At 42.1% G+C, this 115,343-nt stretch carries 104 protein-coding genes, 1 tRNA gene and 4 pseudogenes (1 of these 109 only partly in view); 51 read left to right on the forward strand and 58 right to left on the reverse strand.

Features of this window, described 5'->3' with window-relative positions:
- Positions 1-553: 553 nt before the first annotated feature.
- Positions 554-2,254, forward strand: coding sequence for a bifunctional 3,4-dihydroxy-2-butanone-4-phosphate synthase/GTP cyclohydrolase II (gene ribBA / locus ABM313_RS02135; protein WP_434686058.1), 1,701 nt, complete (start codon positions 554-556; stop codon positions 2,252-2,254).
- On the opposite strand, the gene ABM313_RS02140 is transcribed toward ribBA, so the two are convergent.
- Together ABM313_RS02140 and menB are read right to left on the reverse strand one after the other, a co-directional pair.
- On the reverse strand, positions 2,205-2,336 hold the full coding sequence (locus ABM313_RS02140; protein WP_254923758.1) for a hypothetical protein: 132 nt from the start codon (positions 2,334-2,336) through the stop codon (positions 2,205-2,207). The two genes, ribBA and ABM313_RS02140, sit on opposite strands and share 50 nt — an antisense overlap.
- A 185-nt stretch (positions 2,337-2,521) precedes the next feature.
- Entirely contained in the window at positions 2,522-3,352 is an 831-nt protein-coding gene (gene menB, locus ABM313_RS02145) for a 1,4-dihydroxy-2-naphthoyl-CoA synthase (RefSeq protein WP_434686059.1), read from the reverse strand.
- Between the two features lie 1,048 nt (positions 3,353-4,400).
- Here menB and ABM313_RS02150 point away from each other — a divergent pair.
- From ABM313_RS02150 to ABM313_RS02175, 6 genes are all read left to right on the forward strand, one after another.
- Positions 4,401-4,688: a hypothetical protein gene (locus ABM313_RS02150; RefSeq protein WP_434686060.1), complete on the forward strand. Its 288-nt coding sequence runs from the start codon at positions 4,401-4,403 to the stop codon at positions 4,686-4,688.
- Between the two features lie 221 nt (positions 4,689-4,909).
- The gene (locus tag ABM313_RS02155) at positions 4,910-5,488 is read left to right on the forward strand and encodes a hypothetical protein (RefSeq protein ID WP_434686062.1); all 579 of its coding nucleotides are present in this window, start codon (positions 4,910-4,912) and stop codon (positions 5,486-5,488) included.
- A 251-nt stretch (positions 5,489-5,739) separates the two neighbouring features.
- Entirely contained in the window at positions 5,740-5,850 is a 111-nt protein-coding gene (gene petM / locus ABM313_RS02160) for a cytochrome b6-f complex subunit PetM (RefSeq protein ID WP_094535417.1), read from the forward strand.
- 161 nt (positions 5,851-6,011) lie between these two features.
- A complete protein-coding gene (gene groES, locus ABM313_RS02165; protein ID WP_103669214.1) occupies positions 6,012-6,323 on the forward strand; it encodes a co-chaperone GroES in 312 nt (103 codons plus the stop codon).
- Between the two features lie 117 nt (positions 6,324-6,440).
- Entirely contained in the window at positions 6,441-8,075 is a 1,635-nt protein-coding gene (groL, locus tag ABM313_RS02170) for a chaperonin GroEL (RefSeq protein WP_434686063.1), read from the forward strand.
- A gap of 345 nt (positions 8,076-8,420) precedes the next feature.
- Entirely contained in the window at positions 8,421-9,686 is a 1,266-nt protein-coding gene (locus ABM313_RS02175; RefSeq protein WP_434686064.1) for an O-antigen ligase family protein, read from the forward strand.
- A 130-nt stretch (positions 9,687-9,816) separates the two neighbouring features.
- On the opposite strand, the gene ABM313_RS02180 is transcribed toward ABM313_RS02175, so the two are convergent.
- Positions 9,817-10,371: an Npun_F5560 family protein gene (locus tag ABM313_RS02180; RefSeq protein ID WP_434686065.1), complete on the reverse strand. Its 555-nt coding sequence runs from the start codon at positions 10,369-10,371 to the stop codon at positions 9,817-9,819.
- Between the two features lie 342 nt (positions 10,372-10,713).
- On the opposite strand from ABM313_RS02180, the gene ABM313_RS02185 reads away from it, so the two are divergent.
- The 5 genes and pseudogenes from ABM313_RS02185 to acnB all read left to right on the forward strand — a co-directional run bounded on the left by ABM313_RS02185 (position 10,714) and on the right by acnB (position 20,197).
- Positions 10,714-12,102 carry a TldD/PmbA family protein gene (locus ABM313_RS02185; RefSeq protein ID WP_434686066.1) on the forward strand — a complete coding sequence of 463 codons (1,389 nt, stop codon included), beginning with the start codon at positions 10,714-10,716 and terminating at the stop codon, positions 12,100-12,102.
- The gene (locus tag ABM313_RS02190) at positions 12,095-13,711 is read left to right on the forward strand and encodes a histidine kinase dimerization/phosphoacceptor domain -containing protein (RefSeq protein WP_434686067.1); all 1,617 of its coding nucleotides are present in this window, start codon (positions 12,095-12,097) and stop codon (positions 13,709-13,711) included. The genes ABM313_RS02185 and ABM313_RS02190 overlap by 8 nt, the downstream gene beginning before the upstream one ends.
- Before the next feature lie 196 nt (positions 13,712-13,907).
- Positions 13,908-14,104 (forward strand): annotated as a pseudogene (locus tag ABM313_RS02195) (hypothetical protein); the annotation flags it as partial.
- Between the two features lie 134 nt (positions 14,105-14,238).
- A complete protein-coding gene (locus ABM313_RS02200) occupies positions 14,239-17,370 on the forward strand; it encodes a PAS domain S-box protein (protein WP_434686069.1) in 3,132 nt (1,043 codons plus the stop codon).
- Positions 17,371-17,596: 226 nt separating this feature from the next.
- Positions 17,597-20,197 (forward strand): bifunctional aconitate hydratase 2/2-methylisocitrate dehydratase, encoded by a 2,601-nt coding sequence (gene acnB / locus ABM313_RS02205; protein ID WP_434686070.1) that lies wholly within the window; start codon positions 17,597-17,599, stop codon positions 20,195-20,197.
- A gap of 247 nt (positions 20,198-20,444) precedes the next feature.
- Here the strand turns inward: acnB and proB are convergent, their stop codons facing one another.
- Both proB and cpdA read right to left on the reverse strand, forming a co-directional pair.
- A complete protein-coding gene (gene proB / locus ABM313_RS02210; RefSeq protein WP_434686071.1) occupies positions 20,445-21,578 on the reverse strand; it encodes a glutamate 5-kinase in 1,134 nt (377 codons plus the stop codon).
- 159 nt (positions 21,579-21,737) lie between these two features.
- Positions 21,738-22,550, reverse strand: a complete 813-nt coding sequence (gene cpdA / locus ABM313_RS02215) for a 3',5'-cyclic-AMP phosphodiesterase (protein ID WP_434686072.1) — start codon at positions 22,548-22,550, stop codon at positions 21,738-21,740.
- 471 nt (positions 22,551-23,021) lie between these two features.
- Here cpdA and ABM313_RS02220 point away from each other — a divergent pair, with 471 nt between their 5' ends.
- Positions 23,022-24,269, forward strand: coding sequence for an HD domain-containing protein (locus tag ABM313_RS02220; RefSeq protein WP_434686073.1), 1,248 nt, complete (start codon positions 23,022-23,024; stop codon positions 24,267-24,269).
- Between the two features lie 366 nt (positions 24,270-24,635).
- Here the strand turns inward: ABM313_RS02220 and ABM313_RS02225 are convergent, their stop codons facing one another.
- The 3 genes from ABM313_RS02225 to ABM313_RS02235 form a co-directional block, all read right to left on the reverse strand.
- Entirely contained in the window at positions 24,636-26,240 is a 1,605-nt protein-coding gene (locus ABM313_RS02225; protein WP_434686075.1) for an adenylate/guanylate cyclase domain-containing protein, read from the reverse strand.
- Between the two features lie 310 nt (positions 26,241-26,550).
- Entirely contained in the window at positions 26,551-27,813 is a 1,263-nt protein-coding gene (locus ABM313_RS02230; protein WP_434686076.1) for a DUF4255 domain-containing protein, read from the reverse strand.
- Positions 27,806-28,504, reverse strand: coding sequence for a response regulator transcription factor (locus ABM313_RS02235; protein ID WP_434686077.1), 699 nt, complete (start codon positions 28,502-28,504; stop codon positions 27,806-27,808). Before ABM313_RS02235 ends, ABM313_RS02230 begins: the two co-directional genes overlap by 8 nt.
- A gap of 209 nt (positions 28,505-28,713) precedes the next feature.
- On the opposite strand from ABM313_RS02235, the gene ABM313_RS02240 reads away from it, so the two are divergent.
- From ABM313_RS02240 to ABM313_RS02265, 6 genes are all read left to right on the forward strand, one after another.
- Positions 28,714-30,423 (forward strand): phage tail sheath family protein, encoded by a 1,710-nt coding sequence (locus ABM313_RS02240; protein WP_434686078.1) that lies wholly within the window; start codon positions 28,714-28,716, stop codon positions 30,421-30,423.
- Positions 30,424-30,589: 166 nt separating this feature from the next.
- Positions 30,590-31,063 (forward strand): phage tail protein, encoded by a 474-nt coding sequence (locus ABM313_RS02245; RefSeq protein WP_142653253.1) that lies wholly within the window; start codon positions 30,590-30,592, stop codon positions 31,061-31,063.
- Between the two features lie 49 nt (positions 31,064-31,112).
- Positions 31,113-31,586 carry a phage tail protein gene (locus ABM313_RS02250; protein WP_434686079.1) on the forward strand — a complete coding sequence of 158 codons (474 nt, stop codon included), beginning with the start codon at positions 31,113-31,115 and terminating at the stop codon, positions 31,584-31,586.
- Between the two features lie 60 nt (positions 31,587-31,646).
- The gene (locus ABM313_RS02255; protein ID WP_142653251.1) at positions 31,647-32,138 is read left to right on the forward strand and encodes a phage tail protein; all 492 of its coding nucleotides are present in this window, start codon (positions 31,647-31,649) and stop codon (positions 32,136-32,138) included.
- Positions 32,139-32,167: 29 nt separating this feature from the next.
- Complete coding sequence (locus ABM313_RS02260; protein ID WP_434686080.1) at positions 32,168-32,506, forward strand: hypothetical protein; 339 nt, start codon at positions 32,168-32,170, stop codon at positions 32,504-32,506.
- Between the two features lie 50 nt (positions 32,507-32,556).
- Positions 32,557-32,883 (forward strand): cupin domain-containing protein, encoded by a 327-nt coding sequence (locus ABM313_RS02265; RefSeq protein ID WP_434686081.1) that lies wholly within the window; start codon positions 32,557-32,559, stop codon positions 32,881-32,883.
- Between the two features lie 282 nt (positions 32,884-33,165).
- Here ABM313_RS02265 and ABM313_RS02270 read toward each other — a convergent pair whose 3' ends face one another.
- Positions 33,166-33,504: a hypothetical protein gene (locus ABM313_RS02270; protein ID WP_434686082.1), complete on the reverse strand. Its 339-nt coding sequence runs from the start codon at positions 33,502-33,504 to the stop codon at positions 33,166-33,168.
- 3 nt (positions 33,505-33,507) lie between these two features.
- Here ABM313_RS02270 and ABM313_RS02275 point away from each other — a divergent pair, with 3 nt between their 5' ends.
- A complete protein-coding gene (locus tag ABM313_RS02275; protein WP_434686083.1) occupies positions 33,508-33,708 on the forward strand; it encodes a hypothetical protein in 201 nt (66 codons plus the stop codon).
- A gap of 136 nt (positions 33,709-33,844) precedes the next feature.
- Here the strand turns inward: ABM313_RS02275 and ABM313_RS02280 are convergent, their stop codons facing one another.
- Positions 33,845-37,297 (reverse strand): NB-ARC domain-containing protein, encoded by a 3,453-nt coding sequence (locus ABM313_RS02280; RefSeq protein WP_434686084.1) that lies wholly within the window; start codon positions 37,295-37,297, stop codon positions 33,845-33,847.
- A gap of 197 nt (positions 37,298-37,494) precedes the next feature.
- Between ABM313_RS02280 and ABM313_RS02285 the strand changes: the two genes are divergently transcribed.
- Positions 37,495-37,683 (forward strand): hypothetical protein, encoded by a 189-nt coding sequence (locus ABM313_RS02285; RefSeq protein ID WP_094535536.1) that lies wholly within the window; start codon positions 37,495-37,497, stop codon positions 37,681-37,683.
- Between the two features lie 189 nt (positions 37,684-37,872).
- Positions 37,873-38,214 carry a hypothetical protein gene (locus ABM313_RS02290; RefSeq protein ID WP_434686085.1) on the forward strand — a complete coding sequence of 114 codons (342 nt, stop codon included), beginning with the start codon at positions 37,873-37,875 and terminating at the stop codon, positions 38,212-38,214.
- Between the two features lie 8 nt (positions 38,215-38,222).
- On the opposite strand, the gene ABM313_RS02295 is transcribed toward ABM313_RS02290, so the two are convergent.
- The gene (locus ABM313_RS02295) at positions 38,223-39,812 is read right to left on the reverse strand and encodes an IS5 family transposase (protein WP_434683668.1); all 1,590 of its coding nucleotides are present in this window, start codon (positions 39,810-39,812) and stop codon (positions 38,223-38,225) included.
- Positions 39,813-39,935: 123 nt separating this feature from the next.
- On the opposite strand from ABM313_RS02295, the gene ABM313_RS02300 reads away from it, so the two are divergent.
- From ABM313_RS02300 to ABM313_RS02315, 4 genes are all read left to right on the forward strand, one after another.
- A complete protein-coding gene (locus ABM313_RS02300; protein ID WP_434686086.1) occupies positions 39,936-40,649 on the forward strand; it encodes a hypothetical protein in 714 nt (237 codons plus the stop codon).
- A gap of 187 nt (positions 40,650-40,836) precedes the next feature.
- The gene (locus ABM313_RS02305) at positions 40,837-40,962 is read left to right on the forward strand and encodes a hypothetical protein (RefSeq protein WP_434686087.1); all 126 of its coding nucleotides are present in this window, start codon (positions 40,837-40,839) and stop codon (positions 40,960-40,962) included.
- Between the two features lie 9 nt (positions 40,963-40,971).
- The gene (locus ABM313_RS02310) at positions 40,972-41,868 is read left to right on the forward strand and encodes a M14 family metallopeptidase (RefSeq protein ID WP_434688332.1); all 897 of its coding nucleotides are present in this window, start codon (positions 40,972-40,974) and stop codon (positions 41,866-41,868) included.
- A gap of 56 nt (positions 41,869-41,924) precedes the next feature.
- Positions 41,925-42,215 (forward strand): transposase, encoded by a 291-nt coding sequence (locus ABM313_RS02315; RefSeq protein ID WP_434686088.1) that lies wholly within the window; start codon positions 41,925-41,927, stop codon positions 42,213-42,215.
- 87 nt (positions 42,216-42,302) lie between these two features.
- On the opposite strand, the gene dnaX is transcribed toward ABM313_RS02315, so the two are convergent.
- The gene (gene dnaX, locus ABM313_RS02320; RefSeq protein ID WP_434688333.1) at positions 42,303-44,618 is read right to left on the reverse strand and encodes a DNA polymerase III subunit gamma/tau; all 2,316 of its coding nucleotides are present in this window, start codon (positions 44,616-44,618) and stop codon (positions 42,303-42,305) included.
- A gap of 236 nt (positions 44,619-44,854) precedes the next feature.
- Between dnaX and clpB the strand changes: the two genes are divergently transcribed.
- Both clpB and ABM313_RS02330 read left to right on the forward strand, forming a co-directional pair.
- A complete protein-coding gene (gene clpB, locus ABM313_RS02325) occupies positions 44,855-47,530 on the forward strand; it encodes an ATP-dependent chaperone ClpB (protein ID WP_434686089.1) in 2,676 nt (891 codons plus the stop codon).
- Positions 47,531-47,662: 132 nt separating this feature from the next.
- Positions 47,663-48,013 (forward strand): DUF565 domain-containing protein, encoded by a 351-nt coding sequence (locus tag ABM313_RS02330; protein WP_434686090.1) that lies wholly within the window; start codon positions 47,663-47,665, stop codon positions 48,011-48,013.
- A 341-nt stretch (positions 48,014-48,354) separates the two neighbouring features.
- Here ABM313_RS02330 and ABM313_RS02335 read toward each other — a convergent pair whose 3' ends face one another.
- A complete protein-coding gene (locus tag ABM313_RS02335; RefSeq protein ID WP_434686091.1) occupies positions 48,355-48,948 on the reverse strand; it encodes a cob(I)yrinic acid a,c-diamide adenosyltransferase in 594 nt (197 codons plus the stop codon).
- A gap of 325 nt (positions 48,949-49,273) precedes the next feature.
- Between ABM313_RS02335 and serS the strand changes: the two genes are divergently transcribed.
- The 6 genes and pseudogenes from serS (at position 49,274) to ABM313_RS02365 (ending at position 54,887) form a co-directional block, all read left to right on the forward strand.
- Positions 49,274-50,548 carry a serine--tRNA ligase gene (gene serS, locus ABM313_RS02340; RefSeq protein WP_434686092.1) on the forward strand — a complete coding sequence of 425 codons (1,275 nt, stop codon included), beginning with the start codon at positions 49,274-49,276 and terminating at the stop codon, positions 50,546-50,548.
- Between the two features lie 63 nt (positions 50,549-50,611).
- Positions 50,612-51,286: an L-threonylcarbamoyladenylate synthase gene (locus tag ABM313_RS02345; RefSeq protein ID WP_434686093.1), complete on the forward strand. Its 675-nt coding sequence runs from the start codon at positions 50,612-50,614 to the stop codon at positions 51,284-51,286.
- 389 nt (positions 51,287-51,675) lie between these two features.
- A pseudogene (locus ABM313_RS02350) lies at positions 51,676-51,933 on the forward strand (adenylate/guanylate cyclase domain-containing protein); the annotation flags it as partial.
- 201 nt (positions 51,934-52,134) lie between these two features.
- Positions 52,135-52,536 carry a hypothetical protein gene (locus ABM313_RS02355; protein WP_434686094.1) on the forward strand — a complete coding sequence of 134 codons (402 nt, stop codon included), beginning with the start codon at positions 52,135-52,137 and terminating at the stop codon, positions 52,534-52,536.
- 316 nt (positions 52,537-52,852) lie between these two features.
- The gene (locus tag ABM313_RS02360; RefSeq protein ID WP_434686095.1) at positions 52,853-53,776 is read left to right on the forward strand and encodes a LysR family transcriptional regulator; all 924 of its coding nucleotides are present in this window, start codon (positions 52,853-52,855) and stop codon (positions 53,774-53,776) included.
- Positions 53,777-53,858: 82 nt separating this feature from the next.
- Positions 53,859-54,887: an anthranilate phosphoribosyltransferase family protein gene (locus ABM313_RS02365; RefSeq protein ID WP_434686096.1), complete on the forward strand. Its 1,029-nt coding sequence runs from the start codon at positions 53,859-53,861 to the stop codon at positions 54,885-54,887.
- A 325-nt stretch (positions 54,888-55,212) separates the two neighbouring features.
- On the opposite strand, the gene ABM313_RS02370 is transcribed toward ABM313_RS02365, so the two are convergent.
- Positions 55,213-55,779 carry a Uma2 family endonuclease gene (locus tag ABM313_RS02370; protein ID WP_434686098.1) on the reverse strand — a complete coding sequence of 189 codons (567 nt, stop codon included), beginning with the start codon at positions 55,777-55,779 and terminating at the stop codon, positions 55,213-55,215.
- 167 nt (positions 55,780-55,946) lie between these two features.
- On the opposite strand from ABM313_RS02370, the gene tnpC reads away from it, so the two are divergent.
- Positions 55,947-57,302 carry an IS66 family transposase gene (gene tnpC, locus ABM313_RS02375; RefSeq protein ID WP_434686099.1) on the forward strand — a complete coding sequence of 452 codons (1,356 nt, stop codon included), beginning with the start codon at positions 55,947-55,949 and terminating at the stop codon, positions 57,300-57,302.
- A 265-nt stretch (positions 57,303-57,567) separates the two neighbouring features.
- Here the strand turns inward: tnpC and ABM313_RS02380 are convergent, their stop codons facing one another.
- The 3 genes from ABM313_RS02380 to ABM313_RS02390 all read right to left on the reverse strand — a co-directional run bounded on the left by ABM313_RS02380 (position 57,568) and on the right by ABM313_RS02390 (position 66,780).
- The gene (locus ABM313_RS02380; protein WP_434686100.1) at positions 57,568-62,673 is read right to left on the reverse strand and encodes a diguanylate cyclase domain-containing protein; all 5,106 of its coding nucleotides are present in this window, start codon (positions 62,671-62,673) and stop codon (positions 57,568-57,570) included.
- Positions 62,674-62,728: 55 nt separating this feature from the next.
- A complete protein-coding gene (locus ABM313_RS02385; RefSeq protein ID WP_434686101.1) occupies positions 62,729-65,386 on the reverse strand; it encodes a tetratricopeptide repeat protein in 2,658 nt (885 codons plus the stop codon).
- Positions 65,387-65,721: 335 nt separating this feature from the next.
- Positions 65,722-66,780 carry a pentapeptide repeat-containing protein gene (locus ABM313_RS02390; RefSeq protein WP_434686102.1) on the reverse strand — a complete coding sequence of 353 codons (1,059 nt, stop codon included), beginning with the start codon at positions 66,778-66,780 and terminating at the stop codon, positions 65,722-65,724.
- A gap of 266 nt (positions 66,781-67,046) precedes the next feature.
- On the opposite strand from ABM313_RS02390, the gene ABM313_RS02395 reads away from it, so the two are divergent.
- Together ABM313_RS02395 and ABM313_RS02400 are read left to right on the forward strand one after the other, a co-directional pair.
- Entirely contained in the window at positions 67,047-67,778 is a 732-nt protein-coding gene (locus ABM313_RS02395; RefSeq protein WP_434686103.1) for a tRNA1(Val) (adenine(37)-N6)-methyltransferase, read from the forward strand.
- 255 nt (positions 67,779-68,033) lie between these two features.
- A complete protein-coding gene (locus tag ABM313_RS02400) occupies positions 68,034-70,349 on the forward strand; it encodes an ATP-dependent helicase (RefSeq protein ID WP_434686104.1) in 2,316 nt (771 codons plus the stop codon).
- Positions 70,350-70,382: 33 nt separating this feature from the next.
- Here the strand turns inward: ABM313_RS02400 and ABM313_RS02405 are convergent, their stop codons facing one another.
- The 6 genes from ABM313_RS02405 to ABM313_RS02430 all read right to left on the reverse strand — a co-directional run bounded on the left by ABM313_RS02405 (position 70,383) and on the right by ABM313_RS02430 (position 74,609).
- Positions 70,383-70,718 (reverse strand): nucleotidyltransferase domain-containing protein, encoded by a 336-nt coding sequence (locus ABM313_RS02405; RefSeq protein ID WP_434686105.1) that lies wholly within the window; start codon positions 70,716-70,718, stop codon positions 70,383-70,385.
- Entirely contained in the window at positions 70,684-70,956 is a 273-nt protein-coding gene (locus ABM313_RS02410; RefSeq protein WP_434686106.1) for a DUF433 domain-containing protein, read from the reverse strand. The genes ABM313_RS02405 and ABM313_RS02410 overlap by 35 nt, the downstream gene beginning before the upstream one ends.
- A gap of 28 nt (positions 70,957-70,984) precedes the next feature.
- Entirely contained in the window at positions 70,985-71,347 is a 363-nt protein-coding gene (locus tag ABM313_RS02415; protein ID WP_434686107.1) for a DUF5615 family PIN-like protein, read from the reverse strand.
- Positions 71,347-71,592, reverse strand: coding sequence for a DUF433 domain-containing protein (locus ABM313_RS02420; protein ID WP_434686109.1), 246 nt, complete (start codon positions 71,590-71,592; stop codon positions 71,347-71,349). The genes ABM313_RS02415 and ABM313_RS02420 overlap by 1 nt, the downstream gene beginning before the upstream one ends.
- A 163-nt stretch (positions 71,593-71,755) precedes the next feature.
- Complete coding sequence (locus ABM313_RS02425; RefSeq protein WP_434686110.1) at positions 71,756-73,273, reverse strand: tetratricopeptide repeat protein; 1,518 nt, start codon at positions 73,271-73,273, stop codon at positions 71,756-71,758.
- Positions 73,254-74,609, reverse strand: a complete 1,356-nt coding sequence (locus tag ABM313_RS02430) for an ATP-binding protein (protein ID WP_434686111.1) — start codon at positions 74,607-74,609, stop codon at positions 73,254-73,256. Before ABM313_RS02430 ends, ABM313_RS02425 begins: the two co-directional genes overlap by 20 nt.
- Before the next feature lie 161 nt (positions 74,610-74,770).
- Here ABM313_RS02430 and ABM313_RS02435 point away from each other — a divergent pair, with 161 nt between their 5' ends.
- The 3 genes from ABM313_RS02435 to ABM313_RS02445 all read left to right on the forward strand — a co-directional run bounded on the left by ABM313_RS02435 (position 74,771) and on the right by ABM313_RS02445 (position 76,215).
- Positions 74,771-75,001: a hypothetical protein gene (locus tag ABM313_RS02435; RefSeq protein ID WP_190576788.1), complete on the forward strand. Its 231-nt coding sequence runs from the start codon at positions 74,771-74,773 to the stop codon at positions 74,999-75,001.
- An 81-nt stretch (positions 75,002-75,082) separates the two neighbouring features.
- Positions 75,083-75,634 carry a peptide deformylase gene (def, locus tag ABM313_RS02440; RefSeq protein WP_434686113.1) on the forward strand — a complete coding sequence of 184 codons (552 nt, stop codon included), beginning with the start codon at positions 75,083-75,085 and terminating at the stop codon, positions 75,632-75,634.
- A 218-nt stretch (positions 75,635-75,852) separates the two neighbouring features.
- Positions 75,853-76,215 (forward strand): DUF2237 family protein, encoded by a 363-nt coding sequence (locus tag ABM313_RS02445; protein ID WP_094535681.1) that lies wholly within the window; start codon positions 75,853-75,855, stop codon positions 76,213-76,215.
- 193 nt (positions 76,216-76,408) lie between these two features.
- Here ABM313_RS02445 and pyrF read toward each other — a convergent pair whose 3' ends face one another.
- Positions 76,409-77,119 carry an orotidine-5'-phosphate decarboxylase gene (pyrF, locus tag ABM313_RS02450; RefSeq protein WP_434686114.1) on the reverse strand — a complete coding sequence of 237 codons (711 nt, stop codon included), beginning with the start codon at positions 77,117-77,119 and terminating at the stop codon, positions 76,409-76,411.
- A gap of 66 nt (positions 77,120-77,185) precedes the next feature.
- On the opposite strand from pyrF, the gene ABM313_RS02455 reads away from it, so the two are divergent.
- Both ABM313_RS02455 and ABM313_RS02460 read left to right on the forward strand, forming a co-directional pair.
- Complete coding sequence (locus ABM313_RS02455; RefSeq protein WP_434686115.1) at positions 77,186-79,744, forward strand: sugar phosphate nucleotidyltransferase; 2,559 nt, start codon at positions 77,186-77,188, stop codon at positions 79,742-79,744.
- A 165-nt stretch (positions 79,745-79,909) separates the two neighbouring features.
- Positions 79,910-79,981: transfer RNA gene (locus ABM313_RS02460), tRNA-Gln, on the forward strand.
- Between the two features lie 105 nt (positions 79,982-80,086).
- Here the strand turns inward: ABM313_RS02460 and gloB are convergent.
- The 3 genes from gloB to ABM313_RS02475 all read right to left on the reverse strand — a co-directional run bounded on the left by gloB (position 80,087) and on the right by ABM313_RS02475 (position 82,260).
- Complete coding sequence (gene gloB, locus ABM313_RS02465) at positions 80,087-80,863, reverse strand: hydroxyacylglutathione hydrolase (protein WP_434686116.1); 777 nt, start codon at positions 80,861-80,863, stop codon at positions 80,087-80,089.
- A 71-nt stretch (positions 80,864-80,934) separates the two neighbouring features.
- The gene (locus ABM313_RS02470) at positions 80,935-81,402 is read right to left on the reverse strand and encodes a salt stress protein, Slr1339 family (protein WP_434686118.1); all 468 of its coding nucleotides are present in this window, start codon (positions 81,400-81,402) and stop codon (positions 80,935-80,937) included.
- 255 nt (positions 81,403-81,657) lie between these two features.
- Positions 81,658-82,260, reverse strand: a complete 603-nt coding sequence (locus tag ABM313_RS02475; RefSeq protein WP_434686119.1) for a vWA domain-containing protein — start codon at positions 82,258-82,260, stop codon at positions 81,658-81,660.
- Positions 82,261-82,514: 254 nt separating this feature from the next.
- Here ABM313_RS02475 and uvrB point away from each other — a divergent pair, with 254 nt between their 5' ends.
- The 5 genes from uvrB (at position 82,515) to ABM313_RS02500 (ending at position 87,296) form a co-directional block, all read left to right on the forward strand.
- Entirely contained in the window at positions 82,515-84,518 is a 2,004-nt protein-coding gene (uvrB, locus tag ABM313_RS02480) for an excinuclease ABC subunit UvrB (protein WP_434686121.1), read from the forward strand.
- A gap of 78 nt (positions 84,519-84,596) precedes the next feature.
- Entirely contained in the window at positions 84,597-84,797 is a 201-nt protein-coding gene (locus tag ABM313_RS02485) for a type II toxin-antitoxin system HigB family toxin (protein WP_434686122.1), read from the forward strand.
- A 25-nt stretch (positions 84,798-84,822) separates the two neighbouring features.
- Positions 84,823-85,200: a helix-turn-helix domain-containing protein gene (locus ABM313_RS02490; RefSeq protein WP_434686123.1), complete on the forward strand. Its 378-nt coding sequence runs from the start codon at positions 84,823-84,825 to the stop codon at positions 85,198-85,200.
- 15 nt (positions 85,201-85,215) lie between these two features.
- A complete protein-coding gene (locus ABM313_RS02495) occupies positions 85,216-86,535 on the forward strand; it encodes an AAA family ATPase (RefSeq protein WP_434686125.1) in 1,320 nt (439 codons plus the stop codon).
- On the forward strand, positions 86,532-87,296 hold the full coding sequence (locus ABM313_RS02500) for a retron system putative HNH endonuclease (protein WP_434686126.1): 765 nt from the start codon (positions 86,532-86,534) through the stop codon (positions 87,294-87,296). Before ABM313_RS02495 ends, ABM313_RS02500 begins: the two co-directional genes overlap by 4 nt.
- A 180-nt stretch (positions 87,297-87,476) precedes the next feature.
- Here the strand turns inward: ABM313_RS02500 and ABM313_RS02505 are convergent, their stop codons facing one another.
- The 11 genes and pseudogenes from ABM313_RS02505 to ABM313_RS02555 all read right to left on the reverse strand — a co-directional run bounded on the left by ABM313_RS02505 (position 87,477) and on the right by ABM313_RS02555 (position 92,129).
- Complete coding sequence (locus ABM313_RS02505; protein WP_434686127.1) at positions 87,477-88,340, reverse strand: DUF350 domain-containing protein; 864 nt, start codon at positions 88,338-88,340, stop codon at positions 87,477-87,479.
- A 219-nt stretch (positions 88,341-88,559) separates the two neighbouring features.
- Positions 88,560-88,691, reverse strand: a pseudogene (locus tag ABM313_RS02510) (CPXCG motif-containing cysteine-rich protein); the annotation flags it as partial.
- Positions 88,692-88,833: 142 nt separating this feature from the next.
- Positions 88,834-89,040 (reverse strand): hypothetical protein, encoded by a 207-nt coding sequence (locus ABM313_RS02515; protein WP_434688335.1) that lies wholly within the window; start codon positions 89,038-89,040, stop codon positions 88,834-88,836.
- Between the two features lie 140 nt (positions 89,041-89,180).
- Positions 89,181-89,348, reverse strand: coding sequence for a hypothetical protein (locus tag ABM313_RS02520; protein WP_434686129.1), 168 nt, complete (start codon positions 89,346-89,348; stop codon positions 89,181-89,183).
- Positions 89,332-89,606, reverse strand: a pseudogene (locus ABM313_RS02525) (BrnT family toxin). The gene ABM313_RS02520 and the pseudogene ABM313_RS02525 overlap by 17 nt, the downstream one beginning before the upstream one ends.
- A gap of 344 nt (positions 89,607-89,950) precedes the next feature.
- A complete protein-coding gene (locus ABM313_RS02530; RefSeq protein ID WP_434686130.1) occupies positions 89,951-90,577 on the reverse strand; it encodes a D-glycero-alpha-D-manno-heptose-1,7-bisphosphate 7-phosphatase in 627 nt (208 codons plus the stop codon).
- 1 nt (position 90,578) lies between these two features.
- Complete coding sequence (locus tag ABM313_RS02535) at positions 90,579-91,142, reverse strand: hypothetical protein (RefSeq protein WP_434686131.1); 564 nt, start codon at positions 91,140-91,142, stop codon at positions 90,579-90,581.
- A gap of 62 nt (positions 91,143-91,204) precedes the next feature.
- The gene (locus ABM313_RS02540; RefSeq protein WP_434688336.1) at positions 91,205-91,447 is read right to left on the reverse strand and encodes a hypothetical protein; all 243 of its coding nucleotides are present in this window, start codon (positions 91,445-91,447) and stop codon (positions 91,205-91,207) included.
- Positions 91,437-91,649 carry a type II toxin-antitoxin system HicB family antitoxin gene (locus tag ABM313_RS02545; protein ID WP_434686132.1) on the reverse strand — a complete coding sequence of 71 codons (213 nt, stop codon included), beginning with the start codon at positions 91,647-91,649 and terminating at the stop codon, positions 91,437-91,439. The genes ABM313_RS02540 and ABM313_RS02545 overlap by 11 nt, the downstream gene beginning before the upstream one ends.
- Before the next feature lie 8 nt (positions 91,650-91,657).
- Positions 91,658-91,930, reverse strand: a complete 273-nt coding sequence (locus ABM313_RS02550) for a type II toxin-antitoxin system RelE family toxin (protein WP_434686133.1) — start codon at positions 91,928-91,930, stop codon at positions 91,658-91,660.
- The gene (locus tag ABM313_RS02555) at positions 91,917-92,129 is read right to left on the reverse strand and encodes a hypothetical protein (protein WP_434686134.1); all 213 of its coding nucleotides are present in this window, start codon (positions 92,127-92,129) and stop codon (positions 91,917-91,919) included. The genes ABM313_RS02550 and ABM313_RS02555 overlap by 14 nt, the downstream gene beginning before the upstream one ends.
- Before the next feature lie 143 nt (positions 92,130-92,272).
- Between ABM313_RS02555 and ABM313_RS02560 the strand changes: the two genes are divergently transcribed.
- Positions 92,273-92,473, forward strand: a complete 201-nt coding sequence (locus ABM313_RS02560) for a hypothetical protein (protein ID WP_434686135.1) — start codon at positions 92,273-92,275, stop codon at positions 92,471-92,473.
- A 92-nt stretch (positions 92,474-92,565) separates the two neighbouring features.
- On the opposite strand, the gene ABM313_RS02565 is transcribed toward ABM313_RS02560, so the two are convergent.
- The 8 genes from ABM313_RS02565 to cobO all read right to left on the reverse strand — a co-directional run bounded on the left by ABM313_RS02565 (position 92,566) and on the right by cobO (position 100,007).
- Entirely contained in the window at positions 92,566-92,901 is a 336-nt protein-coding gene (locus ABM313_RS02565) for a ribulose bisphosphate carboxylase small subunit (RefSeq protein WP_190579493.1), read from the reverse strand.
- Positions 92,902-92,928: 27 nt separating this feature from the next.
- Positions 92,929-93,426 carry a chaperonin family protein RbcX gene (locus ABM313_RS02570; protein ID WP_434686136.1) on the reverse strand — a complete coding sequence of 166 codons (498 nt, stop codon included), beginning with the start codon at positions 93,424-93,426 and terminating at the stop codon, positions 92,929-92,931.
- A gap of 73 nt (positions 93,427-93,499) precedes the next feature.
- Positions 93,500-94,930: a form I ribulose bisphosphate carboxylase large subunit gene (locus ABM313_RS02575; protein ID WP_434686137.1), complete on the reverse strand. Its 1,431-nt coding sequence runs from the start codon at positions 94,928-94,930 to the stop codon at positions 93,500-93,502.
- 699 nt (positions 94,931-95,629) lie between these two features.
- Entirely contained in the window at positions 95,630-96,391 is a 762-nt protein-coding gene (locus tag ABM313_RS02580) for a DUF1350 family protein (RefSeq protein WP_434688337.1), read from the reverse strand.
- Between the two features lie 191 nt (positions 96,392-96,582).
- Positions 96,583-97,200 (reverse strand): DUF3611 family protein, encoded by a 618-nt coding sequence (locus ABM313_RS02585; protein ID WP_434686138.1) that lies wholly within the window; start codon positions 97,198-97,200, stop codon positions 96,583-96,585.
- A gap of 93 nt (positions 97,201-97,293) precedes the next feature.
- The gene (locus tag ABM313_RS02590) at positions 97,294-97,941 is read right to left on the reverse strand and encodes a Mo-dependent nitrogenase C-terminal domain-containing protein (protein ID WP_434686139.1); all 648 of its coding nucleotides are present in this window, start codon (positions 97,939-97,941) and stop codon (positions 97,294-97,296) included.
- A 238-nt stretch (positions 97,942-98,179) separates the two neighbouring features.
- Positions 98,180-99,268 (reverse strand): Gfo/Idh/MocA family protein, encoded by a 1,089-nt coding sequence (locus ABM313_RS02595; RefSeq protein WP_434686141.1) that lies wholly within the window; start codon positions 99,266-99,268, stop codon positions 98,180-98,182.
- Positions 99,269-99,398: 130 nt separating this feature from the next.
- Complete coding sequence (gene cobO / locus ABM313_RS02600; RefSeq protein WP_281007810.1) at positions 99,399-100,007, reverse strand: cob(I)yrinic acid a,c-diamide adenosyltransferase; 609 nt, start codon at positions 100,005-100,007, stop codon at positions 99,399-99,401.
- A gap of 176 nt (positions 100,008-100,183) precedes the next feature.
- On the opposite strand from cobO, the gene cax reads away from it, so the two are divergent.
- The gene (cax, locus tag ABM313_RS02605) at positions 100,184-101,266 is read left to right on the forward strand and encodes a calcium/proton exchanger (RefSeq protein ID WP_434686142.1); all 1,083 of its coding nucleotides are present in this window, start codon (positions 100,184-100,186) and stop codon (positions 101,264-101,266) included.
- Positions 101,267-101,295: 29 nt separating this feature from the next.
- On the opposite strand, the gene ABM313_RS02610 is transcribed toward cax, so the two are convergent.
- The 8 genes from ABM313_RS02610 to ABM313_RS02645 all read right to left on the reverse strand — a co-directional run bounded on the left by ABM313_RS02610 (position 101,296) and on the right by ABM313_RS02645 (position 112,069).
- Entirely contained in the window at positions 101,296-101,547 is a 252-nt protein-coding gene (locus tag ABM313_RS02610; RefSeq protein WP_434686143.1) for an HNH endonuclease, read from the reverse strand.
- Positions 101,540-102,859, reverse strand: a complete 1,320-nt coding sequence (locus ABM313_RS02615; protein ID WP_434686144.1) for a hypothetical protein — start codon at positions 102,857-102,859, stop codon at positions 101,540-101,542. Before ABM313_RS02615 ends, ABM313_RS02610 begins: the two co-directional genes overlap by 8 nt.
- Positions 102,859-103,716, reverse strand: a complete 858-nt coding sequence (locus tag ABM313_RS02620) for a radical SAM protein (protein ID WP_434686145.1) — start codon at positions 103,714-103,716, stop codon at positions 102,859-102,861. Before ABM313_RS02620 ends, ABM313_RS02615 begins: the two co-directional genes overlap by 1 nt.
- Positions 103,717-103,730: 14 nt before the next feature.
- The gene (gene ribD / locus ABM313_RS02625) at positions 103,731-104,846 is read right to left on the reverse strand and encodes a bifunctional diaminohydroxyphosphoribosylaminopyrimidine deaminase/5-amino-6-(5-phosphoribosylamino)uracil reductase RibD (RefSeq protein WP_434686146.1); all 1,116 of its coding nucleotides are present in this window, start codon (positions 104,844-104,846) and stop codon (positions 103,731-103,733) included.
- Between the two features lie 194 nt (positions 104,847-105,040).
- Positions 105,041-107,683, reverse strand: a complete 2,643-nt coding sequence (locus ABM313_RS02630; protein WP_434686147.1) for an adenylate/guanylate cyclase domain-containing protein — start codon at positions 107,681-107,683, stop codon at positions 105,041-105,043.
- Between the two features lie 65 nt (positions 107,684-107,748).
- Positions 107,749-109,920, reverse strand: a complete 2,172-nt coding sequence (locus tag ABM313_RS02635; RefSeq protein ID WP_434686149.1) for an adenylate/guanylate cyclase domain-containing protein — start codon at positions 109,918-109,920, stop codon at positions 107,749-107,751.
- A gap of 222 nt (positions 109,921-110,142) precedes the next feature.
- Complete coding sequence (locus ABM313_RS02640; RefSeq protein ID WP_434686150.1) at positions 110,143-111,678, reverse strand: adenylate/guanylate cyclase domain-containing protein; 1,536 nt, start codon at positions 111,676-111,678, stop codon at positions 110,143-110,145.
- A 169-nt stretch (positions 111,679-111,847) separates the two neighbouring features.
- Entirely contained in the window at positions 111,848-112,069 is a 222-nt protein-coding gene (locus ABM313_RS02645) for an RNA-binding S4 domain-containing protein (RefSeq protein WP_281008124.1), read from the reverse strand.
- A 152-nt stretch (positions 112,070-112,221) separates the two neighbouring features.
- Here ABM313_RS02645 and ABM313_RS02650 point away from each other — a divergent pair, with 152 nt between their 5' ends.
- The gene (locus ABM313_RS02650; RefSeq protein WP_434686152.1) at positions 112,222-113,847 is read left to right on the forward strand and encodes a peptide chain release factor 3; all 1,626 of its coding nucleotides are present in this window, start codon (positions 112,222-112,224) and stop codon (positions 113,845-113,847) included.
- 46 nt (positions 113,848-113,893) lie between these two features.
- Positions 113,894-114,091 (forward strand): hypothetical protein, encoded by a 198-nt coding sequence (locus ABM313_RS02655; RefSeq protein WP_434686153.1) that lies wholly within the window; start codon positions 113,894-113,896, stop codon positions 114,089-114,091.
- Positions 114,092-114,166: 75 nt separating this feature from the next.
- Here ABM313_RS02655 and ABM313_RS02660 read toward each other — a convergent pair whose 3' ends face one another.
- The 4 genes from ABM313_RS02660 to ABM313_RS02675 all read right to left on the reverse strand — a co-directional run.
- On the reverse strand, positions 114,167-114,436 hold the full coding sequence (locus ABM313_RS02660; protein ID WP_434686154.1) for an AT hook motif protein: 270 nt from the start codon (positions 114,434-114,436) through the stop codon (positions 114,167-114,169).
- On the reverse strand, positions 114,420-114,695 hold the full coding sequence (locus ABM313_RS02665) for a BrnT family toxin (protein ID WP_434686155.1): 276 nt from the start codon (positions 114,693-114,695) through the stop codon (positions 114,420-114,422). The genes ABM313_RS02660 and ABM313_RS02665 overlap by 17 nt, the downstream gene beginning before the upstream one ends.
- A 138-nt stretch (positions 114,696-114,833) precedes the next feature.
- Positions 114,834-115,145: a HigA family addiction module antitoxin gene (locus tag ABM313_RS02670; protein ID WP_434686157.1), complete on the reverse strand. Its 312-nt coding sequence runs from the start codon at positions 115,143-115,145 to the stop codon at positions 114,834-114,836.
- Positions 115,146-115,154: 9 nt separating this feature from the next.
- Positions 115,155-115,343, reverse strand: the 3' portion of a protein-coding gene (locus ABM313_RS02675; RefSeq protein WP_434686158.1) for a type II toxin-antitoxin system RelE/ParE family toxin. It continues 93 nt past the right edge of the window; only the last 189 of its 282 coding nucleotides appear in the window; its start codon lies beyond the right edge, outside the window; it ends in the stop codon at positions 115,155-115,157.

Here is a 115,343-nt window from a genome sequence, read left to right on the forward strand (position 1 = left end):
TTGTTTCCCCGTCTTTGGCGGGGAAACAAACCTTTGTACTTCGCTTGCTTGTAAAAGGCTATAGCAGTCCTATACATTTGTGGATTTTTTGGGTTTGTGGAAGGACACCCCATCGGGGTGTCCTTCCACAAACCATATAGGCTTGCTATATATAAAGTCAGATAGTTATTAAATATGGCAAAAAGTGATGCTTTATAGCTGTATTGAAGTGGTTAGACTAAAACACAAAATGAGGTAGCTGCTTTGTATTTAAAACTTTACTCAGTTTACTTTTTACTTCACAATAAGTAATTGAACATAATTAATCGTAAAGAAAACCCTTTAAAGTTAAGCCTCGCAGGAGCTCAACTTTAAAGGGTTTGGCAAATTATTTTTCACACGTACTTCGGTCACACTTTTGTGAATTTAGTATTACCAAGAAGAGAGGAGCGGCGCAAAGCGCCGCTCCTCTCTTCTTGCTGTAGCCATAGTACTATCCATGTTTTTCTGAGTTAAGCAATATAGAGATTGCTATATGATGGATATAAATAGCTTGAATGCCTGACAGTAAGCCTTGACTAAGTTTCAATTTGACTCTATTCCCGATGCCCTTAATGACCTCAAATCTGGTCGGCTCATTGTCGTTGTCGATGATGAAAACCGAGAAAATGAAGGCGATCTGATTGGGGCTGCCCAGTTTGCCACACCAGAGATGGTAAATTTTATGGCAGTGAAAGCTCGCGGACTTATCTGCTTAGCTATGACAGGCGATCGCCTTGATCGCTTAGATTTACCATTGATGGTTGATCGCAATACTGATAGTCAACAAACTGCTTTTACTGTCAGTATTGATGCCGTAGAAGGGACATCAACAGGAATTTCAGCAGAAGATCGTTCACGCACAATTCAAGCAGCAATTAATCCAAATACCCGCCCTATTGATCTGCGTCGTCCTGGGCATGTTTTTCCTCTCAGGGCTAAAGATGGAGGAGTACTGAAACGGGCGGGGCATACTGAGGCGGCTGTAGATCTTGCCCAAATGTCGGGTTTATATCCTGCTGGCGTAATTTGTGAGATTCAAAATGATGATGGCTCAATGGCACGACTGCCTGAGTTAATTGAATATGCTAAATTGCACAATCTTAAATTAATCAGCATTGCCGATCTAATTAGTTATCGTTTAGCCCACGATCGATTTGTGCAGAGAGAAGCGATCGCGAAGTTACCATCGCTATTCGGTAACTTTCGAGTCTATGCCTATCGCAACACCATTGATAATACTGAACATCTAGCGATCGTCAAAGGCGATCTAAGGGAATTTCCTGACAACGAAGTTTTAGTACGAGTACATTCTGAATGTCTGACAGGTGATGCACTTGGATCACTGCGTTGTGATTGTCGGGGACAGTTGCAAAGCGCCTTAAAAATGATTGAATTTGCTAATTGGGGCGTAGTTGTCTACTTGCGACAAGAGGGACGCGGCATCGGTTTAATTAATAAAATCAAGGCATATTGTCTCCAAGATGGTGGCTTAGATACAGTCGAAGCTAACGAAAAATTGGGATTTGGAGCGGATCTGCGTACCTACGGAGTTGGAGCGCAAATCTTGCATGACCTTGGTATTAAAAAAATGCGTCTAATCACCAATAATCCTCGCAAGCTAGCAGGGCTTAAAGGCTTTGATATTGAAGTAGTTGGACGCTTACCCCTGCTAATTGAAACTAATGAGCATAATTGGCGCTATCTTGAAACTAAAGCCGAAAAGCTCGGACACTTACTATTGCAGACCAAATTAATCACGCTTGGGATTCGCTGGACAGAACAGAAATCTCCTGAATGGCTCACACAGTTGCGTGAAGTTGCGGCAACAAACGATTTGCTTATGCAAGAAGAAACATCTACAGAGTTTGCGAGTTTATTTGCTAATGCCGATACACAAGACCCTGCCTTATTAGCAAAGGATATTGCTAGTAAGCTCTCGATTGTCCATCTAGGGTTTGATCGCTCCAATGAGATTTCCGACGACTGGTATGAGCAACCTAATCATCCCTATCGACAAGCGATCGTGCGTGTATTCAAGCATTTAAAACAATGGGAGCAGATCACGACCTTTAAGTTTTGTGTGGCGCTCAATGATGCTGAACTACCTGAAAGTTTTGTGGAGACAATCAATCTTGGGCTTGCTTGGAATACCCCTTGGAAAAGCGATCGCATGTACGAGTGGTTTAACTTTTTCCTCCACGACGGCGACGATCTTGCCATTCTAAATAAGTAAGATAACCAATGCCACTAGTAGCGATCGCCATCAGCACAATGGCAGCCCAGAAAAAAGTATTGAGGAGAATAGCTTCCGACATAAAACTTGATTGATTTTTGCTAACTAATCATAATTTATCAAGTGTATCGCGATCTCCTGATTTGCAAACCAAAAATAGAAGGGCGGCACAGAGCGCCGCCCTTCTATTTTCGGTTTTGATTTATCGTGACTAATTCGAGCATTGCCATAAAAATTATTGGCGGCGCGAAGCGCCGCCAATAATTTTTATGGCAGTTTGGGATATTGACGAAAATTAGGTTTGCGCTTTTCGAGAAATGCTTGCTTGCCTTCTTGAGCCTCCTGCGTCATGTAAAACAACAGAGTCGCATTACCCGCTAGTTCTTGAATACCTGCTTGACCATCACAATCAGCATTAAAGGCAGATTTGAGACAACGGATTGCTAGAGGACTCTTATCTAAAATCTCCTGCGCCCACTGAATGCCTTCAGATTCTAATTGCTCTACTGGCACAACCTTATTTACCAAGCCCATCTCTAAAGCTTCTTGAGCATCATATTGGCGACAGAGATACCAAATTTCGCGGGCTTTTTTCTGCCCAACTAATCGCGCCAAATAGGAAGCCCCAAACCCACCATCAAAACTACCTACCATTGGTCCCGTCTGACCAAAAATAGCATTATCGGCGGCGATCGTTAGATCGCAGACTACATGCAGCACATGACCGCCACCGATCGCATAACCAGCAACCAATGCAATTACAGGCTGAGGCATGGTGCGAATTAATCGCTGCAAATCGAGCACATTCAAACGTGGTACGCCAGACTCAGAAATGTAGCCACCATCGCCACGCACTTTCTGATCGCCCCCTGCACAAAAGGCATATTTACCATCATCTGCAGGACCTGCGCCCGTTAGCAAAACTACTCCAATCTCCACATCTTCTCGTGCATCCGCAAAAGCCGCAATCATTTCTGTAATCGTTTTTGGACGAAAAGCATTACGAACTTGGGGGCGATTAATTGTGATCTTTGCCATTCCATCGGCTTTGTGATAGAGAATGTCTTCAAATTCGGCGGCGATCTGCCAATCAGTCATGGTTTTGAGATAGAAAAGTACAGAAACTCATTTTATCATCGGCTAAAGCCGACATATCTTTTTTCATCTAAACACACTTGAGTCTAGATATAGCTATTTGCGTCGTGCTTCGCACGACGCAAATAGCGAAAAATGACAGCAACCAAAGGTTTAAAACCCAAAATACAAGTAACAGCGCGAAGCGCTGTTACTTGTATTTTGGGTTTTGATTTGTTTTGCATTGCTATAGCTGTCGCCATGCTTGTTAGGACATAAAAAACAAATAGTGTGAGGCGGCGCAAAGCGCCGCCTCACACTATTTGTTTTTTAATTTGTCCTGATACAGGTGACTATAGCTATATATGCCTAAAGATAGCCCTCATGTTTTAATGCCATCTTGCAAGAGGATTTGGTTTCCAAATCCCTACATTTTTCTAATGGTAGGTGCTTGGTCTCCAAGCCAAAATTTCTGATTCTACTAAGCCTTTTAGTGCTTCGGCAAATAAAACATGCAAAATCTGGAACAAATTTTTTATTTTAATAGTCTTTGATAAATTGTTAAATTTTGTCAGATATCACACAGACAGCTTATAAGATACTAAGCTATAAATATTATGACTGTACGGCTAGAATCTGTGCTCAGGAGAAAAGCAAAATGATTATTGTATGGAATAGCTTTTTCTTAGGAGTTATTTCCGCTTTTGCCTGCTCTAGCTTAGCTTTGTGGGTAATGGTTACACTTTCATTGGGGAAATCCCCTTTACAATTCAAATAACTTGTCGGCTAACGAAATGTCTATAAAGCTAAAGAAGAAGCATCGCAATTATTGCGATGCTTCTTCTTTAATATTGTAAGGTTTTGTGATTTTCATTGAACCAATACTCCCCTCCCATTCTAAACGAATAAGCACTAAATCCCAAGAATTAGTGGTGGGGTTCTTCGCGTTGCATCATTAATTTTTGGTTGTGAAGTGAGTAGCACAATGAAAATCGCTATATGGGTTTTGGTGGTGACGATTGCTATAATTAAGTTCGCAAACATATTCAAAAATTTTAAGTAAGGGCAAATAATGGCGACTCCTCATAGGACAAAACAGGTAAATCTTCGTTTTCCTCTGCCTTTATTGAGCCAAATTAAGACACAAGCTGATGCCAAACAACAGGCGATCGCTGATTGGATTTTAGCCGTGGTCAGCCGAGAGTTTGAGCAGAAGCCCGAAACATCACCAGAGACATCACCAGAAAAATCTCCATTTATATTGCACCCCGAACTTTTGACATATGTGGAGAATTGTCTAGCTCCGTTACATTCTCAAATTAGCGAATTGAGGACGCAATTGGGGGAGTCCAGAGCCTGATTGACAAAGGGACATTTAGTCAGGCAAATGTATCGGCTCCCAACGAAGAAAATTCCGACCAAAATGATAATAGTGCTAATGGCTTTAGTTCATCACCAAATGCGAAGCCACTATTTAACTCATTAGCAGGATTTGCGTTAGAAGTAGGCGATCGCCTTATCATCAATGGCGAAGAAGTAACTTTTAAAGGATGGGTCGATCAGTCACAGACAGCGATCGAAGTGAAGACGATCGCGGATGATTTATCTTCAGTTAAACAGGTTCGAGCTAAAGAGATCAAAAGTTTATCGCGATCGCAGGATATCGATGAGATTTCAGCATCACAGGATGTTACTAATAAGTCTCATCATGACGAAGATCATGTAAAGCCATCATCTGACGAATTTGTTGATCAGAGTAATGCTCCTGTCAGTGATAACCAAAAATCTCCCGATTCTGACGATCATACTGAATCATCTGTTGACTCGGAAGAAACCACGGAAATACCCAAAGAACCTGAACATAATGCTTGGGAAGTATGGACATATCTAGAAAGACAGCGCCTAAAAACGCTCAAATTAATCAATACATTCCAAGCAGAATGGGAAGCTAATCGTTTTGTGCGTGAAGCTGAACGTAGCGCTCCAAGCAATTTGCGAGTTCACTACGAGATTCGCCCAGTTTGGTTAGACGCAGCTGAAATTATGGGAGGTTATCAAAATGATCAAAGCTCTCCTAAATCTAATAAATCTAATGAGCGTCAAGTTGAGCGAAACGATGAAGACTATGCCGATGCGATCGATGTCGAGGTAATAATTTAATGTGAGTTCGATATATTTGTGTCGTGCTCCACACGACCCAAATGGCTAAAAATGGTAAGAATCGCTTAGCGATTCTTACCATTTTTAGCTTTCGGTGAACTGATGGTAAAGTTGCGCCCCGCAGGGGTGCAACTTTACGGGCTTGGAAAATTTATTTTGTACAAGTACTTACGCTCTGCGTATGACCTATGTTTTACGGTAAAATTCCTAAAGCAATATAAAGCAATATTATTTATTTAAAAGAGAAAATCATGGGAGAAATTGGTAATGCAATGGTCTTATCGATGGTATTAATTCCTGTCGGTATTGCCTTCGGATACTTCTTACTAAAGCTACAAGGCGAAGAACAAGAAGAAGCCTAATATTTCAAGAAGCGGCGCTTAGCGCCGCTTCTTGTTTCATCAGTTCGGTAAACCACACTATAGCCGTTGCAACCATTTCGGTTAAATTAGCACTCAGTCACCTAGAGTGCTAAACCACTCTAGACAACAACAAAAAATGTTAGTCAACTGAGTGAATACCAATGGCAACAACGACATTAAACGTAACTACTGTAAAACCTTTAGCCGATCGCGTATTTATCAAAGTAAGCGCTAAAGAAGAAAAAACCGCAGGCGGAATTTTCTTGCCTGAAACCGCAAAGGAAAAGCCTCAAGTTGGTGAAATCGCCGCTGTAGGACCTGGCAAACTCGATGACAAAGGTGAGCGCCAAGCCCTCGAAGTTAAAGTAGGAGACAAAGTTTTGTACTCCAAGTACGCTGGCACTGATATCAAACTTGGCACAGATGAGTATGTGCTGCTAGCAGAAAAAGATATTTTAGCGATCGTTGCATAATCACTGGTAATTGGTAATCGGTAATTGGTAATCGGCAACTGAGATCGAAACCCAATCACCAATCACCAATCACCAAATTGTTTGTTAACCCCTTACCTAGTTACCCAATTAAAAAATATGTCTAAAAAAATAATTTACAACGAAGATGCACGTCGCGCCCTAGAGCGTGGTATGGATATCTTGGCTGAAGCTGTTGCTGTGACCCTAGGTCCCAAAGGTCGTAACGTAGTTCTTGAAAAGAAGTTTGGTTCTCCTCAAATTGTTAATGATGGTGTAACCATCGCTAAGGAAATTGAACTAGAAGATAATGTTGAAAATACTGGCGTAGCCTTAATTCGTCAGGCTGCTTCTAAAACCAATGATGCTGCTGGTGATGGAACTACTACTGCTACAGTTCTTGCCCATGCAATCGTTAAAGAAGGTCTACGTAACGTGGCGGCTGGTGCTAACTCGATCGCTCTCAAGCGCGGTATTGATAAAGCAACTGCTTTCTTGGTTGGCAAGATCAAGGATCACGCTAAGCCTATCGAAGATTCCAAGGCGATCGCTCAAGTTGGAACTATTTCGGCTGGTAACGATGAAGAAGTCGGTGCAATGATCGCTCAAGCGATGGATAAAGTCGGTAAAGAAGGTGTGATTTCCCTCGAAGAAGGTAAATCCATGTTCACCGAATTGGAAATTACTGAAGGTATGCGCTTCGACAAGGGCTATATCTCTCCTTATTTCGTCACCGATGCTGAGCGCATGGAAGCTTCTTTTGAAGAACCAGTTCTCTTGATCACTGACAAGAAAATTGCTCTAGTTCAAGAACTCGTACCTGTTCTCGAACAAGTCGCTCGCTCTGGTCGTCCTCTGATCATCATCGCTGAAGACATCGAAAAAGAAGCGCTTGCTACTCTCGTTGTGAACCGTCTGCGTGGTGTTCTCAACGTTGCTGCAATCAAGTCTCCTGGATTTGGCGATCGTCGCAAAGCGATGCTTGAAGATTTGGCAACCCTCACAGGCGCTCAAGTAATCACTGAAGATGCTGGACTTCGCCTTGATGCAGTCAAGCTTGACCAACTCGGTAAAGCACGCCGCGTGATCATTACCAAGGACAGCACTACTATCGTTGCTGATGGTAATGAAGCCGCAGTTAAGACTCGCGTTGAGCAAATCCGTCGTCAGATTGAAGAAACTGAATCTTCCTACGACAAGGAAAAACTACAAGAGCGTTTGGCTAAGCTATCTGGTGGCGTAGCCGTAATCAAGGTCGGTGCTGCAACTGAAACCGAAATGAAGGATCGCAAACTTCGTCTTGAAGATGCGATTAACGCAACCAAAGCTGCCGTTGAAGAAGGTATCGTTCCAGGTGGTGGTACAACCTATGTTCACCTTGCTCCTGAGCTTCACTCTTGGGCTACAGCTAATCTGACTGGCGAAGAACTGACTGGCGCAATCATTGTTTCTAAAGCATTGTCTGCTCCTGTTAAGCGGATTGCTGCTAATGCTGGTTTCAACGGTGCAGTAATTGCTGAGAATGTCCGCGAAAAAGACTTCAACATTGGCTTCAATGCGATGTCTGGTGAATTTGAAGACATGTTTTTAGCTGGTATTGTTGATCCTGCGAAGGTGACTCGCTCAGCATTGCAAAACGCAGCTTCGATCGCTGGCATGATCTTAACTACTGAATGTATTGTTGTTGATAAGCCAGAAGACAAGGCTGCTAGCGGTGGCGGTGCTATGGGTGCTGGCGGAGACTTCGATTACTAATTAAGGGGTTCGCTAAGCGAATTTTAATCTCAAAAATAGAAGGGAGTGCGTAGCGCTCCCTTCTATTTTTGCATTAGGACAAGACTGTCGATAACTATAAATATCAATTCACAAAAGTGTCGGAACATTTTTGTGAATTGAAAATCAAACCCAGTAAGGTTTTTTAAAACAAAAAAATGCGTAGCCATTTTTTTGTTTTGAAATCAAAGCTCAAGTATGAAGCGCTATAATACCAATTCTTGAAAGTGAGGCTAGATTTCAAGAATTAGAAATCTAGTTCAACAAGGTTTTTGAATTACAAAAATAGCAACGCTATTTTTGTAATTAGTATAGTGAGGTGAATGGATGCTCTGGAAATCAGCCGAAAATGATAAGTTGAAATTAGAGTGGAATTGGCTACAAAGTGTTGCTATCTTTATGGTTATTAGCAATGTTTTTATGCCAGCTTTTGCTTCATTACTAGCTTTGAGAGTTCTGTTTCGCTATGGATGGAGAGCGATCGCCTCACCAGTAAATCAAGCTTATTTCGGGTTGTCGTTATGGATGATTTTCACTACCATCATCGCTTTTAACCCTCCCACTGCTGCGGGTGGATTAGCGAATTTCTTACCATACTTTTTTTTAGCTGCCATTACTAGCTATATTATTCGTACTTCTACCCAATTTATTCATCTTTTATGGTTATTGGTACTGAGTTCCTTAATGGTGAGTGGATTTGGAATTTTACAAGCCGTTATCGATCGCCCTGATTGGATATTCCCAAAAGTGATTTTTGATAGCTACCCGATTCCGATGGGATTTAGTCCTGATCGCCGCATTCAGTCATTTTTTGGACATTTCAACGAAACAGCTGCTTACTTGTTAATGATTTTACCGATCGCTTTACATTTTGCACTTGGCAAAGTTAAAAGTATCTCCAAATCTCAACAAGTGATCGCTACTATAGCGTTAGCCCTAGGAACTTGCGTACTTGTTCTGACTGGTTCACGGAACGCTTGGGGACTTGTGATATTTGGTGCTGTAATATTGGCGATCTATTACCGTCAGTGGAAACTAGTGGCAGGATTTGGAGTTATCTCGCTTGTCATTGCATGGGGGGTATTTGGGCATGAATTGGGTTTAGGCGGTGAAGTGGTGCGATCGCTATTACCAGAAGGATTTGTCAATCGCTTAGCCAGTACAGTTGATCCAAAATTAGGTGGTTACTCTTCTACAGCCGATCGCTTGAATGCATGGCAATTTGCCCTCTCTCTCATCTCTCAGCATCCAATTCAGGGCTGGGGGCTACGCAATTTCCCACTTGTAGCCCAATCTATGGGCTACAACTTGCGCGGATTACCCCATGAGCATAATTTGTTTTTAGCGATCGCTGTTGGTTCTGGAATTCCTGCACTGTTAGGATTTATCGGTATCATCGGCTGGACAATCTACGCATCATTTACATCAGCACTGATCAAAGAGTCGGAAGGAATGATTGTCGCAGTTACAATTGGGGTAATGCTCTTTTTGTTTTCTGGTTGGTTAGATTTAGTACTCTATGAACCACGTTTGAGTATGTTGTTATGGTTTTTGCTAGGTGGGATGTATGGCTTAACCAGACATGACAAGTAAAGGAGGCGCTTAGCGCCTCCTCTACTTACAGAGATTTGTGTTCAGACCCAAATCAAAAAAATTTTGAAAGAGTTGCGAAGCAACTCTTTCAAAATTTTTCTTGTGGCTCGTTTGCTCGGCGATTGCTGTATTAGCCCAATGCAGGCATAACTCTGGGTAGCTCAAGGCGTTGTTGAGTGGTAGGACGACGAGTAGTTCGACCTGAAAGGCGGAAACTAAGGCTTTGCAACTCAATATGCAATTGGCGATTTTCCTTTTGGAGTGCTTCAATTTTTTGTTTGATAGGAACAATCCGCTCTGCAAACTTAGCCCGATAAATATTTGGCAACTCCTGTACAACTTGCTCTAGCATCCGATTGCGATCGCTCATTTCTTGGATGGTGTGACGCAATTCTAAAGCTTCGCGATCGCGATCTTGGATTAGTGCTTGTGACAAGGCTAATTGATTTTCGACTAGCGCTAGTTTTTCTGCCAAACAACGCATTTCTTCTGAATGCTGCTCATGCACCTCAGCATTGGGCAAAAAAGCAGTATTTCCCTTGACCAAACGAAAAAGCTCTTCAGAAAGCTGCTGTACTAGCAGATCCTTTTGTTCTAAATCAACCTTAAGTAAATTGATTTCCTGCTGAAGATTGGCTGTCATGTTTTCGGAGGGATTCGCGATGGCATTTACTGTGGCATTCATAGGTGCAATTCATTAAGGGAATTTAGGCTAAGATATATATCACACAAGTACTCAATTGGCAATTTACATTTTTTATTTGACATCAAGTTTGATGTAAGTTTTACTTTTATTTTTCACTGCCATGGCAGTCCTAAATGGTTTGTAAAATAGGGCACTTTCAGGGTGAGCCATTTTCCACAAATGCAAATTTCAAAAACTATAAATAATCTAGGATTGCTATAGGCACTGCAAAAAGTAATATTAATGGTGCTACAGTACCTAATTATTTATCCATTAAAATGATATTTTTGTGCGATAATTCCAATTAAACTGCATCAAGAGTCTTTCTTAAGAGCTTCATATATGGACATATGGCAAGTTAGAGATCAAATTTCGAGCTTAGTGCAGAAATATAAACCACATGTCGATTTTTTTGCGATTCGATTGGAGCGATCGCAGGGAGCAGATATCTTTTTACGCAGCGGCAAGATTGAAACCTTGAGTATGGGTATCTCCATTGGCGGGCAGGTGAGAGCTTGTCATCGAGGCGGATGGGGATTTGCTAGTTTTAATGATTTGGAGAATTTGGAAGAAAAGCTGAAAGAAGCGATCGCGGCGGCAAAATGGGTGGGTAATGAAGCAACTGTTTTAGCTGACGTGGAACCTTTACAGGCAAAAGTATCACTGATTCAGGAAAATCTCCAGAATATTGCACTTATCGACAAAAAGAATTTGTGCGCTCACTATACAGATATTTTGCGATCAGTTTCTGATCGCATAGTTAGTACCTCTGTGCGCTATGGTGACTGTACACAGCAACTGGTATTTGCGACATCAGAAGGAGCAATGATCGAGCAGGAATGGGCTGACTGGGAGTTAAGATGTTCTGCGATCGCAAGGGAAGGTGATACTGTCCAAACTGGTAGAGAAACCTTTGGATCAAGGCGAGCCTATAAAGATTTACTTAATTTAGATCAGCAGGTAATGGGGGCAGCTCAAAGGGCTGTGACAGCGTTAGATTTACCGACGGTACAAGGCAATACCTACACAGTGGTAATCGATCCGATTTTGGCGGGATTATTTGTGCATGAAGCATTTGGGCATCTCTCAGAAGCAGATATGCTCTATGAAAATCCCGATATGCTAGAGACGATGAGCATTGGTAGAAGATTTGGCTCGAATGACTTACAGATATTTGATGGCGCAGCAGTAGCTGAGCATCGAGGTAGTTATCTTTATGACGATGAAGGTGTGCCTGCGACAACAACACAATTGATTGCTGATGGTGTATTAGTTGGGAGGTTGCATTCGCGGGAGACGGCAGGAAAGTTGGGTGAGCAAGTAACTGGAAACGCAAGATGTTTGGATTATCACTATCCGCCAATAGTAAGGATGACTAATACTTGGATTGGTCGGGGCAAAACACCTGTGGCGGACTTATTCAATGATATTCCTGTGGGTGTGTATGCCAAAAATTGGCAAGGCGGAATGACCAATGGCGAGATGTTTACCTTTACCGCAGGGGAAGCTTGGATGATTCGCAATGGCAAAATCGCTGAGCCTGTCAAAGATGTGACACTTTCGGGCAATGTCTTTGAAACACTGGGAGATATCGAGGCGATCGGTAATGACTTTGTGTGGGATGAGTCTGGAGGTTGTGGTAAAGGAGGGCAGAGTGGGCTGGCAGTTGGCTGCGGTTCGCCAAGCTTGAGAATTAAGAATGCGATCGTTGGAGGCGAGTCCCATGGCTAGAGTCAAACCAGAGCTTAAATCAGTTAACTTCCAATTAGTCCAAACGATCGCTGATCAACAAATAACTGAAGATCGATTGAATTTGCAGCTTAATCGATTAAGGCTCATGTATGATTTTGTATCAGCTTTGAATAATGCTCAAACAGTTGATGAAATTTATCAAGTTGCTTTAAATGGAATCTGTCCTCCACTGCGAACTTCGCGAGCAGCCGTGATCCTTGCAAAGTCTTACCAAGGTTTAAAATATCAAGAATCTATAGGACTTAGTCAAAAATACAAGCAGTCTATCGAAGCTTTTTTTGAAGATCCATCTCATCAAGTAGAATCAAAATTTCGATCTTTCCCTTACTGTGCAATACTTCCTAGCGATCGCAACTTGCAGAGCATCTGTCAAGCTGAAGGCATTGGGGCGATCGCCGTGTTTCCATTAGAATATGAGCGCAGACATTTAGGTGATATTGTCGCGTATTTCGATGCTCCTAGACAGTTCACTGAAGAAGAAGTCCAATTAACACAGACAATAGTTACTTATGTTGCGATCGCGCTAACCCGTAAGCAAGCAGAGCAAGCTCTTAAGGAAAGTCAGCAATTTATCCAACGGATTACCGATACAATCCCGAATATTCTCTATATTTACGATGTAGAAGTAAAACAGAACATTTATTGTAATCAGGCGATTACTCATATTCTTGGCTACTCCTTAGCAGAGATTCAGTCTATGGGTGAGTCCTTGCTGCAAATTATCGTGCATCCTGATGACTTTGCGAAAGTAAAAGAACATCATGCCCATGTACGCGATCAAAAATCAGAAGATTTATTTTTTATTGAATATCGGATGAAAGATGTTCATGGTAAATGGAAATGGTTTTACAGCCAAGAAACTGTGTTTTTACGAAACTCTGATGGCGCAGTTAAGCAAATAATCGGTGCAGCTTCAGATATTACGGAATTGAAAGAAGCAGAAACTAGACTACAATCATCACTTGCTGAGAAGGAAGTTTTATTAAGAGAAGTCCACCATCGAGTTAAAAATAATTTGAGTGTGGTTGATAGTTTACTGTCAATGCAGGCTCGTTATATAGATGATGCCGCAGCTTTAAGAGCAATTTCAGACAGTCAACGGCGGATTCATACAATGTCACTGATTCATGAGCAATTGTATCAATCTCAGGATGTGGATAAGGTTGATTTTTGCGAGTATCTACAGCGTCTAGTTGGTAATCTGTATAGTTCTACAAGTTTTAATACTAGTCAAATTGAATTGAAGTTAGATATTAATCCCACTTTATTAAATATTGATACTGCGATTTCTATGGGATTAATCGTGAATGAGTTATTAACTAATGCCTTCAAATACGCATTCCCGAATGAACATCAGGGATTGATTGAGGTGATTTTATATAGGTCTGTGGATGATCATAATTTACATTTAATTATTCGTGACAATGGAATTGGTATTCCTGAGTCTGTTGATTTTAATGCGACAGCTTCTCTGGGTTTAAGATTAGTCCGCATTTTGACACAACAATTACGAGTAAGCTTGGATTTATCCTGCGATGTGGGTACAAGTTTTCATTTTACGTTGGACACCAAGCCCTGTAAAACCTAAACAAAAAGAGGCAGCACGAAGCGCCGCTTCTTTTTTGTTCACGCAAAGGATTACGGCGATCACATCACAGCAAACATATTTTACGCGCCAAAGTTTACTAGGATCGATAATAAGTTAAGTTTTCGTAAAGAATTAAAAATAACAACGTTTGTTATCAGCCTACCGTGTTCATGTTGCCGAATGCGCTTAGCAAGGGATTCCGCCTTTGCCATTGAATGATCAGCAAACCTCGGCGCTCTGTGAGCTATTGCAAAATCCCCCGTAGGTGAAGAGGAATTTTTACTAGCATTACTACGCGATCGCATTCCCCTAGGAGTCGATCAAGCTGCCTATGTAAAGGCGGGATGGCTAACAGTGATCGCCAAGGGTGAACTCACATCTCCTCTAGTATCTTCTAGCTATACTCTTATTCGGCTTGTTTTTTGTTTTCAAATGATTACGCACTCATTTGAAAACCACTGTAGTATTAGAAGTAATAGGTTTAAGATCTGTAAAGATACGCAAATAGTCTGACTCGAAACGATCTTATGGGAAATGTAGAAAAAGATGATCGCCTCAGAGAAGTAGCACAAATTTACAATCCATCGCGTTCTTACTATCAAAAACAAGGCGGTGTAGAGCGTTTGATTGACCTGATCGCCACAAAGATCCGTCAATCCCTTCAGGATGACTTCCAAAAACAACGGGACTGGGATCTGCTGATCATGTCGATTGCCTCCAAAATTCGGCAATCTCTTCAGCTAGGCGAGATTTTGCAAACCACAGTCGATGAAGTACATCAATTGCTGCGATGCGATCGCGTTTTGCTGTACAAATTTGCTCCCGATTGGAGTGGTCAAGTGATAGTCGAGGCAATATCTGCTCCCCAATGGTCATTGCTTGATCGCGTAGTGGTGGATGAGTGCTTTGAGGCATCTTGGCTAGAACCATACCAAGAATCAAAATTTGTGGCGATCTCCGATGTCGAGAATGCAGATCTAACTCCTTGCCATGCCAATTTTTTGGCTGAATTTCAGATTAAAGCCAATTTGGTTGTCCCCGTTTTCCAAGAATCCAGTCTTTGGGGACTACTGATTGCCCATCACTGCACAGCTACCCGTCAATGGCGTACCCAAGAAATTGAAGGATTGCAGCGTATTGCTGTGGAGGTGGGCATTGCGATCCGTCAAGCGATGTTGGTGGAGGAGTTGCAAGCTGCAAAAATGGATCTAGAAGCGCAAGTGATAGTACGGACTCAGCAGATTGAGGCGGCAAATCAACAGCGTTTTCAATTGGCGGCGATCGTCGAATCTTCACGAGATGCCATTATTAGTAAAACCACCGATGGGATCGTTACCAGTTGGAATCGGGCTGCCAAACAGCTATTTGGTTACAATGCCGAAGAAATGATTGGCTCATCGATTAATAAGTTAATTCCGATCGCACTGCAAGAAGAAGCGATAAAAACCTTGCAATCGGTTTGCCAAGGCAAAATTGTCGCTACTTACGAAACCAAAAGGATACATAAGGACGGCAGTTTGCTAGATGTGGCTTTGACGATCTCACCAATTTATAACGAAGCGGGGCAAGTAGTAGGCGCTTCAAAGATAGCCCGTGATATTCGCGATCGTAAACAAGCAGAAATCGCCATACGTGAAAGCGAAGCGAGGTATGCCGCCTTAACCAAAGCTGCTCCAGTAGCAATCTTTCGGTTTGACCTTGAGGGCAAAGTCATCTATATGGATGGGGGCTGGAGCAAGATGACAGGTAAACCCACAAGTTTTGCCCTTGGCTATCGGTGGCTAGAAATGATTCACCCTGATGATGTTGGCTATATCCAAGCCAATGTGCAGCAATGGCTAGAGGCGAAGGATGGCAGTCTATTTCAGAATGAAGCACGGGTTTTGCGTGATGATGACAGCATTGTCTGGCTTTACAGCCAAATGCGCCCTGAGATAAATGATGACGGCGAAATCATTGGCTATGTGGGGACTTTGACGGATATTAGCGATCGCAAACAGATCGAATTAGCACTCCAAATCAGTGAATCGCGCTTACAAAAAAGTGAAGCATCATTACGAGAAGCCCAGAGAATTGCCAATATTGGGAATTGGGAATTTGATGTTCAAAATCAGAAAATCACTTGGTCAAAGGAACTTTTTGGGATGTTTGGACTTGATCCTAATCAGCCAGAACCAGAATATGCAGAGTATCTGCAAATGATCCATGCCGATGATCGTGAAACCTTTCAAAGAGTTGTCGGACAGGCGATCGTCAAAGGTGATCCCTACAAAATCGACTACCGTGCTGTTTTACCCGATGGTTCTATCCATTATCATGAGGGACGCGCCGAGGCAGTCAAAGATTCCCAAGACAATGTGATCAAGCTCATGGGGATATGTCTAGATATTACCGAGCGTAAGGAATTAGAAATTAACTTAGCCCAAGCCAAAGCCAAAGCCGAAGAAGCAACTCAGATCAAAAGTTCCTTCCTTGCAAGTATGAGCCATGAGATCCGCACTCCTATGAATGGTGTATTGGGCATGGTAGATATTCTGGCAAGTACTCCACTAAATGAAGAACAGCAAGACTTTGTAAAAACAATTAAAGATAGTGGCGAAATTCTGTTGTCGCTGATCAATGACATTCTCGACTTCTCCAAAATTGAAGCAGGAATGCTAGATATGGAAGCAAGGGATTTTGTCTTAGAAGAGGCAATCTCAGGGGTTTATCAGTTATTACGAAGTCAAGCTATTGATCAGCAAGTCTCCCTCGAATATGCGATCGCCTCTCACATTCCCAAAACTCTAATTGGCGACTCTACCCGTCTGCGTCAAATCATCCTCAATCTCGTGGGTAATGCTCTGAAGTTTAGTAAACCGAATGGAAAAGTTACCGTTACAGTTAATGGGCGTGATGTTACTGATTCAAGCCATGACTCTCCTCAATATGAGCTACTCTTTGCTGTCTCAGATAAAGGTATTGGCATCGAAGGCGATCGCATTACAAAGTTATTTCAACCCTTCATCCAAGCCGATGCCTCCATTAGCCGTAAATATGGAGGCACAGGGCTAGGCTTGGCGATTAGCAAACGTCTTGTAGAATTAATGGGCGGTACAATTTGGGTAGAGAGCTTTGGACAAGTGGGAGGCAAACCTCCTCTAGATTGGCAATTGCCTTTTCCTTCACAATCTCAAGGTTCAATTTTCTACTTTACAGTTACCTTAGCTCTCAACAATAAAATCGAGCAATCATCAATCGCCTTAGCGAACGAGACTCCAATTGTAACCACCAACCATAAGCCTCCTTTGCGGATTCTACTGGTAGAAGACAGTCCTGTTAATCAGAAAGTTGCTCAGGCAGTATTCAGGAAAATTGGCTACCCATTGGAGGCGATCGCCAATAATGGAATAGAAGCAGTTTCCCTAGTTCAAAAACATGATTACGATCTCATCTTGATGGATATGCAAATGCCAGAAATGGATGGAATTACTGCTACAAAAATAATTCGTCAAGATTTAAATAAAAAAGTTCCGATTGTTGCCTTGACAGCTAACGCTATGCACGAAGATCGCCAAATCTGTCTGGACGCAGGGATGAATGACTTTATGAGTAAGCCTTTTAACACCAAAATGATTACAGACTTTATGAATGATTTCCATAACCCGACTAGGGAATAGCAAAGTACTTAGAGTCCTAGTGAGCCTCATTTTGAATACCAACGAGAAAGTTATATCAAAAATCTGTTCGATAGAATAGAGACATTGTTCAAATCAACTCCTAATCGTCTAATTTTGCATTCAAGATAATTGTAACGCGATCGCTTAATTGCTGTATTTTACGCACCAAAGTTGATTAGGATCGATGATAGATTAAGTATTTGTATAAAATTAAAAATAACACCGTATGTTATCAGCCTACCGTGACCATGTTGCCGAACGTGCAGCCCAAGGAATTCCCCCTTTGCCCCTCAATGCTCAGCAAGCCTCAGCCCTTTGTGAGCTATTGCAAAATCCCCCCGCAGGCGAAGAGGAATTTTTACTAGCGTTACTACGCGATCGCATTCCCCCTGGGGTCGATCAAGCTGCTTATGTAAAGGCGGGTTGGCTAACAGCAATCGCTAAGGGTGAAGTTAAATCGCCTCTAGTATCTCCCAGCGATGCGGTGGAACTGCTCGGCACGATGGTCGGTGGCTATAACGTGCATACCTTGATTGATTTGTTAAGCAATGATGATTTAGGTGATTTAGCAGCAAAAGCGCTTAAAAAGACCCTGCTCGTATTTGATGCCTTTAACCAAGTTTTAGAATTATCGCAAACTAACGCCAGAGCCAAAGCGGTCATCGATTCATGGGCCGCAGCCGAATGGTTTACCAGTCGCCCCGCCTTGCCTGAAACTGTGACTGTAACCGTATTTAAAGTCACAGGCGAAATTAATACCGATGACTTCTCTCCTGCATCCCAAGCATTCTCTCGTCCTGACATTCCCCTCCATGCACTCTGTATGTTGGAGTCGCGCATTCCCGATGGTTTAAAAACCATTGCCGAACTCAAGGAAAAGGGTCATCCCGTCGCCTTTGTCGGTGATGTCGTTGGCACAGGTTCTTCACGCAAATCCGCGATTAACTCGGTGCTGTGGCACATCGGTAACGACATTCCTTTCATTCCCAACAAGCGATCGGGCGGCGTAATTTTAGGAAGCACGATCGCACCGATCTTCTTTAATACTGCCGAAGATGCGGGAGCCTTACCAATTCAGTGTGATGTCACCAAAATGGAAACTGGCGATGTGATTACGATCCACACTCGCGAAGGCAAAATCACGAACGCCGCAGGGGAAACTCTCTCTACTTTCAATCTCACCCCCGACACGATCGCCGATGAAGTTCGTGCAGGTGGTCGTATTCCTCTCTTAATTGGTCGTAGCCTTACCGCTAGAACTCGTCAAGCCTTGGGACTTCCCGCCAGTGATGTATTCATTCTTCCCGCCACTCCCGCCGACACAGGCAAAGGCTACACCCTCGCCCAAAAAATGGTGGGCAAAGCTTGCGGTGTCGCTGGTGTGCGTCCCTACACTTCCTGTGAACCCTTGATGACCACCGTTGGTTCTCAAGATACAACGGGTCCCATGACTCGCGATGAATTGCAGGAACTCGCTTGCTTAGGATTTAGCGCTGACTTGGTAATGCAGAGCTTCTGCCATACTGCCGCCTATCCCAAGCCTACCGACATCAAAACCCATAAGGAACTTCCCGACTTCTTCTCCAATCGTGGCGGCGTAGCCCTCCGTCCCAACGATGGCATTATCCATTCTTGGTTAAATAGAATGCTCTTGCCTGATACCGTTGGCACTGGTGGCGATTCCCATACCCGTTTCCCCTTGGGCATCTCCTTCCCCGCAGGTTCGGGACTCGTTGCCTTTGCTGCTGCCCTTGGGATCATGCCTCTCGATATGCCCGAATCAGTTCTAGTGCGCTTTAAAGGCGAATTGCAACCAGGGGTAACATTGCGCGATATCGTCAATGCGATTCCCTATGTTGCCATTCAGCGCGGCTTGCTCACCGTTGAGAAGAAGAACAAAAAGAATGTCTTCGCAGGTCGAATTATGGAAATCGAAGGTTTGCCCGATCTCAAAGTAGAGCAAGCATTTGAACTCACCGATGCCACAGCCGAGCGTTCCTGCTCTGGTAGCACGATTAAGCTCAGTACTGAAACCGTTGCCGAGTACTTGCGATCGAATGTCGCGCTGATGAAGAACATGATCGCTCGCGGCTACAGCGATGCTAAGACTCTATTACGCCGTATCGCCAAAATGGAAGAATGGCTGGCTAATCCTGTTCTATTGGAAGCCGATCCCGATGCCGAATATGCAGAAATCATCGAGATCGATCTCAATGAGATCAAGGAGCCAATCGTCGCCGCACCTAACGATCCTGACAATGTGAAGTTGCTCTCGGAAGTAGCAGGCGATCGCGTGGATGAAGTCTTTATCGGTTCCTGCATGACCAATATCGGACATTACCGCGCCGCCGCTAAGGTTCTCGAAAAAGAAGCCGCCGTCAAAGCCCGTCTCTGGGTCGCACCACCCACCCGCATGGATGAGTTCCAACTCAAAGAGGAAGGAATCTACAGCACCTTTGGTGTGGCTGGAGCCAGAACCGAAGTCCCCGGCTGCTCTCTCTGCATGGGTAATCAGGCAAGGGTTGCCGATGGCGCGACCGTATTCTCCACTTCCACTCGCAACTTCAATAACCGCATGGGCAAGGATGCTCAAGTCTATCTCGGTTCCGCCGAACTCGCGGCAGTCTGTGCCTTGCTAGGCAAGATTCCGACTGTGGAAGAGTATCAAGCGATCGTCACGAAGAAGATAGATCCTTTTGCAAGTTCTTTGTATCGCTATCTCAATTTCGATCAAATTGCCAATTTTGAAGATCAAGGTCGGGTGATTCCCCTAGACCAAATGCCTCGTATTGAAGACATTTTGGGTATGCCTGTAACTGCAAAGTAGTAATTTAACGTCAGTTCGACGAAAGCAAAAAAAGCTAAGAATCGCTAAGCGATTCCTAGCTTTTTTTGCTATTTGCGACGTGCGAAGCACGCCGCAAATAGCTATATCGAACTGACGTTAACAAGAATGGTGGCAGCTATAGCAATGTAAGTTTTGCTTAGGACATAAAACCAAAAAGATGAGTGGCGGCGCGAAGCGCCGCCATCATCTTTTTGGTTTTGATTTGTCAAACGTGAGTTCTATATGTTTAAAGGCTTACTAAATTGTCGCGATGAATTACAGTCTCTTCACCATCAAAGCCTAGCAGTTTAGGGATATCTTCTGATTGAGAACCAAGAATACGAAGGATATCACTACTGCTGTAGTTAGAAATTCCCCTCGCGATTTCTTTGCCATCACGATCGCATAAACTCACAGACTCATTCGCATCAAACTTGCCTTCTACTTGCATAATTCCCGCAGGTAAAAGCGATCGCCCTTTGCGAATAACAGCCTGTACAGCTCCATCATCTAAGAATAACTTGCCCAAAGGAACCATACCATAGGCAATCCAGCGTTTACGAGCATTCACTGTTTTGGGTTGAGCCGCAAATTGCGTGCCGAAGTTCTCGCCGTGAAGAATCGCTAACATGCGATCGGGAAAAGCACCCCTAGTGATTACTGTGCGAACGCCTGCTGCCGAAGCAATTCTAGCCGCATCGAGTTTTGTGGTCATGCCGCCAGTTCCCCATTGTGTGCCACCACCTTGAGCGCCTAATGCTTGCTTCTCTCCGATCGCTTGTCGAAGTTCTTGAAGTTCTGAATATTCCACAAACTCAATCGGTTTAGCTTCAGGATTTTGACGTGGATCGTCAGAATATAGGCGATCAACATCGGTTAGTAGAAATAACCAATCAGCTTCGACAAGACTAGCTACTAGAGCCGATAGCGTGTCATTATCACCAAATTTCAATTCATCGACAGCAACCGTATCATTCTCATTCACAATTGGCACTACGCCCATTTCCAATAATTCATGGAATGTGGCATGGACATTCATATAATGCTGACGCTGAATCAGATTTCCACGTGTTAATAAAACTTGAGCGACAGGCTGTTGCAAAGAACCAAAAAAGTCATCATAAATCCTGATTAAGCGCCCTTGTCCTACAGCAGCGACGGCTTGCTTTTTGGAGATTTTGCGCGGACGCTGTTTCAGTCCCAGTCTGCCACAGCCAATTCCCACTGCACCCGAAGAAACTAAGACAACACTATGCCCCTCCCGTCGTAGATGCACGATCGCTTCAACTAATTTGGCGATCGTCGCTAGTTGCAAATCTCCTGATTCAGGATGACTGAGGCTAGACGTGCCAATTTTAATAACAATGATCTGCGGTTGCATTTGTAAAGAGTAGGATAAAAAATCTAGCGATTTTTTATCCTACAGTGCTTTGCGCTGAAATAAAACCCAATATTTATGTTGAGAGTGTTGTAAAGCAACACTCTCAACATAAATATTGGGTTTTGTTAATGATGCAGTTGATGTAGTGAGGTTGTAGTTTTAATAGCCGATCGCTGCGAGATCAGGATGGAAACTGCCAACTTTGAGACGATGGACTTCTGTTTCCATTATGCCGTTAGGATATAGACGTAAATGGCGAAATCCGGGGGGCTGACTGTCAATTTGGAACTTTTGATTTTTGGGCTCAAACTGAATACAAGTCGAAGGAGTCACTAAACAACGTACAGAATTATGGGGAGTTTCATAAACTTGATCAAAGTCTTGATGGGCATGTCCATTCAAGACCACTTCTATTTGTGGATGGCGATCGCAAATTTCCCAGAACTGATCTTGATTTTCTAAACAAATACCATCAATCCATTTGGAACCAAGTGGCACCGCAGGATGATGAAAGGCGATTAAAGTCGGGCGATCAGGATGCGCTGCCAGCGTATCTTCTAGCCATAATAATTCCGATGCTGCTAAGTATCCGTGCACTGCGCCGACAACAACTGAGCTAAGTAACAAAATTCTCCACTTACCCACATCTAGCGATCGGCTAAGGTGAACATATTCGCTAGGTAAATGCGCTTGCATCAAGGGCAAATCATCATGATTACCAGCTAAGCAATAGGAATGAATCCCAAACTTATCTAGCGATCGCCTCAAGCGATCATATGATGTAGCACTACCATCTTGAGTCAAATCCCCTGTCAAAAGTAATAAATCAATCTGCGGCAAGGTTCTTTTAATATTAACTAAAACCTCTTGAAAAGAGGCTTCTGTTTGAATGCCAACCAAAGATTGTTCGATATCTTCAAATAGATGAATATCAGTTAATTGTGCAATGGAAACGAAACTACCATAATTCATTGGATTCTTCACACTACCTAGGCTTGTACAGATAAGCTTTACAGCATTTACCGATCAAACGAACCACAGAATACTTCTGAAAGTGTTGCGAAGTAGCATTTTCAAAAAGATCTTGGCTTGTGTTTGATCACAAAGCGATGTAAGTAGCAACTATTTATTTCTATTGTTACTTTTTTAGAATACTTTTTTAGAATACTTGAATGCATCTAATAAAGCAGTAACTGCTCAGCCCATAGAGCAGAAGACCAGATTTTTAATCTGTTTACACTATTGTTTGAAAATTGTTTGAAACATTGTCAAAAAACTAAGGCAAAAAGCAGATATAAAAATCATATGTCTGTCTACTAACTTATGATATCTATAATCAGTGCAATGTGATTTGTATCACAGCATATCTAAGCTTTAAGTAGATGGGCATAATTAATTGCAAGACCAAACTTCTAAGATTGCGCTCCTTACGGGTGCAACCTTATGGGTTTAGGTAATTATTCTGCACAGGTAATTATGTTATTTGGCAAGTCTCGAACCTATAACGATCCGATCCATGGTGCGATTACTCTTGATAGCAACGATCGCACGGAGTCTCTACTAATTCAATTAATTGACACACCTGAATTCCAGCGTTTGAGGCGGATTCGTCAACTTGATATTGCTTATTTTACATTTCATGGGGCTGAGGGTTCGCGATTTACGCATTCTCTAGGTGTAATGGCTTTGACCCGTCGCGCCTTTGATGCGGTCGCCACGAAATATCCTTACCTGACGATCCATCGGACAGTTGTTTTAGTTGCGGCGTTGCTTCATGATCTTGGTCATGGAGCCTATAGCCATGCATCGGAAGAAGTATTTGGGAGTAATCATGAAATATGGACTCTCCGTTTGCTAAAGTTCGGCAAAATTGCTGAGGTTCTCAATAACTTTTCGACAGACTTAATTGCTGACTTAGAAAAAGTATTTACGAAAAAATATGCAGTGCCATTGATCTATCAGCTCATCTCTAGTCAAATCGATTGTGATCGCCTTGATTATCTAGAACGTGATAGTTATTTCACGGGTGCTAAATATGGACAGTTAGATCTGGATCGCATTTTGTTAGCTCTACGGTTTGACCCAATTTCTCAGAACTTAGTAATTGGGCGTAAGGGGATAGTGGCGATCGAGCATTATTTGACTGTGCGCTATTTTATGTATTTGCAGATCTACAACCATCCTAAAAACCTAGCGGCAAGATTTTTGTTAGAAAGGATCTTTCGGAGGGCAAAGATTTTAATTTCTACAGGAGAAATATTTAGCGATCGCACCATGACGGCTTGGCTAACTCAAGATCCACAATCGCTAACCTGTGAGGAGTACTTCGCCTCCGATGACACTGTGTTTGCCTATCATATTCATCGATGGCGCGATAGCAGCGATCGCACACTTGCGGATTTATGCCGCCGTTTTTTAGATCGCGATTTATTCCGAGCCACTGATATTTCGCATTTGGATGACATTCAGCAACAAGAGAGTCTCGAAAGTTGGCGTGAAAAACTAATTTATCAAGGGCTAGAACCTAAGTACTATTGTGGGATTCGGGTCTCACGGACTAAAGGTTATAGCATTTACAAACAAGGCATCAATGTCCAGACTGAGCAAGGTTTACAAGATATTGCGCGGTTGTCGCCACTAGTACAAGCGATCGTGCAACCAATTCAAAGAGCATGGCTAGTGCATCCATAGTCTCAAAACAGAAAAGGTCGTAACCCTTTTCTGTTTTGAAAATCCTTACTGGGTTTTATAGCTACAGTCACTTGTGTTAACGTGAGTTCGATATCGCCATTTGCGGCGTGCGAAGCACGCCGCAAATGGCGAAAAATGGTAAGAATCGCTTAGCGATTCTTACCATTTTTCGCTTTCGTCGAACTGACGTTGTGTTAAGACACAAGCAAAAAAACAGAGGCGAATTGCGGCGCTTCGCGCCGCAATTCGCCTCTGTTTTTTTATGTCCTAATACACTTGTCGACAGCTATATTTGTAATTCCATCGCTTTGCACTCAAAAAGTTGCTTGCAAATTAAAAAATGAGCGGGCTTTGCCCGACCATTTTTTAATTTACTTTCCCAACTAGCCAATAGGTCATCATTTCACCTTTTCCTTTAACAGGAATCAAACCACGTTGCTCAAAATTAAATTGATCGCGTAATCGTAAATATGTACTCTCGGTAACCTGAATAGACTTTGGTGTCCCCAATGACTCCATCCGACTAGCGACGTTAACCGTATCACCCCAAAGATCGTAAATAAATTTCTTCGTTCCAATCACTCCAGCAATGACTGGTCCCGAATTAATACCAATTCGCATCGAAATTTGGATGCCTTCCCGCGACTTAACTTGAGAGATTGCTTTTTGCATATCGAGAGCCATACTGGCGATCGCTGCTGCATGATCAGTTCTTGGCTCAGGCAATCCACTCACCACCATATAAGCATCACCAATGGTTTTGATCTTTTCAAGTTTGTATTGATCGCACAAATTATCAAACATCGAAAAAATACGGTTCAGTAGACCAACCAACTGTACTGGTGACATGTTGCTAGAAAGTTCAGTAAAGCCCACAATGTCAGCAAATAAAACTGATACTTCTTCAAATCCATCTGCCATTGAGGCGCGGCTATGTTTGAGTTTTTTGGCAATCTTCTCAGGCAACATATTCAGCAATAACCGCTCAGAACGTTCTTGTTCGGCTCGCAGTTCTTGAAGTATGCAGATGCGTTCGGTGACATCACGAAAATACCAAACCATCCCATAGAACTTACCATCGGGAGAATGCACCTGTCCTGAATAGCAATCAATCACGCGGCGATCGGCAAGATAAATTTCTCGTTGAGTATACTTTTCAGGAGAATCATAAGCATTTTCAAGGGCTTCAACTAGTCCATCAGGTAGTTGGAGGTGATGTTGCAAGAGGCTCAGCAAGCCCCCGTACTCCACAGATTGAAGAACTGATTCAGGAATTTGCCACAATTCACAAAATCGATTGTTATAGCTAACAATCCGTCCTTGCTCATCCACTGCCAAAACTCCGTCTACCGAGGCTTCACGCTGGGCTTTTAAAAGCGAGTTACTGCGCTTTAAAGCTTCTTCAAATTCTTTGCGCTGGGTAATATTGGAGAATTCACGCGATCGCACCAGTGAAATCGCTAGTTGCTGACAGAGCGATCGTAAAACTTGTAAGTAATCAGTTTGTAATAGTTTTTGACTAACTCGATCTTCTAAATAAATTGCGCCCAATAATTCTCTATCTTCGCATAGGGGAATACATAGCCCTGCTTGAGGAGAATTCGCTAACCAGTAGGGATCATCAGCAAAATGTGGATCAGGATTGTCTTGATCCCAAGTGGTTTCTATGCGATTGTCAAGGGTATAACGCACCATTAAGACTGGCAAGCTAGAAGCATCAGCACTAGCAAGAGTGAGACTTTGTTTGATTTCTAAGTTTGGCGATCGCTTAGAGAGCATGGCAGCGATCGCAAATTTTTGATCATCCGCTAAAATCACAACGCCTGATTGCGCTTCTGATAATTCTAGTAATGCTGAAAGACTCAGACTAACTAGCTTGTCAACATTTAACTCTCGCGAAATATCTTGTGCTGCTTTGAATGCAGCAACAAGGTTAACTGGTGACTGATTTGCCTCATTTGTTGCGCTCATCAATTTTATTTATCCCCGAAACTTGAGGGCAAATAATTGATCTGTGATCGTAATTGGAACAATGACATATATCAATCAGAGCCTGAAAAACTTGCTCAACCCTAACTCACATGATCAATCTGTAGCATCAGACATTTTACTGAACATCTACGACTACCCCCAAAGAGAGAGGTTCGGTTTAAGTTCAAACCAACTCCCAGAGAGGGTTCGCTCCGCGAACCCTCTCTGGGAGCCAAAATAGTAAAAGCATCGCGAAGCGATGCTTTTACTATTTTGTAGCTTATCTCGAACTCACGTTACTTCACGGTACTCATGTAATCGTGATTTTAGGACTATTGTACCAATTGTAAGTTGGACTATCAGGATCATCATCCACCCCTAATTTACTCTCAGCACCATCAATTCGTATCCGCACCAGATATTCACCAGCTTTAATATTCGTAATTGGAATCTCAATGGTGGAAAGAACACTAGGCAAAGGAGGACGATCAAATAGATAGACAGATGGATTATCAGATGTCCATTCATTCAAAGCTAAGACTACTTTCTGTTTCTCACGTACTAGTACATCTAACTGAACTACAACCACTGCCGATCGCAAATTATCTTCGAGTTCTTCTAATTGATTCACCGACATATTCACAATAGTCGGACAGAGCACAAATGGCATCACATTTGAGGCGATCTCATTGGTAATTAGCGGCGAAGTGCTACCAATGCGATGGATCACCTGTAAACTTTGCACCCCAGCTTGGATTTGTGGTAAGTCCATATTCTCTAGGGAAAAAATAATTTCACGATCTTGAACAGAAGTGGGACTAATCACTAAATCCCCAACATGGATTTCTACCGTTTGACTTTGGAGATTTCGTCCACGAATAATCATCACACTACCGATCACAATCGGTTCAAAGCGACTACCTTGAGCCACGACCTGCTCAATGTAAGGTGATGCAGGAAATGGAGCCAGTCCTGCGGGAGAAGCATCGCGAATTGGTAAAGCTCTCTGAAAGTTTTCCCGACCTTCGACGATTACTAGACAAGCACGATAGGCGATCGATAATACATAGGGAACTTGATAAAATACTGACCAAGCCTTAGATAGATCCTCTAGTGAAATATCTACAGGCACAATATGAACCTGTTGAATTTGATCAGCAAGATCGGAATCTACTAGAAATGGAAATGTAGAATCATTGCAAGTAGAACGAATCAATTCAGGAGTGAGAATCCGTTTATCCACAAGGGTACTTACCACACTTCCCAAAACTCTCTGGGGTTGCAATTCCGCATCATTGCCATAGCAACTCATCATGTAAAAAAGATCGATCGCCACTTGACGATTAAGGGGATTTCCCTTGGCTCGATTGGGTGTAGAGTCATAATTAGCTAGTGAAGGATTGCTCGTCACTTGATATAGGAAAATATTTACCCCCACTTCTGGAGCGCCTGTAGAAATTCCCCCAGGAGGTAAAGTAGTGGCTCGCGCACCTTCAATATCCTGTTGAATGACCGCTTGCAAAACCCTTTGTAGAGTTGCTGTCACCGTAGCGATCGCTAAATAATTACTCATCTGCACTCACCAAACCTAATTTCAATGCTCTAATGATCGCCTGTGTCCGACTAGCCACACCCAACTTCTCAAATACACTAGTGAGATGTGCCTTAACAGTGGCGATCGTCACATGCAAGTAGCGAGAAATATCTTCATTAGAGGCTCCCTTGATTAGCCAGTTCAGCACCTCCTGTTCGCGATCAGTAAGATGGATCGTAGAATGCCCCTGTAGCGATCGTCCTGCATAGAAATGAAAAATCCGAAAGAAACTCGTTGCAATATCGGGTGGCAAAAAGATTTCATCATTCATAACTGTTGAAATTGCCTCATAAAGTTGACTGCCAATACGATCTTTCGCCACATACCCTCTAGCTCCCAACTGCATCGATCTAAATACTAATTCATCTTCACGATGAGATGACAAGATTAAAACCTTGCCATGATAATCCAACCTTTTAAGATCCATCAACACTTTTAGACCGCTATCTTCGGGGGATTTTAAATCGAGTTTGACATCTAAAAGAATTAAAGAAGGCTTCTGCTCGATTACTAACTTGATTGCTTGGACGCAAGAGGTTGCTTCCCCGACAATCTTAAACTGGAGATAACAATCATCACTATAAAAACTCAGTAGTGTATGTAAACCGCGACGGAAATTAGAATCATCTTCTACCAGTAAAACCGATACTATTTGAGCCGTTGTTGTCATAGATCATTTGTCATAGATCATTGATGCTTAGCAATTGAAGCTTAGCAATTGTTAACAGTTTTTTGATGAACTCTTTAGTGATTAAGGCTTAAAGCCCAAGAATTTCAATAAATTTTAACTCTATCTAGAAGTATAGACTAAAGTCTAATAACCCTTAATTTTGATCATCCTTACTGTATACCTCTATAGACATAGTTAAAGGGTGGCATATGGCACTAGACTACTTCGCCCCGGGCGTATACGTCGAAGAGGTTGATAAAGGCAGTCGTCCCATTGAAGGCATCAGCCTCAGTGTGGCAGGCTTTATCGGATTTACCGAAGACGTACGCGGCGATGCTGATCTGTTTAAACCGATGATGGTTACATCATGGGATCAGTATCGCGAATACTTTGCAGCTCCTGGCTCCGATGGATACACCGACTTTGATGCTTACTTACCCTTTGCCGTTAACGGTTGGTTTGTCAATGGTGGTGGACGTTGTTGGGTTACTAGCATTGGTACAAGACTACCTGGCTCAGAACCTCCTGCTCCCGAAGCAACTGCTCTGCGTATTGGTACATCCAATAACAAGCCAACATTGATGTTTAACATCAAGCCTGCCGATGCCTCCGCTAGCCAGTTGGCTCTCCCCTCAACAGGCGATCGCATCAAAGTCATCATTCAAGAAAGCACTCCCAAGCCATTACCCGAAGATGCTCCTGCTGATGCCGAGCCACCCTTAAATACTGGTGAATTCTTCAACGTTGTCGTTGTCCAAGGTGGACAGGAGTTGGAGAAATACGAGCATGTCTCGATGAATCCACAGGTTGCTCCTGAAGTTGCTGACTATGTAGTAACAGCGATCGCTGATTCCGAATATGTCACCATCGCTGACATTTCTACCAGTGGTCAACCTCTTTCTCGTCGTCCTGCAAATGGATCTTACGAAATTGCGCCACCTCCTTACATTTCTTCGATTGATCGCTTTGCTCGCGACTTGCTAGGACAAAGAGATGATCGCACTGGCATTCAAGGCATGTTTGAAATCGATGAAACAGCAATGATTGCCTGCCCAGATCTAATGCGTGTCTACGAAGCAGGACTAATCGACATCGATCAAGTGCATGGTGTCATGGAAATGATGCTCAGCATGTGCGAAAACTCCTTCCCTGGTCCCGCCTTCCGTATGGCAGTCATCGATCCTCCTCCGATCAAGCCCTCCAAAGGCATGGAAGCCGTACCACCAGATCGCCAAAAGCCTCAAGACGTAGCCCAATGGTTGAGCATGTTCAACCGTCGCTCGATGTTTGGCGCACTCTACTACCCTTGGATCAAAGTCGCCAATCCTCGCAAAGGTGGCAAGCCATCCTACGTTCCCCCTTGCGGTCACGTCATGGGTTTATGGTGTCGCACTGACCAATCACGCGGTATCTTCAAAGCTCCTGCCAACGACACTCCTAGAGGTGTGCTTGGCTTAGCCTACGAAACCAACATGCGTGAGCAAGAAATGCTCAACCCCATCGGTATTAACTGCATTCGTAACTTTGCTAGCTACAATCGTGGCTTCAAAGTATGGGGCGCACGTACCTTGGTCGAACCAGACAACATTCAATGGCGCTACATCAGTGTCCGCCGCTTGATTAGCTATATCGAGAAATCGATTGAAATTGGAACTCAATGGGTCGTCTTTGAACCTAACGATACTGACCTATGGGCAAGAGTAACTCGTACCGTCAATAACTTCCTAGAAGGACTTTGGCGAAATGGCGCATTATTTGGCGGCGCATCCTCAGAAGCGTTTTACGTCAAATGTGATGCCACCCTCAATACCCACGAAACCATGATGATGGGTCGCTTATACATCGAGGTCGGTATTTGCCCTGTCCGTCCTGCTGAATTTGTGATCTTCCGCGTCAGCCAATGGTCACCTAACAGTTAACTATTTATTAAGAAGAACACCCATAGGGTGTTCTTCTTATATAGATCCCTAAAATTATTCATGCCTATTTTAAGATTTATGCTTTGAATCTTACCGATTGATAGCTTTAGATTTTAAAATAGTTATCTATACCGCAAACCTGTAAATCAGCTTTCAAGGAGGAAGAATGGCAGAACTTAAACCAATTCCTACTAGTCGATACTATGTAGAATTTGCTGGGTTGGAAGAAAAACTAATTAAAAGTGTCTCTGAAGTTACTTTTACGGGTCAAACCGCAGGACATGAAAAGCCACTAGCATCCACCAAAGGCGGCAAAACTATTTGGCAAAGTACATCGGCAGGTTTTGAAGAAAACCCCAATGTCACCATTGAAGTCTATGTCGCCGAAGGAGACATGGCATTTTATAATTGGTTCCTAGCTGTTATGCCTAAAAGCGAAGGAGGCAAAGGGGAATGGGCAGCAAATCGTAAGAATGGTTCAATCACTGCATATGATAGTGGCGATAATGAGGTAATTCGTTGGGATCTTATCAACTGTTGGCCTAAGTCTTATAAAGTAAGTGATTTCAGCTCTGAAAGTAAAGATTTGGCTGTTGAAACCTATGAAATTATCGCTGAGCAAATCAATCGAGTGAAGTAGATTCGCTCACATGTTTATCGCATTATCAAAATTTTGAGGGCACAAAAATATGGCAGCAGGTGAAATTTTAGCCTCATCTAAATATTACTTTAGCTTAACGGGGCTGGAGGACTTGGTTGTAAAAAAAGTCAGTGGTATTGGCTCCACTCTCCAAACAGCTGGAGATAGCAAGTCCTATGGAGTAACAAAAAAGGGTGCATCAGTGATTCAAGCTACTGTTACAGGTGCAACTAACAGTAAGCTTACTGTTGAGTTTGTCTGTACCGTTGGAGATGATCGCTTAATCAAATGGTATAGTGCCTCTCATTCCGAACCGTTCGCAGGTGGTGGAACTCAAACCAAGGGCGAGCGAAAAACTGGTACGATCACTCTTTACAATCAGGGCGGCGAAGCTGCTGCTACTTGGGAAGTGACTGGAGTAATGCCTTCTAGCTATAAATCAATTAAGCTAGAAGCTGGTTCTGAAGGACTAGCCACTGAGACAATTGAATTTGTATATGAGACTTTGCACCGCAAAACCTAAAAACAGTTGTGAGTGGTGCTCAGGCACCACTCATACTAAAAATTGCAAGAGGGTGGTTTGATGGCAGACGAACAGCAAATAGAATTTTTAGCTAAGTCTAGATTTTATGTAGAAATTACTTTACAAGGTAGTCTAGAAAAAATTGATGGCTACTTTATGGAATGTAGTGGATTGTCTCGAAGTCAAGAAGCAATTGAAATTGTTGAAGTTACTCCACAAGTATGGGGGAGGAGTGGTTCGACAAAAGGACGGGTTATCCGCACAAAGCTTCCAGGAAATGTCAAAAGTGAGAATATTACGCTCAAACAAGGACTGAATATTTCCATGACCATGTGGAAATGGTTAAAAGCAGTAGAAGACGGTAACTGGGCACAACAACTCCGAGATGGTGACATCACTGTTTATGACCAATCTGCAACAGAAAAAGCAAGGTTTCGATTTAATGGCGCTTGGCCGATGCGTTACAAAGTTTCCGAATTTAAAGCTGATGCTAGCGAATTTGCGATTACTGAAGTAGAGTTATGCGTTAGCGACTTTTTACGGATTAATTAATAGATTAATTAAACACTTATGGTTCAAATATGATTCAAACAGAGTTTGAATTTACTCTACCCAAGGGCTATGTCGATGGGGATGGAAATCTACATCGCAAAGGTGTAATGCGTTTGTCTAGAGCGATCGATGAGATTACACCGATGCGAGATCCTCGTGTCAGGAATAATCCTGCTTATGCAACGGTAATTATTTTGTCTAGGGTAATTACAAAATTAGGTGGATTAGAAGAGATTAGTTCGATGGTTATCGAAAATTTATTCGCCAGTGATCTTAGCTATTTGCAAAAATTTTATCGTCAGATTAATGAGCTAGAAGATAGAGAACTGAGTACTTTGCCAGAATCGCCAGAAAATCCTTCTAACTGACATCAAAAGAGTCTGTGTAGAGCATAGGCTCTCTTTTTTATTATATAACTATGCCAAATATCTATGAGATCCCTTCAGACATAAATCAAACAGAAAAATTTGAGCAACTAGAAACTGGTCACAATATTCTGATTGAACGGATTATTTCCACAGGGCAAACTACACCTGAAGGTGAATGGTACGATCAAGATGTTGATGAATGGGTGATTTTATTGCAAGGGGAGGCAAAGATTGTCTATGAAGATAGAACAGCGGTAGAGCTAAAATCTGGAGATTATTTAATGCTCTTGGCGCACCAAAAACATCGAGTTGAGTACACTAGCATTGAGCCACCATGTATCTGGTTAGCTGTTCATGGTCAATTGCGATCGCTATAGCAGAAAAAGATTGAGCTAGTACAAACCAAAACCCAAGAATTGAGGTGCGGCGCAAAGCGCCGCACCTCAATTCTTGGGTAAGCAAAACTTGCTTTGCTATATAACTGTCAAAAGAGTTGCGGCAAGAAATGTTGTAATTTAACGTGAGTTCGATATAACCATTTGCGGTGTGCGAAGCACGCCGCAAATGACGGAAAACGGTAAGAATCGCTTAGCGATTCTTACCGTTTTTCGCCTTCGTCGAACTGATGTTAATTTAGGAATCCCTTTGAGCATTACAATTCATGATTCCTTAGCAATTTCCTCTAGGATCTGGTCAAATACTTTTCTCAAAATCAGCTTTTCCGTTGGAAATATATGGGGAACTTCATCGATCGCCTCCAAAGAATTGTTGTCTAAAACTAGACAACTTTCTCCGTCAGCCATCAGCCATTCTAGTTGGAGTAAAGCATCGCGATCGCCTAATTCGCTGGTGTATCCCTCCCGAAATTCAAGCTCTATATCTGATTCATAACCATCAACAGGAATGAAAGCAGTTAGTTTAGCGTGATAACGAAGATTCAAATCTACGGTATATTTAAGCCTGATTAGGACTTGCTCTAACAATGAATAAGTAAGCATATTATGATTGATCCTAAACTGGTAGGGACTCCATCGATCCAATCTTCAGGATTACTATTATATCGTGGCGATCGCTTTCCTACAGTTCTTGCTACAGGTTTGCTTGGTATAGCTACAGTCACTTGTGTTAAGACACAAGCAAAACCCAAGAGGCGAATGGCGGCGCTTCGCGCCGCCATTCGCCTCTTGGGTTTTATGTCCTAATACATTTAGCGACAGCTATAATTGCTCAACTAACGACAGTTCGATGAAAGCAGAAAATGGTAAGCATCACTAAGCAATCCTTGCCATTTTCCGCCATTAGCGGCGTGCGAAGCACGCTGCTAATGGCTATATTCAATTAGACAAGCTCAACTGCTCCTAGTGCTTTAAGAGTAGATTTTTGAGCATCAGTTAACCCTTTGATCCTAGTAATATTCATATCTTCATAGGGTTTAGGGATTTTCAATGATTGGAGACTTTTGCCAGATTGCAAATCCAAAAGTCTAGTCACTCCATCCTCACTTCCATTAGCTAAAATCTGTCCATCAGCACTGAAAATCACATCTCCCATATAGCCAATATCAAATTTCTCTTCTAAATTGTTGAGGTATTGATGAGTCTGCAAACACCACAGCTTTACCTCGGCGGCATATCCTCCAAAGGCGAGAATTGATAATTTGGGATTTAAGGCTATTGTCCAGACTGGGAATTGGGTTGGCAGAGTTCTTATACAAGAGCCTGTTGTTAGATTCCAGAACTTAAGCGAGCGATCCATGCTGCCGCTAATTAATATGTCATCTTGACTAAAAGCTAAGCTTTCGATGCGATCGCTATGTTCTGCAAAAGTCATTAAACATTCCTGCGATCGCAAATCCCAAATTTTAATCATGCCATCCCAACTACCACTAGCAAGGATTTCAACCTTGGGATGGATCGCTAGAGCTTGGACAGGGCTATGATGACCATGCAGAGTATTTAAGCATTTTGAAGTTGGGAGATGCCAAAGCTTGATGGTTTGGTCACCACTTCCAGAAGCTAAGATTTCACCATTAGCAGTAAAAGCAACAAATCTTACCCAAGCGGAATGCCCTTGGAGAATTTGCGTGCAGGTTCCATTTTTAACATTAAAGATCTTGATGGTATGGTCATAGTTGCCACAGGCAAAGGTTTGCTGGTCAGGGCTAAAGGCAACTTGCATCACTCCAGACGTACCAAGATCGAAATTTCTCAAACATTTTGCATTCTGAACATCCCAAACCCTAACACTTTGTTCTTCATAGCTAAAGGAAAAGAGAAGATTTCCATCAGGACTAAAGGCTACAGGTTTAGTAGCTTTGTGATATCCCTGAATTGTTCTGATACATTGACCAGTATCTACATCCCACAACTTCACAATCCGATCATCACTACCACTAACTAAAGTTTTCGCATCGGGACTAAAGGTCACTGACCAAATGCGATTTTTGTGACCATATAAGGTTCTAATTACTTCGCCTGTATCTACTGACCAAAGCTTCACAGTTTCATCATCACCTGCACTCACCAACATTTGACCATCGGTACTAAAAGCAATCGACCAAATCTGTTTTTGATGTCCTGCGATCGCTTTCACGATTTTGCCAGTATGAATATCCCAAATCTTGACAAGGCAATCTTCTCCAGCGCTGGCAAGCTGTCCATCGGAGCGATCGCTTTGTGGCGCAAAGGCAACAGAGTAGACAGCATTAGTATCAACAATTGTGCGAACACATTCTCCAGTTGTTACGCTCCATAGTTTAATGGTGTGATCCAAGCTGCAACTCGCAACCATCTGCCCATCAGGACTAAAGGCGACCGATCTCACGATCTGCTCATGTCCCTCTAGGGTCATCACGCATTTGCCCGTTGCGACTTCGGTGAGTTTGACTGTGCGATCTCCACCACCACTGGCGATCAGTAGATCGTCAGGGCTAAAGGCAATACTGGCTACCCCAAGTGCATGGGCTTCGATTGACAGTAAACATGCTCCTGTATTCACATTCCACAACTTCACCATGCGATCGATGCTACCGCTTGCGATCATTTGCCCATCTTTACTAAAGGCTAGAGAAAATATAAATTCGCTATGAGCTTGAGTTTTAAGCAGTTGGCTACCATCCGCAACTCGCCAAAGATAAATCCAGCCCCTTACATCGCTAGTTGCTAAAATCTTGCCATCGGGACTGAAGGCTGTCGCTATCACACTACTAAAAGTCACTCTAAAAGCCGATCTGGCAAGATCGCAGTTAGTAAAGTTAACTTGAGGAAGTTCCACTTCTCTAAGATCAGCTTGCCAAATGGATAAATTAGAGAAGTCATAACCAGTTAGATCAATATTCAGACAACAGAGCAGATTAACAAGATTGCCACCTGCATATCCTTGCTTTGGTATAGTTTCCGCTTTTAGTCGAGCGAGGGTCGCAGCGATCGCTTGATAACCTAACTTATCGGCAATGGGCTGAAGGATAAATCGAGTTTGAGCATCACGAATATAGTCTTTTGCTGTGGCTTCGATGAGGGCATGACTATGGAGTAGATTTATCTTCTGTTCGGTGCAGCTAATCTCCTGACAGATCTTGTCGATGAATTGATAATTGACATATTCCATCACAACAGGCTGGAGCGTAAACCCATTAGCCATAACTTCTATGAGCGATCGCTTTTTCAATAATTCTAAAGTCACAATCAGCTTTTGCTTTGATTCTATGGACAGCAAGTTCTCTTTTAAAGCAATTGCTGATATTGGCTCACGGGCGATCGCTAGCCAGTACATTACTTCTTGCTCAGATTCCGATAGTCTCAAAAACTGACGTTGGAGCAGATCATGAATGTCTCCAAAAGTCAGTCCACCCTCTCGCATCAATGTCAACATTTGCGAGACATCGCCACCTAGTAAATCGCGAATCCCTGCGGCGACAATTTTTAGAGCTAGAGGATTTCCCGCATAGTGGGTAATGATTTCCTGCCATTCGGTCTCGTTTGCCCCCATAGATTCTCTCGCCAATATCTGCAAGCCATCCTGTTGTGATAAGCCTGATAAATGTAGCGATCGCACTGAGCCTCCCATCAATCTCGATAATTCTGGCGGTGCTTCGCGACTGGTAACCACTAAACTGCTTTGATGATTACGTTCCCCAATATATCTAATCAAATCACCATAGCCTTCATAACCAGATCGATAGCCAGAGAGATAGCCAGAGCGATCGCTCAGAATCGACTCCCAGTTATCAATTACCAACAAACATCGCCGCGCATCTAGATAGCGCATCAACAGGTCAAGCTGTGCAGGTAAATTATCTGGTAGTTCGAGTGGTTGAGGGTGAGAGAGAAATTGCAAAATATCGGTGAGGATGCTTGCAAAAGATGGTGCATTACGCAGCGATCGCCAGATCGTAAATTCAAATTCTTCTTTTAATTGATGGGCAAGTTGTGATGCTATAGAAGTTTTGCCCATGCCGCCCATGCCCAAAATGGTGACAATTTGATAGTGATCGCTGATTACCCATTGCTCTAACTGTTGTAGCTCGGTAGTACGCCCTAAGAAATTAATAACTTGTTGAGCTTCTTTTAAATCGACTTGAGGAGTCTTTGCGATCGCTTCTTGCCAATCTATACCCAAAAATTGACAAAGCTGTATGAAGGTATCTTGGCGAATGTCATCCCCTTGAAAGAAACGTTTGGCGACACCAATTGATCCCGCTTTTTCTAATACTTGGCTAGCAGTTTGGGAAAGTCCAATCTGACGTAATTTATCCTTGAGTATTTGCTGTCCTCGTTTAGACGCTTTTGCCATATTTTTTTGCCATAGTTCTAAAGGGCTAGCACTCTCAATGAGTTTGCTAGCCCTATTTTACAGATCGAGGTAATCGCGATCGCAAAATACCGATCCCATTAGCGATCCTTTTACCGATCCTAAAAGTGAGTCTTTAGTACAAGTTAGCTCAGGCATCCTATTAGACAAGCGTTATTTATAGCTAATCGGAGTTAGACATGAACAAGAATTTTTGGCTCAAGGGTTTTCAAGTTAAGGCAATTATCATCTCACTATCGTTAGCCTTACCAGTCGTTGTTATGGCACAAACCTACAGCGATCGTCAAGTCAATTCTTATACTTCTCAAGTACCTACATATTCTTATTCAATTGCCGACTTAGCTAATGCAATGCGTTGGCATTGGTGAGTAATGCACAGGTTCTCATTTACATATTCATGAGAGATTGAAATAAAACAATGTGTTATCAAGCAACTCAAAATTTAGCAATCAATATGCAAATAACAAATGGCAAGCGGTTTTATATGATTAAAAAGTGAAATCTCGACAAATTTATAGATTGTTATTATTCACAAACATTATTGGAGGAAGATACCCATGCAAATTGAAAAAGAGGATCTGGACTGGGCAGTTGACCAAGATTTGATCGATGCAAATGTAGCTGATAGTCTCTGGCAGGCTTTGCTCGTAAGGAAACAGCATGTACCCAAATTTGATTTTGCTAATGTGTCCTACTACTTTGGTGCACTCATCGTCATTTTTGGGATGTTTTTCTTCCTAACCCTTGCTTGGGAATCGCTAGGGGGAAAGGGGATATTCGCCATATCTTGCATCTATATACTAATTTTTGCTATGGCAGGACGACATTTGTGGTTTGAGCGTGGGCTAAAAGTTCCAGCAGGTTTGCTCACAACTATTGCTGTATGTAGGGCTTGCTGAAAAAGAGACTAAGGGAAAAGTAGTGGGCAAAGAGGAAGGGGATAATACTTTGAGTGTCTACAAGGAAATTGCCAAGAAAAAGAATTAAAGTTAAAAAGGGGTTTCCAAGAAGGAAGAACAAAGAGTTGCCAGCAAAAGATAAACCAAGACAAACCGAAAAAAGCAAGCTGCTTGAGCAGCGCTTCCAAATTCATCACCAAGAAAGTGATAGCGATCGCCGTTTCCGATGTATTTGCCAACTTGGACATGACGCGATTTAGACTGAACCGTCGTTTAGCCAGTCCAAACTTACCTTCAATTTGATTGCGAACCTTAGCATCTTCGAGAGTCTGCTTGCGAATAGCCGCCAACTCATCGGGTACAGGTCTGCCCAAAGGCGGAGCCGTAATCCGAATACCGAGATTTCGACAATAGGCGCGATTGCTGCGAGTGCGGTAAATCTGGTCAACGTAAACCGCTTCAGGATAATGTCCAAAGCGAGATTTAAACAATGCTACTTGTTGCTGCAAATCCCCCGATTCATTGAAGTTATCCCAACTGAGATGGTCGAGAAAGGCATGACCATCGACACAACTAACTGAGAGTTTAGCGCCAAACTCCACAGGTGTTCCTGCCTTACCTCTGACAATCGGACGTACATGAGGTTGCGTAATACTGACGATGCGGTCATCTATGCGATGACCACCTTGCTCGTACATCCATTGTTGTTGCCGATATACTTCACTGACGACTAGCAAGTTCCGATAGAGACTCCTCTTCAATTCCGATAGCTTTGCCCCTGCGGCAATTAGAGTGTCAATATGGGCAAGATTGCGACGCACATATCCCAACTGTTGGCGCAATGCTTTGCGAATCCTTTTACGATTGGGTTGGCGTTGTTTGGCAATTTGGAGATACGCTGTCCTTGCTTCACGGCGATAGGTGCGTGGTTTCTTCGCTAATTGTTCTTTCACTTGTTGGTAAAGAGCATCAATCACTATTTCCGTTTGTTCTCTTGCTTCGTTCAACAGTTTGATGTCAGTGGGATAACGGATGTCGGATGGCGCGACTGTTGCATCTAGCAGCAATTTTCCTTGGTTTGCTGGTTCTGGTTCTTTCTGTTCCTTTTCTATATTCTGCTCTTCTAACTTCTCTTCTATCTCTTCTCTTTCTTCTTTCTTGTACTGCTTTGCTTCCTTCTCTTTTTGTCCCGACTCTTTAGGAGGCTTCACAATCCGTTCGTTGATTCTGCCCACGATCTCTAGATTCAATCGCTTGCGGAAATGTACCATCATGCTTGCTTCAAATGGGGCGTTGTCGCTGTACTCTGATAAGCCTAGGAAGTATTGTAAATATGGATTCTCACGAATTTGTTCTACTGTCTCTTCGTCACTTGTTCCTAGCTTCTCTTTGATGATCAGCGCCCCAAGTGCTATCCGAAATGGTTTTGCTGGTGCTCCTTGTCCTTCGCTAAATTGTTCTGCATATTCATTCTCAAATTCTTCCCACGGCACTAGTTCTGCTAATCTTACCCATCGATTTTCTCCTGATAGTTTGCCGCCAAATGGTAAGTAGAAGTTCTCGAATGATAGCTGTCCTGTGGGGGATTGTCGGTACATGCAATTTTATTGGTGCAAGGGTTTTTCTAGCTTTTCTTGCTTTTTCTTGCATTTTATCTGTTTTCGTTCTCCTTAGAAACCTTTGCTTGTATGCTTTTCTTGCTTTTTCAGTAAGCCCTATGTATGGTTCCACTTGCAATTTATGGCTTTCAGCGCATGACGGGTATCTGGCCATACGGAGATCCAGGCAGTTATCGTAACTACCATGTGTTAGTAAAAGCCAGTTGGTTTTACATGGAACTGGGCACAATTCTCGCTGGGATGCTAGCACTTTGGTGGATTCGCTTTCCCTTCCTAACAATGCCGATCGCTTACTCGCTATGGTACATGTCAATGGATTTGACACCGTTGATTTTTGGTAAAAATGAATTTGCTTGGAATGAGCGATGTCTAGTTTCTTTCTGGTTTGGCATAGCCAATGTTGTCATTGCTTTTTTCATTGATCGGCGCATCCGCCGCAGTCAGGGTGACTTTGCCTTTTGGCTATACTTGTCTGGACTAATGGCTTTTTGGGGAGGTTTAACGCTAATGAATTCTGGTGGTGAATGGGAGAGATTTCTCTATTTCCTAATCAATCTGTTTTTGATTCTTCTTTCTGTTTTGCTCAGAAGACGTGTATTTGTCATCTTTGGCGGCATGGGAGTGATCGGTTATGTGGGACATCTTGCATATACAGTATTTAGTAGTTCGCTACTGTTTCCGATCGCGCTTTCTTTTGTTGGTGTTTTCATAATTTTTGCTGGGATACAATACCAAAAAAATTACACAAATTGGGAAAAGTGGTTACATCGTATCCTTCCTGAATCTTTGCTACAAATTTTGCCAAAGGATATTTGAGTCTAAGAATGAAGAGAGTAAGCAGATGAGCATATTAAAAAGTAAAACCAGAGATTGTTCCGCCCGCGTAGCGGGCGGAACAATCTGTTCGGGTTTTAGTTTATTTATGCCTAGCTACTTATTAGTCAATCATTTTGACTTTTACAAATTGACTTTTACAAAAGTTCTATTTTGATGTGAGAAATTCGTGAACTATTTAGAAGCATTTTCACCAGACTATGCGATCGCTCGGGAGCGCTTTCGAGCAAAGTCTTTGGCTTGTGGTTACGATTGCATAGCCTATCCAATTGATCGAGTGAGTCCAACTGGTTAAGAATTAACGATTGATGTGGCGATCGCAAGCGCACCTAAACCCCAACGAACCGTAATAACTTCCAGTGGTTTACATGGTGTAGAAGGCTTTTTAGGGTCAGCAATTCAATTAGCTTTGTTAGAACAGCAGCAGATAATTGATTCGCGATCGCCTGATACGAGAGTATTACTCATTCATGCCCTAAATCCCTATGGCTTTGCATGGCTAAGACGTTGGAATGAAGGCAATGTAGACTTAAATCGTAACTTTTTACTGCCTGAAGAAGAGTTTACTGGTAGTCCTAAAAACTATCCTAAATTTAATGCTTTCCTAAATCCAACTTCACCACCATCAAAATTTGAACCCTATATATTGCAGGCTATTTGGCTAATCTTGAAGTATGGCATGACTAGTTTAAGGAACACTCTTCTAGTAGGACAATATGATTTTTCAAAAGGGCTTTTCTTTGGTGGTAATGCTCCATCGAAAACTCAAAAGATTCTTGCTGAAAATTTATCTAAATGGATTGGCAATACTTCAGAAGTATTGCATCTTGATTTCCATACAGGCTTAGGAAAATGGGGAACTTATCGGCTTTTGATGGATGCGTCAGCACAAACAAAGTCTTATACAAGACTAACAGAGAGATTTGGTGCAGATACAGTCGATATATCTAGTACAGAAGGTGTGTCATATCAAATTCGGGGTGGATTAGAAACTTGGTGTCAAAATCTTTTGCCAGAATGTCGCTATGATTTACTAACGGCAGAGTTTGGGACTTATCCAGCAATTAGAGTCTTGCAAGCACTTCGGGCTGAAAATCGCGCTCATCATTGGGGGAATTCTCAACGAAATTATGACTGGACAAAAAATCAATTAGTAGAATGTTTTGCGCCCACTTCTTATAGAACCCATTTGGTATCTTAGGAAGAGTAAGAAAAGGGTTAAAACATGGAATATAGCAGCAGTCTAAGCGATAAAGAGTGGAGATTATTGAACCTCTGTTGCCGAAAAGAAAGAAAACTTGTCCGCCAAAATGGACAAAACGGGAAATATTAGATGGCATACTTTACCAACTGAAGCAAGGAAGTAATTGGGCAGACTTACCCAAGGATTTGCCCCCATACTCCACCTTGAGTTCTTTGCGGTCTTCTTTGGTTTCTTTTCTAGTTGTTTCTGTAGTTTTTGTAGTTCTTCCCATAACTTCATTATCAAGGCTTCTGTTGCCTCGTCTGTTAAGTCTTTTAGGTTGGGTAGTTCCTTCATTGCTTTGATTTATCAGTTTTTGACTTTTTGTCAATTTTCCTACGTTGAGCAATTACTTTTTTTGAATATAGCCCTATATAGCCATAAAAGGTTTGCTATGGATCACTAGGCTCTTCATCAAGATCAACAATCTGTCCATTAAACAGTTCTGCTAAATTTTTGATTACTCTGTCATCATCTGACATTCCAACATAACCTTGGGGTTGAGACGTTTGCGGTTTCTCTGGACTAGGATTTACATTTGCAGATGGAACTGTTGCTGGAGGTGCAGGTTGTGGATTAGGGCTGCTGGGATTGGGCCGAGAGACAGGTGTCGCTGTAGTTGCAGGAGTGGCGATCGCTGGACTAACTGGAAGAGGTGCATTAACTTGAACTTTCTCAGCTTGAGGCGGCGTAGTGACAAAGGTAAACATCACTTTCATTGGACGCTGCAAATACTTAGCAAAAACTTCTTCTAGCTCTGGTCGCTTCTGAATCACAATATTCTTGGTGGTTTCATCGCGCTTCCCACCTAAACCAATTTTGACGCTATTACTCTCAAGCGTCAGAATATGAGCCTGTATCTGGATAAAAACCGATTTTGTGGGTGTTGGCAACATTGATAAAATGCTTTGCCACATCTGATCTAGATCGTAACCAACCGCAGCGAAGTCATCAAGGTCATCAATTCCCGATGAAATCGGAGTTTCGACAATGGGGGGAGTGGGTATCGAATTATTCTCTGGTTCCGATACCTTGGTAATTGGAATTGTCTGGGTTTCTGGTTTTGGTGCTACTGGAACTTGAGAAACAGGCTCAGTCCTAGGTGGTTGGGGCGTAAATTGTGGAGTTGCGGTTGTATTGCGTGATGGCACAAATGGTTGAGATTGAGATAGAACAGGAGCTTGTGACTGGGCGATCGCCCCCTGTGCTGATGGTAGTAAACCCATGAGCGTAACTTCTAGCCAGAGGCGTGGCTGTGTGGAGTTACGGATTTGTAGCTCAGCCGATCGCAAATGTTGTTGACCTAACAAAATATTGGGAATCGCTAAACTCTGCGATAGGTGAATCAATCTTTCCCAACCAGAACTTGTCATCGCAACAAGGTCACTGCGATCGCTAGCGGTTTTGGCAATTAATAAATCACGATACACATTCGCCAAATTTTGCAACACGATCAGAGGTTCTCGTCCGCGATCCATAATGCGCCGCACATAATCAATTAATTGTGTGGAATGATCGGCAGCGATCGCCTCAATTAATGATAGTAAATCCTGTTCTGGAACAGAACCTACCAAATCCCATACAGCTTCAACCGTAATCTCTCCATCTAATAAACTCAATTGATCGAGCAAAGATTCAGCATCACGTAGTCCTCCCTGTGCAATTTGAGCGACTAAAGTCAGTGCTTCAATATGAATATTAATGTTCTCATTTACGGCAATTTTTCCTAAGTGCTTGACCATCGCATCAAGGGGAATCCGCCGAAAGTCAAAACGCTGACAACGGGAAATAATCGTCGGTAAGACGCGCTGCGGATCAGTAGTTGCGAGAATAAATGTAACGCGATCGGGGGGTTCTTCTAGGGTTTTGAGAAGTGCGTTAAATGCTGCTGTACTTAACATATGGCAGTTATGTACTAACAAACCATTAGCTACAAAGTTGTGATTGTCTTCTACTTCAATGTCATAAACTGGCTCATCACCAACGACTGTTACAGATTCTACCCGCTCCAAACTTGTATTCCAATTCTCCACTTCCGCAACTACAGGAGACAATATGTTCATCCCAATTTTGATATTGCTTGCTGGTGTCCATCCTGATTCTGTTCTGATTAAATGATTACCTGTACATTGAATCGATCGCTGATTAGTTTTAATAATCAATGTGGGCTTCACACCACGATCTAACCAGCGTAAAACTTTTTTATATTCCCATTGAGCAGAGTTTTCGTTATAGCTTAAAACCTGTTTACCTAATAAATCTTGATCGTCAATACGCATTAAACCTGTATCAGTCTGTACGAGCGTATCGCCAGTCAAGCATTCATCAATAATATAAACCTTAAATCTTGCCTTAACTGGGGCAAACTGAGCGCGTTCGATTAACTCGCGAATATTATCAACGCCTGTATTACTTGCCGCGTCAATTTCGGTAATATCGAGAGCATTACCATTGGCGATGCTATGGCATAACTCACACTTGCCGCAGGGATGAGGAGTTGGGCTGTCAGAACTCAGGCAATTGAGCGACTTTGCCATGATCCGCGCACTCGATGTCTTGCCAGTCCCCCTTGCACCCGTAAATAGGTATGCAGGTGCGATGCGCTTAGTATTTAAGGCATTGCTAAGGGTATGGGCGATCGCCTCTTGACCAACGAGGTCATCAAAGATTTGCGGTCGATACTTGTGGTGTAGTGGCTCATAGCCCATAGGAACACAATGATGCTCAAGCACTGCTGGTCAAATATATCATTCACCAGTATAGCGATGAAAAACCCGTAAAGTTGTGCCCGCAGGGGCGCAACTTTACGGGTTTTCGTACTTTATTTTGCATTAGTTTTACATTAGTACTTATAGCGGTTTTCACTAACTTAGCGGACTAGCATTGTAAACTTATCTTAACTACCCTTAGTAATTACACCTGAATCCTGCTGTAACCAAAGCCAATGCAACCAACCGATCCGAAAAAATTTACTGAAAAAGCATGGGAAGCGATCGTCAAATCGCAAGAGGTCGCGAGACGCGCTCAACATCAGCAACTAGAAGTCGAGCATTTGCTAATGGCGCTATTGGAGCAGGAAGAGGGCTTGACTACGAATATACTTACGGCGATGTCAGTCCCCATGGCAAGGGCGCGACGACAGGTCGAAGAATTTTTGCGGAGACAGCCCCGTGTGGCAAGCCCAGAACAATTGTACTTGGGACGCAACTTAGAAGTATGGCTCGATCGCACTGAAGAGCATCGCAAGGTTTTTGGTGATGACTTTATTGCCGTTGAGCATATGCTGTTGGGATTAGCCGATGACGATCGCATCGGTAAACGGCTATATCGCGATTTAAGTATTGATCGCAAAAAATTAGAAGAAACGATTAAATCACTGCGGGGTAGCCAGACTGTCACCGATCAAAATCCTGAAGCGAAATATGCCGCATTGGAAAAATATGGTCGTGATCTTACGGAACAAGCAAAGCAAGGTAAGCTCGATCCTGTGATTGGTCGTGATGATGAGATTCGGCGCGTTATGCAAGTACTGTCACGACGCACTAAAAATAATCCTGTGCTAATTGGTGAACCAGGGGTCGGTAAAACAGCGATCGCTGAGGGATTAGCGCAAAGAATTATTCGTGGTGATGTGCCAGAATCTCTCAAAGACCGCACGATTATTAGTCTGGATATGGGATCGCTGATTGCAGGGGCAAAATATCGCGGTGAATTTGAGGATCGATTAAAGGCAGTTCTTAAGGAAGTTCTCAATTCCGATGGCAAGATTGTGCTGTTTATTGATGAATTGCATACGGTAGTTGGGGCTGGGGCAACACAGCAGGGTGCTATGGATGCGGGGAATATTCTCAAGCCAATGTTAGCGCGGGGTGAATTGCGCTGCATCGGCGCAACTACTCTCGATGAATATCGCCAATATATTGAGAAAGATGCAGCTCTGGAACGACGTTTTCAGCAAGTTGTGGTCGATCAGCCAACTGTGGAAGATACGATCTCGATTTTGCGCGGACTAAAGGAACGCTACGAGGTGCATCATGGCGTAACTATTTCTGATTCGGCACTAGTGGCAGCAGCGACACTTTCTAATCGTTATATCACCGATCGCTTTTTACCAGATAAAGCGATCGATCTGGTTGATGAATCCGCAGCAAAATTAAAAATGGAGGTTGATTCTCGCCCCTTAGAACTAGATGAAATTGATCGCCGCCTGATGCAATTGGAAATGGAAAGATTATCCTTGCAAAAAGAAGGAGGCTTTACCCCTGTGGAACGAACGGAAGCCGAAGGCAAAGTCGTCTATAAAACTAAGAGCAGTAAGGCTGTCCAAGACCGTCTCGATCGACTTGACAAAGAAATGAACGAACTACGCGATCGCCAAATCAGCCTCGATGATCGCTGGCAACAGGAAAAAGATACCATTGATAATCTGCGATCGCTGAAAGAACAAATCGATCAAACTAAGTTACTGATTGAGCAATCTGAACGTGAATTCAATCTCAATCGTGCTGCCGAACTCAAGTATGGCAAGTTAACGGAACTAGAGAAAAATCTTGATGAGGCAGAATTAGAGCTAAATCGAGCCAGAGCCGATGGTTCAATTCTCTTTCGTGAACAAGTCACTGAAGATGATATTGCTGAAATTGTTGCGCGATGGACAGGCATTCCCCTCAAAAAGTTACTCTTATCAGAACGTCAAAAATTATTGACCCTAGAGAAACATCTCCACGATCGCGTCATTGGTCAAGATGAAGCCGTCACTTCGGTATCTTCAGCTATCCGTCGCGCCCGTGCAGGGATGAATGATCCTAACCGTCCCATTGGTTCATTCCTGTTCTTGGGACCTACAGGAGTGGGCAAAACGGAACTGGCGCGTACCCTTGCCGAATTTCTATTTGATTCTGATGCCTCAATGGTACGGATCGACATGTCGGAATATATGGAGAAACACTCGGTTTCCCGCTTAATCGGAGCGCCCCCTGGTTACGTTGGTTATGAAGAAGGCGGACAGTTCTCAGAAGCAGTGCGTCGTCATCCTTACTCAGTGGTGCTTTTTGATGAAGTCGAGAAAGCGCATCCTGATGTATTTAATATTCTTTTGCAAGTTCTTGATGATGGTCGCATTACCGATAGCCAAGGGCGCTTAGTGGATTGCAAAAATACGGTGATCATCATGACCAGTAATATCGGTAGCGATCGCATTCTCGAAGTGTCCAAAGATTTACCTAGCGATCTGGATGGGGATGCTCGTTATGACCAAATGCGCGATAAGGTGCTGGATGTACTTCGCAATCACTTCCGTCCTGAGTTTCTCAATCGCATTGATGAAACAGTAATTTTCCATGCATTACGTCGCAATGAAATTCGGTCAATTGCGGAGTTACAAATTAAACGCATTGAGAACAGGCTGAGCGATCGCAAGATTTCCTTAAAACTGAGTGAGGAAGCCAAAGACTATATTGCTGCTGTTGGTTATGATCCTTCCTACGGTGCGCGTCCTTTAAAACGTGCCATTCAAAGGGAAATCGAAAACCCCATCGCCAACAAAATTCTGGAAGGAACTTTTGCAGAGGGTCATCAAATTTACATCACTGTAGAAAATGAGACACTAGTTTTTAGCTAAGCTTAAACAGCTTGTCGAAATAACTCAAACAGCCAAGGGGCTTAAGCCCCTTGGCAAAGCTAGGAAGCTCTTCCAATATCAGCAATTTATTAGTACAAGATGCCTCATCGCAACTTTAATTGAGAGGTTTTTATGCAAAATACTCGACTTAGTACAATCGTAAGTGTCAGTGTTGGTCAAATATCCCAATGGTCGCGAAATCCTTGGCGACGGACATCGTTGATATTGATTAGTTTGTTGGTAGGCTTTTTTTTAGCATCTGTAATCTCCACTATATCGGGAGCCAAATCTGAGCAAGATATCACGACTGCGGCAATTACTCTGTTTATTGTGGAAATGATTAATCGCTATGTTTATACTGTCAAACGAGTTACTCCAAGCGATAACGCAGCACCGAGACTATTAACCAAGGAAATTTTAAATTCTCTTAAATTAGGTTTAGTTTATGGACTATTTCTGGAAGCCTTCAAGCTTGGTTCATAATTACAGCGCTTTTCTCTTTATATCTGATGTTACGTGGATTGAATTCCTACGAGCATCTAAGTCTAAGGCTGGCACGGGGGCACAGCCCTACAAAAATCTAAATTATTGGGGTAGGGGCAATCCCCCCGTGGTTGCCCTGCTTCGCTAGCAGCAAGAGATTCATCATCTGAGATCCACGTAATACCAATTCACGAAAGTGTGACAACACTTTTGTGAATTAAAAACCAAACCCAGTAAGGGTTTTAAAAACACAAAATGGCGTAGCCATTTTGTGTTTTGGTATAACATCAGTTTATATCTTTCAATAGCAAAAAAAAGCTCGCATAGCGAGCTTTTTTTTGCTAACTGCGACGATGGGTGACTTGGTCAGCATATTCAGAAATGCGAGCAGGTATTGACGTACCAATCAAGATGATATTGACCTTGGGCGATCGCGTTTCTAGCACTTCTAACAATTCGTCCTCAGTAATTAGCGATCGCGCCACTAGCAAATCAGCTTCATCGAGGATCACTAAACCCGCTTGTGCTGACTTAATTGCAACTTTGGCATAGTCCCATAGCTCTAATACTGACGATTTTTCAATATCTGTCAATTCCAGCCCGTCTTTAGATAAATCACGCTGAGCTTCACACCTCAGCCATTCTAGATTTTCAACAAGCCGACGGGGATTGCTCAAACCTTGATTAATGCCTGTCTGAAAAAATTGGATGAGTAAGACATTTGTACCTTGTCCTGCAACACGCAAGCCTTGGGCGATGATATCGGCATAGAGATTGCGATGGGGTGCGATAAACACCTGCACCTGACCTTTAATTGGAGTCACGATGGATGATGGTTTAGGTGAATTCGGATCTGCTGGGTTCGTTTTAGGCTGATGTTGGTTGTTTTTTGGGTGATTCGTCTTAATCTGAGCCGTCTTAATTTGAGCAACCATAAACAAATCTAGTGTTTAAATTTCCACCATGCATCATAACAGACACTAGATATAGAAATCATTCAATCTTTAACATTTGTTAGCGATGTGGTTGAATCCCACATTACTAATACCAAAACACAAAATAGCTATGCCATTTTGTGTTTTTAGAAACCTTATTGGGTTTTGTTTTTAATTCACAAAAGTGTTGCCCCACTTTTGTGAATTGATATAACTATTCATTTGAAAGCATTGTGAAGCAACGCTTTCAAATTTTTGGATGGTTTGGGTTTGAGCGCAAAGCGCTGTATGATGCTCTGAGTGCGTTTAGGTTAAATAAAAGTCCGTGTTAGACATTAAGCTCGTGCGATCGCAGCCCGAACAGGTGCAAGCTCGCCTCAACAGTCGAGGCAAAGGTTACGACATTAGTAGATTAGTCGAATTAGAGCAGGAAGTTCGTGCACTCGAAACTCAGCGATCGCATTTGCAAGCCGAAAGCAACGAAATTGGTAAGCAAGTTGGACTCAAAATGAAGTCTGGTGCGCCTGAGTCGGAAATTCAAGCACTCAAAGCGCGATCTCCAGAAATCAAACAATTGTTAGCAGAACTAGAACCCAAGGAAAAATCCTTGCGCGAAGAAAGCAACGCCATTTTAATGACTTTGCCAAATTTGCCTAGTGAAACCACGCCCATTGGCGCAAATGAAACCGAAAACGTCGAAGTGCGTCGTTGGGGTGATGAATACAAAAGCGATCGCACCGACATTCTGCCCCATTGGGAAATTGGCGAAAAATTAGGGATTCTTAATTTTGAACGCGCCGTTAAAATCTCTCAGGCTCGGTTTGTGAATTTGATTGGCGCAGGAGCAGCCCTCGAACGCGCCTTAATTCAGTTCATGCTGAATACCCACACTGCCAATGGTTATATCGAAGTTGCGCCGCCCCTTTTGGTGAATACCGCTAGCCTGACAGGTACAGGGCAATTACCCAAGTTTGCCGAAGACTCATTTAAATGTGCCGAAGATGATCTGTGGTTGATTCCTACTGCTGAAGTTCCCGTTACGAATCTATATCGTGATGAAATCTTTGATGAAGAGAATTTACCAGTTCATCATTGTGCCTATACTCCTTGTTTCCGTCGTGAAGCAGGAAGCTATGGACGTGATACTAGAGGTTTGATTCGGTTACATCAGTTCAACAAAGTGGAACTAGTTAAATTTGTGCGCCCCGAAAACTCGGCGGAAGAGCATGAAAAACTAGTGCGCGATGCCGAATCCATTTTGCAAGCATTGAAACTTCCCTATCGCGTTGTCGAACTCTGCACAGGTGACATCGGCTTTAGTGCCGCCAAATGCTATGACCTCGAAGTTTGGCTACCCACCGCTAATACCTATCGCGAGATTTCTAGCTGCTCGAATTTCCATGATTTTCAAGCGCGTCGAGCAAATATTCGCTTTAAGAGTAAAGGCAAGAAGGGAACTGAGTTTCTGCACACTCTCAATGGCTCAGGATTAGCTGTCGGGCGTACCATGTCCGCAATTCTAGAAAACTATCAGCAACCTGACGGACGTATCTTAATTCCTGAAGTGCTACAACCTTTACTTAACAGACAATATTTGTAGAAAAATTTGTAGAAAAAGAATGCTGTGTGCGCTTTTTCTGCAAAACTATCGCGAGACTTAACTATGGCTACGATCTACCGACTGCATCCAGATAATCCGCAACCTCGCACCATCGCCCAAATCGTTGCTGCTTTGCGCGATGGTGCGATCATGCTCTATCCTACGGATACAGTCTATGCGATCGGTTGCGATTTGATGTCTAAGTCAGCCGTAGAGAAGGTTCGCAAACTCAAGCAGATGTCGAACGATAAGCCATTGACATTTTTATGCTCGTCACTCTCTAACATTGCTGAATATGCGAATGTTTCTAATGCCAACTATCGCACTATGAAGAGTCTTGTGCCAGGGCCTTTTACATTTATCTTGCCAGCAACTAAGCTTGTGCCAAAATTGGTATTAAATCCTAAGCGTAAAACTACAGGGATTCGAGTTCCCGATCATGGAGTATCCCAAACAATTATTGAAGCGCTAGGAAATCCTATTATTTCCACGTCAGCTAATCTGAGAGAAGACGATCTTGATGATGAAGACTTTAGTACTCAGATTAAGAATGGAAAACAGCGTAATGTTTGTGAATTGCCGAAAATAGAACTGTTTGATCGCTTTTCTAAATTAGTTGATTTCATCGTTGATGATGGCTCTGATCACACCTATGAAGTATCTACAATCATCGACTTGACAAATGACCTGCATCCAGAGATTCTACGTCAAGGATTAGGAGAAGTTAGTTTTTTATGATGCAGAGCTAAGCATTTTGCCTATTTGAGCGCTATCAAAACTTTGTTGTGATTTTATGAACCTTATAGTTATACCAATTCCCGAAAGTGTAGCTACACTTTCGGGAATTAAAAACCAAACCCAGTAAGGGTTTTCAAATCACAAAATGGCGTAGCCATTTTGTGATTTGGTATTATACCAATTCACGAAAGAGTGGTAACACTTTCGTGAATTAAAAACCAAACCCAGTAAGGGTTTTGAAAACACAAAATGGCTATGCCATTTTGTGTTTTGGTATTAGATATAAGGAATTTTGCTATGGTCAATCTAACCAACTTTAGCGTTAGTGCTAAATAGGTAAGGATGGGCGGCGCGAAGCGCCGCCCATCCTTACCACAATAAATCCTTTTGGTCTCCATTCGGGTTCGCTGTTAAGCGGTGTTATTGGTAAGAAAAAAATTTGTCTATCATGTTTGGGGGGATACAGTCTATCTTGCTTCAAGAATGGAATCATCAGGAGTTGCTGGTCAAATTAACGTCTCACAAGCTAATCACAAGCTACGTTTGAGTTAGTCAAAGACTCTTTTGAAGTAGAGCATCGTGGGAAAATATTGGCAAAAAATATGGGAGAAGTTGACATGTATCTAATTAAAGGGATTAAAAGTTAAATCATCAGTAAGATTGTGTGTTGGGCGCTTTGCGCCCAACACACAATCTCAATACCGAAATGTAAAACGACGTAGCCGTTGCCTGTCTTGAAAAACCTTACTGGGCTTGAATTCAAAAGCTTTAGATGACAAATTGCTGTAGATGTAGCGCTTTGCGCTATAACCTGTGACTAATACTTTTATTCTGGAGATGAGATCAATATGCGTACTCTACGAAACTTACCGCTCCTATCCCTTGCTCTTGTTTTAGCTGGCTATATTGCCTATGGATGGTTACTCTCTATTCATAAAGCTGATTGGCGGATCTGGATTCCCGCTGGGGCGATCGCCTTTGGTATAGATTGGTTCTTTTCATTAGCTTGGGCGATCGCGGCGGTGATATTTGTCTTTTTGAAAAAAGAGCAGTTTTTGCTATCCCTTGGCATTAGCATTATTTGGGCATTTCTAATGTACGTTGCCAGAAATGAACTTCGAGCTTTTATGAACAATCGTGGCTGGAATTTCTTTGCCCTTGCCATAATTGCTGGTGTGGGACTAGGTCTAGGATGGTTTACCGATACGTTACCTACAATCCGTACTTTTGGCGAATCATTAGTTAAATAAAATTCTGAATTTATAGCAGCGCAAATTTTGCTAAAACCTAAAACCAAAATATGCGTTGCAACACTTTGCGCTGCAACGCATATTTTGGTTTTAGAACCTGCTTTACTATGGCTGTCTTATAGCTGTCGCCAAGTGTATGAGGACATAAAACCCAAGAAGAGAATGGCGGCGCTTCGCGCCGCCATTCTCTTCTTGGGTTTTGCTATGGCAGCTATAACAATAGGCGATAGCTATACTTGTTACTAGTGCTACTTTTCCAAAACCCCATAAGTTGCTTAATGATGGTAGACACAACTAAAACTATCATCATTTTTTCATGCGTTTGGAACAGTTACAGGCTTTTTTGGCAGTTGCGGAAACAGGAAACTTTCAACAGGCTGCTCAAAAATGTGGAGTTAGTCAGTCAACTATCAGCCGACAAGTGCAGTCTTTGGAAGCAACTGTTGGCATACTGCTGTTTCATCGTCAGGGGAATGCGAAGCTAACCTTGGGTGGCGATCGCTTGTTACCCCATGCTAAAAAAATTTGTCAGATTTGGTCAACGGCTGAACAAGAGTTGCTTGATTTGCAGGCAGGCAAGCAAACAGAACTTTGTGTAGCGGGGATTCCTTCAGCATGTGCTTATCAGTTACCACCGATATTGCAAAGATTTTCTAAGGTTTATCCCAATGTTCAGTTGCGAGTAACGACATTGGGAAGCGATCGCGCTCTTAAGGTGCTCAAGGATGGCTTAATAGATATTGCGATCGTGATGAACAATCCATTTTTAACCGCGAGTTCGGAAATGGTAGTTGAACGCCTATATGAGGAAAAAATCCAACTTTTGCTACCTGTTAATCATCCCCTCAGTAAAAAAGAATCGCTAACATGGAAAGATTTGAATAATGTCCCCCAAGCTGTATTCAAAGACGGCTATGGACTACAGCGTCTTGTCCAAGATCAGTTCAATCGCCAAGGAATACGTTTACATGCAGCTTTGGAGCTTAATTCTCTTGAAGCTTTTCGAGGTGTAGTTAAGCAAGGTAGCCTGCTAGCCTTACTTCCAGAAACCTTTTTAGTGGAATTAAATCACGATCCAGACTTAGTAGTGCGATCGCTCCATGATCCCTGTCTAACTCGCGAAATTGTCCTTGTGACTACCAGCGATCGTATTCAAATTCCGCCAATTCAATATTTTTGTAAACTTGCAGCCCAGATGATTCAGCAGGAAATGCCTGTGACTTTAAAAAGTGCTCTGTAAGCCCAGAAAGCAGAGACTATCTACTTTCTAGGCTATAATTCAACATCTAACTGACTTTTGCATTAAATTCACCCGTAGAATAATGAGTAAAGAATTTCGCGAATTTTTGCGTAAAGTTGGTAGCGGTACACATACCAGCAAAAGCTTAACGCGCCAAGAGGCTGAGGCGGCTACGATCATGATGTTGCAGGGGATTGCTACACCTGCTCAGATCGGTGCATTTATGATCGCCCATCGCATTAAACGTCCAACTAGTGAGGAACTAGCAGGGATGCTCGATGCCTATAAACAGATGGGGGCAAAACTTGCACCGATCGCATCCCATAAACAAGTTTTAGTACTGGGATCACCCTATGACGGCAGATCAAAGACAGCACCAGTTAGTCCTGTAACGGCGATCGTTTTGGCAGCCGCAGGGATTCCGATTTTGATGCATGGTGGCGATCGGATGCCGACCAAAGAAGGTTTACCTTTTATCGAAATTTGGCAAGCTTTGGGGCTAAATTGGCAAGATCTGACTATTGAGCAGGTGCAATCCAATTTAGAAACCAAAAATTTTGGGTTTGTCTACTTGCCCAAACATTTTCCTCTTGCCCAAGGGCTAGTTCCCTATCGTGATCAAATTGGCAAACGCCCTCCTTTTGCAACCCTTGAGTTAATGTGGTCTCCCTATCAAGGCAAGCAATTTATTGTTTCAGGTTTTGTCCATCCGCCTACTGAAACGAATATTCGTGAAGCTTTTGCTCAGCATGGGCTTACCGAATTTGCAACGGTCAAGGGTTGGGAGGGAAGTGTGGACTTACCGCGATCGCGTACAGCGATTATCGGCATTAATCACGGGGATCTCTTTGAGCGGCTGACTCTATCTGCGCGAAACTATGGATTTAGCTCTGAAGATCCTGCGATCGCTAATGCTTCAGAAATGGCTACAAAAATCGTTTCTGCTCTCAAAGCCGAACCTTCCGAATATCTTAATTCCGTATTATGGAACTGTGGATTCTATCTCTGGCTCTATGGGCTACATGATGAAATTAACGAGGCGATCGTTCATGCCCAAGAAATCATCAATAGTGGTAGAGCCTTAAAGAAATTAGAGGAGCTACAAGCTTAACTTCTCAAAATCAAAAATGATTGATATTGGTTCTCATTTGAAGATGATGAGTTGTATTTATTACAGCAATCTTTTTATAGGCGATCGCCTTTTTATTTCGTGATTAAGACAGGCGATCGCTAGGTTATGCTGTGGTGTAATGGTTTAGCTTGTTGTTGACAGTGAATGCTAATCAGTCCTTAGCCTAAGCGTGATAGTCCTGATAGGGATATACTTTTGGCTGTTTTGAGTTTCTCGACTATTTTTGTGGCGATGGTTGATTGGGCTATATTATCAAGGACTGCTGTGAAGGTCATGGATTGGGACTAAGGGTTCTCTATTCTAGTTAAAATACAATCCCTTCATAGAGAAGCTCGATCGCAAACTCAAATTCAAGACTTGATAGGGTAATCGTATCGCCAGCAATATAGGGATAATACAGCCACATTCTGCCTTCAACCCGTGCGTAGCGTTCTACTGATATTTTGTCGGAATTGATGAGTATATATTCTTGTAAGCTGGGGATAGTGAGGTAATTGGTAAATTTCTCGCCGCGATCTCTGGCACTGGTTCCAAGAGATAGAACTTCGGCAATTATGGTAGGACTTTGGATGAATTTACGGGCGTTGATATCTTGAGAATCGCAACTGACGACGACATCGGGATAGTAATAGGGGCTATTGGTCGTAACTTGCACTTTGACATCGGCGACGTTGATGCGACAGCCACGCGATCGCACTTGGGGATATAGGGTTCTGTAGAGGTTGAGGGTGATGTCGTTATGGGCGAGTGTGCCGCCTGTCATGGCAAATACTTCTCCGTTGATATATTCATGGCGGAGATCTTGTTGGGGTTCCCATTCAAGATATTCTTTTATGGACATTCTGGATGGTTCTTGAGATATGGCAAGCATATTATTCTGGGTTGCATTAGATTGAAGATTGTGAGTTTTGCCTATTGTAGCAAGCTTGTTATGGGCGATCGCTAACTAATTCTATAGTTCAATCAATCCTAAGCTAATTTTGTAATTGCTCAACGTAGGAAAATTGACAAAAAGTCAAAAACTGATAAATCAAAGCAATGAAGGAACTATCCAACCTAAAAGACTTAACAGACGAGGCAAAAGAAGCCTTGATAGTTAAGTTATGGGAAGAACTACAAAAACTACAGAAACAGTTAGAAAAGAAACCAAAGAAGACTTCAAAGAACTCAAGTTTGCCACCAGCCAAAGGATTTAAAGCGGAAATCAATAATCCAGAAGAAACAGAAGGCAAACGAGCAGGAAGTATAGGAAGAGATGGAGGAGGTCGTCAACTGAGTGAAAATCCAGACCAAACGCTCAAAGCAACTGTAAAAAGTTGTGCAGAGTGTGGGAAAGAGATCGCTGAATCAATGCAGGTATTACTGGAACGATACGACAAGATCGATATACCACCAATCAAGCCCATCGTTACCAGAATCGAAAGGTATGGATGCAAGTGTGAGCATTGTGGACAGGAACAAATCGCAGCATTACCCGTAGGACTTGAAGTAGGAAGTCCCTTTGGAGAAAGAATAGCTGCCCTAGTGACAACGATGAGATACAGTCACGGTATAAGCTATGGAAGAATGCAGCAAATGCTGAGTGAAGTATTTGGCTTAGAGATATCAGAAGGAGGTATCGCCAATCTCTTAACAAGGGTGAAAGGACAACTAGAGTCGGAGGTGACAGGAATACTCCAAGCCCTAAAAACATCTCGTCTAGTATGCAGTGACGAAACCAGAGCAAGGGTAAACGGTAAAAATCAATGGGAATGGGTATTTCAGAACGAACAAGTATGTTTTCATATCATCCGACCGTCTAGAGGCGCAGATGTCATCGCCGAAGTGATGGCAGAGCATCAACCAGAGGTGTGGGTATCAGATTTGTTTAGCGCCCAAAAGACCAATCCAGCGACAGAATGGCAAGTTTGTCTTGCCCATCAACTCAGAGATTGTCAGTATGGAATTGATGCAGGAGACCAGATTTTCTCTGGCAGGATGAAAAAGCTGCTGCTACGAGCTTTGGTGCTGCGAAGGCGATGGTCGGATTTAGCTGACTCTACCCGTTATCAATATCGATGTCGATTGTATCGAGACCTCGACAATATTTTAGCTCTGTTAACTACTCAGGAAGATGGACTCAGACTAAAAAAGCGATATCTAGAATTACGAGAAAACTTATTTCTGTTTTTGGATGACCACACCATCCCGCCAACTAATAACTCTAGCGAACAGGCTTTACGTTGGAGTGTCATTTTTAGAAAAGTTACGAATGGTTTTCGCTCCGATTGGGGGCGTGACTTATTTGCGGCTGTTCGTTCCATTGTCAATACTGGAAAAAGACAAGGCTTTTCTGCTTTTGAGTCCATTCTTATCGCTTTGAATCCTCTCAAATCATTGTTTTCTATAGGTTGAGCAATTACCAAAAAACAATTTGAGGTGGCGCTTCGCGCCACCTCACACTATAACAGCGACAGCTACTCAATATCTCTAGCAAGTCGCTAAGCAACTCTTAATACCAATTCACGAAAGTGTGACAACACTTTCGTGAATTAAAAACCAAACCCAGTAAGGGTTTTCAAAACTCAAAATGGCGTAGCCATTTTGAGTTTTGGTATAACTTTAATCATCTTTGCAAACGTGATTTCGATATCGCCATTTGAGTCATGCGAAGCATGACTCAAATAGCGATATCGAAATCAACCCAAGTTGGGGAATTGAAAACATAGCGATCGCGTCCCTGTTGTTTAGCTGCGTACAAAGCTTCATCAGCAGTGGAGATGAGCATCTCAGGCGATCGATCCGATGAGGGAATGACGGAGGTAATCCCTAAACTGATCGAAACAATGTCACGTACCTCTGAACGCTCGTGGGGAATGGCTCTAGCACGTAGGGATTTTTGAATGCGTTCGGCGATCGCGATCGCCCCCTTGCGATCAGTATTAGGCAAAATAATCACAAACTCTTCACCACCGTAACGCGCCACGAGATCAGCAGACCGACTACTCCCTTCCTTGGCGGCTTGAGCAACTTGAATTAGACAAGCATCTCCCGCCTGATGTCCATAGCAATCGTTATAACGTTTGAAATAATCCACATCAAATAAAATCAGTGAGAGGGGCATTTGTTCGCGTTTGAGGCGATGCCATTCTTGATCTAACTGTTGATCGAAGTAACGACGATTAGCTACTTGCGTGAGTCCATCTAATGTGGCTAATCGATATAGCTCCTCATTGGCACATTGCAGTTCGGCGGTACGTTCCTCGACCTTCTGCTCTAGGGTATAGGTATACTGCACCTTCTCTGCGTAGAGTTGAGCGTTGGTAATCGCGATCGCTGCCTGACCACTGATTAATTGCAAAAACTCAATGTGGTTACTCTTGAAGGCAGCAATCGTCACTTGATTCTCCATGTAAACTACGCCCACTAAATTCCCCTGATTGATAAGGGGATAGCAGATAATCGACATGGGCTGCACCGATTGGATATAAGGATCTTGAGTGAAGTCACCAATATGGGTTGCATAGTCAAGGACTACACTTTCTTGACTGCGGGTCACATAATATAAAACCGACTCGGGTAAGACCTGATTCAGCGCTTGCTTTGGAAAAATGTTTGCTTGCTCGCCACTAATATAAATGGCGATCGCTAAGTTCTCAGATCGTTCTACAGGGGGTTCTATAGGCAGTAGCAAGCAACCCGTTTGCGCTCCTGCATTTTTTAGGAGAATTCGCATTAAAGTTTGCACAAGGTCTTTGAGGACAATTTCACTAGCGATCGCTCGCGAGGCTTTCATCACCGTAGCTAGATCGAGATCGGCTCCAGAATTTCTACCGCCCTGTGTATTCAAAGTATTCAAGGTCGTATGCGGGAAGCGTGAGGAGGAATTGCTCACGGGCATATGTAATATCTGCGGATATTGGCTGTCCAGCAGTTTGACTTTAGCGATCGCCCCCCAACGCAAATAGGCATGACGTGCCTCCATCATGTAGATTCGCGCGATCGTTAACTTGTCCCAGTTCCGATAGAAATTAGCCGCAAGCTCGTTGGCTAAAGCTTCCTCTTGCAGGTATTGATTTTGTCTTGCTCCTGCGATCGCCAGATCGTAAAGTTCCATCGCCTGTTCTTTCTGCTCTAGTACGCGACAGATTTCTGCTTCGACTAATTGCCACTTGTGCAAGTGATTCATGGGAGCATGATCTGCCCAAAACTTTAACTGAGATTGATTATCTTGAATACGTTGATATTGGCTTTTTAAACCAACTTCAGAATTACCGATCGTCGCTAACAAAATTAAAGAGTCATAGAAATAGAAGTTAGCTTTGCAAATAATCCCCACAATCGAGGTAACGTAGGATCTGGCTTGAGTAATATCGTTATTTGCATCAATTAGTTCTTCCATTAAAAATCGTAGGAAAGCACGATGTAAATAGAAGAGAAATAATCGTAACCAACTGTTTGCGGCGAGAGATTCGGCAATTAGTTTTTCTGTTTGGGTAATTTGAGCAAAATGCTCTTCCACCTTATTGGGATTACCTAGTAAAGCCGCTATGGCAGCCTTAATGATTTCGCAATAGTTCGTATTAGTAATCTGCTTAAGATGATGTAACTGTTGCCCATAGGTATTAACTGTCGTTTCTATCTCTCTAAAAGGGAGTCCACTCCAGAAAGCATTAATACAATATCCATAGCCACAATAGCCTGTATGTTCAAATTTTCCTGTTTCTAATCCAGTTTGATAGCCTTCCTGAAGGATAGGCAAGGTTTCGTGAAGATGGAACTGGCGATGGTGCAAAAATAGCCCTACTGGGACAAAGGTTTCCGAACGAATATCCTTGGCTTCGGGTTTAGAAGCTAGATGATAGGCAAGGCGGCTAAACTTTACCGCAGCATCAACATCTTGCAAACTGATAATCAGGAAAACTCCATAGGCGGCATAGCTAAAAGCGGAGCTATGACTATTGCCATATTGGATCGATAAACCCACCTGTAAGGTCATCACCAAGGGATAGATCGGTGCGCTGAGAATATGGCAGGCGGGAATCATCATCGCCGCAATCTGAGTTATTGCCAGAGCTTCAGGTTCTCGCATCGTAGGCAAATCACCCAAATCAGCAATTACGCGATTACCGATTAAATCTTTGATCTGTTGAATCGCCTGTAGCCTTAATTCGGAAGTAATCACTTCTGGGATTTGCACTCCTAGTTTTTGGAGAATTGATTGGGAAATGGCGATCGCTTCAGCAAATTGATTCTGAAAAGTTAAAGATTGAATTTTGATAGTGTAGGCAGGTACTTGCTCAATGATGCTTTTAGCATGACGAACGATTGTATTTACATGCAAATCCATGCGCTCAAATTGGTTACAGAAGGAGGCAGCTTCAGCGGCAAGCTCATGTAGCTGTAAAGTCATCGCATAATGCTCTTGCCAAGATGAACTATCCAGCAAGCCTAGTCCGATTTCAGCATATTCATGGGCGGATTGATAGGCGGTTGCTAACTTGGCTTTGCGACTGGCTAAGAGATTGAGTTGGGCTAAGCGATCGCGTTCAGGTTGATTAGTGATTAAGGCAATACCATCATTGAGATGTTTAACTAGCGTAAAAATCTGTTCGGATTGGGTTGCCTCTGACCAATGTTGTAGCAATAACTGCCCAATGTGATAGTGGGTGGGGTTGCATTCCTGTTCTGGGATGAGGGCATAGGCAGCTTGCTGAATCCGATCATGTCCGAATTGATAATCTTGAATGAGGATATTGTCATCAAAGGGCGATCGCGCAATCACAAATCCCTGTTTGATGGCAAGTTTGAGATCCTCAAAGATATCCTGTGCAAGGCGATTTTGGACTAGTGATAGGGTGCTGAGATCAAACTCTGTACCTAAATAAGCAGCAATTGATAGGACTTTCTGCACAGACTTGGGTAGTTTCTGCAATTGCCCGACCATTAATTCCACCACATTATCGGTGAAACCCATTTGCTCAATTTTGTCTAATTCCCAAACCCATTCCCTAAAACTATAATTAAAACTCAGTAAGTTCTCACTGTAGAGAGTTTTGAGAAACTGATTAATAAAAAAAGGATTGCCTTCAGTTTTGCGGATGACTAATTCGGCTAACCCTTTGACATTGAGAGTCGGTTGATGCAATGTCTCGGCAATCAATTGTTCGATTTGCTCAATTGCCAATGGTGCTAGCGTAATCCTTTCTACATTGACTCCTTTATCCTGTAGTTGATTAATTATTAAAGTCAGGGGATGACCTGCTGACACTTCATGATCACGATAGGCGGCAATTACTAATAGATTTTGAATGTGGCGATCGCCTAACAGCTTTTCTAATAATTCTAGGGTCGCAAGCTCCGCCCATTGCATATCGTCGAGAAATAGCACCAAAGGATGTTCGGGGCTACAAAACACTTGGATAAATTGTTGAAATACTAGATGAAATCGGTTTTTAGTTTCAGCCGCGCCTAACATCGGTACGGGAGGCTGAGCGCCCATGATCAATTCCAGATCAGGAATGATCTCTGTGATCACTTTGCCGTTGCTACCCAAGGCGACTACTAAGCGATCGCGATATTGTTGCAGTACTGCCTCCGATTCCCCTAGTACTTGCTTGACTAGCTCCGCTAAAGCATAAACTAAAGCTGAGTAAGGAATATTACGTTGAAACTGATCGAACTTGCCCGTAATAAAATAGCCGCGTTTCGCGGTAATCGGTTGATATAGCGATCGTACAACTGCGGATTTGCCAATACCAGAATAACCTGTAACTAAGATCAATTCGGCATTATGACTATTCTCATCCACTTCTAATGCTGGAGTCGCAACCCGTTCAAATGATGACAGAAGTTGATTGATTTCCTGATCGCGTCCATAGAGTTTTTGCGGAATTTGAAATTGATCGGGGATATCGAGCCTCCCTAATGGAAATCTAGCGATCGCACCTGTTCTCTCCCATTGCACCCAACATTCCTCTAAATCCGCCTTTAATCCCCATGCACTTTGGTAGCGGTCTTCGGCGTTTTTTGCCATCAGTTTATTGACTATCTCCACTAGCACTAGAGGAATCTGTCCTTTTTTTATCTCTAATAAAGAATCTGGCTGTTTGGCAATATGGCAATAGATTAACTCCATCGCATCGGAGCTTTGAAATGGCAATCTTCCTGATAGTAATTCGTAGAAAGTTATACCTAATGAATAAAAATCAGTGCGATAGTCTAGTGATCGGTTCATCCGCCCAGTTTGTTCAGGAGAAAGATAGGGTAATGTTCCTTCGAGAGTATTTGGAGATTGCAGTACGGGGTTTTCTCGACTGAGTTGGGTAGAGATACCCAGATCTATCAGTTTGAGTACTTTGGTTTCCAGATTAAAAGCGATATTGGCGGGATTAATATCTTTATGGATGATGGATTGGCTATGGAGTTGACCTAGGGCATTAGCTAATTTAAAAGCTAGCGTAAAAAATAGATCCAGTGGTAAACCCTGCGGATATTTCTGTAATAGTTGAGAGAGAGAAGTCCCCCCAAAGTCCTCAAAAACAATTACTAGGGTTCTCTGCCATTCTTCTAGTTGTAAGGCTTTGATCACCTTGGATAGTTGCAGTTGATGGGCAAGGTTATATTCCTGTCGATAACGGCGAATTTCTTCTGGTGTTGGATATGCGGCTTTTAAAACTTTGAGGATTACTGCTTGACCACTTTCTATATATCGAGCGCTATAAACTTGAGAGCTTGCACCGTCATAGATTTGCGTTAATTCTTCGTACTTAGAAAGAATGGTCATAGCGATCGCTTAACAATTATTTTAAATATACCTATTAAGTAATAACAATATATGTCTACAAACCATTACCGATCGCAAAAAATGCTGACCAGAAATAAGGATGATTATATTCTTGGGAATTGATTAAAGCAATTTGCGATCGCCTTAATGACTCAGAAATGGCAACATTCTCTTTTCGCATTTCCGCATAAAAAGTAGTCATCAGCGAACCTGTCCCCACATCATTAACCGACCACAGAGAAGCGATCGCATTTTTTGCCCCTGCCTTTTGCACCTGATAGCCAAATCCTAGAATTTCTACACCACTACCAAAAGCACCTAATCCTGTCTGACAAGCACTTAAGATGATCAAATCCACATTGGGAATTTGCCAATCCGTGATTTCATGAAGACGAATTTTATCGCCATTACCAAAAATAATAAAGGAGTTATCTGGTGCACCCGTATTGAATTCAGCATGGGTAGCAAGATGAATAATATTATGATTTTTTAGTTTCGATTCGATCGCTTGGCGACTAAAGTCATTTTCAGTTAAAGCAACAGAGTTTTGGAATTTATTAGCGATCGTTTTGACCTCAGTAAGTGTTGCAGGTAAAGCAACTTGTCCAAACTTCTGCTCTCCCTCTCTCCCGCCAAATGCTCCTGCTAAGATACTGGGTTTAGTTTTGGGTTGGGGAGAAAAGTCAGAGAGGCTGTAGGCGATGAGATTGCTAATTCGATATTTCTCCACTAGCCATTGCTTGCCATTGTAGAGAGCCGCGAGGGGAACATAGCGTAGTTGACCATCAGGAGCATAGAGGATAGTTTGAGCTTTGGCTTGAGCAAGTTCAGTTTCGATTGGTTTAATCAGCAGATTATAGATTTCGGTAGCAGGATCTTTGACATCATCGGAACTAACATCTCGAACCCCTTCCCTAAAGTTAGAAATTAAAGCTTCTAGGTTATCCTTGGATATTTTCACAGTACGGCTGATGGGGAGTGTATTCGGTGAGAAGAGGATGATTTCAAGGCGATCGCTTAAAATCAGAGGATAAAGTAGTACAGTTCCCTGTGGGATTTGTTGGAGATAGTCGGGGACCTTGTTGATTTCTGATTTGGGAAGCTGTTGGATCTGCTTAGCAAGTAGGTCGTTAATTGCAGGACTATTTTCAAAGCTAACCGCTAACAGCTTATCGCTAATCGCTTTCTCTGGTTCTAAAATCCTTACCCCTTGAGCAGTGCGATCGCTTCCTTTAATGTTTTTAAGATAGTCTTCTAGTTCCTGCACCTTGAGGAGATCAAGAATTTGCAAGGCTTCCATGACTCGACCTTGTTGGAGTAATAGGTCGGCAAGGCGGCGGTAAGAACCTTCCACATTACTTAAATAGGAATTTTGTAAATCTCGATCAAGTTTACGAATATCTTTACGGATCGATTCACTGATGTTGACTGATTGCTTGTAGAAAACAATGGATAAATCCGTTTGTTTTTGTTTTTCAAGAGTCAAGCCGATCTGATTTAGAGCCATTCTTTCGCCATCACGGTTTTTGATCTTACGGGCGATTTCTAATCCTGCGTTATGATAGTCAATTGCTTTCGCATAGTTACCAAGGGCATAATAGGCACTTCCCATAGAACCCAATGTTTTCCCTTCCCCACGGCGATCATTGACTTCACGGGCAATTTTTAAACTTGACTCATAGTATTTGATCGCTTCATCATAATTACCCTGCGCTTCGTAAGCATTCCCTAAATATCCTAGTGATTTCCCTTCACCACGGCGATCGTTAATTTCTCGCGCCGCTTCCAAACTCGACTGGTGATATTTAATTGCCTCCTGATAGTTACCCTGATCGTAGTAGGCATTGCCTAAGTAACCGAGAGACTTGGCTCTGCTCAGTCGATCATTGATTTTAGTAGCGATCGCTAAGCTCTGCTTGTAATAGCTAATCGATTTGGGATAGTCCCCAAGTGAGCGATAAACCAGTCCTAAAAAGCCGAGAGCCTGTCCTTCTCCGCGTATTTCTTTGATCTCACGGGTAATTGCTAAACGCTTTTCCTGATACTCAATGGCTTTAGCAAAGTTACCCTGAGCGCGATAGGCATTACCGAGATTACCCATGGCATTGCCTTCCCCTTGACGATCTTTGATTTCGCGGGCAATAACTAGACGCTGCTCGTGAAATGCGATCGCTTTCACATAGTCACCCTGAGCATAGTAATTCATTCCCAAATTACCCAAGGCTGATCCTTCGCCACGGCGATTGCCAGTCTCACGGGTAATCACTAAGCTTTGCTCATGGTGGGCGATCGCTTGAGAATAGTTCCCCAGAGCGCGGTAGACAACGCCGAGATTGATTAGAGACTCTCCTTCGCTACGGCGATCGCCTAGCTCCTGTGCGATCGCTAAACTCTGGCGATGAGAAGCGATCGCTTGTTCATAACGTCCCAACGATTCGTATGTTTTGCCTAGATTTCCATGCAATATTCCCTCTTTCTGACGATCTTTGATTTCTTGATAGATAACTAGGGCTTGTTGCCATGACTGCAATGCGGTTTCAAACTGGCTGAGTTTATATTGCTGAGTTCCCAAATCCAACAGCTGATCCGCTTCTGCTTTGCGAGTTTGAGTTGTTTGTGTTTGGGCGTTCACAAAGGACTGATCAGGCGGTAGTAAGATTCCACCAAGTCCAGTTGCCAATACAAGTGTCAGCGCATAGAACCGAGAAGTCATGACCTTATCCTCAAGTTTTACAACAATTATATTTAGGATGGGCTTTGCCCATCTAATCTTACCGTTTAGATTTATTTAGAGTTTTACGCATAAATCCGTAAAACTCTCACCCCTAGCCCCTCTTCCAGTAGGCTACCGCGTATACACAAGTTATCAGCTATAGCGTGAGTTACTAATGATCCCCCTCAATCCCCCTTAAAAAGGGGGAAGAAGAAAATTCTCCCCCCTTTTTAAGGGGGGCTGGGGGGGATCTAAACCCTCAAATGCAGACAGAGAGGTATTTAACGGCAAATCCCAGTAGAGAAGAGGGCAGTTTTGGTTTTGCGTAAGTCAATTTATTTATGGACTTTGCCATCAGGAAGTGTCGCACCTTTAAGAATCGCACCGACAAGATTAGCGCTACTTAATTCAGCACGATTGAGAATCGCGTCGGTCAGATCAGCATTAGCGAGATTTGTCCGCGCCAGATAAGCTTCAATAAGATTAGCGCGAACCATAATTGCTCCATGGAGATTAGCACGGCTGAGATCAGCTCGAGTCAATTTAACATCCGTGAGATCAGTTCCTTTCATCTGTACGCGACTTGCCTTAATATCTGCCATAACCGCATTTCGCAATGAAACTCCATTGAAGTCTGCATCAATTAAGATGGCGCGTTCCAGTTTGGCATTATTTAAAATCGCGCCTGAAAGCGTAGCACAACTAAGGTTAGCCTCCGAGAGAAAGACACCCTGCATATTGGCATTATTTAACTTCGCTTCAATCAGATTAGCCCCACTGAGAGTTGCTTCTTGGAGATTTGCTCCCCTTAAATCCGCTTTGTGTAAATCCGCCCCAGATAAATTTGCACCGCGCAAATCCGCACCCGATAGATTTGCCCCCGTTAGATTCGCAGTGCTGCGCTTCTTTTTACCAGTATCAATTTCATGTTGATCGCCGATCGCTCTTTCTTGTCTGAGATTTGCACCTTTCATACAAGCACCGACAAGGTTCGCCCCACTCAAGTTCACGGTTCGCATATCCGCATCAATTAAGTTTGCATCCATTAAATTAGCAAGACTAAGATTGGCTCCAAATAGCGTCGTTCCTTGCAAACTAGCTCCATGCAAATCCGCATTGGATAGATTGACATTACTCATGCTTGCTTGATTAAGATTTGCACCACAGAGATTTGCTCCCACCATCAAGGCTCCGCGCATATTCGCACGAGTCAGGCAAGCAAAGGTGAAGACGGTACTATTGAGATAGGCTTTAGATAAGTTAACATCTAGCCAATCGGTACGACTCAGATTTGCACCGCTAAGTTTGATGCCATTCAGATTAAGCCCACTAAAGTCGCGATCGCCCTGTGCATAGCGGCGCAAAATATCTTGAGAAGTAAGTGCTGCATCCATAGTGTGAGTGTGGTTACACTTTCGTTGAATTAGTATAAATTACAGCGCTTTGCGCTCAAACCCAAACCAATATATAGCAGTCCTATCTCATTTGTGGATTTTTGGGGCTTGCGGAAGGACACCCCATCGGGGTGTCCTTCCGCAACTCATTTAGGATTGCTATATGTTTTGAAAGTATTGCTTTGCAATACTTTCAAAACATATATTGTGGTTCGTTTGAATGGTAATTGCTGTATGGCAAGATCATAGCGGTTAGCAATGAAGAAATGCGAAATTCCTGTTTTTACTTTAAACAATTTGCGATCGCTCAAGACAAATGTGCGATGAAAGTAGGAACAGATGGCATTTTGTTGGGTGCATGGGCAAAGCTACCTGAAAATGCTCAAATTCTGGATATTGGCACAGGGACAGGATTGCTAGCCCTAATGTTGGCTCAGCGCTCGCAATTATCAAATACATTTTCCAATACATTTATTGATGCAGTGGAAATTGATCATGATGCTTATCAACAAGCTAAAGAGAATATCGAGAGTTCGCCTTGGCGCGATCGCATTAATATCGATCATGCCAGTGTTCAAGACTGGGTGATCGCCTGTTCTCAGCAATACGACTTGATTATTTCTAATCCGCCATTTTTTGAGAACGCCTTTAAACCTTCACAAAATTCCCGAAACTTAGCTAGACATAGTGACAGCCTTTCCCAAACAGATCTTCTCCAAATCGCATCGCAATTGTTAAAACCAAATGGACATTTAGCAGTTATTTATCCCACCAATTTAGCTAATAATTTTCTCACTAAAGCTCAAAGTTTTAATTTATTCTGCGATCGCCAAGTTCATGTCAAACCAACTCCGCAAAGTCCAGTCAAACGGATATTACTAGAATTAAGCCCCACTCAATATCCCACCCAAACAACGATGCTCACCATCGAAGAGAGAAAACACCTGTACACGCAAGATTACATTGCTTTAGTAAAAGACTTTTATCTTAATTTATAAACTGATTTTACATGGAACTCAGATGATCAATCTCTTGCGGCTAGCATAGCGGGGCAACCACGGGGGGATTGCCCCTACCTGTAAATTTTAGATCTTGTAGGGGCTGTTGTGCCCCCGTGCCAGCCCTAGACCGCCGCCATCGCAGGATTTCACATGACATCATTTACAAGCAGAAAAGGAGGGCGGCGCGAAGCGCCGCCCTCCTTTTCTTTGGCTTTGCGATAAAATGCGTGATGTACATCCGCCCAAGTTGTCATGGTCACCCCTGAAGCTCTCAATCAATTACGCACAACCCTCCGCAAAGGGCAACAAACAATGGCGGATTGGCAGGGTGGTGAGCTTGCCGTGTCCGCAGTGCCAGGGGCAGGGAAATCAACAGGTATGGCGGTAGCCGCCGCGATCGCGATCGCTAATTTTAATCTGCATCGTCAAAAGCAATTAGTAATCGTCACCTTTACGCGATCGGCGGTGAGCAACATTCGCAAAAAAGTCTCCGAGCATCTCAAAAATCTGCGCTTACCGCAAAGCTCTTTTACAGTTAGTACTTTGCACAGCTTGGCGTACAACATTGCCAGCACCCATCGAGAACTATCAGGATTTGGGGCAGGGGAAACTAAAATTATTTCGGAATCGCTCAAGCAGAAGTTAATTCGCAATGCCACAAATATCTGGGTAAAAGAGAATCCCAAATTGTATGACCTATTGCTAGAAGGGAAAAACTTTGACGGAGAGGATACGGAACGATTACGACGACAGACTGTATTACGCACCGATGTATTGCCTAGTTTAGCAAGAGAGGCGATCGCAACAGCCAAGAGTTCAGGTTTGAGCGCGACGGAATTGCGTGAAGCGGAAGCTCCCGATGGTGGTGATATCTTGGCGATCGCGGCGGGACTTTATGAAACCTATGAACGACTGTTGCGGCAAGAAGAGGCGATCGACTATGACGATATGATTTTGGGAGCGTTACGGGTCTTAAGAAATGAAGGTGTTCGCAAATATTGGCAAGAGCGAATTTTTGCTGTATTTGAAGATGAAGCACAGGATTCTTCACCGTTGCAAACGGAGCTGTTAGAGATTCTCGCCCTCACCCCCCAGCCCCCTCTCCCTCTGGGAGAGGGGGAGTCAAATTTCTTACTTCCCTCTCCCAGAGGGAGAGGGACAGAGGGAGAGGGCAAAAACCTGATGCGGGTTGGCGATCCTAATCAAGCGATTAACTCCACTTTTACCCCTGCCGATCCACGCTTTTTTAATGAATTTTGCGATCGCTGTAGTCTTAATTCGCAACTTTCAACCCTTGATCAAGCAGGACGCAGTACCAGAAATGTGATGCGAGCCGCAAACTATATGCTGCATTGGGTCAATCACTCCGAATACGCCAAGATTGAGAAGCCGTTCCGTCAGCAAAGAATTCATCCAGTAGATGCTGATGATCCTCAAGCAAATGCTAATCCTGAACCCATTGGCAAAGGTGTAGAAATCTATTTGCCCAATACTATCGATGATATTGAGCATGAGATGACGATGATCGGCGATCGCATCAAGCAATTACTTGCTCAAGATCCCAAACTGAGTATCGCGATTTTGGTACGTCAGCATAATCAGGGGCGCTTTGTTGCCGAGTCTCTTGCATGGCTGACCAAGGAGCATGAGATTAAAATCTATGATGTCGAACAAAGTGATCGGCGATCGCGTGTACCGATGGATATGTTGGCAATTTTGCAGTTTATGGAACGTCCCCACTCCCCCGACAATCTCAAATTAGCTCTAGAAGTTCTCAAAGATCGCCAGAAAATCTCATCACAGCAAGATCTCAATGCGCTCGCCAGTAATCCCGAAAAGTTTCTCTATCCGACTTTGTTAGATCCAGCTTTATCAACCCTTGCCCAAGAAACCCAAGCTAAATGCATCGGTTTACTACGCGCTAAAATCGAACTTCCGTTATATAACCTAATTCCCTTTATTGCCTTTACTATCTACGACGAAGAGGCAGGGCTATTGGCAACTGCTGATAAATTAGGCGATCGCCTCAATCAGCAACTGGTGGGCAGCTATTCCATGCAAACTGTAATCGAATCGCTAAGGGAAATCGTCGAATCAGAAAATTTTGAAGCCGTCGAAGATGAAAATCTGGAAGGGCGATATATGACAGGGGGACAGGTAACACTGATCAGTCTACATAAAGCCAAAGGGCTAGATTGGGATGTGGTCTTCATGCCATTCTTGCATAAACGTATTTGTCCTGGAGAGGCTTATATTCCTGAATCAGTTAAGTTTTTAGGGGACTTTGGTTTACCTGAAGTGACAAGGGCGCAAATTAGAGCGATCGTGCATAGCGATCGCCTTCCCAATGCTGAGGAAGCTTGGCGACAATGCAGTTACCTCAAGCAAGCCGAGGAGTTTCGGTTACTCTATGTTGGCATGACCCGTGCTAAGCGATTATTATGGCTATCGGCTGCTCAATCTGCTCCCTTCAGTTGGAACACCTTAGAAAATCGCACTGAAAATGCTGCCATTTGTCCTGTGATCACGGAGCTAGCCAAGAAATTTCCTGAACTTGTCTCATGGTAGCGGGACTTTGCTTTTTGCTTTATTGAATTTGATTCATAGAGCAATTCCTTCTCTACGGATATTGTTTAAAAGTGGGGTAGATTTGTTCTTGAAGTCTTCTTCTGAGATGGGGATTACGGAAAGGAGTTCGTCGTATTGAAGGCTGAGTCTAGATTTGATTACGCCCATGTGGAAGATTTCAGCAGGAGGGGAGATGGGAGATTTGAGGATGACTGCAACATCAATGTCTGAGTCAGTTGTGGCTTGATTTCGTGCCTGTGAGCCATATAAAACGATTTGCAAGAATTTACTGCCATACAGGTGTTGCAGTTCTTCACGAAATTCTGTTAGTAGGCTATTTAACTTTGGCGCTAATGTTAATTGATTCATATTTTTCCTTTTCCATTTGGAGATTATCTGCTTGCTCACTGGCTAATTCGGCAGCATAGTTGATGGTGGCAAAAATATCTTCAGGTGTGAGGGTGGGGTAACTCTGCAAGATTTCTGCTTGGCTGACTCTGGCGGCGAGGTTGTCGAGAATGACTGACACCATGATTCTCGTTCCTTTGATGTATGCCTTGCCATGACAAATAGATGGATCTGTTGTAATTCGATCTTTCCACACCATAATAAAAATCCTCGTAATTGTATAGGGATTAACGCGATCGCAATGTTCGCTGTCGTATTTTATTTCGCTCTAGCACGGTAAACATTTCTGTTAATTTTATGTTGTCTTCATCAAGTAAGCGAATTAGATGCTGGGCAGGTTCTAATGGGGTTAGCGGCTGATAGCGAAAGTAAATGACTCCTATGGGTTTTGGTAAAAATCGCCGAAAAATTAATTCGCCGTAGTCGCGATCAAATGTCAGAATAATTCTATTTTCACTAACTGCTCTTGCTAAGACTTCGGTATCTTTGATTCCTGAAGAATCTTCCATGATAGATGCGATGTCTAAGCCAATATCTCGCAAATTTCTAACGCTGACTAGGGGAAAATTTTCGTTTGCTAAAAACTGCATTAACTTGCCTTTAGTGGTGTTGGAATTGTATATAGCGTCATATCGCGCATACATTCGCTGGTAAAGGCAAATACGGCTCTGAGTGAATTTTGGTTTAGAGTGGGATAGTTCTCAAATATTTGTTGTTCTGTCCAACCTGCGGACAATAAGCCCAATATAAATTCGACGGAAAGCCTTGTGCCTTTGATGACTGGCTTGCCGACTAATATATCGGGATCGGAGTGGATATAGTTTTCCCAGTTCATGTAATCGCTCTCTAAGTGCTAATTTGATTTTAACAATTTTAAGATCTCTTCAACAAAAGTAATCTGTGAAGGCAAAGATCCCCGACTTTTTTTGTGACTAGTGCAGATGGTCTATAACAGCAAAGAAAAAGTCGGGGATCTGAATCTCGGCTTTTAAAGTTTTTTATTCCTTACTACTGAATGCTTGTGCTATTTCTTCAACGGTTACGCCTAAAACCTTTGCCGTTGCTTCTAATAGGCTCTGGTCTTGGGTGGCTTGATAGATGCGAGAGAGAATATTTACAGTCATTTCCACATTATGCTGATCTTGGAATTGAGCGAAGATTTCTAAGGCTTGTAGTAGATTTTGACCTGCTTCAGTGAAGTTATTTTCTGCTTTTGCTAATAGTCCTAATTGAGCGTATACGCGGGCTTGGGAGTAGTGATCGCCAAATTCGATAAAATTCGCGAGAGCCTTTTGATAGTATTCCTGAGATTCAGCATATTCACGCAATAATTGGGCAACCACTCCAAAACTTTGGTATGTGTTAGCTTGGGACGAGTAATCGTCAAACTCGATAAATATATTGAGAGCCTTTTGATAATTGTGCTGTGCTTCAGTATATTTCTGCAAGTCTAATTCAAGATTTCCTAACTGAGCGTATGTGCTGCCTTGGGAATAAAGATCTCCAAATTCGATCTTTATCGCTAGAGCCTGTTGATAGTTTTGTTGCGCTTCAGCATATTCTCCCAATTTTTGGGCAGCCATACCCAAGCAATGATAAACATTGGCTTTTCCCTGTTTATCTCCAATCTGTTCTTTAACTAGTAAAGATTGATTGAAATAACATTTCGCATTCTCAAATTCCCTTGCAATGTAACAAAGAACACCCAAATTATATAAAGCTTCAAATTCACCATTTTGGAAGTTAAGCTCACGACAAAGCTCGATCGCCTGTTGAAAATAGAACTTTGCTTTATCAAACTCACGGATTGATTGATGAGCCTTACCTAATTGATTGAGCAATTCTAACCTCGTGCGACTACTTGCTTCCGTATCTTCAGCATATTCTTGCAATAGCCTCTCTAATAAATCAATACGTTCCCCTTGTTCGGGTTTAGCAAAATAGCGATTGGGATTATGAGAAAAGTTAGAGACTTCGGCAGTTAAGCGATCGCGGGTTTCGGGAGGAGTTTGAAATTTAAAGGTTGCTGATGTCCATGCCCAAAAGTCGGGCGCAAACTGGGCGATGCGGGTTACAGCGTAGTCGGGTAAAGCAAACAGCACAGGATGGTGAATCACGACAGGGAAAGAATCACGGGCATAATTGAGATTGGTTAATATAGGCGGATTGTCACCACTGTAAGCGATCGCTTTTTCCAAACCTTGCAAAATCAAAACTAATTTTTTATCAGGTTGAATCTCGATCTTGGCTAGATCTTGCTTAATTGCCTCCAACAGAAACCGTAAGTCTGGATCGTCAAAGCGTAGCACCACAAACTGAATAGATTGACATTTTGGATGTTCCTGCAACGCTGTGATTAAAATATCGATGTCAGGTGGAAAATTGATCTCAGCAAACGCCACCTTAAAACCTTTGGACATCTGCACAAAGGCAAGCAAAATCTTAAACACTTCCTGATTTTGCTCTAGCAAAGCAACAATCTGAGCGCGATCATCGTTAGGGATTTGAGAGGACACTGATTGCTTTGGTAAAGGCATTGCTACGCATAAGTAAAGGATTGGGATAATTCCAGCGATCGCTACCGTTATATTCTAGAACCGCCGTACTATAGAGCATCTGGACTTTAACATCTTCTTCATCGGAAAAATCTTTGTTTAAAGCAATATAAGCCAACTCATTAAAGTATTTTTTATTAGAAAGCGATCGCTCCAAACTAAACTGAAGTTGCTTAATCGCATATTCCACATCCTCAGCCAAGATCTTGTCATGTTCGCGACCACTCGCCGTCAAACAAGCTCTCTGCATCAACTGCATCAATTGCCGAATATGCCCACCACTTGCCTTTACTAATTCCATTAGCTCATGACGCGAATCAAAAATCACATTTACATCTACCCGTTTCTCAATGATTTTTGCCACAGCATCTAAACTTTTTTGATTGAACTCTAAGGGATATTTAGCGCGATCGAGTTCATAGATATTCACCATCGGCACAATATGCGGATCGTCAAAGGAGTTACTCAAACCACGCGATGAATAGAGAGCCGAGATCGGAACTGTGTAAATTATCGAACAGTGTAATGATGTCAGTTGAGCTGCATAGTCAAAAAACAACTTGTCAGACACTGCAAGCGGACAGCGATCAAGATTATCAACAATTACCAAAAAGCCTTTGTAATTGGGAAACTTTTTCCGCAACTTTTTCAGCCCATCCCCCAATAATAAATTGATGTCACCCTTCATACGGGTAAACTCTTTTTTCAAGGTTTCCCGAATCGTTGTTTTCTGAGATGAAGAATTCTTAAAAACCCCCTTTAACTTAAATAAAAGCTTGGCGAAAAATGAAGCCTCACTACCCAAACTTGCTGATGCTTCGACATCTAAAGACAAGGCGACTGATCGCTCGTCTTCTGTCGTAACCACTTTGAACCAATCCTCTACACTCTTGAGTAATTGCTGATCAAAGGTAATTTTAATTTTGGGATCTCGCAAAGCTTGCTCTACCTGACCGATCACCATTAAATAGATATCAATATAATCCAAATCATTAATATCAGTTTCGTCTTCCACATTCAAAAAGACAGTCAAATATTGATCCTTACACTTATCCTCAATGCGCCGTAACTCAGTACTTTTGCCACAACCACGATGCCCTGTAAATAAAATCGTAGAAAATGACTCTGGTTTCTGCTGCTGTAAAATTTGCCCAACCTGAGTGATTGCCTCACTATTTCTCGCTTCTAGCAATGGCAAATAAAATCGCTCTAAGCCCTTGCCCTGAAGTGGCTCAACATCACAGATTTCATAGGCATCTGTGAGATTGGTGGCTAAATCACTAGCGAGATTGGTCATGACTGGTTTTAGCTTAAATTCATGTCTAGGCTACACAGCTAAATCATAGCAGCTAAAGTCTTGCCAAGAATTGAGAAAAACTTAACCTGACTTAACCTGAGATTGTGGATGCTAAGGTTGATGCTAAAATATGCCTTGATATTTTGTTAGGAAAACAATCTATGACGACTAGACGTACTGATAGCGCCTTTCCTGTAAGTTATAACCGCGATACTGATAGTTTGGTTGAAGGATTGACTAAACGTGAATACTTCGCAATTTTGCTCATGCAAGCCTATACAAACACCAATACAAAATTTGAAGACGATTACCAAAAGGCGCGTCTAGCCGTTGCGGAAGCTGATGCTTTGATCGATATTCTTGCCTATGAAGCTAATCCTAAAGCTTTGTAAAGAACGACCGATCGCTCAAATCCTCCTAATTTTTGCCAATAAGTTCTGGCTGCCCCAAAATCAATTAATTAAGAAGTAGTCATGTTGATTCCAGCTATTGACAAAATATTTACCAAAAAGCTAACTATTCATCAGCTTGGCAATCCAGCTTTGAGAGAGATTGCCAAGCCGATCGCCAATGTACGCGATCGCGAAATTCAGAAGTTAATTGATGAGATGCTGGTTACGCTCAAAGAAAGTAAGGGTGTAGGTTTAGCGGCTCCTCAAGTTGGGCGATCGCTACAATTAATCATCATCGCTTCTCATCCCAATGAGCGTTATCCCAACGCGCCCCAAATGGAACCAACAGCGATGATTAATCCCAAAATCATTTCCTCCTCAGGGGAAACTGAAAAAGGCTGGGAAGGTTGTCTGTCAGTACCGATGATTCGGGGGCTAGTACCACGCGATCGCCAAATCGAAGTGGAATATCTAGATCGTCAAGGTGATCGGCAAGTCACAAAGCTAACAGATTTTGTCGCCAGAATCTTTCTGCATGAATATGATCATCTCGAAGGAAAAGTGTTTCTAGATCGCATGGAAACCAACTTAGATTTAGTCACAGAAGCTGAATATCAAAAACTCAATAATTAACTGATGTTACGTGGAAGGACTTCCTGTAGTGGTGGAAGATCAGGGCTGGCACGGGGGCGCAGTCCCTACACAATCCTAAATTTTAGGTAGGGGCAATCCCCCCGTGGTTGCCCTACTGTGCTAGTAGCAAGAAATTCATGCCTGAGTTCTACGTAACATCAATAATTAATTAGTAATTCTGGTCAGCAAAAATTATTGATTAATCAGGATTAAAAATTATGGCAGTCATCAAAAATGTTTTAGGCGAAAATCTGGCACTATGCTGTTCATCGCCAGTCACAGGATTTTATCGAGATGGATTTTGTCAGACAGGAGCGCAAGATCTGGGAGTTCATGTCATTTGTGCCCAAGTTACTGATGAATTTTTAGACTACACCAAAGCTCAAGGCAATGACTTAAGAACACCCGCACCGATGTTTAATTTCGTAGGACTAAAGGCAGGCGATCGCTGGTGTTTATGTGCATCACGATGGAAGGAAGCGCTAGATGCAGGCGTTGCACCACCCGTAGATCTCGCTGCTACCCATGAAGCGGCTTTAAAAATTGTGTCTCTCGATGAACTCAAAAAACACGCAATTTAAACCCAAAAGAATGGATAATTCAGTCTTTTGGGTTTAAATTGCTAATGATGAATTTTTTGCTGCTAGCGTGGCAGGGCAACCACGGGGGGATTGCCCCTACCCAATTCATAATTCAAGTTATGTAGGGGCTGTGCCCCCGTGCCAGCCCCAGCCCCAGCTATCGTAGAAATTCTATCGGCGTAGGGTGTTGTTACTACAATTCTTGGCAAATCTTTTCCCAAGCAGCCACAGGATCAGGTGCGGCAACAATCGGTCTACCAATTACTAAATAACTAGCACCTGCGGCGATCGCTTCTTTGGGAGTCATCACTCGACTTTGATCGCCAACTGCGGCTCCTGCGGGACGTACCCCTGGGGTCACAAAACAAAAATCATCGCCAAGCTGCGATCGCAGATTTTTTACCTCATGTGGTGAACAAACAGCACCAGTTAGCCCACTTTCTTTTGCTAAAAGCACCAGTTTTGACACATATTCAGAGACTTCCATAGACACTTTGAGATCGGTTGCTAATTCCGCAGCCGAAATACTAGTTAGTAGCGACACCGCTAAAAGTTGGGTTGACGAACCTTCGGCTTCACCTTGGGCAGCTTGCATCATCGCCTTACCACCCGAAGCATGAATTGTTAGGAAATCCGCACCATATTTTGTGGCAACTCGACAAGCTGAAGCCACCGTATTAGGGATGTCATGCAGCTTTAAATCTAAAAATATCTTTTTATCTCTTGCTTTCAATTCACGCAAAATCGTACTGCCATCGGCGATAAATAGCTCTAGTCCCACTTTCCAGAAACCTACTTGAGGCAAGCGATCGCACAAATTTATAGCCTCAGCAGTTGATGGGACATCCATCGCCACAATAATTTTTGATTGGGGATCGGTTTCAGGATTAAGGTTTATTTTCATTGCTTTATCGCAAATTTGAACGATACTAGAGCCTAATCCTATTACGTATTGGCGTTCGGAGGATCTATGCGCGCGGTATTGATGGCAGGTGGTTCAGGAACAAGATTACGCCCACTCACTTGTGATATGCCAAAACCGATGGTATCGGTACTAAATCGACCCATTACTGAGCATATTCTCAATTTGTTGAAGCGTCACGGCATCCGCGAAGTAATTGCCACCTTGCATTACTTACCCGATGTCATTCGCGAACATTTTGGCGACGGCTCAGACTTTGGCGTAAATATGATGTATGTGGTCGAGGAAGATCAACCACTAGGAACCGCAGGTTGCGTCAAAAATGTCGAAAGTCTTTTAGATAGTACTTTCACGGTCATTAGTGGCGATAGTATTACTGACTTTGATCTCACCGCCGCCCTCAAATTTCATCGCGCCAAAAAGTCCCAAGCTACTCTGATTTTGCGCCGAGTCAGCGATCCCATGGCTTTTGGTGTGGTAATTACCGATGAGCAAGATCGCATTCAAAGATTTTTGGAAAAACCATCAACGAGCGAAGTTTTTTCCGATACGGTGAATACAGGCATTTATATTCTTGAGCCAGAAGTTTTAGATTTTTTACCAGCTAATGAGCCAAGCGACTTCTCTACAGATTTGTTCCCCCTGTTACTCGCCAAAAATGTACCGATGTATGGGTATATCGCCAGTGGTTATTGGTGTGATATCGGCTCTTTAGATGCTTATCGACAGGCGCAGTATGATGCCATTAGAGGACGAGTTCACTTAGATCTAGACTATGTGCAGTTACGGACAGGATTATGGATTGGCAAACATACTGTCATTTCACCCACCGTCCAAATTGAGCCGCCTGTACTGATTGGGAGTAATTGCTCCATTGGCGATCGCACTAAGATTTCCGCAGGTACGATCATCGGCGATCGCGTCACCATTGGCTCCGATTGCGATCTGCAAAGACCGATTATTGGTAATAGTGCCATGATTAGCGAAGAGTGTCATCTGTGGGCTTGTACCATCTCTCGCAATGTTCGTGTTAGTCGTCGCGCCCATGTGATGGAAGGAGCGGTAGTTGGCTCTAATTCTGTAATTGGTGAAGAGGCGAGAGTTTTCCCGAATGTGCGAATTTGGCCGAGCAAACATGTGGAAGCTGGCGCAACCCTAACCACGAATTTGATTTGGGGCGCAATGGCTTCACGGAATTTGTTTGGACAGCATAGTGTGTCTGGCTTAGCCAATGTCGATATTACGCCCGAATTTGCCGTGAAGTTGGGGGCAGCCTATGGTGCAACATTGCGTCCCAATTCCCATGTGATGGTTTCACGGGATCAGCGCACGATTTGCCGAATGCTAACGCGATCGCTAATTTCAGGATTGATGTCTGTAGGCATTAATGTCGAAAACCTTGAAGCAACAGCGATTCCCATTTCGCGGTTTATTGCCCCCAGTCTGGGGGTTGTTGGCGGTATTCATGTGCGCGTCCACCCTGATCGCAATGACTGCGTAATGATTGAGTTCCTAGATGCCAATGGAATTAATATCAACAAAGCCGCCGAGAAAAAGATTGAAGGCACATTTTTTAAAGAAGACTTTCGCAGGGCAAGGATTGAAGAAATCGGCGAAATTAGTTACCCCACTCGCGTATTGGATTATTACAACAGTGGCTTTGCCAAAAATATTGACGTTGAGGCGATCAGATTTAGCGATTGTAAAAAGATTGTCATTGATTATGTTTATGCAGTTTCAGGAGCAGTTTTGCCGCGCATTTTAGGCAAATTTAGCACCGATGTCGTAGTTCTCAATGCCAGTCTCAATGAAGTTGCTCCTGCTCCCGTCGATCGCGAAAAAATGTTAATTCAGCTAACCGATGTGGTCAAGGCAGTAAGAGGTAACTTTGGCGTACAGGTCTATGCTAATGGCGAAAAATTTATCCTGATTGATGAATTAGGAAAATCCATTCGCGATGAGACATTAACGGGTTTAATGGTGGAAATGGTGCTGACATCACAGGTTGGCGGCACAGTAGTTGTTCCTGTTTCGGCTTCGGGTATGGTGGAACTGATTGCCGAAAAGCATGGTGGCAAAGTGATCCGCACCCGTGCTAATCCAACAGCTTTGATGGCGACTTGCCATAGTACGGAGGGTGTAGTCCTTGGCGGTTCTGCCGAAATGGGCTTTATTTTTCCGCAGCTTCACCCAGGATTTGATGCGATGTTTAGCATTGCCAAGATCATGGAATGGATCACCCTGCAAAAGCGATCGCTGTCGCAAGTCCGCGCACATTTGCCCCGTTGTCATTTTCGGAAACAGATGGTGCGCTGTCCTTGGAGTATTAAAGGGACACTCATGCGCCACCTAGTCGAATCTTACGGACGCGAAAAAATGGAGCTGATCGATGGCGTGAAGGTTTTTTATGGCGATCGCGATTGGGTTTTAGTGTTACCTGATGCAGGTGATCCGATTGTGCATGTTTTTGCAAATGGTTTTGATACCCCCTTGAGCAATGGACAGGCTTGGTCTGAGCGTAATCTCCAAGATGTTTGTAGTCACATTGAGGGCTTCTGTAAGCTCCAAATTGCGCTATCTAAAGATTCTGTACTTCTAGATAATTAGGGGCTTGCCAAAAAGTTTTATGTAGCGCGGCTTCGCAGCGCTACATAAAACCTCTTGAGTCTTTGGGAGATTTTTTTACTAAATGGGTTGACAAAACCCCATCACCCTTTGCTATAGTAATTACCGCGCAATCAAAGAGATTTGTGAAACGCACCCAAAAATTATTGGGGTGTCGCCAAGCGGTAAGGCATCTGGTTTTGGTCCAGACATTCCGAGGTTCGAATCCTTGCACCCCAGTTAATTCAAAAAAGCTCCTCATTGAGGAGCTTTTTTAGTTTTTACTTGCATTGCTTAGGACAAATAGATGAAGGCGGTGCGAAGCACCGCCTTCATCTATTTGTCCTAGCCAGCAAAATTATCTTTTTGTCCGCGAATTCTGGCAAATACGCGATCGGGAATCTCAATACCCGCCGATCGCTGAATAGCGGGAAAGTCCCAACGCATAAAGGGATTAGTCCGCTTTTCCAATCCAATCGTAGTTGGCACAGTTGCCTCACCTCTTTGACGCATTGCCGTTGCTATTGTCATCCGTTCTTGTAAATCAGGATTATCCTGATCTACCGTCAGCGCAAACTTGAGATTGCCGAGGGTGTACTCATGGGCGCACCAAACACGAGTATCATCTGGTAGTTGACGCAATTGCGACAATGAAGCAAGCATCTCCGCAGGAGTCCCTTCAAACAATCTGCCACAGCCTCCAGCAAACAAAGTGTCACCACAGAACAATTCCCCACCCTCATCACCACTTGGCGCAAAGTAATAGGCTATGTGAGCGTAGGTATGACCAGGCACAAAAAATACCTGCGCTTCCCGATCGCCAAAAGTCACGCGATCGCTGCCTTTTAAAAATACTTGCTGATGGGGAATGCGATCGCGATCTTTTTCACCACCATAAACAATGGCACTGGGAAACTTTTCAATTAGCGCCTTATTACCGCCCACATGATCGCTGTGATGATGGGTATTAAAAATCGCTACCAAAGTTGCCCCTAACTCTTCTATTTTGGCTAGTACAGGCTCAGGAACAGCAGGATCAACCACTGCCGCAGTGTTGCTAGCAGGATCATGTAAGACAAAAACGTAATTGTCACTTAAAACGGCTAGACGATAAATATTCATAAATTCGGTTCCTGCGATTTCATTTTATGTGGCATGGCAAAGCCGCGCCACATAAAACTGGTTCTTGATAATTATGTGGATTGTAGTAAGGCGATCGCGGCTTCTAGACGCGAAGGATAATTTTTAGCAAACTCCTCAAACCATAAGCCTTCACCACCAAGGGGATCAAGCTTTTTTAACCATTCAGTTGCAGTTTTAGAGATCGCCTCTTGATCCTTAGCTTTTTGGCGATCGGCGATTTGCTGTAAATCGCGATCAATCACTGGTGAAGGCTGGCTAGTTAAAGTTTCCGACGTTACCTGTGGAGAAGTGTAATCAGGTGCATAGGTTTGCGAATTACTTTGCGAATGGCTTTGTGAATTATTACGCAAATCATTTAACAAACTATCCAATGAGTTAGGGGCTGGGATACTCGTCTGACTGGGTAAAGGCGAAGTAGCGATCGGCTGATCCTGATGCTGTTTATTAGCATTCGGCTCTTTATTTGGATCTTTATATTTACCCTGAAGATCGGAAAGAATGGATTCAAGAGATTCCATTTGATTTGTATTTATTTATAAAATTTGTTTGTACTTAATTCTGCTTTTGAGTGGCGCGGCGAAGCCGCGCTACTCAAAAAATCACCTAATCATTACTGATGTTACGTGGAAGGAATTCTTGCGATGGCTTAAGTCTAGGGCTGGCACGGGGGCGCAGCCCCTACAAGATCTAAAATTTACAGGTAGGGGCAATCCCCCCGTGGTTGCTCTGTTATGCTAGCAACAAGAGGTTCATTATCTGAGTTCCATGTAACATCAATCATTAATCGCACTCAGTAATACTTCCGCCAAGGTCATATCTTCCATATCCGCAAGTGTAATCGTGTCCACAATGTCAAAATTTGCACCAATACTCTGTAATTTGTCATCTAGAGCCTTCAGAAAATCAGTAGCACTAGCATCGGAACCAACTTGAATAAACGAGATGGCTAACTCTGCATCAGAATTCATCTTCTTTGTGGCTTCGATGATGACTTCAAACACAGAACGGCGATCGTCTGGCTCTCCATCAGTAATTACTAAAATTGTTTCTCCACCTTTAGCTTGACCAGCCTTTTTGCGTTGAAAGAATTGATTAATTGCATCTTGGAGAACAGCAGTGAGATTAGTCCCACCCATCGGATCATTTTCTTGGAAAATTTGCTCCACCTTCACTGCCGAAACATTGTCATATCGCTTAAACTTTCCTGAAAATAAATATACCGTAATCCCATCGGGATCTAACTGATCGCATTTACGAGCAAGGGCAAGTGTCGATTCCTTAACAATTTCCCACCGACTTTTGTTAGTGCCTCTGTCAGTGTTTGACATGCTTCCACTTTTATCGATGATCAGCGTATAGTCACGTTTGTCTAGCATATACAACTCCTTCGCAAGAATGTGAACTAGGTTAGATTATATCTGATGTTACTCACCTTACGCAGAGCGAAGCCCTGCCTCCCCCTACAGTAATTACCAATTAAACGAACCACAAGAAAACCTTTAAAAGTGTTGCTTTGCAACACTTTTAAAGGTTTTCTTGGTTTGTGTTTAAGCACAAAGCGCTTTAAATTATTGACCATTGATTATGATAGAGATCGATTTTGATCCTTTCCTTAATACTTCCTAAGCTCATGGCAATGTTCGACATTTGTACCCCTTGGTCTCCTACTGCCGACCAACCCAAAGCGATCGCCCAATTATTCGATGGATTACAAAAAGGACTACGTTATCAGACACTGCTGGGCGCTACAGGAACAGGCAAAACCATGACCGTAGCCAATGCGATCGCCAAATATCAAAAACCAACCTTGGTACTTGCCCATAACAAGACCTTGGCAGCGCAGCTATGTAATGAATTGCGCGAATTCTTTCCCAATAATGCGGTCGAATACTTCATCAGTTATTACGATTACTACCAACCAGAAGCCTATATTCCTGTTACCGATACTTATATCGAGAAGACCGCCTCAATTAACGATGAAATCGATATGTTGCGCCACTCAGCCACGCGATCGCTCTTCGAGCGCAAGGATGTGATTGTGGTCGCATCCGTAAGCTGTATCTATGGTTTGGGAATTCCTGAAGAATATCTCAAGGCTTCAATTCCTTTAGCGGTAGGTGTGGAATATGATCAGAGGGAATTGCTAAAAGCATTAACCAATGTGCAGTATGAACGCAATGATATCGAGCTAGGTCGTGGTAAGTTTCGCGTCAAGGGGGACATTCTAGAAATTGGTCCCGCCTATGAAGATCGCACCATTCGCATCGAATTTTTTGGTGATGAAATTGAAGCGATTCGCTATGTTGATCCTGTGACGGGTGAGATTTTGCAAAGTTTAGAAGCACTAAATATCTATCCTGCACGGCACTTTGTCACCCCTGCCGATCGCCTAGAAATTGCCTGTGCAGAGATCAAAGAAGAACTAGAAGCGCGACTTGAAGAGTTAACCAATGCAGGAAAATTACTTGAAGCTCAACGTTTAGAGCAGCGCACAAAATATGATTTGGAACTATTGCAAGAAGTTGGCTTTTGTAATGGAGTAGAAAACTATTCACGACATTTAGCAGGTCGTCAAGCTGGTGAATCTCCAGCCTGTTTGGTGGATTATTTCCCAAAAGATGACTGGTTGTTGATTGTCGATGAGTCACATGTTTCCATTCCGCAAATTAGGGGCATGTATAACGGCGATCGCGCAAGGAAGATGACACTTATCGATCATGGTTTTCGCTTACCGAGTGCGGCGGATAATCGTCCACTTAAGGCTGATGAATTTTGGGGCATGGTCAAGCAATGCATTTTTGTGTCAGCAACCCCTGGGGATTGGGAAATGGAAGTATCTGAGCAAGTTGTCGAACAGATTATCAGACCGACGGGTGTTGTCGATCCAGAAATATTTGTGCGTCCAACGGAAGGGCAAGTCGATGATCTCTATCATGAGATCCAAGAAAGGGTCAAGCGGAAAGAGCGGGTATTAATTACCACCCTAACTAAGAAAATGGCTGAGGACTTGACCACATATTTCCAAGAGCGTAACCTTTCTGTGCGTTATCTGCATTCAGACATTAAATCAATCGAACGAATCGAAATTCTCCAAGATTTACGCAGAGGAACATTTGATGTGTTGATTGGAGTCAATCTACTGCGCGAAGGGCTAGATTTACCCGAAGTTTCCCTAGTAGCTATTTTAGATGCAGATAAAGAAGGATTTTTAAGAGCCGAGCGATCGCTGATTCAGACTATCGGACGGGCGGCGCGAAATATTGGCGGACAGGTTATTATGTATGCTGATCGCATGACGAACAGCATGGAAAAAGCGATTTCCGAAACAGAGCGTCGTCGTCGTATTCAGATTAAATACAATGAAGAGAATCAGATTACCCCAACATCAATTGTGAAATCCATTGAAGGTAACGCAATCCTTGATTTTCTATCTGTGTCGCGCCGCCTCAATGAGCGTCAACTTGAATATGTGGTGAATAATGCCAAGGAAATTTCGCTAGATGATATTCCTTCAATCATTGAGCAATTGGAAGCACAAATGAAAGATGCGGCAAAGAAGCAAGAATTTGAGCAAGCTGCTGCATTTCGCGACAAGATTAAGTTACTGCGCGATCGCTTACTGGGTAAAGCATAAATCTAGAAAATCAAGATAATATTTAGGAACAAATGCAGGTGCGTCCACAAGTAGAACACCAAGATAAACACAAATTCAATGCGTATTTTATCCCATAGCACTTTGCGAGATTTTTGGGAATCTCACCCTGATGTTGAAGAAGCTTTAAAAACTTGGTATTACGAAAAAGGCAACAACTATCGACTAATAGTAGCAATTCGTTATGATATTGGTATCGTGTTTGTTAAGTTTATTGGCACTCACGCCGAATATGACAAAGTAAATGCGGCAACAATTTAATTAGTATTCTCATAGAGGTAAATGTATGCAATTACGCCCTATCAGGACTGAAGCAGACTATAAAAAAGTCCTACAAGAAATTGAATCTTTATTCGATGCTGCTCCTGATACCCCTGAATGCGATCGTTTAGATATTCTCAGTACCTTAGCTGAAGCCTATGAAAGATTGCATTTTCCTATAGAAATTCCTGATCCAATTGAGGCAATTCAATACTATATGGATACTCGCGGCTGGTCACAACATGATTTAGATGCTTGTCTTGGCGATCGCGCTAGATCGGTTGATGTATTATCTCGTAAGTTTTCTCTAACATTAGAGATGATTAGAAAGTTAAACCGAGAGCTAGGAATTCCCGCCGAGATCTTGATCCAGCCCTATCAATCATTACAAACTTCCGCATGATAGAAAATAATCAAAATGCATATTCAACAAGTTCAGATTAAAAACTTTCGCTGTTTTGAAAATCTAACGGTCAACTTAAATCCAGATATCAATATATTTGTTGGCAATAATGGTTCTGGTAAAAGTGCGGTATTAGATGCGATCTCAGCAGCTATAAGTCCATACTTATATGAATTTCAATTGAGGCTTGATGTAAATATTAAAGATAAGTATATAAAAGAGCTTAATTTATTTCAAAAAGATGTAATAAATGGAGAAAAAATTGATAGAGTTGTAAATATTATTCAATTTTCAATTACAGTAACAGATATACCCGAATTTACAACTTCGTATTTTAAAGAAGTAACTGACAGCAATAATTTGGGTTCACCACTTCATAGCAGAATTCCTTCTGAACTTCATGATTATGTTTATCAGCATGGAGAGCATTTAAAAAATTATTGGGACTTTCCAGTTTGTGCTTATTATAGAAGCCATAGAAGCCTAATAGAGGATCTTGATATACAACTTGATTTTAATCAAGATTTTTCTCCGTTTGATGCATTGAAAAATTCTTTTGATGCAGTTGCTAGTTTTCGTGATTTAGTTGTTTGGTTTTTTGTTCGTGAATTTCAAGAGTTAAGAGAGGGAAAAAAACAAAAAAATATTGAATTTGAGTTCCCTGATTTAAAGCAAATACGAAAAGCAATTTCTATTATTATTGCACCAAGTGCTCGTGTATATTTTTCTCAGGTAAATTCGTCAGCTACAATAATGGTTGAGTGGGAAACTGAAACAGGTGAAAAAATTGAATTGTCACTTGATCAATTAAGTTCAGGATATCGAAATATGCTAGTGCTTGTGATGGACTTTGCAAGACGTTTAGCACTAGCAAATCCACAGATGGAAAACCCATTAGAAGCCGAAGCCGTATTAATGATTGATGAGCTAGATTTACACCTCCATCCAACTTGGCAGCAAAAAATTATTCCCGACCTCCGTAAAGTATTTCCTAATACTCAAATTATTGCTACCACCCATAGCCCCGAAATTGTCACCACTGTAGAACGTCATCAGGTCAAAATTTTAGAAAACTATCAAATCAAAGAATGCCCCTCACCAACTAGAGGCATGAAAAGCTCTGATATTGTGAGTAGTGTCTTAGGACTAGAAAATTTGCGTCCAGACACCGAAGAATCAAGGACATTGACCGCACTTTTTGAAGCGATCGATAATAGTGATTTAGAAGAAGCAAAGCGACTGCGAGATAAGTTACAACATTGGAAGTCATTTGATCCAGATATTACTAGAGCCGATATGCAAATCCGTCGCTTGGAGCGTGAAATTACCGCATGAAAAATGTGTTTAAATCTTCAGAACCAGAGGAGATTCAAAAATATAAAAAGAAAAACGCGGCTGAATCTAACAAATGGAAAAGCTTCAGACGAACTGGTGCTTATAATTCTGTTCGTGAAACCCTTATAAAAGACCAAAAAGGGCTTTGTGCGTATTGTGAAATCGATCTACATCCCCAAGATCGCTGTGTCGAACATTTTATTCCACGAAATCAATCTACTCCAGAAAATAACTACGATCTAGACTGGCAAAATATGTTAGCTAATTGTAGAGGAGGTATGGAAAATATTGATATTTCTGAAGAAGAAAATGAGCGCAGGATCTCACAACCACCTAACAGATTTGCCTGTTGTAGTGCCGCTAAAGCTGATTTTATTCCCAATGAGAAGTTCTTAAATCCTCTTAAATTGCCAACATTAAGATTATTTCGTTTTAGCAGTTTAGATGGCGAAATTAGACCTGACGCAAATGCTTGTGAAAATGCTGGTATTCCCTTTGAATATGTGCAATTCACTATTCAAACGTTGGGACTCAATGTTCAACGACTAAAAAATGAAAGAGTAGCTATAATTTCTGAAATCACTCAAGAACTTGATCAGCGAGACGATGGAATTATTAATCCAATTTTACTAAAAAAGCAAATCGCCTCAGAACGTTTCGGAGATGGTAAACATGATTGGCCAGCATTCTTCACGACTATTCGTTGGGTTTTAGGAAAAGGTGCAGAAGAGCATCTGGTTGATATTTCTTACTTAGGCTAGACGCAGCTTTATCAATACAAGCTAAAATTTTGTGCGATCGCTTACTTGGCAAGTCATAAAAAGATCATGGCTATAGCAAAGCAAGTTTTGCTTATCCAAGAAGTGAGGGGTGGCGCAAAGCGCCACCCCTCACTTCTTGGGTTTTGGAAAGAGAATGTTTGCTTCGCAAACTTTTGTCTCTTAAAAAGCCCATGCTACTAGGAAAGAACTAACGATGTAGGTAAAAGCTTCGATAAAGCCCACACCCAAGTTTGGTGTTTCTTGCTTGGCAATTTCGTCAGAGATTTTGACCCCTGGTACAAGAATCAAATCGGCTAGACATCGAATCGCTGCTAATAAAATTAATCCACCTGCTAACGCGATACCGTAGATAGAAAAACTCACTGTCCAGTTCTCAAATTCTGGAATAAAGGCATTACGAATAACATTTGCGACACCAACGATCGCACCTGCAAAGGCAACCCCAGCCGCAGGATTGTTGCGTTTAGAGATTTCGCCATAGACATCGTAAGCAGCAATCCGAGGATAGACGACACTCACTAAAACCAAAACCCCTAAACCCAATAGCCAACAGACCAAACCTACAAATAAACTACCTCCCTCTCCCGCAATAGCGCTACTAAGAATCAGTCCATTGCCAATATGACAACCTGCTTCCAAACTTCCAGCGCCAATACTATGCTCTTCCCGCACTTCTCTAGAACAGTCACATCGCCGCAAAATTGTCAAATCGAAAATCCAAGCTCCAGCAAGCATTAGCAAAATAGAGAACGCTCCATAACTGGCTAAGTTAAGCAATACATCTTGCCAAGAAGCACTAGTTCGGGTAAGTGTTCCACCCATAGCGATCGCCAGCCCCATGTAATAACCAACTAGGGCGATCGCAACCGCAGGATTATCGCGTACAAAAAGCTGGAGATTGAGATTCATGCGTCGAAATAGCTTTTGGTAAGCGAGTTGTCCTAGCCAAAATAGCGCAAATCCTAAAAGCAGTTCCATTACTACTAGAGGAGTGCGATTTATCTCTTGCAAAATTCTTTCCATACTCCATTTTCTCCAGCCCTATGATACCGATTCTCGAAATAAAAAACTTGCTGATAGCATAGCAGGGCAACCACGGGGGGATTGCCCCTACCTGAAAATTTAGAATCTTATCAGGGTTGGCACGCACTATCCACAAACACTACAAGTTAACAAATTTACAAGTAGGGGCTGTGCCCCCGTGCCAGCCCCGCTACGCTATCACAGGAAGACTTTCTACTTAAATAAAATATTGGGTTGACAGCAAACTTGACAGTCTTCGACATACGACTGTTGCATTCCCCCACTAAAATCAACAAATGTCGCATTAGTCTCGCCACAAAAAGCGCAGGTATATTCAGCAGTATCTTGCATGGTTTAAAATTTAATTGTAAGCGATTTGATGGGTTGTTTGAATATTACTCAAGGTAGTCAAAGCGATCGCCCATTCATCTCCCCATAAAACAGCGATCGCCCCTAATCAAAATCAACAAACAGCGATCGCGTGTTTTCTGGTTTAATACCCACGATTTGGTTTACAGTCGGCAAAACTTATTGCCTCTGTATCCAAAAAACTAGCGATCGCCATTTCAAGGGTTGCTTCAATTGGATAATCTATTTCTTTGGCACGAGTAATAATTGCTGTTCTAATTCTCTCAGGTAGAAGTTTTAAAATAACTTCTGCATCTTTAGATGAGATTCGCTCTACCATTTCTACTTGCATAAATTTACTACTCCATTGGGATTTGGACATTGTAGGGTGGCTCAGTAGATCGAGATTTACGGATTTTCAGATTTCATTGATAACTGGTCGTCTAATTGTGATGAATTTTGTTTAATTAATCGCATTAGCAATCTTAGTCCTTAATTGACTGATCCTGAATTGGGGAATAATTTGGCAACATCAGGATCTAGGGTGACGGTGACAGCGCTTTTATTTCTTCCCTGACCACGAGCAACAACAGTCATTTGAGTAAAATCATATTCAGGAAGTAAATCATCTTCCATGTCAATCTCAAAGTTCTGATTCATATGCTTGACGTTCTTTACGAGTAGCTGGACGGACGCTAATTAAACGTGTTGTATTTGCCTTTCTGTGTAAGATACGACTAGTAGTCTACCTCTAGCCGATTCTCCCATGATAATAAAACGTTGTTCTTGAATGGAATGTGTCGGATCGGCAAAAGTTAAAAATAAAGGATCGTCAAAGACAGAGGTTGCTTCATCAAAGGTTATTTCATGTTTAGCGAGGTTACTTTTGGCTTTGGTTTCGTCCCAATCAAACAGCATGGGTTAATCTTTTAACATTATTCTTAAATTATACTGGATCGCGCCTAATCAAAATCAACAAACAGCGATCGCCCCTTCATCTCCATCACCAAAAAGCGATCGCCCCTAATCAAAATCAACAACCAGTGATCGCCCCTTCATCTCATTCACAAAGCGATCGCCCCTCAACTAAATAGCAACAACCAGCGATCGCTTATTTAAGCATAAAACTTTTATAAATATTTCTTTATATTATCATACTCAGTACAGGACAATATAAAGAAATGGAATGGTAAAGTCGACTGAAACTTTTACTCAGTATAGATTGCGATTATTTTGTCTTAGATCCTTGATAGAAAAACGTTTTAAGCTTTTTGTCCTGTACTAAGATTATCTTGTCTTGTGGTGTATTTTCTTATTATGAGAGAGGCTTTATGTAAATCTTTGACAAAATGTTTTGGTTTAACTATTAAAGAATCTTCTTCTTTTCCTCCCTTACCAGTTTTGACAAGTATCGTAGTACATCCAACTGCCTCGCCAGCGGCAATATCAGATGTTTTATCTCCGACCATAAAACTTTGTTCTAAATCTATAGCAAAATCTTTTGAGGCTTCTATTAGCATCCCTGGAGAAGGCTTTGAACATTCATGAGCTATAGCTCCATGTGCAAGATTGCTTGACTCAAGATATGGAGAAAAGTAGAAAGCATCAATGCGTCCCCCAAATTTTTCAACTCTTGAGCGAAGCTCTGAATTAAACCTAGACATCTGTTCTTGAGTATAGTATCCAAGTTCTATTCCTGCTTGGTTAGATACAACAATAATATGTAATGAAAGACTAGCTAAGATTTTTAGCCCCTTGACTGCTTCAGGAATCAGAGCTAAATCATCAATTTTGTAAGGGTAATGGGTATCAACATTAATTGTTCCATCTCGATCTAGGAAAACAGCCTGACGATAATGAGATGTGATTGCTTGCGGCCAGTCTCTCATTTTAATTTTTCCAGAAAGTTTTTGTTATCCAACTAGCTACCAATATATATATTGTTGCTAATATGATTAGAGGTATAATGAAGCCGCCTTGCCAACCTTCCGTGAATCCAATATAGAGGGGAGATATTAGACATACTGCCCACAGTGATCCAATGTAAAAAGACCTTCTAATACCTGGAATTGCTTGTTTTGCATAGTAATTTTCCCATCCTACTAATTTAGATCCACAAAGTTGTTCTAACTTTGGTTCAATTTCACTTCTAAGGTAACTAGCAAGAACTTTATGCACACGGTAACTGTATAGGATTAATGTTGTGAAATAAATAGAAAATAATGGTGCAGCTAGAAGAACCCTGTAAGTAAAACTTATCAGTGTTGATTGGGTATTGGAAGTTGTACTCGCAGTAGCTGCAATACCTACTAATGCTCCAAGAGAAACAGTAAGTTGCACAGAGAACTGATCTCGCTGCTTAATTCTTTGTTTAATCTCATTGCGTACATCTGCTCTAACTGATTCTAGATGCTTAATAGCAAATTCTTTCTCGGAATATTCTATTGAGTTCATGTTAACATCCATCCTCTGTTGTAATTTATTAACTATCTCTTGTCTGACTTATGACCCTCAGCTTAAATTTTTAGTGCGGCTGCATCATTTTCATAGCCATCACCCTCTGACTGAAACCATGAAAGTGTTTGAGGATCGACTTGCACAAGAGCATTCAATGGAGATACAGGCTTCCACCAACGAGACTTATTGAAAAACTCCTCAGTCAAAGGTGGAATATCAGATGTATCAATCTCTAATTCTGACAGTGCGTCAAGTTTAGCCCAATTCGTCTCTGAGGTATTGTTCATAACATTATGCAGCAACTTCAACATAAGCGGAGTAGGTAGAAGGCTTAGGAATTTCTATCCCTTCTTCGATAAGTCCATCGATATGAAATTCAAGAGCTTCTTGCATATTTTCATTAACTTCTTCCAGAGTTGCCCCCGTAGAAACACAACCTAAAACATCTGGCGAATATGCAGAATAACCTGTTTGCATCTTTTCTATAACTACAAGATATTTCATATTTCATACTACGGGAAAATTCGATATATTTCGCGGCGATGCGCTACTCTCTGACAAATTATTTGCTTGAGTGACGCATCTACAGAAATACCGATCCTATAATCACCAACACGAATTTTATACTTGTCAGGATACCCCTTCATCTTTTCGATATAACCGAGATTAAATGGATTCTCCGATTTTAGCTCCTGAAAAACAATATTTTCAATGCGACCTTGCACATTAGCTGGAAGTTGAGCAAGCTCTTTCAGGAAGCGCTTAGTGTAATCAACTTTCCACATTTTGCAATTTCAATGATTGATAGTACGAGTAAGCGTCATCACCAGAAAGTAACTCGTCATCTTCTACTTCCTGCATCAACTTAGACAAGCCAAAGTTTTCTAAAATTTCTTCGATTTGATTATATATGGCTATGGGAATTTGCACCGCAAGGGGACGATGCTGCTCATCAAAAACATATTGCTTTGGGATATCAAGCATCAGTAAGTTACCTCAATATTCTTGTCATATACTAGCACTAGCCATTTTGTACGTGAATGCAAATACTATTGCGACATTTTTATAAAAATATGCTTGTTTTGCTACAATGCAAGAATATCCAATCCAATGGGGTGATATTAGCCATGAGTAAAGAATCTAGAGAAAGCAGTTTAAATAGCTCAGTCACAAGCCCATCCAGCGCAAACAAAACTGCAAAGAAAAAAGTTTTGAGTCGAAAGGAAAAGATTGAGGCATCAAAAAAAGCTAATCAGGCAATGATGAAAGCTTGGAAATTGATCTCACAGAGAAGCTCTAATAGCTCAGATGCCAAAGATCACATTTGACACAAATATTTTCATATCCCGAAAATATGTCCAACTATTTTTCTAGATAGCAAAAAAGCCCCGCATTGCGGGGCTTTTTTGTTTGTTAGAGCTTAGTAACGAGCGCTGTTAGGCTTGTGTACGATGAAGCTTTGGACTTGGCACTGCTTGATGTTGTCGAAAGCAACAACACGGATGAAGCTACCAGGATAGCTAGAGCGGCAAGCTTGAACTTCGCTCAAAACTTCTTGAGGAGTTCTGGCGTTGAACAAGGGCAACTTCCAAAGAGTCCAGTAGTGAACAGCAGGATCGGAATCTTCGTTAAATTCGATCGCAGGATAGAAACCTTGCTTCAAGGTGTACTCGATTTGACGAGTGATTTGAGCATCGCTCAAAGGGGGAAGGTAAGAAAGAGTTTCGTAACGACGCTCTTTTGGTAAAGTTTGCATTATTTCCTCGCGATTGAAATTATATTGCTATTGATTTTTTTGGGTGGAAGCGCGATCGCCTTCAACATTTGAGTCAGCAGCAACTTCTGGAGAACTTTCGAGAACAACTTCTGGACTAATTTCTAGATTACTCTCTAAATCAGGTTCAGAACTAAGATTCTCACATTCTGCATATCCTTCAGAAGCCTGAACATTCATGATGCGCTCAAAATGCTGACGACGAAGCTGCATATTTGATTGTTGGATGCCAGTACGAGTCATTTCTGGCAGAAATTCTAAAATCTCATTAGCAAGATGCTCCCGTACTGTCATAACCCGAAAAGCCATTTCTTGGTGAACCTCAAAAAGGTCTTTGATATAAAGCTCGCCATTTTGGAGTCTTTCGCGCGTCGAGAATTGATTAAACCAGAGAGCTTTTAACTTATCGGTTTCTTCCAATTGCTCGGCAATGGTCTTGACAGCCTCGAAGGTCAAAAAATTGATCAACATTTTGGCTGTGGACTTAGTACTGCGCTTGATATCCATAGGCTGAACTTAACCAAGATTTATTACTATAGTGTTTCACAATGCGAAACACTATAGTAATGGAGCTAATCAATTAGACGGTATCCATTGCTTCAAACTCGAACTTGATTTCCTTCCAGAGTTCAAGAGCAGCATTCAATTCAGGAGACCAACGACCAGCTTCACGAAGGATGTCGCCACCTTCACGCATCATGTCGCGACCTTCGTTACGTGCTTGTACGCAAGCTTCGAGAGCAACGCGGTTAGCGGTTGCACCAGGAGCAGCACCCCATGGGTGACCCAAAGTACCACCACCGAACTGTAAGCAAGAGTCATCGCCGAAGATTTCAACGAGCGCAGGCATGTGCCATACGTGGATACCACCCGAAGCAACGGGAAGTACACCAGGCATAGAAGCCCAATCTTGAGTGAAGTAGATACCACGAGAGCGATCGAGTTCGATGTGGTCTTCACGCATTAGGTCAACAAAGCCCATGGTGATGCCCTTTTCGCCTTCGAGCTTACCAACAACGGTTCCAGAGTGGAGGTGATCACCACCAGACATACGAAGGCACTTAGCCAAAACGCGGAAGTGAATCCCGTGGGTCTTTTGACGGTCAATAACAGCGTGCATAGCACGGTGAATGTGCAATAGCAAGCCATTTTCGCGGCAATACTTAGCAAGAGAGGTGTTAGCTGTGAAACCACCAGTCAAGAAGTCATGCATGATGATTGGTGTGCCAATTTCCTTAGCGAAAGCTGCACGTTCCATCATTTGCTCAGATGTAGGCGCAGTTACGTTCAGGTAGTGACCCTTAATTTCGCCAGTTTCAGCTTGAGCTTTTTCGATTGCTTCTTGTACAAACAGGAAGCGATCGCGCCAGCGCATGAAAGGCTGAGAGTTAATGTTTTCGTCGTCTTTGGTGAAGTCCAAACCGCCGCGTAGACATTCGTATACAGCACGACCGTAGTTCTTCGCAGAAAGACCTAATTTAGGCTTAATGGTACAACCCAATAGAGGACGACCATACTTGTTCAACTTGTCGCGCTCAACTTGGATACCGTGAGGAGGTCCTTGGAATGTCTTCAGGTATGCAATGGGTACACGAATATCTTCAAGACGCAATGCACGAAGAGCTTTGAAACCAAATACGTTACCAACCAATGAGGTGAGCAAGTTGGTTACAGAACCTTCCTCAAACAAGTCAAGAGGATAAGCGATGTAAGCGATGTATTGATTATCTTCGTTGGGTACTGGTTCAACATCGTAGCAACGACCTTTGTAGCGATCGAGGTCGGTCAACAAGTCTGTCCATACAGTTGTCCATGTACCTGTAGAAGATTCAGCAGCTACCGCAGCAGCAGCTTCTTCTGGAGGTACGCCTGGTTGAGGCACAAAGCGGAAAGCGGCGAGAAGGTCAGTATCTCTGGGGGTGTAATCGGGGGTATAGTACTTTAGTTTATAGTCCTGAACACCTGCGTCGTACCCAGCCTTAGCTTTAGACTGTGTTTTTGAGTAAGACATTAATATCTCCTTACTAGATTTAAATGAGAATCAGTAAACTGCACGAAGCTCTGCAAAAAAACTTAAGAGTCAGAGTCAATAGTCAAATCGAAAATTAAAGAAAGATTAAAAATCTATTAAAAATCTAATTAGCCCTTTTGATGTCTGCTTCTTCTTGGAATAATTTTTTGCTTTATATAAGTTAATCCTATCAGGAATCCTTCGTGTGAATTCCTTGAGCGATGTCTTTAATTTAAACACAAAGTGCGTATCCACTTTTACTTTTTTTGCAAAAAATTTTTTAAAACTCGCTGTTTTTGGCAACAAATTCATATAAAAAATTTATATAACTCTAATAAGCTAGATATATCCCCTAGTACTTGTTTTTGCGAGATATTCCTAAACCAACAACCTAAAATACTTGACGGATAAGGATTATAGAATGAGCATGACTATAGGTTTATGTTAAGAAAAATATGAATCTAGCAATCTATTTTAGCGATCGCCTGATACATACCAACACAAAAACTAATATGAATAGTTAGGAATTTTAATAAGATTAAAACAATATTAGAAATCCTAATAGCTTATATATAAATACAAAATCAATTGATTTTGATCTAACTTTGTTGTTAGCTCATCTATCGTTTTAACTAGAGTATTTCTACTCATTGCTATTATTTCCAAAAAAAAGTAAGGGCGCTTTGTACCCCTAATTTTTTAGACGATTTGCTGTGTCAGCCATGCTAGCAAGACTAGTTCTAAGCTCTGATTATTTTTGTGCATTTCTTGCTTGACCCATTGCGCGATCGCGTCGATCGCCGAAAAACTAGAACCTGCTTGCCATTTCACATCAAGCCCCATAGATGTGAGGTGAGTGCCTTCGAGGGTTTGCAAGCTGACAGTTTTAGGAAATTTTTGCTTGAGTAACTGAGCAAGGGTAGAAATTTCATCAAGCCCATCGTCCACAAATTTGATTAATAAATTATTTGCGGTTTGATAGTTAGCTGTAATTAGCTGTTCAGTTTCCTTGGGGGTAGGGGTGAAATCCATTGACGACATTTCGGGAATCTTGCCAGCTAGTTCTTTGAAGAACGGAATTGAGCGATCGGCGCTGTAGTTGTTGTAGGCAATGTATATGTTGCCACTGCGGTTAGGTTTGTACAGACTATTGATTAATAGATGGATTTTACAGCCCATACTATGCCCCATGCCAAACACTGGGAAATAGTCAAGAAATAGTTTGCTGCGAGCCTTGCGAAATGAGGTATGGACTTCACGAGCAATTTGACGATGGTCGAAGGTGTTATTTAAAAATGGGGTAGCAACGATCGCATAGTTATTTTTAGCAAGCTGTTCGAGGACGCGACCATAGGCAACATGGGGCGCAGCCGCAAAAAATGCGCCACCTAAAAAGTGAATTACGCCCTTGGGTTTAGGTGGTGTCAATACCCAATTTTCTTCAATTTGCTTCCACTCCATCAGTTTTGCCACTATTTACATTTCTTTATATTTATATTCATCTTATAGCAAGGCAAGGTTTGCTTAGGAGTAAAACCCAAAAGATAAGTGGCGATGCTTCGCACCGTCACTTATCTTTTGGAAATCAACCCAAACTGAGGTTAATCAAGAACGATATTTTGCTTATTTTTATTGCGAGAATATATGGATCTTTATTCGCGATTAGGTTTATCGGTGGCTTTGTTTAGTAGCCAGAGGGAGCAGACTAAACCAACAAAGTGAGCAAAGATAATATTGAAACTAGCTTGAATGATTTGAAAGTCGAGGGGCTGAATTACGGAGTTGAAGCTGCCTGCACCAGGTAATATTGCTTGTCCTTGTCCTGCTCTTAGAGTTAAAGCACCAATAATCGCAAAGGCTCCCAGTAAAGTGACAAACATGCCAATTAGATTAATAATCAATCCAATTTTGATTTGAAATACAGTTTGGCTTTTGGTTGGGCGATCAGGCGATCGCAGCTTTTTTGACATTTGCGTGTAACGATAATTCCAGAAAATACTTGCGCCTAATACCGCCACACCTACCCAAGCAAAGCTCAGTCCTGGGAGTGTCGCGGGACTGGTATCTAACCCTGTGGGACTGACTACTTGTCCAGCCCTGGGAAATAAGAAAAGTTGTAGTAAGACAACAGATGAAACTACACACAAAACAACTTGTGTCCAAAAGGCTGTCCAGCCCCAACGCCGAAATGCTAAAACAACGCGCAACACATTGGGCGAGACATCGCCATTATCGTCTTCTTTTTTGGCATTTTTTAGTTCTCTGGGCATTTTTTTAGTGGGACTGCTAATAAAACCAGTAAATACTATAGCGTTTTCCGCTTTCTTCCAAAAAAGTAATAAGGGCGCAAAGCGCCCTTATTACTAACAATATTTTGAAATATCTTCGCCTTTATCAGCGAGATAACTTAGCGATCGAAACCGTAATCCGACCAGTTGATCATATAGAGGATTAATCTCGCACATCGCAGGTATATGCATAATCTTGCGTCCAAACAAGACAATATCACGCTCAAAAGGGCATTGTGCAGGAACAACCTTACAGATTAAATTAGCAAGGCGTGAATCATGAATATCCATATGATCAAGCCATTCTTTAACAGGCTCTAATACACTGGGGTGATGTTCTTCGTGATGAGAGTTAGCTTCTAGGTTTTTACGTAAATCGTTAATAGGTTTTACTTCTTGCTTGAGCGCCTTGCTAAATCCTTGAATGACCTGATCTTCAGTATCTGTATATTGACCATCGGCAAGAGCCATCATTACAGCCATTCGCAAAAAGTTTTCGCCTACCTCGCGATCGCTACCCAATGCTTCAACCAATTCTTGAGCGCTAATCGGTTCAAAATTAGAAATTGTTATTGCTTCTCCCCATTCGTCACTATGGCTTATTTGATCGAAAAGGGTACGCTCTTGTTCACTGTAATCATTATCTGCAAGAGCTACGCTCATGAGTCCGCGAAGCCAAGCGGAAATCTGTGATTGTGTATAAGGTTTACGGTTTGTTTGCATAACACATCAGTCTACAGGTTGACTAAAATCATAGATTGATTTGCCTTGATTTGTTGCTAATAATGCATTAAGGAATGTTTAACAATCTTCATCCCTTTAACATAGCAATTCTCATGATGAGTGGCGGCGCGAAGCGCCGCCACTCATCTTTTGGGTTTAATGTCCTAAGCAAAACTTACATCGCTATATTTTGGTATTTCCAGCGCCTTAGGCGCTGGAAATACCAAAATATGAGAGTTTAGATCGACAAAGGTACATTCATCCATTTTTTTTGCTGGTGAGACTCTTGGGTTAAATCCATGAGCAACTGTGACCATGCACCTTCATAGAGACTCGGAGTCATCGGTTGACCTAATTGAATGGACTTGACCCAGCGATCGCACATGGCTAACACAGGCGCAAGACGACCATCAGTATAGGTTTTCGGAAGTTCATATTCTGGCGGAATCGGCAAGATTTCCATGTCGGTGCGATCAATTTTGCCTTGTCGCAAGCTAAAACCATGCACATAATCCGATTGATTGGAGCTACCCAATACAAGAGTTCCATTTTCACCATAAACCGTCAGCCAATGCCCACGACCGCGATAGGTGACAGTACTCAGAGAAATATTACAGGGAGTTCCATCGGCAAGTTCTAAGAGAATGTTACAGGTATCATCGGCATCAACGGGGCGCATAACACCACCAGCATCTGGTCGTTCAGTAATGCCTGTGCTGAGTTGACCTGAGAGACTCTTGATATCGCCAAATAGCCAACGTACATAGTCAAAAGCATGGGAACCGATCGCACCTAATGCACCACCACCATAGGCTTTTTGGCTATACCAATTCCATACCCGCTTAGGATCGGCACGTCCTTGCACTAGCCAATCGATTTGAATCAGTCTTTTTTTACCCACATGATTTTGCTCTAGTAGATGTTTGAAATATTGCCATTGTGGAACACAACGAAATTCAAAATCGGTGGCAGTGATCACCTGTTGTTCTTGAGAAAGACGATAAAGTGTGATCGCTTCTTGGAAATTCATGGTCACAGGCTTTTCTAGCAAAACATGCTTGCCAGCTTCGATCGCGGCTTTTGCCTGTTCATAATGAAAACTTGGCGGTGTGGAGATGGTAACAGCCTGAACTTGTTGCAATGCGAGTAAATCTTCAAGGCGATTGCAAGCATGGGGAATATTAAATTTATCAGCAATTTGTTGGGCTTTGAAGCGATCGCGATGGTATACCGCCACAACTTCTGTATCAGGATGAATTTGCAGAGCAGGAATATGGATGAGCTGTCCAAATCCTGTTCCAATAATACCAACACCAATTTTTGACATATTTTTTCTAAGGGTTCAATAAAATCTCTGAGAGATCCCCCTCAATCCCCCTTAAAAAGGAGGAAGAATTAATTCTCTCCCCCTTTTTTAAGGGGGGCTGGGGGGATCTGAATTAATTCTTGAATGGGTTCTAAAACTCTATTCCTGCTTGAGCTTTGACACCTTGCTCTCTAAAAGGATGTTTGACAAGTTCCATTCTTGTTACTAAGTCAGCAACTTCAATTAGTTCAGGAGGTGCGCCTCGACCAGTGAGAATCACATGGGAATCAGCAGGTTTCTCTTTTAAACCAGCAATCACCGTTTCCACATCAAGATAGCCGAGTTTGAGAGCAATATTTACTTCATCTAGCAAAACTAGTTTGTATTCAGGATTTTTGATATAGCCCAATCCCACTTCCCAAGCTTCTTTAGTTTTGGCAATATCGCGATCACGGTCTTGGGTTTCCCATGTAAAGCCTTCGCCCAAAGCCTGAAAAACCAGTTGATCCTGCCACATTTCAAAAACTTTCTTTTCCGCAGGTTCCCATGCACCTTTGATAAATTGGACGATCGCGACTTTATATCCATGTCCTAGCGATCGCAATACCATCCCCAAAGCGGCGGTAGTTTTGCCCTTGCCATCACCAGTGTTGATAATAATCAGCCCTTTTTCGAGTTTACGCTCTGCGACTCGCTGATGTTGTACCTCTTGGCGGCGTTGCATCTTGGTGCGATGTTGTTCGGCGGTAAGTTCAGTCATAAAGGATTCCTGTTGAGCGGCAGTCAAGTATTGAGTTGCTAAAACATTTTATCGCAACCGTCATAATGCTTAGAAAAAATTAAAACCAAAAAAGTTAGGGTCGGTTGCGAAGCAACCGACCCTAACTTTTTTGGTTTTTGTTGGTATATTTAGCCTTGACGCTACAACGGCTGAATATGTTTAAGAAAATCTTCTCCTATGGTTTGCTTGCATTTGTACCGATATCGGTCATCGGTCACTTGCTAGGATGGAATTCGACGCTGGTGTTTGTGACCTCAGCGATCGCAATTTTGCCCTTAGCAGGTTGGCTTAGCACCGCAACTGAGGAAATCTCGGTAGTTTTAGGGCCTTCATGGGGCGGTTTGTTAAATGCGACTTTTGGTAATGCAACGGAGCTTATCATTGCGATCGTGGCTCTGAATGCAGGATTTACTAGCGTGGTCAAAGCTAGCATCACGGGTTCAATCATTGGCAATCTATTACTGGTAATGGGCTTGTCCATGTTTTTGGGTGGACTACGTTATAAAGAACAGGAATTTCAGCCAACAATGGCAAGGTTAAATGCTTCAGTCATGAATTTGGCTGTAATTGCAATTTTGTTACCAACGGCTGCAAATTTTACAACGGCGGGGATCAGTGAAGAAATTTTGCAAAAGCTATCGATCTCAGTGGCGATCGTGCTGATTGTTGTTTATTGTTTAACGCTTCTCTTCTCAATGAAAACCCATGCCTATCTCTATGATGTGGGCAAGTCAGAAGCAGATGATGCTGAAGAAGAAGAAGGTCATCCTCAAGTCATCAATCTTAAACTATGGATTGCGGTTCTATTGGGAGTAACTTTATTAGTCGCTTTGGAATCAGAGCTTTTAGTGGGAACTTTAGAAGAGGCAACAGCCCAACTCGGTTTAACAGAACTATTTACTGGGGTAATTCTCTTGCCAATTATTGGTAATGCTGCCGAACATACAACGGCGATTACGGTAGCGATGAAGAACAAAATGGAACTATCGGTATCGGTTGCTGTAGGTTCAAGTATGCAAATTGCGCTATTTGTTGCTCCTTTGCTGGTGATTATCGGTTGGTTTATGGGTCAACCGATGGATTTAAACTTTAATCCCTTTGAGTTAGTGGCGGTTGCTGTGGCGGTACTGATTGCCAACTCGATTAGTTCTGACGGGCGATCAAATTGGCTAGAAGGCTCTTTACTAGTAGCGACATACGCTATTCTAGGCTTTGCTTTCTATTTTCAACCAGTCTAAACAAAAGCGGCGCATTGCGCCGCTTTGTTTTAATCGCTATACAATCTCCGAAAGCGTGGATCAAGTTTGGCGCTTTTCTCTCGATTACATTTTGCACAAAGAGTTTGAAGATTACTCAAGTCATTAGCTCCACCTTGCGCGAGAGGAATAATATGATCGACTTGTAAGCTTTTAGCAGTAAGGTCAATTTTGTGACAGCTTTGACATTGATAATTATTCCGCTCAAAAACACATTTTCTAGCTTCAGGGGGGATTTGAATACGAGGTGTTTTATCATTCATAATATTGGATTTGGGCAATGATAATGTAGTCATCTACTATGTAGTTACTATCAAATCGTAAATTAAACAGCTCTTTTTTGATGGGAGATATATGTTTTTGAAGAGGTAAATTTACCTGAGCAAAGTTACTGAAGCTAGTATTCATTTTATCTCTTGTGGGAGTTGAGTCTACACGTTTATACCAAATCAATTGTAAAGAGAATGATTTAACAAAACTTTGAATAATTTCTAATTCAACTTGTTTTGTTTTTTGCTTTTCATCAAAGAGAGAAAATAATTTACTTTCTTGAATAATTAAGACAACATAGCCATCCTTAGCCAGATGCTTTTGGAAAATATCTAAGTAGATTTGCGTAGAAGTCGTTCGACGGTCATACTCCCAGAAGAAACAGTGAGAGACAACGATAAAATCAAAAAACTCTACAGGTAAATTGTCAACTTTTTGTTTGTAGTAATCGAACAAATTAGAACTATCTAATCTCCAGAAAGTATTACTAGATGGATGATTATCAGAAATGTATTCTTGCCAAAACTCTAAACCCGTTTTTAAGAATAAATCTTGTTGTTCCAATGCATGATAGTTTATATGCATCGAAGTTTCTAAGCCATTCTTATGAAGACGTTCAATTAAGCCTGCTAGTCCATACAACATTGTTCCATGTCCTGCAGCAACATCTAAAATCTTCAAGTTATTTTTTAGTTTGCCAGAGCGGTAAATTAAAAACCACGCAAGATAGCTACAGTAAGTATTATCTAAGAAATACTCTAATAAATATACATATTCAATTAAAGGATAACTGTAATCAGGATCTTTACCTAACTTAACTTTTTTAAGTTCTTGATAGGCTAATCGAATTTCATCTGGATTACAGTAATTAAGATGCCTATTTATATAATTTGCTAGCTTAGATTCTAACTCATCAAAAACTTCACTATCAATCCCTGTAAATTGTAAAAATTCAGTGTCTCCAGATTCAAATTTAAATTTTGTCTCGTGACAAATGAATCTAACAATTTCAGAATCAACTTCAATTATGTCATTTGCTAACTTTGTTGTAACAGGTAGAGCAACTAAATTTTGACTCTCATGAATTTCTGATACTCGTTTGCGTAAGCTTAGTGTCTCCTTTTTATAAATATCTAAACTAGAAATTAGTCTTTGATTTTCCAGATATAAAGATTCTAGAATAGAAAGATTAGCATCTGATTTTTGGATTTCCTGAAATATTTTTTCGGCAAGCTTAAACTTTTTCCCCTTTAAAGCAGATGAAAACTGGTAAGAACGCCACCAATTTTTAAACAAATTAATCATTAGTCATACCCAAATCCGTTTTTTCCTTCCCTTATGTCTATATTAGGCGAAAAGTTAACCAAATCACATAATTCTTTCTTGAATATCTCATATTGTTCTGCTTCATTGTCATACCACCAAGCATATTTAGATTGCAAAGTGATCGCTTCTTCACGGGTACTAGCGACTAATGACTTCTTTTGGTTAGCATGAAAAGGTTGAATGACAATTCTTTCGGCGATCGCTAATTTTTGTAAAAAGGCTTTCTTATCTTCAGGTAGTGTGGGTAAAAGTGGGGTGATTGTAACTGAATATTTGGCACTAGAAAGACTGTGTTGAAGCTTACCAAGAGCTTGTAATCTGGCAATAATACTCGGTGACTTTGGTTCAAAGTCTTTTCTTACCGATTCGCTACCTGTAGGAATACTAATATTAATTCGTAGGTATTGCAGCTTTTGCAAAATATCAATGTCTCGGACAATCATCGGACTACGGGTCTGAATTACCAGTATTGGCTGAAATTTGGTCATCACCTCTAAAAGTTGCCTCGTTAGTTTTTGCTTTGACTCAATCGCTTGATATGGGTCAGTCACGCTACTCATATAAATACGAGGCGGAGTATCTGGGTGTTTTCTTTTCCACCGAGCTAACTCTAATTCAAGTAATTCAACAGCATTTTGTTTGATGATTACCCAGTCACCCCATTCCTTCCTAAGCTTTTGATTTGGGCTAAAGGCTGCTGCATAGCAATAACTACAACCATATTGACAGCCTTGATAGGGGTTTAGAGTAAAGTCGTAAGCATTGATAAATCCGCTTGCCTTGGTAAGCAAAGATTTCGCATCTTTAGTGTAAATTGCAGCTTTTCCGAATAGCATAGTTGCCTATCACATTAGTTTAGATAGCCAGTAATTAAGAAGTCTGTACCAACTTGTTGAAACTGCGATCGCACTAGACTCATTGCATCAGTCATCATCATTAATCCTAGATCATCAATAGGACTAGGAGCCGTAAATCCCCCAATTAACTTAGGCGCGATAAAAGCATAAACTTTTTGTACCATTTTAGCCTTAATGGCGACTGCACCTAAACGTCCTCCGCATTCCCATAAAACTGTATTACAACCTCGCTTCCCCAACTCTTGCATCACAAATTCAGGAGATATGTCATCTAGTTCGAGAACTTCAACTTGGCGATCGCGTAGCTTTTGCTTTAATTGAAGATTGACATCAGGTAGAGTGATGACCAAAGTTTTTTCAGTATCTGTAACTTTCCATAAATTAGCTTCATCAGGCAGATCACAACTTTGAGTAATGACTACTCGCAAAGGACAATGATCGCTCAACCCATGAGTATTTAAGTGGGGATTATCGAGCCTAACAGTATTGCCACCCGTAATAATTGCATCACATCCTACTCTCAAGTCATGCACTAAATGTCGTGCCTCTGCACCAGTAATCCAATAGCTATGCCCTGAAGGTGTCGCTATTTTGCCATCAAGAGTCATCGCATATTTAAAAATGCCAAAGGGCAAATTCGTTTTCATGCGATGGAAGAAGGCTTCATTGAGATTCCAACATTGCTGTTCTAAAATACCTGTAATAACTTTCACACCTGCCGCCAGCAAGCGATCGCGCCCAGTCCCAGACACTTGTGGATTAGCATCGATCGCCCCAATGACCACCTCACCAATCCCTGCTTTGATAATAGCTTCCGAACAGGGAGGCGTGCGTCCGTAATGATTGCAAGGTTCTAGATTGACGTATAAAGTAGCATCTTGTAGATCCTCACCTGTTTGCTGCGCGGCGCGAATTGCGAACACCTCTGCATGAGGTTCCCCTGCCTTAGGATGGAAGCCTTCACCTAGTATCTGTCCATTTTTCACAATTACACTTCCCACCATCGGATTTGGGGCAGTTTTGCCTCGCGCCTTTTTAGCAAGATCAATACAACATTGCATCCAGCGATCGTGCTGTGATGTTGATTTTTTATCTATGTTTTCTAACATGTAGGCTATCTAAAAATTGTAAATCTATAGTTAATGCTAAATCAGATTGTGCAAGCAAATAGTAGAGGCAATTCATGAATTGCCTCTACTATAGCTGCCGTCGATTGTGTTAGGACACCAAAAAGAGAAGGGCGGTGCTTCGCGCCGCCCTTCTCTTTTTAGATTTTATGGGCAAAAGCTATATTTGCTGATTCCTACAGTTTTCCTATTAAGAAATAAGTAGTCATTACCCCTTTACCTTTGATATCGATCGTTTTTTGAGGATCGAATTGGAACTTGTCCTTTAAAACTTGATAGGTTACCTCCGTAACTTGAATGCAACCTGCAACACCATGAGACTCCATACGGCTAGCAATATTCACCGTATCTCCCCAAAGATCATAGATGAATTTTTTCTTGCCAATTACACCTGCGACAGCCTGCCCAGTATGAATACCGATCCTCAACTTAAAAGGACTACCATCAGGACGGATAAACCTATCAATTGATTGTTGCATGTCTAAAGCCATAGAGGCAACTGCTTCAGCATGATCAGGACGTGGCACAGGCAGCCCACCTACTGCCATATAAGAGTCTCCAATCGTTTTGATTTTTTCTAACCCATAGAAGTCAACTAAACGATCAAATTCGGAAAATATCTCATTGAGCATATGGACGAGTTCATTAGCTGATACTGAAGATGCAAATTCTGTAAATGATACGATGTCTCCAAATAAGACTGTTACTTCGTCAAAGGTATCAGCAACAATCGCGCCGCTAGGTTTTAATTTGGAAAGGGTAGAATTTGTGAATATTTCAGAAGTACTTTTAATCGGAATACTGGTAGGCGTATAAATCGGAGAAGATTTCAATCGCTCAGCGATCGCCTTTGGTAAAACGTTAAGTAGTAGGCGTTCTGAACGCATTTTTTCAACGCGCAAGTCATCTTCGGCGCGGCGGCGTTCTTGAGCTTCCATTCCTAAAGACAGTAACTCTGACAGAGAATTGGCAAAGCTAATTTCTTCAAGTAACCAAAAACGTTCTATTCCAATTTGTTCAAACATCAAAACACCAGTGATCTCACCACCAATGTCGAAGGATGATATTAATAGAGATACAATACCTAGAGGATGGAGATAAGATGGTCGTAGCTCGATCAATATTTCTTCTTCCTCGATATCTTCTATCACCAAGCTACGATTTTCTTGCAGCGCTGTAAAAAAGTTCGGAAATTCATCTGTTCCCAGAAAGTCAGCTTCGCTGTGGGTATTACTACTTTTGATATAAAGATCGAGACAATGCAATCTAGTTTTCGTATTGTCAAATAGCCAGACACTCACGCGCTCAACATCTAGAGTCTGACTAGCCGTTTCAGTAATATTCTGCACTGCTATAATAAAGTCTCCCAAGTTAAGTGCTTTATTTTTAGTGAGATTGATTAAGATCTTTTGTTGGCGGCGCAGTTGTTGCTCTCGACGTTGCAACAAAAAATTACTCCGTTGCAGCGATAGCTGAGAATCAGCTAGTTCACTGGTTCTTGATTGAACTCGAGACTCTAATTCTGTATTAGCTTTTTCAAGACGATTAAAGGATTCGGTCAGCATTTCTGCCATTCGATTAAATGACTCAGATAAAACTTTGACTTCACTTGTGCCTTGCACTGATACCCTAGAGTCTAAATCTCCATTAGCGATCGCTTGAGAAGCACCACTTAACTTGAGCAATGGTTCTGTAATGTAACGCGCTGTCATCATGCCAATCAAGATCGCACAACCTAACGCAGCCAGACTAAACAAGATTGTTATTTGTTGGCGATGATTAATTTGTTCCATAAAACTAGATTCGGGTAATACCACCACAATCAGCCAATCTAGTCCATCACGATCGCTCCAAGGCTGCACTTGAATAAAATATTTTCGACCTTCAAGGTTGGGTTCTAGGTATTCTTTATCTTGAATCGAATTAAACCCACCAAATTCATTAACTAAATAGCGAGCCGTCGCCCGTGACAAAGGATCTCTACTATTGAGAATATTTAGGCGTTGAGGATTGCCATTGATAATTGAAAACGTCTTTTCACTACTAGAAGTCCCTACGACTAGCCCTGATCGCTCAATTATAAAAATGCGTCCTGATTGATCTGATTTTAGCTCATTTAAAAAGGAATTCAATTGCGTGAGAATGAAATCAACACCTAGCACCCCAATGATTTTGCGATCGCGTTCATAAAGTGGATAGCTATGAGAAATTGATAAGACTTCAGGGCGATCAACCCATTGATAAATTCTTGACCATGTTGGCTTACCTGCTTTGATAGCATCTGCATACCAGCCCTCTTCTCGGACATCTTCATCAGTTTCAATTATTTCTTGCAATTTTTGGCGATTACCTTTCCGATCAGTTGAAAAACTCGCAGTTTTAGTAATTCCTCTCGCTAAAGTTGTCTCATTAATTACTATTTTTCCATTATCTTTACGTTCAACACCAATAAACTCTTGGTTATCAAAAGCAAAGTTAATATAGCCAACTTTATATAGATTAATTTGTGTCCAAAAGAATGCCCCTACTTGCTGAAAATTCTTTAAATTGAGCATTCCTAACTTTACGGCATTAGCATTAGTTTGATTAATCTGTGGTGGTACTTGTAAATAGTTATCAAGTTTTGTACTTATACGATTGCTAACCTCTCCACTCAATTGGGTTGCTAGTTCCCCAACTGCTTTCTGTCCATTCCGAAAAGAGAAGACCCCAACTACGCCAACAGCTATGCAGATCTGCACTACAAAAGGGACGACTAAAATCAAAGTTAACGGGATATTTCTAAATAATTTCGGTGTATATGAGATTTTCAACATCATGTGTAACCAATTTATCTTGAAGATATGTGGTGCAGTTCATGCAGTGCTCTTACGATGACATCTTGCTAAATCTCAGTTCGTCCTTTAAGTATATAAGTGATCATTTCTCCTTTGCCTTTGATATTAATTGCTTTTCTTTGTTCAAGTTGATATTTGTTTTTTAAAAGTTGATAGGTTGCTTCAGTTACTTGGATGCACCCAGCAACACCGTGTGACTCCATCCGACTTGCCACATTAACCGTATCGCCCCACAGATCATAAATGAACTTTTTAGTACCGATTACACCTGCGATCGCCTGTCCCGTATGAATACCGATTCGCAGTAAAAATGGACTACCATCTAAACGCTTAAATTTCTGAATCGATAATTGCATTTCTAGAGCCATTTCAGCGATCGCCTCCGCATGATCTTTACTTGGTACTGGCAGTCCACCCACCGCCATATAGGCATCACCAATAGTTTTAATCTTTTCTAAATCATACAAATCCACAAGGCGATCAAATTCCGAAAAAATATCGTTTAGACAGTTGACCAAATCACTTGCCGAAATAGCCGCAGCATACTCCGTAAAATTGACAATATCCGCAAATAAAACCGTAACTTCATCAAAGGCATCGGCAACGATCGCTCCATTTACACCATTATCCAGATTATCTAACATCGGATCTATGGTCTGATCTAGTAGCATCTGGTTAGAGTATGTCTCAGAGACTTTATTGGCTACAGCCTTTGACTGTGACAATTTCAAACGCTCTACAATCTCTTGGGGTAGAACATTTAACAATAAACGTTCCGACTTCATCTGCTCAATTCGCAACTTCTCTTCAGCCCGATGACGCTCTTGAGACTCCATTCCCAAAGACAATAAGTCTGCCAAAGAGCTTGCAAAACTATCTTCTTCAGGTAGCCATAAACGCTCTACATCAGTATGTTCAAAGAGCATAATGCCTGTTACTTGACCATCGACTTCAAAGGATTTAATTAATAAAGATACAGTTCCTGAAGGTTTAAAATGTGAATCAATTAGTTCTTGCAAGCATTCTTCTTCTTGCACATCTTCTACCGCGATCACATGTCTTGATCGGAGAATTGCAAAAAACTTGGGATAATTCTGGGAAGTTAAAAAATCTGCTTCTGTATGAGTATTGGTACTTTTAATATATAGATCAAGACAAAGTAATAGAGTTTGAGTCTTATCAAACAGCCAAATACTCACGCGCTCCACATTTAAAGCATGGCTACCTGTACGGGTGATGTTTTGCACAACATCAATAAAATTTCCTCGATTAATTGATTTGTCTTTAGTTAAACTAAATAGAACATCTTGCTGCTTAAGAAGTAAACTTTCACGACGGCTTAGCAAAAAATTAGTACGCTGAAGAGAAGCTTTTGAGGCATTTAATTCATGAGTTCTTTCTTGAACCCGTAATTCTAATTCTTGATTTGCTCTTTCTAGATTTAGAAATGAGTTGGTGATCATTTCAGCCATCATATTAAAAGATTCTGAAAGCATTTTAATCTCACTAGTTCCTTCTAACTTGACTCTAGTGTCAATCTTACCGTTAGTAATTGCCTGTGAAGCTTCACTAAGTTTGCGTAGAGGTGTGCTAATCGATCTAGCTGTAATCATCCCAATTAAGATGGCGATCGCCAATACTGCCCAGCACATCAAAATCATCGTCTGGGTATAGTTTTGGGCAGAGCCAGTGAATTGGGAAGCAGGTACAACAATGATAATTAACCAATCTAGTCCAGAGTCATCTTGCCAATTTTGGACACGAATGAAATATTCTTCCCCACCTAAAATAGCTTCTATATGTTCAGATCTTTGAATTGCATCAAATCTGCCATACATTTTTAGTAAATATTTGGCTGTTGTTTGTGATAGAGCATCTTTACTATCTAGAATGTTTAGTCGCTGAGGCTTGCCATCAACAAGCAACAAATTTGATTCTGAAGTAGAAGATCCAACGATTAAACCCGATCGCTCAATTACAAAAAAACGCCCATTGTTACCATATTTCAATCCCCGTAGAAATATACTAATCACATCAACATTTGCCTGATTGTTTACCTGATTATTTTGCGGTAGCAAATGTAAATGGTGATTAAGCTCTGTACTAATGCGTTCGCCTATTTCACCGCTTAAACTTTCGGCGATCGCATTTACTCTTTGTTGTCCATTGTGAAAAGTGAATAGCCCAACTACTCCTGTAGCTAGACAAATCTGAATCACAAAAGGAACAACTAAAACAAATTTAAGTGGAACTTTTTTGAATGATTTAGTTATATAAGAGTCTATTGGCAATATTTTAAACATTATGCATAATGACTTGCGTTAAAGATAGCAAAATCTTATTTTAGAGGAGCGTAATTCGATGAGAAATCCATACAAATCATTTAAGTTTACTCTATCAGGTAAAAAAGCTTAAGCCCATTGTTACAAGCTTTAAGGCTGCTATATTCGACCTTTAAGTAGATAAGTAATCATTTCTCCTTTACCTTTAATATTAATCGCATTTCTCTGTTCAAATTGATATTTGTTTTTTAGAAGTTGATAGGTCACTTCAGTAACTTGGGTGCACCCAGCAACACCGTAGGACTCCATGCGACTGGCGACATTAACTGTATCTCCCCACAAATCGTATATAAATTTCTTAGTGCCAATGACACCCGCGATCGCATGTCCAGTATGAATACCAATCCGCAACGAAAAGTCACTACCATCAGACCTCTTAAATTTTTGAATCACCGTTTGCATCTGTAAAGCCATTTCAGCGATCGCCTCTGCATGATCTGCACTTGGCACGGGCAGCCCACCCACAACCATATAAGAGTCACCGATAGTTTTAATTTTTTCCAAATCATACTGTTCCACAAGGTGATCGAACTCTGAAAAAATTTCGTTGAGGACATTTACCAATTCACTAGCAGAAATAGAAGCAGCATATTCGGTAAAGTCCACAATATCAGCAAATAGAACCGTAACCTCTTCAAAGGAATCCGCAATAATTGTGCCACTAGTTTTTAAATGAACTTTGGTCTTTAACTGCACAGACTTCAAACGCTCAGCAATCTCCTGAGGCAAAACGTTTAGCAAGAGACGTTCTGACTTTTTCTGTTCGACTCGTAAGCTTTCTTCTGCACGTCGCCGCTCTTGAGCCTCCATTCCTAAAGCCAATAAATCAGATAGAGAATTAGCAAAACTAATTTCCTCTTCTAACCACAAATGCTCAATCTCAGTATGTTCAAAAGCAAGTATACCCATGATTTCACCACCCACTTCAAACCTAGACAATAGAATTGAAACAATATCAAAGGGTTTGCAGTATGTGGTAACTAATTCCTGAAGCATATCCTCCTCTTGCACATCTTCGATCGCAATGCTGCGGTTTTCTAGTAGCGCTGCAAAAAAGCTAGGATATTCCTTCGCTGTTAAAACCTCAGATTCAGTATGTAGATGGATACTTTTTTGATATAGGTCTAGACAATGTAATACTGTTTTACTTTTATTAAAGAGCCAAATACTGACCCGCTCGACATTTAAGGCATAACTTCCTGTTCTTGTAATATTCTGGACAGCAACAATAAAATCACCTTGGTTGATCGCCTTATCTTTGGTCAAATCAAACAAAACGTTTTGCTGTTTTCTCAGTTGCTGTTCACGTCGATACAAAATAAAGTTTGTCCTTTGCAGCGATGCTTTTGAGGCATCTAACTCATAGCTTCTTTCTTGGACAAGGGACTCTAATTCCTGATTTGATTTTTTTAAGCGTTGTAAAGTCACAAGGCTCGATCGCACCAAAACGATCACAATTGTGATTAGGAGAGCCACACCGCTTAGCGACACCAGCAAGATCGGCTCACTAATATTTTCGATATTCAGGATGCTTAAGTGTTGTGATTTAGGATCTAACTGACTATCAAAATTGCCATTAAGTAGATTTCTCAGCCAAAAAACTATTGCGGTAATTTGCAAACCAAAAACTGCCACTAAAGCAATGATTAGCGGTACATTTTGAAAAAGATTAGCAAAATAACTAGTGGTCAGAGGTTTAGGGTAACAAATACTAAGTCCAATTTATGCTTTCATGCTAGCCCGATCACTAATAGTGGTCAATTCGCACAATTGCTGACTTATATAGTGGTGTAGAGGCGCGTCTCTACACCACATCAATCACAAAGCCATAACCGCTTACTCTTTGCCCTGCACGAATTTTGCAACCCTTGCGTAATTCAACCTGACCATCAACCTCAACATCACCATCGATAATCATCAATTTTGCTACGCCACCAGTATCAGCAACCCCACAAACTTTCAATAAGTTGCACAAAGTTATATACTCACTCGTCAATTCAAATTTTTCGTGGATTATTTCTGGCATTATTTTTAGCTAAAGATATCGAAAATCAAGCATTAATTTTTTTGTAAAAGCCGCGCTCGCGTGGCTTTTACAAAAAAATCTGGGTTTTGCGTTAAAAAGTAAGCATAATAGATGCAGTAACTATAAATCTAAAAAAGTTCGTTAAAATTTCCATGAGTCAACTGTGGCAAGAGTTAGAGCGCGAAGTCGAACGGCGACGTACCTTTGCAATTATTTCCCACCCTGATGCGGGGAAAACAACATTAACCGAAAAACTATTGCTATACGGAGGTGCGATTCACCTTGCGGGTGCGGTCAAGGCTAGAGCCGCCCAACGTCATGCCACGTCAGACTGGATGGAATTAGAAAAGCAACGCGGAATTTCGATCACTTCGACAGTGTTGCAGTTTGACTATATGGGCTATTGCATTAATCTGCTGGATACCCCTGGACATAAAGACTTTAGTGAAGATACCTATCGCACCCTTGCGGCAGCTGATAATGCAGTGATGCTCGTTGATGGGGCAAAGGGGCTTGAGCCACAAACCCGCAAATTATTTGAAGTTTGTCGGATGCGATCGCTGCCCATTTTTACGTTCATCAACAAGATGGATCGCCCCACCCGTGAGCCTCTGGAGCTACTTGATGAAATCGAGAAAGAATTAGGGATTACACCCTATGTGATGAATTGGGCGATCGGTACGGGGGATCAGTTTAAAGGTGTGTATGATCGCGCTAGCAAAACGGTGCATTTATTTAAGCGTAGCGTTCACGGACAGCGAGAAGCTGATGTCAATATCTATCCATTTGATGATCCCCAAGCGATTAAGTTTATTGGCAAGCAGCTTTACGATCAGCTTTTAGAGGATTTAGAAGTTCTTGATTCTGTTGGTGCAGAATGGAATACGCAGGATTTGCATCGTGGTAAGCTCACACCGATTTTCTTTGGTAGTGCGATGACGAATTTTGGCGTGGAATTATTCTTAAAATCTTTCCTTGAATGTGGTTTAACTCCATCCGTTCACGATAGCTCAAGCGGTGAAGTCTCACCCACTGATGAGGATTTCTCAGCGTTTGTGTTCAAACTCCAAGCAAATATGGACCCACGCCACCGCGATCGCATTGCCTTTGTGCGGGTTTGCTCTGGCAAGTTCGAGAAAGACATGAGTGTGACCCATTTACGAAGTGGCAAAAACATTCGGTTATCCCATGCTCAAAAGTTATTTGGTCAAGATCGTGAGGCGATCGACGTTGCCTATGCAGGCGATGTGATTGGTTTGAATAATCCAGGGATGTTTGCGATCGGTGACACGATTTATCTCGGCAAAAAGCGCCAATATGCAGGGATTCCCTGCTTTTCGCCAGAGCTATTTTGTACTCTTCGCAATCCTAATCCCTCTAAGTTCAAACAATTCCGTAAAGGCATATCGGAGTTGCAAGAAGAAGGCGCAATTCAAATCATGTATTCCGTGGATGAAGCCAAGCGCGATCCGATTCTTGCGGCTGTCGGTCAGTTACAGTTTGAAGTTGCTCAATACCGCCTTCAAAGTGAATATAATGTCGAAACGATGTTGGAATCTATGCCCTATTCGGTAGCACGATGGGTTGATGATGGCTGGGATGCTCTCGAAGCAGTTGGCAGGTTATTTAACACAATGGTGGTCAAAGATAGCTGGAATCGCCCTGTCCTCCTATTTAAGAACCAATGGAACTTAAATCAAGTGGAGGCTGATCATCCGAAGTTAAAATTAAAGGCGATCGCGCCAATTGCCGAGATAACCAAAGCTAACGTTAATTGATTCTCAAAATGTTTCTCAACTTCAGGCGAGTCGATTTTGACTCGCTTTGATTGCTAGGAATCTCCTCAAAAGTGCGGGCTATGACATTGAGAGTTCTGCTGAGTATATGGATGCGATCGCTCAAGGATGGCTTATGGCAAGACAAGCTAAGCCTCTATTTGGTATAGATTGGAAGTCTTTATGGTCAACGTCTCTCAATGAGGTTCGTGATGGTTTCAATATTAAGAGCAGTTTCAATCTCTAAAAAGGGGAAAGTGCGATCGCTATATCTCAAACATGGGATATCAACCAAAACAATCGCGATCGCCCAATACTAAAATCAAACAGTGATCGCCTTGAGAAGTACTTCATTAATGATTACTTGATACTCAACTCCTTTTTTTTCTGCTTCAGCTTTTGCCCAAGTAATTATTTTAGGATGTAGCTTAATAGAAATTGATTGGTAATTTTCTATTTCGTTTTTAAGTGAAGATTTACTCTGCGTGAGGTTGATTCCAAATTGTTGCTTAATAGCTTTTTCAGCAGCTATTACTTCTGATTCACTAATTCTTCTTGCATTAGCAAAAGGAAACTCAGTTTGATTCGGCATACTTTTTTCTCTCCGATTTACTTGCAGGTCTAGTGCTGATGATTCTAATAGTCTCTTCTCTCATTGTGAAAATCACTACTAATATACGATTTTCGTATGATTTCCCAATAATCCATTCTCTTTTTTCTATTATTGAATGAGTTGGATCAGGCGCGATTAAAGCTAATGTATCTGTCCATACGGTTGTTGCTTCTTCAAAGGAAATTTTGTGCTTTTGTTGATTTTGCTGTTGTTTGTTTGCATCCCATTCAAATTTCATGCCTTTAGCGTATACAAATTATTATAGCCAGTGACTAGTTTTCATCATATCGACTACTGAATAATAGCCTCTCCACAAAAAATCAACCAGCGATCGCCCCCCTCAACACCCCCAAACACGATCGCCTCTCCACAAAAATCACACAGCGATCGCCCTATCTAAAACTGCAACTTCCATTTTTAATTTTTCGCCAACTTCATCTTCAGCTATATCTAAATCATAATCCATTTGCAATCCAAGCCAAAATCTGGGGGACATATTGAAATAGAACGCTAAGCGAATAGCAGTATCTGCGGTAATACGTCGCTTACCGTGAATGATTTCGTTGATACGTCGTGCGGGAACTCGAAGAGCCAATGCTAGTTGATTTTGACTCAAGTTCATCGGCTTGAGAAATTCTTCTAGAAGAACTTCTCCAGGATGGATTGGATTAAGTTTATCTTCGTTCATTTTGATTCCTCAATGATAATCAACAATTTCCACGTTGAAAGCGTCATCATTTAGCCATTCAAAGCAAATACGCCATTGATTGTTAATCCGAATGCTATATTGACCTTCGCGATCGCCACTTAGTCTTTCTAATCGATTTGCTGGTGGAATACGAAGTTCTTGAAGGGTTGGCGACTGGTTTAGCATACGTAATTTTCG

Origin of the sequence: Pseudanabaena minima str. Chao 2107, assembly GCF_051131155.1 — a bacterium.
Lineage (GTDB): Bacteria > Cyanobacteriota > Cyanobacteriia > Pseudanabaenales > Pseudanabaenaceae > Pseudanabaena > Pseudanabaena minima.

Excerpts from the sequence above, each read along its gene's own strand:
- ABM313_RS02140 (WP_254923758.1), bottom strand. The coding sequence starts at position 2,336 with ATGTCGGAAGCTATTCTCCTCAATACTTTTTTCTGGGCTGCCATTGTG.
- menB (WP_434686059.1), bottom strand. The coding sequence starts at position 3,352 with ATGACTGATTGGCAGATCGCCGCCGAATTTGAAGACATTCTCTATCAC.
- ABM313_RS02150 (WP_434686060.1), top strand. The coding sequence starts at position 4,401 with ATGGCGACTCCTCATAGGACAAAACAGGTAAATCTTCGTTTTCCTCTG.
- petM (WP_094535417.1), top strand. The coding sequence starts at position 5,740 with ATGGGAGAAATTGGTAATGCAATGGTCTTATCGATGGTATTAATTCCT.
- groES (WP_103669214.1), top strand. The coding sequence starts at position 6,012 with ATGGCAACAACGACATTAAACGTAACTACTGTAAAACCTTTAGCCGAT.
- groL (WP_434686063.1), top strand. The coding sequence starts at position 6,441 with ATGTCTAAAAAAATAATTTACAACGAAGATGCACGTCGCGCCCTAGAG.
- ABM313_RS02175 (WP_434686064.1), top strand. The coding sequence starts at position 8,421 with ATGCTCTGGAAATCAGCCGAAAATGATAAGTTGAAATTAGAGTGGAAT.
- ABM313_RS02180 (WP_434686065.1), bottom strand. The coding sequence starts at position 10,371 with ATGAATGCCACAGTAAATGCCATCGCGAATCCCTCCGAAAACATGACA.
- ABM313_RS02185 (WP_434686066.1), top strand. The coding sequence starts at position 10,714 with ATGGACATATGGCAAGTTAGAGATCAAATTTCGAGCTTAGTGCAGAAA.
- ABM313_RS02190 (WP_434686067.1), top strand. The coding sequence starts at position 12,095 with ATGGCTAGAGTCAAACCAGAGCTTAAATCAGTTAACTTCCAATTAGTC.
- ABM313_RS02200 (WP_434686069.1), top strand. The coding sequence starts at position 14,239 with ATGGGAAATGTAGAAAAAGATGATCGCCTCAGAGAAGTAGCACAAATT.
- acnB (WP_434686070.1), top strand. The coding sequence starts at position 17,597 with ATGTTATCAGCCTACCGTGACCATGTTGCCGAACGTGCAGCCCAAGGA.
- proB (WP_434686071.1), bottom strand. The coding sequence starts at position 21,578 with ATGCAACCGCAGATCATTGTTATTAAAATTGGCACGTCTAGCCTCAGT.
- cpdA (WP_434686072.1), bottom strand. The coding sequence starts at position 22,550 with ATGAATTATGGTAGTTTCGTTTCCATTGCACAATTAACTGATATTCAT.
- ABM313_RS02220 (WP_434686073.1), top strand. The coding sequence starts at position 23,022 with ATGGGTTTAGGTAATTATTCTGCACAGGTAATTATGTTATTTGGCAAG.
- ABM313_RS02225 (WP_434686075.1), bottom strand. The coding sequence starts at position 26,240 with ATGAGCGCAACAAATGAGGCAAATCAGTCACCAGTTAACCTTGTTGCT.
- ABM313_RS02230 (WP_434686076.1), bottom strand. The coding sequence starts at position 27,813 with ATGAGTAATTATTTAGCGATCGCTACGGTGACAGCAACTCTACAAAGG.
- ABM313_RS02235 (WP_434686077.1), bottom strand. The coding sequence starts at position 28,504 with ATGACAACAACGGCTCAAATAGTATCGGTTTTACTGGTAGAAGATGAT.
- ABM313_RS02240 (WP_434686078.1), top strand. The coding sequence starts at position 28,714 with ATGGCACTAGACTACTTCGCCCCGGGCGTATACGTCGAAGAGGTTGAT.
- ABM313_RS02245 (WP_142653253.1), top strand. The coding sequence starts at position 30,590 with ATGGCAGAACTTAAACCAATTCCTACTAGTCGATACTATGTAGAATTT.
- ABM313_RS02250 (WP_434686079.1), top strand. The coding sequence starts at position 31,113 with ATGGCAGCAGGTGAAATTTTAGCCTCATCTAAATATTACTTTAGCTTA.
- ABM313_RS02255 (WP_142653251.1), top strand. The coding sequence starts at position 31,647 with ATGGCAGACGAACAGCAAATAGAATTTTTAGCTAAGTCTAGATTTTAT.
- ABM313_RS02260 (WP_434686080.1), top strand. The coding sequence starts at position 32,168 with ATGATTCAAACAGAGTTTGAATTTACTCTACCCAAGGGCTATGTCGAT.
- ABM313_RS02265 (WP_434686081.1), top strand. The coding sequence starts at position 32,557 with ATGCCAAATATCTATGAGATCCCTTCAGACATAAATCAAACAGAAAAA.
- ABM313_RS02270 (WP_434686082.1), bottom strand. The coding sequence starts at position 33,504 with ATGCTTACTTATTCATTGTTAGAGCAAGTCCTAATCAGGCTTAAATAT.
- ABM313_RS02275 (WP_434686083.1), top strand. The coding sequence starts at position 33,508 with ATGATTGATCCTAAACTGGTAGGGACTCCATCGATCCAATCTTCAGGA.
- ABM313_RS02280 (WP_434686084.1), bottom strand. The coding sequence starts at position 37,297 with ATGGCAAAAGCGTCTAAACGAGGACAGCAAATACTCAAGGATAAATTA.
- ABM313_RS02285 (WP_094535536.1), top strand. The coding sequence starts at position 37,495 with ATGAACAAGAATTTTTGGCTCAAGGGTTTTCAAGTTAAGGCAATTATC.
- ABM313_RS02290 (WP_434686085.1), top strand. The coding sequence starts at position 37,873 with ATGCAAATTGAAAAAGAGGATCTGGACTGGGCAGTTGACCAAGATTTG.
- ABM313_RS02295 (WP_434683668.1), bottom strand. The coding sequence starts at position 39,812 with ATGTACCGACAATCCCCCACAGGACAGCTATCATTCGAGAACTTCTAC.
- ABM313_RS02300 (WP_434686086.1), top strand. The coding sequence starts at position 39,936 with ATGGTTCCACTTGCAATTTATGGCTTTCAGCGCATGACGGGTATCTGG.
- dnaX (WP_434688333.1), bottom strand. The coding sequence starts at position 44,618 with ATGGGCTATGAGCCACTACACCACAAGTATCGACCGCAAATCTTTGAT.
- clpB (WP_434686089.1), top strand. The coding sequence starts at position 44,855 with ATGCAACCAACCGATCCGAAAAAATTTACTGAAAAAGCATGGGAAGCG.
- ABM313_RS02330 (WP_434686090.1), top strand. The coding sequence starts at position 47,663 with ATGCAAAATACTCGACTTAGTACAATCGTAAGTGTCAGTGTTGGTCAA.
- ABM313_RS02335 (WP_434686091.1), bottom strand. The coding sequence starts at position 48,948 with ATGGTTGCTCAAATTAAGACGGCTCAGATTAAGACGAATCACCCAAAA.
- ABM313_RS02345 (WP_434686093.1), top strand. The coding sequence starts at position 50,612 with ATGGCTACGATCTACCGACTGCATCCAGATAATCCGCAACCTCGCACC.
- ABM313_RS02355 (WP_434686094.1), top strand. The coding sequence starts at position 52,135 with ATGCGTACTCTACGAAACTTACCGCTCCTATCCCTTGCTCTTGTTTTA.
- ABM313_RS02360 (WP_434686095.1), top strand. The coding sequence starts at position 52,853 with ATGCGTTTGGAACAGTTACAGGCTTTTTTGGCAGTTGCGGAAACAGGA.
- ABM313_RS02365 (WP_434686096.1), top strand. The coding sequence starts at position 53,859 with ATGAGTAAAGAATTTCGCGAATTTTTGCGTAAAGTTGGTAGCGGTACA.
- ABM313_RS02370 (WP_434686098.1), bottom strand. The coding sequence starts at position 55,779 with ATGCTTGCCATATCTCAAGAACCATCCAGAATGTCCATAAAAGAATAT.
- tnpC (WP_434686099.1), top strand. The coding sequence starts at position 55,947 with ATGAAGGAACTATCCAACCTAAAAGACTTAACAGACGAGGCAAAAGAA.
- ABM313_RS02380 (WP_434686100.1), bottom strand. The coding sequence starts at position 62,673 with ATGACCATTCTTTCTAAGTACGAAGAATTAACGCAAATCTATGACGGT.
- ABM313_RS02385 (WP_434686101.1), bottom strand. The coding sequence starts at position 65,386 with ATGACTTCTCGGTTCTATGCGCTGACACTTGTATTGGCAACTGGACTT.
- ABM313_RS02390 (WP_434686102.1), bottom strand. The coding sequence starts at position 66,780 with ATGGATGCAGCACTTACTTCTCAAGATATTTTGCGCCGCTATGCACAG.
- ABM313_RS02395 (WP_434686103.1), top strand. The coding sequence starts at position 67,047 with ATGCGAAATTCCTGTTTTTACTTTAAACAATTTGCGATCGCTCAAGAC.
- ABM313_RS02400 (WP_434686104.1), top strand. The coding sequence starts at position 68,034 with ATGGTCACCCCTGAAGCTCTCAATCAATTACGCACAACCCTCCGCAAA.
- ABM313_RS02405 (WP_434686105.1), bottom strand. The coding sequence starts at position 70,718 with ATGAATCAATTAACATTAGCGCCAAAGTTAAATAGCCTACTAACAGAA.
- ABM313_RS02410 (WP_434686106.1), bottom strand. The coding sequence starts at position 70,956 with ATGGTGTGGAAAGATCGAATTACAACAGATCCATCTATTTGTCATGGC.
- ABM313_RS02415 (WP_434686107.1), bottom strand. The coding sequence starts at position 71,347 with ATGCAGTTTTTAGCAAACGAAAATTTTCCCCTAGTCAGCGTTAGAAAT.
- ABM313_RS02420 (WP_434686109.1), bottom strand. The coding sequence starts at position 71,592 with ATGAACTGGGAAAACTATATCCACTCCGATCCCGATATATTAGTCGGC.
- ABM313_RS02430 (WP_434686111.1), bottom strand. The coding sequence starts at position 74,609 with ATGACCAATCTCGCTAGTGATTTAGCCACCAATCTCACAGATGCCTAT.
- ABM313_RS02435 (WP_190576788.1), top strand. The coding sequence starts at position 74,771 with ATGACGACTAGACGTACTGATAGCGCCTTTCCTGTAAGTTATAACCGC.
- def (WP_434686113.1), top strand. The coding sequence starts at position 75,083 with ATGTTGATTCCAGCTATTGACAAAATATTTACCAAAAAGCTAACTATT.
- ABM313_RS02445 (WP_094535681.1), top strand. The coding sequence starts at position 75,853 with ATGGCAGTCATCAAAAATGTTTTAGGCGAAAATCTGGCACTATGCTGT.
- pyrF (WP_434686114.1), bottom strand. The coding sequence starts at position 77,119 with ATGAAAATAAACCTTAATCCTGAAACCGATCCCCAATCAAAAATTATT.
- ABM313_RS02455 (WP_434686115.1), top strand. The coding sequence starts at position 77,186 with ATGCGCGCGGTATTGATGGCAGGTGGTTCAGGAACAAGATTACGCCCA.
- gloB (WP_434686116.1), bottom strand. The coding sequence starts at position 80,863 with ATGAATATTTATCGTCTAGCCGTTTTAAGTGACAATTACGTTTTTGTC.
- ABM313_RS02470 (WP_434686118.1), bottom strand. The coding sequence starts at position 81,402 with ATGGAATCTCTTGAATCCATTCTTTCCGATCTTCAGGGTAAATATAAA.
- ABM313_RS02475 (WP_434686119.1), bottom strand. The coding sequence starts at position 82,260 with ATGCTAGACAAACGTGACTATACGCTGATCATCGATAAAAGTGGAAGC.
- uvrB (WP_434686121.1), top strand. The coding sequence starts at position 82,515 with ATGGCAATGTTCGACATTTGTACCCCTTGGTCTCCTACTGCCGACCAA.
- ABM313_RS02485 (WP_434686122.1), top strand. The coding sequence starts at position 84,597 with ATGCGTATTTTATCCCATAGCACTTTGCGAGATTTTTGGGAATCTCAC.
- ABM313_RS02490 (WP_434686123.1), top strand. The coding sequence starts at position 84,823 with ATGCAATTACGCCCTATCAGGACTGAAGCAGACTATAAAAAAGTCCTA.
- ABM313_RS02495 (WP_434686125.1), top strand. The coding sequence starts at position 85,216 with ATGCATATTCAACAAGTTCAGATTAAAAACTTTCGCTGTTTTGAAAAT.
- ABM313_RS02500 (WP_434686126.1), top strand. The coding sequence starts at position 86,532 with ATGAAAAATGTGTTTAAATCTTCAGAACCAGAGGAGATTCAAAAATAT.
- ABM313_RS02505 (WP_434686127.1), bottom strand. The coding sequence starts at position 88,340 with ATGGAAAGAATTTTGCAAGAGATAAATCGCACTCCTCTAGTAGTAATG.
- ABM313_RS02515 (WP_434688335.1), bottom strand. The coding sequence starts at position 89,040 with ATGCAAGTAGAAATGGTAGAGCGAATCTCATCTAAAGATGCAGAAGTT.
- ABM313_RS02520 (WP_434686129.1), bottom strand. The coding sequence starts at position 89,348 with ATGAATCAGAACTTTGAGATTGACATGGAAGATGATTTACTTCCTGAA.
- ABM313_RS02530 (WP_434686130.1), bottom strand. The coding sequence starts at position 90,577 with ATGAGAGACTGGCCGCAAGCAATCACATCTCATTATCGTCAGGCTGTT.
- ABM313_RS02535 (WP_434686131.1), bottom strand. The coding sequence starts at position 91,142 with ATGAACTCAATAGAATATTCCGAGAAAGAATTTGCTATTAAGCATCTA.
- ABM313_RS02545 (WP_434686132.1), bottom strand. The coding sequence starts at position 91,649 with ATGAAATATCTTGTAGTTATAGAAAAGATGCAAACAGGTTATTCTGCA.
- ABM313_RS02550 (WP_434686133.1), bottom strand. The coding sequence starts at position 91,930 with ATGTGGAAAGTTGATTACACTAAGCGCTTCCTGAAAGAGCTTGCTCAA.
- ABM313_RS02555 (WP_434686134.1), bottom strand. The coding sequence starts at position 92,129 with ATGCTTGATATCCCAAAGCAATATGTTTTTGATGAGCAGCATCGTCCC.
- ABM313_RS02560 (WP_434686135.1), top strand. The coding sequence starts at position 92,273 with ATGAGTAAAGAATCTAGAGAAAGCAGTTTAAATAGCTCAGTCACAAGC.
- ABM313_RS02565 (WP_190579493.1), bottom strand. The coding sequence starts at position 92,901 with ATGCAAACTTTACCAAAAGAGCGTCGTTACGAAACTCTTTCTTACCTT.
- ABM313_RS02570 (WP_434686136.1), bottom strand. The coding sequence starts at position 93,426 with ATGGATATCAAGCGCAGTACTAAGTCCACAGCCAAAATGTTGATCAAT.
- ABM313_RS02575 (WP_434686137.1), bottom strand. The coding sequence starts at position 94,930 with ATGTCTTACTCAAAAACACAGTCTAAAGCTAAGGCTGGGTACGACGCA.
- ABM313_RS02580 (WP_434688337.1), bottom strand. The coding sequence starts at position 96,391 with ATGGAGTGGAAGCAAATTGAAGAAAATTGGGTATTGACACCACCTAAA.
- ABM313_RS02585 (WP_434686138.1), bottom strand. The coding sequence starts at position 97,200 with ATGCCCAGAGAACTAAAAAATGCCAAAAAAGAAGACGATAATGGCGAT.
- ABM313_RS02590 (WP_434686139.1), bottom strand. The coding sequence starts at position 97,941 with ATGCAAACAAACCGTAAACCTTATACACAATCACAGATTTCCGCTTGG.
- ABM313_RS02595 (WP_434686141.1), bottom strand. The coding sequence starts at position 99,268 with ATGTCAAAAATTGGTGTTGGTATTATTGGAACAGGATTTGGACAGCTC.
- cobO (WP_281007810.1), bottom strand. The coding sequence starts at position 100,007 with ATGACTGAACTTACCGCCGAACAACATCGCACCAAGATGCAACGCCGC.
- cax (WP_434686142.1), top strand. The coding sequence starts at position 100,184 with ATGTTTAAGAAAATCTTCTCCTATGGTTTGCTTGCATTTGTACCGATA.
- ABM313_RS02610 (WP_434686143.1), bottom strand. The coding sequence starts at position 101,547 with ATGAATGATAAAACACCTCGTATTCAAATCCCCCCTGAAGCTAGAAAA.
- ABM313_RS02615 (WP_434686144.1), bottom strand. The coding sequence starts at position 102,859 with ATGATTAATTTGTTTAAAAATTGGTGGCGTTCTTACCAGTTTTCATCT.
- ABM313_RS02620 (WP_434686145.1), bottom strand. The coding sequence starts at position 103,716 with ATGCTATTCGGAAAAGCTGCAATTTACACTAAAGATGCGAAATCTTTG.
- ribD (WP_434686146.1), bottom strand. The coding sequence starts at position 104,846 with ATGTTAGAAAACATAGATAAAAAATCAACATCACAGCACGATCGCTGG.
- ABM313_RS02630 (WP_434686147.1), bottom strand. The coding sequence starts at position 107,683 with ATGATGTTGAAAATCTCATATACACCGAAATTATTTAGAAATATCCCG.
- ABM313_RS02645 (WP_281008124.1), bottom strand. The coding sequence starts at position 112,069 with ATGCCAGAAATAATCCACGAAAAATTTGAATTGACGAGTGAGTATATA.
- ABM313_RS02650 (WP_434686152.1), top strand. The coding sequence starts at position 112,222 with ATGAGTCAACTGTGGCAAGAGTTAGAGCGCGAAGTCGAACGGCGACGT.
- ABM313_RS02660 (WP_434686154.1), bottom strand. The coding sequence starts at position 114,436 with ATGCCGAATCAAACTGAGTTTCCTTTTGCTAATGCAAGAAGAATTAGT.
- ABM313_RS02665 (WP_434686155.1), bottom strand. The coding sequence starts at position 114,695 with ATGAAATTTGAATGGGATGCAAACAAACAACAGCAAAATCAACAAAAG.
- ABM313_RS02670 (WP_434686157.1), bottom strand. The coding sequence starts at position 115,145 with ATGAACGAAGATAAACTTAATCCAATCCATCCTGGAGAAGTTCTTCTA.